This window comes from Flavobacterium fragile (assembly GCF_023634865.1).
Classification (GTDB): domain Bacteria; phylum Bacteroidota; class Bacteroidia; order Flavobacteriales; family Flavobacteriaceae; genus Flavobacterium; species Flavobacterium fragile.
On sequence record NZ_JAMLJN010000006.1, the window covers coordinates 115,344 to 222,438 of the forward strand.

A 107,095-nucleotide genomic window follows, 5' to 3' on the forward strand; every position below is an offset into this window, starting at 1 on the left:
ATCCAAATTGACAGTTGTCTTGTAAGTCTAAAATACCATCATTGTCGTCATCATCATCACAAGCATTTCCAATTCCGTCTTCATCAAAGTCTGCTTGATCCGGGTTAAATTGTAACGGACAATTATCGTTTTCATCTAAAATACCATCATTGTCATCGTCATCGTCACAATTATTTTTGATTCCATCGAAATCCGTGTCGATATCATTAGAAACAACATTTACAATAGCTGTTGCACTAGAAGTGTTTCCACTATAATCTGTAACTGTTAAAATAACTGAATTTGGACCTAAATCATCACAATTGAAGTTAACAATATTTACGGAAATCGATGCAATTGCACAGTTATCAGTAGAGTTATTGTTAATCATATCAGCTGTAATACTTGCCATTCCTTGATCGTCTAAAACAATGGTAATATTTTGAACATTTGCGATTGGAGCTACAGGGTCAACAACAGTTACTATTGCTGTTGCAGATGCTGAATTTCCATATATGTCTGTTGCTGTCAATGTAACAGTGTTTGGTCCTACATTTTGACAAGTGAATGTAGTAGGATTTGCTACTATTGTTGCTAGAGCACAATTATCAAAAGTACCATTGTTAATGTCACTAGCCACTATTGTAGCTACCCCATTACCATTAAGTTGAACAGTTATGTTTCGTGTTATTACTGTTGGAGGTGTTACATCTGTTACCGTTACTACTTGAGTAGCTGTAGCTATGTTACCTGAACCATCTATTACTGTCCAAGTTACAGTTGTAGATCCAATAGGAAAAGCAACAGGTGCATTATTAGTTACAGAGGCTACTGAACAGTTATCCATTGCAACAGGATTTCCTAAAACTAAACCAGTTCTTGTACAATTGGTATTTGTTGTAGTATTGATTGCAATCGGTGCCACAATTGTTGGAGCTTGTGTATCCAGAATTGTTACAATTTGAGTGGCAGTAGCTGTATTTCCTGCAGCATCCGTTACAGTCCAGGTTACTGTTGTATTTCCTAATGGGAAGGCAAACGGAGCATTGTTAGTTACAGATGCAACCGTACAGTTGTCTGCGGTCATAGGATTACCTAAAGCTACGTTAAGTGCATAACAATCATTATTAGTTGAAGTAATAACATTGTTAGGAGCAGTTATTGTAGGTAAAGTAGTATCGATTACAGTTACTAATTGAGTAGCAGTAGCTACGTTACCAGAACCATCCGTTACAGTCCAAGTCACAGTAGTAGTTCCAATAGGGAATGTAGCTGGAGCATCATTAGTTACACTTGCTACTGAACAGTTGTCAGCAGTTACTGGATTTCCTAGATTTACTCCCGTTGCTGTACATGTTGCATTAGCATTTACATTCACTGCAGCAGGTGCTGTGATTGTTGGTAAGGTAGCATCTGTTACCGTTATCACTTGAGTAGCAGTAGCTGTGTTACCAGAACCGTCTACTACAGTCCAAGTTACAGTTGTAGTACCTAATGGGAATGCTGCCGGCGCGTCGTTAGTTACGCTTGCTACCGAACAGTTATCAGAAGCTACTGGGTTACCTAATACCAATCCCGTTCTTGTACAACCTGTATTAGTGGTTGTATTTATAGCAATAGGAGCTACGATAGTAGGTAATTGCGTGTCAATTACAGTTACCACTTGAGTAGCAGTAGCTATATTACCAGAACCGTCTACAATAGTCCACGTTACAGTTGTAGCACCAAATGGGAATGTTGCTGGAGCATCATTAGTTATACTAGCTACCGAACAGTTGTCTGCCGTTACTGGAGTTCCAAGTGTTACATTCACTGCGAAGCATCCATTATTTGTTGAAACAGTTACTGCAGCAGGTGCTGTAATTGTTGGATTTGTTACATCTGTTACCGTTACAATTTGAGTAGCTGTAGCTGTGTTTCCAGATCCATCTACAACTGTCCAAGTTACGGTTGTAGCACCTAATGGGAATGTTGCAGGAGCATTGTTTGTTACGCTTGCTACTGAACAGTTGTCAGCAGTTACAGGAGTTCCAAGAGTTACTCCAGTTGCTGTACAAGCTGTATTTGTCGTTACATTCACTGCAGCAGGAGCTGTAATTGTTGGTAATGTTACATCTGTTACGGTTACTACTTGCGTAGCTGTAGCTGTGTTACCAGAACCATCTACTACTGTCCAAGTTACAGTTGTAGTGCCTAATGGGAAAGCAGAAGGAGCATCATTAGTTACTGAAGCTAACGAACAATTATCCGTTGCAACTGGATTTCCTAAAACTAAACCGGTTCTTGTACAGTTGGTATTAGTTGTAGTGTTTATTGCGATTGGTGCCACAATTGATGGAGCTTGTGTATCTACAATTGTTACAATTTGAGTTGTAGTAGCTGTATTTCCTGCACCATCCGTTACAGTCCAAGTTACTGTTGTATTTCCTAATGGGAACGTACTAGGTGCATTGTTAGTTACAGAAGTAATTGTACAATTATCCGCTGTTATTGGAGTACCTAAAGCAACATTAACAGCATAACAACCATTGTTCGTTGAAGCAGTTACATTAGTAGGAGCTGTAATAGTTGGTAAAGTAGTATCCACAACGGTTACTGTTTGAGTAGCAGAAGCTTTGTTTCCAGAACCATCCGTTACAGTCCATGTTATTGTAGTAATTCCTAATGGGAACGTTGCTGGAGCATTATTTGTTATTGTTGCTACCGAACAATTATCAGCAATTACAGGAGTTCCTAAAGAAACACTAGTTGCTGTACAGTTAGCAGAAGCATTAACAATAATATTTGCAGGTGCAACAATTGTTGGTAAAATAATATCAGTTACCGTTACTTGTTGTGTAGCAGTAGTAATATTTCCAGAACCGTCAGTTGCTGTCCAAGTCACCGTTGTTGTTCCCAATGGGAAGGCTGTGGGAGCATTATTAGTTACAGATAAAATCGAACAATTATCAGTAACAACTGGATTTCCTAAAACTAAACCAGTTCTAGTACAATTGGTATTAGTTGTAGTATTAATTGCTATTGGAGCTATTAAATAAGGTGGTATAATATCTACAATTGTAACAACTTGATTTGCAGAGGCGGTGTTACCAGCCGTATCTGTTACTGTCCAAGTTACAGTAGTATTTCCAAGTGGGAAAAGATACGGTGCGTTATTTGTGATGCTTGCGATAGAGCAATTGTCATTAACAACAGGCGAACCTAATAACACATTTACTCCATAACATCCCATGTTGGTTGGCCAAGTTGTTGAGATTGGAGCAGTTATAGTTGGTAAAATAGTATCCACAACGGTTACAGTTTGAGTAGCAGAAGCTTTGTTACCAGAAGCATCTGTTACTGTCCAAGTTACTGTAGTAGTTCCAATAGGGAACGTTGCTGGAGCATTATTTGTTACTGTTGCTACCGAACAATTATCGGAAGTTACTGGTGTACCTAGATTTAAGCCAGTTACACTACATCCACTAGTTAAATTGTGAACAATATCTGCAGGTGCTGAGATTGTTGGTAATGTTACATCTGTTACGGTTACTACTTGCGTAGCCGTAGCTGTGTTACCAGAACCGTCTACTACTGTCCAAGTTACGGTTGTAGTTCCTAATGGGAAGGCAATAGGAGCATCGTTAGTTACAGAGGTAACCGAACAGTTGTCACTAGTTACAGGATTTCCTAATACTAATCCCGTTCTTGTACAATTGGTATTAGTAGTGGTATTGATTGCCATCGGAGCTACGATAGTAGGAAGTTGCGTATCTATTACAGTTACTACCTGAGTTGCTGTTTCTGTATTACCAGAAGCATCTGTTACTGTCCAAGTTATAGTAGTATTTCCAAGAGGGAAAGTAGTAGGTGCATTATTAGTAACGCTCGTTACCGAACAGTTGTCCGCTGTTACTGGAGTTCCTAAAGCCACATTAAGTGCATAGCAACCGTTATTAGTAGATGTAATTACGTTAGCAGGAGCTGTAATTGTGGGGTTTTCAGTATCGTTGACAGTTACTGTAAAAGAACACGATGAGGTATTTCCTGAAGCATCAGTTACTTTAAAAGTGTTTGTAGTATTTCCTATTGGGAATAATGAACCAGAAGGAAGTCCAGCGATTTGAACAGGTGTAGGTAATGCATTGCCAACTAATACAAATGATACATTATCTACTCCTAGAGCACCAGGGCCGGTATAAGTTTCAGGAATGTAAGCCTCAAACCTTAGATTTAAAGTACTGCCTTCGTGATTAGATAATACACTTAGAGCATTAATATTTTTGGTAGTCCAATCATAGTATGTAAATCCATTTACAAATTCCTCTGTGTATAATGTGGCAAGTAACGTTGTGTTAGTGGCATCGTATAGGGTTACATTGAACCTACGATTTGCACCCCCATATATATCAACACTTGCTGCTTGAATCCACGAAAGGTCGGCACTAATCAGTCCTATTGGAACATTTAAAGGCTGACTCATTATGTAAGTGGTCGGTCCGTCTCCATCAATAGCTGTAGAGGCAAAGTTAGAACCAGATGAACTTTGTAAACAATTACAAGGACAAATGTTAGTTGTTGCCATCCATACTTGGCTACAACCCGAATTACTTCCATTACCTGAATCAATTGTCCATCCAGTCATTCCATTTTCAAAATCTCCATTTATAATGACATCAGAACTTGAAGGGACACTACAGTTATCGTTTACTATTGGGTTACTGTAATTAACAACAGCTCCACAAGAATTTAGATTATTAGAAACTGTAAGGTCAGACGGACAATTTATTGTCGGAGCAATACTGTCAACTACTGTTACAGTAGCTGTTCCTGTATTATTATTTCCTGAAGTATCTGTAACAGTAAGGGTTACCGTATTTGCACCTAAATCATCACAAGTGAACGAATTTGGAGCCACACTCATGCTTGCTATTTGTACATTATCTGTAGATCCATTATTAACTTGGTTTGCTGTAATACTTGCTAAACCATTGCTGTCTAAGTTGATGGTTATATTTTGAGTATTAACAGTAGGGTTTACATTATCAATTATTGTAACTTGTACAACAGTATAATGTGAGTTGCCTGATGAATCTGTTATTACTAAAATTACATTGTTTACCCCAATATTAGCTGGTCCAAATGTATTTGGAGATGCAGTTAGTGTATAATCACAATTGTCATAAGAACCATTGTCGATTAACGCTGGGTCTAAAATTAATTGACCATCTGCATTTAAAGATACAGTTATGTTTTGGCCAATAGCCACAGGGTTAATGTTATCTAGAACAGTAACTGTAACGTTTTGAGTAACTGTATTTCCGTTATTATCTACTACGGTATATACAACTGAATTGTTCCCTAAGTGTGAGCAATCAAAATTTACTTGACTTAAAGTCATTGAAGCAATTCCACAATTATCGAAACTACCATTATCAATATCACTTGTTGAAATACTAGCTGTTCCAGAAGCGTTTAATTGTATGGTAATATTTTGTGTAAATAATACAGTAGGATTAATATTGTCTTCAACCGTTACTATTGCTGTATTTGAGCTTGAGTTCCCTTTAACATCTGTAACAGTTAATGTTACCGTATTATCACCTACATTTGAACAATTGAAACTAATAGTATTTAAAGTAATAGTGTCAATATCACAATTATCAGAAGAACCGTTATCAATCATTCCAGTAGTAATATTTGCATTACCATTAGAATCAAGTTGTATAGTAACGTTTTGAGTTACAACAGTAGGAGCTACTGTGTCGTCAATTGTTACAGTGAAACTTTCAGAAACTGATAATCCTTCTTGATCTTCTACTACAATTGTTATAGTAGTTGTTCCAAATTGACCCGTAACAGGGGTTAAGGAAATCTCTTTTGTAGCGCCACTTCCCGTAATCGTAATTTGATTATTAGGGACTAATGTTGTATTTGAAGAAGTTGCTGTAACTGAAATGTTAGCAAAAGGTGTTGTATCGTCGCTGATTGTAAAAGATTGAGCAGGAGTTGTTTGATTGAAACAACTATTAAAATTATCAATGGTAGTTACAGTAGGTGGTAAGTTTAATATTCGAGTTAAACAACTCTCTAATAGTCTTACAGCTTGTGTATTTACAGCACCACCAGTGGCAGCTGTAAATCCAAAATAAGCATTTTCATTTCCACTAAAGATATTGTTAACAATATCAATTGTTTGGTTGTATCTTAAACTTCCATCGTAGTAAACTTTTAAATTATTGGTACTAGCAGTCCAACTAACTTCAAAATCATGCCATGCATTATCTTCAATATTTCCAAGATCAATAGGGCTAGTATGATTAGTGGTATTTCCGTTAGTCATAATTGCCATGTGGTCATTTGAGTAAGGGTCGCCAGGGCTATTGAAATATGTATCAAATTCAATAGCAAGAGAAGGGTTAATACCTGAATATCCAATACCTCCACCTGCAGAACCTTCGTTACTACTTAGAGGTTGAATTACAAATGCTAAACCATCAGCACCAGCGTCATTGTTACCGAAGTATAATTGTGATTTTACTCTAAAATCTTTAGTTAAATCCAAACGGTCAGTACTCCATAATGCACCAAATTGGTATCCAGAAGCAGTTGTTAAAGTTACATCTCCTCCAGATATTGTAGCATTTCCTCTTAAAATCATGTCATTAGCATTAAAGCCATAACAAGTTAAAGCGTTTAATTCAATAGTAGTAGTATCATTACAAGAACCATTTGTTCCTGTAATGGTATAAGTAGTATTACTAAAACCATCTGCAGGAGTTCCTGAAATTACTCCGGTACTAGGATTAATTGATAATCCTAATGGTAGTGTAGGTGCAATTGTCCAAGCTGTTACTGGTCCACCTGAATTTGAAGGAGTTAGAGGAGATATTGCATTTCCTGAGTATAAAGTGTAAGCACTTTGTGAATATGAAATATTCGGGTTCGGAATTGCTGTAATTGTAAATACGTGAGCAATTTGACAACCATTGGCATCTGTAGCAGTAACTGTGTAAGTACCTGCAGTTAATCCAGAAGCTGCTGCTGCAGTGCCTCCTGAAGGAGACCATGAATAAGTATATCCACCAGCACCACCCGAAATAGAAACAGAGGCAGTAGCATTATTAGCTCCAGGACATGATTCTTGAGTTTGTGAATTTGAAGCCACCACTAATGCAGTTGGTTGTGTTACAACAAAACTTTGAGAAGCAGTACATCCATTGGCATCTGTTACCGTACATGTCCAAGTTCCAGCTGTTAATCCTGATACTGAAGTTGTACCATCTCCAGTAGGGTTTCCAGGTGTCCAATTATAAGTATATCCACCCGAACCTCCTGTTGCTGCATTTACACTAGCTGCACCTGTTGCATTGCCATTACATGCGATGTTTGTTTGTGAGGCTGCAGTTAGTGCTAAAGCACTAGATGGTTGTGTTATTGTAAAAGTTCTAGACGCAGTACAACCATTAGCATCGGTAACCGTACAAGTCCATGTACCAGCTGTCAAACCAGTTACAGACGTTGTGCCATCTCCAGTAGGGTTTCCAGGTGTCCAATTGTAAGTATATCCGCCAGCTCCGCCAGTTGCAGCACTTACACTAGCAGCACCTGTGGCATTTCCAAAACACGCAATATTGGTTTGTGAAGCAGCATTGAGCACAAGTGTTGTTAAATGAGTAATTGTAAAAGTTCTTGTAGCTGTTCCACCCGATGGATCAACTACTGTGATCGTAATTGTAGTTGTTCCTGTTTGACCTGAAGCGAAAGTATAACTTAATGTCCTTGCTGCTGTAGTACCCCCTAAAACTAAATTTGCATTTGGTAATAAAGTCGTATTACTTGAAGTTGCAGTAACAGTCATTAAAGTTAAGTCTGTTGTTTCTGCATCTCCAATAGTAAAGTTTATTGTAGCAGGAGTAGCAGCTTGACAAACTGTTTGATTTGTAATTGAACTAATTGTTGGATTTGTATTTATTGTTAATACAGGTTCGGTTGTTGAAACACCTGATGATCCATCAAAAGTACATCGTCCAACAGGTTGACCTGTAGAGGGGTTTACAAATTCTAAAGTGTAGTTACCTGCGTTAGGTAAATTAACATTGTAAAAACAATAGGTTACTAAATAATCTCCACCACTCGTAGTTGTAACGGATGGAGGGCCAGCTTGAACTGTACTTAGTACTCCATCAATCCAAATTCTGTTGATAGCAGGAATAATTCCCGGTAAAGATGTAGGGGTATATTTGAATTGAATATTTCCTGTTTTTGAAGTCACTGGAACATTGGCATATATTGTGCTAGTAACACTTGGATTAGTTGGTGTGCCACTTACCCCGGGACATAAATTGGCTTGTCCATTTCCATTACTTCTTTGGTTAATAGTAGCGCAAGTGTACAATGTTGTGAAATTTGAAGACGTTACTGCAGAATTAACAACATTGTTGTTAGTGTCAGTATATTGAGTAACAAAATAAACCGTATAATTTGTTAAAGGTGATAAACCTGTTAAAGGAAATGGAGATGTGGCTCCTGCTGATAAAACTTGGTTTCCACTATTAACAACTGTTCCCCCAGTATAAGAAGTGCCTGTCATAATTTGCGTTGCTGTTGGAGCTGTAGATCCTTGAGGAACAACTATAAAATATCCTGTCGCATTAACGCTCGAGTTAGCATTTAAGGTTGCAGAATTTGAAGTAATGTTTTGTACACTACTACTTGCATCGGCAACTGCTGCTACTACATCAGCTAATTCATTCAATGAAGCTGCAGCATAATACCAGTTGAAAGTATCTGACGCACCCACTGCTAAATCGTTCATACGAACGTACATGCTGTATGAACCATCATTAGTTGCTTCGATTACTGCAGTCGCTGGGTTGACATTTGTTGCATTTGTGAAACTACAACAGCCAGCATGAACGTTGTTACCTCTGTTTGAATTTGTAAAGAACATTACCCCCTCGTCGCCTGTTTTAATCATTAAGGCTGCTGCACGTTGTGAAGCTGCAGTTAAAGGAGTGAATACTCCATTTACAATATTCCCTCTCGTTTTGGTTGGGACGTCAGTACCTCCCACATAATCATCTCTAGTACCAATCCAAAAACGAAGGTTAGTTACATTTGAAGATCCAATGTTTTTGATTGTAGTAACCACAGAAACAAAGTTGTCTGTTTGTCCAGTTGTATAAGTGTTAGTTAGTTCAAATGTTGCGGAACCTATTGTAATGGTTCCCTTAACTTTTATAGTTCCATAACCTGTAGAACCAGAGGTAATAATAAACCCACTATCGTCAAATACTTGCCCTGTCATTATAGGGTTTTGTGTCATAGTTCCGTTAAGATTCCATTCTGACGTGCCATCACCACCTTGTCCAAACATATAATCTAGGGGATAATTAGAAAAAGTTAATTGACGCCATCCACCGTAAGTGTTGTTGTAATAAAAGGGTTGTTGTACGTTACCCGTATTATTAATTGATAGTTCTATACCATTACCAAATCGTAAATCACCTGAGTTGATTGTTTTGTTGGTTCCTGTAAATTGTCCGTATGAAAAAAAGGAAATTAACAGTCCGATCCAAATAAGTAAATTTTTTTTCATGTTTAATTATGAGTTAATTTCCAATTTTCTTTTTCTAATACAAAAGTATAAGATAATTTTTGGGTTTCGTTTTCTGATTTCGTCACATAGAATTCATATAATGCTTTAGTTGATGTGACGTCCATTCTCCAAAAAAGTATTAGATTTGATTCAAATAAATTGAATGCATTTTTGTCCATAGCTTCAAAAGAATATCCATTAGTTTTCATTTTGAAGTCCACTAATTCTTGAAAATTGTTTAGAATGGCAACTTGTTTTTTTGAAAAATAATTGTTAGCAATAAGATCATTGAAGATCATTCTTAAATGTGTTTTTGTTACATAATCTATAGAATTATTATTTTGTAATTTATTTAAATGTGTAGAGTCATTTTTCATTTTGGTGTTTGAATCTTGTGATGACAGATTTAGAGAAAAAAATAATAGAAGAATAATTTTAAGTTTAGTCATAATTTACTTTTTTTAATTATTTAATTTGTATAAGTAGTTTAAATGTGATAGTATTATTTTTAATAGAAATTATCAGGTTTGGTATCTGAATAATTATACAAAAATATATTTACCACATCTAAAAGCTGGCAATATAAAACAATGTTTAAAAAAAAATAGTTATAATTTAAAAAATAGTAGTTTTGTCTAGTAAAAAAAACTAGAAAAAATTTCATAACGCGGGGGTTTATTGCAATAAATAATATGTTTTAAAATTTTAATCTTACACTTAAAATTTTAAAACATAAGTAGTCGTACAAATACAAGTAGCGTATTTATAACATTATTTTAATGAAGTGAGAAGAATTTTTCAAGCACTATTTTTACAAGATTTCCTCAATGTGTTTTTTTATGTTTGAAGCAATTTTTTCGGTTGGTAAATCATTTGCGTCAAAACCAAAAGGATCTTCAATTTCCTCAGCAATTAATTCTAAACTTGCTAATACATAAAAAATAAAAACCACAACTGGAATTACATAATAGCCTAGACTAAATACAAATCCAAAAGGTAAGGTCATGATAAAGAAGAAGATGAATTTCTTGATAAAAGAGCTATAAGAATAGGGAATAGGAGTGTTTTTGATGCGTTCACAAGCACCACATACCTCGGTAAAAGATTGTAATTCACTATTGATAATATAAAATTGTTCGCCTGAAATTTTACCTGATTGGTATAAATCATTGGCTTTCTGAAAAATCATTTTAGCCACCTGATTAGGGCGATGTTTGTGTTGGTCTATTTCTAAATCGAGACCATCATATAATACTTTACTAACATCTTCATTAGTTAAATGCTTGGATAAAATGGATGCATAAGCAGGAATCGCTTTTCTAAAGAAAAATCGATCATTTTCTTCTGTTAAATATGCCGAAAGTTTAATGGCTAAATTTCTACTATTATTAACTAGAATACCCCATTGTTTTCGACCTTCCCACCATCTATCATAGGCTGTATTGGTTCGATAAGCTAATAACAACGACAATACAAAACCTACCGTGGTATGCATTAAGTTCAGGTTTTTAACATTGCTGTTTTCCGAAAGTTTCCAATATTCGAGTTCTAAATAGGCTATACTACCAGCATACAAGCCGATTAACAACATCATCGGAATTAGTTGACGAAAGGTGTCTGATTTGTGAAAACGAAATAAATAACCTATCCAGTCTTTCGGATTGTACTGAACCATATCTTACTTTAAAAGTTTAAATGTTTAAAGTTGATGAGTTATAAAAAACACATCAATTCCTCACAAAAATAAGATATTAATTCAATTGTAAGGTTCCTGCTAATTCTTTTAAGTTAATTTCTGAAAGTTTGGTAACATATTGTGCATTTGAATAACGAACAGCGGCTTCTACAAAATTTTGTTGGGCCGTTCTAAATTCAACGGTTGTAATGGTTCCAATTTTGAATTTAGCCAATGTGATATCTAAGTTTTGTTTGGCGATTTCTAAGTTTTTTTCTTCCACTTTTACCAACTCTAAATTGGTTTGATAACTCGCATATAAAGACGATAATTGTGAGCTTAGAGATAGTTTTTGTTGTTCTAAAAGTAAACTAGCATTTTCCACTTGATATTTCGCTACTTTTTCATTTCTGTTTTGAAGAAAGCCATTAAAAATAGGCACAGAAGCCGTTACACCATAAACAAAACCTTGTCCAGAAGATTGCGTGATGAATCCCAAAGAAGCTTCCGAACGCGTAAAATTATATCCCGAAGTTATTCGAACCGTTGGATAGCGATTTCCTTTCACTTGTTTCAAATTCAAATCGGCAACTTTTTTGGATAAAATTTGCGCTTGTAATTGCGGATTTTGTTTTTCGGCTGTTGCTTGTAATGTATTAAAGTCTAAACTTTGTTCAAAACTAATATCTTTCGCAACTGCAAAATCAGTTTGAGTATCACGAACTAACAGTTCATTCAATCTGATTTTACTTATTTTGATAATTTCTTTTTGTCTAAGTTGTAAGCTCAAATCACTATTTAAATCTACCTGGGCATTTAAGACTTCTAACTTAGAGGCTTTGCCAATAGTGAATCGATTTTTTGCTGTAGCTAAACGTTGGTTCGAAATTACAATTGCCGTATCAATCGATGCCAATACCTGTTGTTGCTGAACCAAATCGAAATACGTAGTATAAACGTCACTAATTTTGGTTAAGATGGCAGCTTGTAATGCTGCTTTACCTTGTTGCTCTAAAACATTTAATTGTTCCTTTCTAGCAAACATACTCAATCCATCAAAAATAGTCCAATCCAGACCTACACCATAGGTTAAGTTCATATTTTTAGCATTATCCAATTCTCTTCTTGAACCATCCGCCTGTGTTTGCTTGGTATCTAATTGGCTGTTATTATTTGTGAAATTGGCGTTTATTGTAGGAAGCATTCGAGCATTGGTAAAACTATTATTAGTCTCGTTAATTTTCGAATTATTTTTTGCAATTTTAATATCGTAATTGTTCTCTAAAGCAATTTTAACAGCATCTTCTAACGTCAACAATTCTTGTGCTTGGGAAGAAAATCCAATAAAAATCAAAAAAAAGGTCGTATATAAATTTCGCATAGTTTTATTATGTTTTCACCGCAGATTCGCAGATTTTTTTGTTTGTAAGTTTTTTAAATAATTGTTGAAAAGATCAATTCAAATTATTTTTACTAAAAATTTAATTTGCGAATCTGCGGTTTATTTTATTTCTCTAAGGCATCTAAATTATCAAATTCTGGTCGGTGTTTTTTGGCTCTTGACCACATTAAATAAATGGCTGGAATTACAAATAAAGTTAAGATTAATGAAAACATCGTTCCGCCTACAATTACAACTCCCATTCCCATTCTACTGGCCGAAGCTGCTCCAAGCGATAAAGCAATAGGTAGCGCTCCTAAAGCGATAGCCAAACTCGTCATTAAAATAGGTCGTAAACGCGCTTCTGAAGCTTCTAAAATAGCATCATATTTCGATTTTCCTTGTTCTCGAAGTTGGTTGGCAAATTCGACAATCAGAATTCCGTTTTTGGTAACGAGTCCAATTAGCATGACGGTTCCAATTTGACTAAAGATATTCCATGTTTGTCCAAATAACCAAAGCGAGAATAACGCACCGGCTACCGCCATTGGTACCGTTAAAATGATGATAAATGGGTCAATGAAACTTTCAAACTGTGCGGCTAAGATCAAATAGATTAATAACAAAGCTAATCCGAAAGCAAAAGAAGTATTGGAACTACTTTCCACGAAGTCACGTGATTCACCACCTAAATCGGTTGTAAAAGAATCATCTAACACTTTTTCTTTGATTTCATCCATCGCATTGATACCGTCAATCATACTTTTTCCAGGTGCTAAACCAGCAGAAACTGTGGCCGACATGTAGCGATTGTTATGGAATAATTGTGGTGGGTTACTTTGTTCTTCTACCTCAACTACGTTGTCTAATTGGATTAATTCTCCGGCTTTATTTTTTACAAACATCGAAGTTAAATCCAAAGGAGCATCTCGGTCTTTCTCATCAAATTGTCCAATAACTTGATATTGTTTTCCATTTTGCATGAAATAACCAAACCGTTGTCCACTCAAAGATAATTGCAATGTTTGCGCCACATCTAAAACTGAAATTCCTAAACTTTCCGCTTTTTCACGATTAATCGTTACGTTAATTTCAGGTTTATTGAATTTCAAATTCACATCTACATTTGAGAAAGTTTCGTTTTTACTTGCTTCTTCCATGAATTGTGGAATTTTTTCTTGCAATTTTTCAAAATTTGGCGCTTGAATAATGTATTGAATAGGCAAACCTCCACGACGGTTCACAGATATCGTAGGTTGTTCTGAAACATTAACTTTTGCTTGCGGATATTTTTTAGTCATTTTATTCAAATGATCTACAATGTCTTTTTGAGAACGCTCTCTTTCACTTGGATCCACTAAAGCCAAACGAACTCTTCCCGCATTTACAGAGGAAGATAAGAATCCCGGAGAAGTAATCACTAAAGCTACTTTTTTCTCTGGAATCGAATCATTAATTAAATCAGATAATTCTTCCATGAATCGGTCTGTGTATTCATAGGTAGCACCTTCTGGAGTGGTTACACTAATTACTCCTAAACTTCTGTCATCGTAAGGTGCAGTTTCTTTAGGAAGGATAGCAAAAAACAATACAATCAATCCCAAACAAATGATGATAATAGGAAAACTTAACCATTTTCTTTTAATGAATTTGGTTAATGCATTGGCATATCCCGTATTTAAACTCACAAAGAAAGGTTCTGTAGCTTCATAGAATTTTGTTTTCTTTTGTTCGCCACCTTTCATTAAGTAAGCATTTAACATTGGGGTTAATGTTAACGATACAAAAGCGGAAATCAGTACGGCGGCACCGATGACCACTCCAAATTCACGGAACAATCGTCCTACGAAACCTTCCAAGAAAATAATAGGTAAAAACACCGCTGCTAAGGTTACCGAAATCGAAATTACAGCAAAGAAAATCTCATTTGAACCTTTAATCGCTGCTTCGATAGGTGACATGCCTTCTTCAACTTTTTTGAAGATGTTTTCGGTTACTACAATACCGTCATCTACTACTAATCCTGTAGCTAATACGATGGCTAATAAAGTCAATACATTGATGGAAAAACCACACAAATACATGATAAAGAAGGTAGCTATCAACGAAACTGGAATATCAATTAATGGTCGGAATGCGATTGACCAATCTCTAAAAAATAAGAAAATAATAAGGATTACCAGAATTACTGAAATAGCTAAGGTTTCCGCAACTTCTACAACCGATTTTTTGATAAAAACGGTATTGTCCAAGGCAATATCTAATTTGATGTCGCTAGGTAAGTCTTTCTTAAGTTTTTCTACTTCCGAATAAAATTGTTCGGCAATTTCTAAATAGTTTGTTCCGGGTTGAGGAATAACCGCCACTGCCACCATTGGATTTCCTGATTCGGTAAACTTGGTTTCTAAATTTTCTGCTGCTAAAACGGCATAGCCAATATCGCTTAAACGAACTGTTTTATTAGCATCAGCTACAATGATGATATCGTTGAATTCTTTTTCGGTGGATAAATTACCAAGCGTTTTCACCATTAATTCGGTGTTTTTACCCGTTAATTTTCCCGAAGGTAATTCTACATTTTGTTTGTCAAGCGCATTTCGAACGTCAGCAACGGTAATTCCGTAAGCGTTTAATTTCAATGGATCCATCCAAATACGCATCGAATAACGCTTTTGTCCCCAAATTTGTACGCTACTCACACCAGGAATCGTTTGAATTCTCTCGGAAATTACATTTTCAGCATAATCACTCAATTCTAAAGCATTTCTAGATTGACTTTGAACGGTCATCGAAATTATCGCATCTGAATCCGCATCGGCTTTAGCGACAACTGGTGGCGCATCAATATCCTGCGGTAAACTTCTAACGGCTTGGGCAACTTTGTCACGTACATCATTAGCGGCTTCTTCCAGATTTTTTTCTAACTTGAACTCAACAGTAATGTTACTAGATCCTTGATTACTTGAAGATGTAATATTTCGAATACCATCAATCGAGTTAATGGCTTTTTCAAGTGGCTCGGTGATTTGCGATTCGATAATATCAGCATTGGCACCGGTATAATTCGTTCGAACGTTAATCACCGCCGGATCAATAGATGGAAATTCGCGAACGCCCAAATAACTAAATCCTAAAATACCAAAAAGTACAATTAACAAATTGATAACAATGGTAAATACAGGCCTTTTTATACTTAAAGTGGATAAACTCATTTTAAATGTAGAAGTTTGAAATTAGAATTTAGAAAAGTTTATTTTACTTTTACTTTGATGTCAGCTTCATCTTTTAAAGCCATAACACCAGAAGTTAAAATTGTATCTCCAGATTTTACGCCTTGTGTAATGATAACATTTTTATCGGTTCTAGCGATAGTTTCAATTTTTACTTCTTTTGCTTTTCCATTATTGGCAAGGTAAACTACTTTTCCATCTTGAATAGGAACTACAGCCTCTGACGGAATTTCAATTGCTCCTTTGATATTTTTCAATGGAAGCTCAACAGTTGCAAACGTTCCCGCTAATAATTTTCCGTTCGGATTTTCAGCGATGGCTCTGATTTTTAAAGTACGAGTAGTGGTTTCAATTTCAGGCTCGATGGCATAAATTTTAGCTGAGAATTTTTCCGGATTATTTGGAATTGTGAATTGGATAGAGGTATTATTCTCCACTTCTGAAGCATATTTTTCAGGAATGGAAAAACTAATTTTTACTTGATTCGCACTTACTAATTTCGTGATTAGGGTGGTTGGGGTAACATACGTCCCTGGAGAAATGTTACGTAAACCAATTTTACCTGAAAATGGTGCTCTAATAGTTGTTTTAGCAATTTGAGCTTGAATCAACTGCGTCTGTGCTTTGAGACTTCTGTATTCAGCACTAGCAATATCGTATTCTTCTTGACTGATAGCTTCTTTTTGAAGTAATAATTTGGCTCTTCTTTCATTTTCAGCAGCTAAACTCTGGCGGGTTTGGGCTTGTGAAAGTTGGGCACGAAGTTCGATATCGTTCACTTTCACTAAAACCTGACCTTTGCTTACGTTCGTTCCTTCTGTGAAATAAATTTTCTCAACAATTCCAGAAACTTCGCTTCTAATTTCTACATTTTCATTGGCTTCTATTGATCCAGAGAGCGAAATGTTGTTAGCAAAACTAGTTTCTGAAACTACTATGGCATCCACCATCATTGGAGGTTTTTTGTCACTTTTTCCACCACCTTTTTGTGATTCTTCACTGTTTTTTGTGATGCGATATCCAATAAGTCCTACAAGAGTTAAGGTAATTAGCGTAATGCTTATCGTTTTTATTTTCATAGTAAGGGAACTAAACTTTAGAATTTACACAAAAGTAAGTTTTACAGGATGAGTATGCCAAAAACTTACCATTTATTTAACATAGTTGTAGCTACAAATATTACAAAAAATTGAAATTTTTCTAAAAAAGTTATAAAACAAGTTTCTAAAATTGTTTTTTGTGATATTTTTTTAAAGTTTCATTGCTTAAAATGAAATTTAGCTGATGTAGTTCCAAATGGTTTTTTTCTTGCTTAATTCGATAAAAGCTTCTCGTAGTTTGGCATGCTCTGGTTTTTCCATTGGAGCATCGTCTTTTAGTAATTTGATAGCATGATAACGCGCCAACTGTAAAATTTCTTTGTCTTTGACCAAATCCGCAATTTGAAGATTTAAAACACCACTTTGTTGTTTGCCCATTATATCACCAGGACCACGTAATTTCAAATCGACTTCCGAAATTTCGAAACCATCATTGGTACGAACCATTGTCTCCATTCGGATTTTACTCTCGTTGCTGAGTTTATGACTCGTCATTAAGATGCAATAACTTTGTTCAGCGCCACGACCCACACGACCGCGTAGTTGATGCAATTGCGATAAACCAAAACGTTCCGCACTTTCAATGACCATTACGGAAGCATTAGGTACATTCACACCAACTTCAATCACAGTAGTGGCAACCATAATATTGGTTTTTCCATCTGCAAAGCGACGCATTTCTTCATCTTTGTCGGCGGGTTTCATCTTTCCATGAACGATGGAAATGGAATATTGTGGTAAAGGAAAATCTCTTGAAATACTTTCATAACCGTCCATTAAATCCTTATAATCCATCTTTTCTGATTCTTGAATTAACGGATATACAATATAAACTTGACGGCCTTTAGCAATTTCATCTTTCAAGAATTTCCAAACTTTCAATCGGTTTGAATCGTAACGATGTACGGTTTGTATAGGTTTTCTGCCAGGTGGCAATTCATCAATCACCGAAATGTCCAAATCACCATATAAACTCATAGCTAACGTTCGCGGAATAGGAGTAGCGGTCATGACTAAAACATGAGGAGGAATAGCATTTTTCTTCCAAAGTTTACTTCTTTGCTCTACTCCAAATCTGTGTTGTTCATCTATAATTGCTAAACCTAAATTATGAAATTGTACTTTATCTTCTAGTAAGGCATGTGTTCCAATTAAAATATCCAACTTACCATTTTCAAGTTCTTCGTGGATGATTTTTCGATCAGCTGTTTTCGTAGAACCGGTTAATAGTTTTATGTTGATATTTAGTTCTTTTGCCAATTCAGTAATTCCGTTAAAATGTTGATTGGCTAATATTTCGGTTGGTGCCATTAAGCAACTTTGAAAGCCATTATCTTTAGCCATAAGCATGCACATTAAAGCTACAATCGTCTTTCCAGAACCTACATCGCCCTGAAGTAAACGGTTCATCTGAGCATTACTACCTAAATCGTTACGGATTTCTTTTAAAACGCGTTTTTGGGCATTGGTTAAATCAAAGGGCAAATGATTTTTATAAAAATTATTGAAGTTTTCTCCCACTTTTTCAAACGGCATTCCTTTGATTTTGTGTTTGCGAATGAGATTCTTCGTAATCAATTGCAATTGAATGAAAAATAATTCTTCAAATTTCAAGCGAAATTGCGCTTTTGCTAATAAATCTTGACTTTTTGGAAAATGGATATTGAATAAAGCCGCATTTTTTGGAATTAACTTTAATTCGTCTAAAAGATAATTGGGTAAGTTTTCCGAAAACAAAGCTTGGGTTTCCACAAACAATTGTTGCATCATCTTATTGATGACTTTGTTCGAAATGCCTTTATTGGCTAATTTTTCCGTACTTGGATAAACCGGTTGCATGGCCGAACGAAGGCTGGCTTTGTGCTCTTCCAATAATTCCATTTCGGGATGCGCCATATTGTAAGTGGCTCCAAATTGAGAAACTTTTCCAAAAATTACATACGGAACATTGATTTTTAGGCTTTCGCGAATCCATTTTTGACCTTGAAACCAAACCAATTCCATTTGTCCCGTTTCATCTATAAATGTCGCAACCAATCTCGATTTTCCTTTGCCTTGTTCAACCGTTTTGATATTGATAATTTTTCCAACGATTTGAACTTCGGAATTGCTGTTTTGTAGTTCGTTAATTTTATAATAACGCGTTCTATCGATATAGCGATTGGGAAATAAATTCAGTAAATCCGCATATTTATGAATGCCCAACTCCTTGCGCAATAAATCGCCACGCTGCGGACCAACGCCTTTGAGATATTCTATGGGAGTTTCTAGTAGATTCATTTATTATTATTTATCGAAGTGACAAGTCGCGACTTGTCTGGACTTATGTGTGGATTCAAAAGCGAAGATAGTTTATAATTTGTTAATTTAAAAAAGACAGAAATTGAAAATGTTTATATTCGTGTTTTATTAAAATCCATCAAGATGTTTCGAATTCTTTTTTCTTTATTATTGGTAAGTTTTTCCTTTGCCCAACAAACAGATAAAGTTGATTTTATCAAATGTGATGCATACATATCACCAAATGAATCTCAAAAAACAATTTCAGGAAAAGTTATTTATGAATTTAAAGTAAAAAGAGCTATTGATACTATTAAAATTGATGCTATCAATATGGAATTTTCTGAAGTCGCAATCAATGGAAAATCTGTAAATTTCAAAAATTCAGGAAAAACATTAGATTTATTTGAAGGTTTTAAAAATGGGAAAAACAAACTGACTTTCAGTTATTCCGCAAAACCAAAACAAACGCTTTATTTTACAGGAGAAGGAGAAAATCTTCAAATTTGGACACAAGGACAAGGGCGTTATACGAGTCACTGGTTGCCAAGTTTTGATGATGTAAATGAGAAAGTGATATTTAATCTAAATATTTCATTTCATCCTAATTTAACTGCTATTTCTAATGGAATTCACGAGTCAAATGGAATCTATCCACCACTTTCTAATTCAAATGTGATTTGGAATTTCAAAATGCAAAAACCTATGTCTTCTTACTTAGTAATGCTAGCCATCGGGAATTTTGAAAAACAAAATATAACAACAAAATCTGGAACGCCATTAGAATTTTACTTGGATAAAAACGATGTTTCGAAATTTGAACCTACCTATCGCTATTCTAAAGAAATGTTTGATTACTTGGAGCAAGAAATAGGAGTGAAGTACCCTTGGGGCATTTACCGCCAAGTTCCCGTTCGTGATTTTTTGTATGCGGGAATGGAGAATACGACTTCTACGATTTTTTCTCAAGATTTTGTGCTAGATGAAATAGGGTTTAACGATAGAAATTATGTGAATGTTAACGCCCATGAATTAGCGCATCAATGGTTTGGCGATTTGATTACGGCACAATCAGGAAAACACCATTGGTTGCAGGAAGGTTTTGCTACGTATTATGCGTTATTAGCAGAGCGTCATTTGTTTGGCGATGATTATTTTTACGAAGAATTAAACGATTATGCCGAACAATTAAAACGTGCTTCTAAAACCGATCTGATTCCCGTGATGGATGAAAAAGCGAGTTCGTTATCGTTTTACAAGAAAGGAGCTTGGGCATTGCATGTAATGCGTGAAGATATTGGAGCAAAGAATTTCCAAAAAGCGGTTAAAAAGTATTTAAAGAAACACCAATACAAAAATGTAAACACCGATGATTTCTTAAAAATCGTGAAAGAGATTTCCGGTTATGATGTGGAAAATTTCAAGAAAGTTTGGTTAGAAAAAGCTGGATTTGATATGGAAATCGCTCAAAACTATTTGTCTAAAAACAAATTCATTCAAGAGTATTTTGCTTTGAAGAAAAGTAAAAAATCATTGGTAGAATTGACAGAAATTCTAAAATCGAACGCCTATTATCCTATTAAGCAATACATCGTCTATCAAACCCGAAATCTTCCTTTTGAAGAGCGAAAAGTCATTTTAGAAACGGCATTAGCTACTAATGATATTATGGTTAGAAGAGCCGTGGCCGAATCAACTCCAGTTATTCCTAAGGCTTTTCAATCGCAATACGAAACTTTATTAGAAGATAATTCCTATTTCACTAAAGAAATAGCTTTGATGCATTTGTGTGAAAGTTTTCCAGAGAATCGTTTGCGTTATTTGGAACAAACTAAAAATATCGAAGGCAATAACGATAAAAGTTTCCGTTTAACTTGGTTGGCTTTAGCGATTAATACGGACTCTTTGTCTGAAGAAATTAAAGCAAATTCCTACCAACAATTACTTGATTTTGCCTCTGAAAAGTATGAAAGTTCGGTGCGTCAGAATGCTTTAGAATTGTTATTACAATTAAATCCGAATGATGAAAAAGTAATTGAATTATTGTTTAAAACAACGGTGCATCACAAATGGCAGTTTACTAAGTTTGGAAGAGATAACGTTAGAAGCTTGCTAAAAAATCAGGAGTATCGCACTCAAGTGGAACAAATGGCTACCACCTCAGATGCCAATATGAAAGAATTGTACCTGAAATATCTAAATGAGAAATAGAAAAAATCCCGAGCTTCAACTCGGGATTTGTATTAAAATACTCTTTTTAATTCTTCTTTTATAAAGCTGATGGCCACGCTGCTTGGGGCTTCGGTTTCGGTTAGCTCTAGCATGATGGCTTCTCTTAATTTATCTGCATCGGCTATGTCTTCTCTAATGGCGTTTTTTCGAATCATTTGAACCGTACTATTTTTGGCTTTTAATACGATATCCCAAGTTTCTGAGGTTAAGTAAATTTGTTGCGTTAAGTTGTGTTCAAATTCGGTTTGAATGTGATGCGACAATAAGGTAGCGTAATCGTCTTTACTTTTGCTAATAGGTGCCACTCGCATTAACAATTGGGTAGGATTAATTCGCTCTAAAAATAGCACGATACGCTCATACGCTTGCAAACGAATAGGTAAAGCTTGTTTTTGATTTTCTCTTAGCAATTCATACTTGCGTTTGCTCTCTTCACTGTTGTAGAATTTTTGCATCATTACAAATGCAACACCTCCCGTTATAAAAGCCGGTAATGTATACGCTGCGATTTCTAATAATTTATCTTCTATTGCCATTTTTAATTGATTTAATTAGATTACAAATTAAGATTAAAAAAATCAAAAACCCAAAACCTTTTACCTAAAACCTTTTACCTATTTCATTTAAAAACTTGTATAAACACCAATCAAAGTGTATTTTTGTAGATTAGATAAAAGGTAAGGACACTATGAATGAAATGCAGCGTTATATTAGCCAATTAAATGAAGCCCAACAACTTCCGGTTTTACAGAAAGATGGCCCCATGATTGTAATTGCAGGTGCCGGTTCTGGAAAAACCCGAGTGCTAACCGTTCGTATTGCCAACTTGATGAGTCAAGGAGTAGATGCGTTTAATATTTTGGCCTTAACATTTACTAACAAGGCAGCGCGCGAAATGAAAAAGCGTATCGCGGATATCGTGGGAAACAATGAAGCTAAAAACCTATGGATGGGAACCTTTCACTCGGTTTTTGCTAAAATTCTTCGTATTGAAGCGGATAAATTAGGTTATCCATCCAATTTCACAATTTATGATACGCAGGATTCTGTTCGATTGATTGGGGCTATTATCAAAGAAATGCAGTTGGACAAAGATATTTATAAACCCAAGCAAATTTTAGGGCGTATATCATCTTACAAAAACTCCTTAATCACCGTAAAAGCCTATTTCAATAATCCCGAGTTACAAGAAGCCGATGCCATGAGCAAAAAACCGCGTATGGGTGAAATTTATCAGCAATATGTAGAGCGTTGTTTTAAATCGGGTGCAATGGATTTTGATGATTTGCTATTGAAAACCAACGAATTATTGAATCGTTTTCCAGATGTTTTAGCGAAATATCAAGATCGATTTAGATATATTTTGGTAGATGAGTATCAAGATACGAACCATTCGCAGTATTTGATTGTTCGTGCCTTATCTGATCGATTTCAAAATATATGTGTGGTAGGTGATGATGCGCAGAGTATTTATGCTTTCCGTGGTGCGAATATCAACAACATTTTGAACTTCCAAAAAGACTACGACAATGTACAAATGTATCGTTTGGAGCAAAATTATCGTTCATCAAAAAATATTGTAGAAGCGGCGAATAACGTAATCGATAAGAATAAAACCAAATTAGACAAAGTCGTTTGGACTGCCAATGACCACGGACCAAAGATTAAAGTTCACCGCAGTTTAACCGATGGAGAAGAAGGACGTTTTGTGGCGTCTACTATTTTCGAACAAAAGATGCAACATCAAATGCATAATGGGCAGTTTGCTATTTTGTATCGAACAAATGCGCAATCTCGTGCTATGGAAGATGCGTTGCGCAAACGCGATATTCCATACCGAATTTACGGAGGTTTATCCTTTTACCAACGCAAGGAAATTAAGGATGTTTTGGCGTATTTGCGTTTGGTAATTAATCCTAAAGATGAAGAAGCCTTGGTACGTGTTATCAATTATCCGGCGCGAGGTATTGGAGATTCTACTGTAGAAAAGTTAACCGTTGCGGCGAATCATTACAAGCGTTCTATTTTTGAAGTGATGGAACACATCGATAAGATTGATTTAAAACTGAATTCGGGAACCAAAGCAAAATTGAATGATTTTGTAACCATGATTAAGAGTTTTCAGGTTATCAATGAAAATCAGGATGCATTTTATCTGACGGATCATGTGACCAAAAAAACCGGATTGGTTCAAGAATTAAAAAAAGACGGAACCCCTGAAGGCATTGCTCGCATTGAAAACATAGAAGAATTATTAAACGGTATTAAAGACTTCACCGAAGGACAAAAAGAGGTGGACGGAGCAAGAGGTTCGTTAGCCGAATTTCTTGAAGATGTTGCTCTAGCTACCGATTTAGACAAAGATACAGGCGATGACGATAGAGTAGCGCTGATGACCATTCACTTGGCAAAGGGATTAGAGTTTCCACATGTGTTTATTGTAGGATTAGAAGAAGATTTATTTCCAAGTGCGATGAGTTTGAACACTCGAAGCGAATTAGAAGAAGAACGCCGTTTGTTTTATGTGGCTTTAACTCGTGCCGAACATCAAGCATATTTGACGTATGCGCAATCGCGTTATCGTTGGGGGAAATTAGTTGACAGCGAACCTTCCCGTTTTATTGAAGAAATTGATGACCAATATTTAGAATATTTGAATCCGGTAGATACGGGTTATCGTTATAAGCCCTTAATGGATGTGGATGTTTTTGGAGATATTGACAAATCCAAATTGCGATTATCTAAACCCACTGCGGGTACGCCGCCCAAATATTTAACGCAAGACCAACCTAGTCCAACTGCTAACATCAGACGTTTGAAGCCTGTTTCCACTACATCAGGAGGAGCTAATGCGGTTGATACGAATTTGGCTGTAGGGAATATTGTGATGCACGAACGATTTGGTAAAGGTCAAATTGTAAACATAGAAGGAGTAGGAGCTGATAAAAAAGCCGAAATTCGATTTGATGTGGGAGGATTGAAGAAATTATTGTTGCGATTTGCCAAATTACAAGTCATAGGTTAGTTTGATAGAATAAAAAATGAAAAAAGTTTGATTTTTAATTTACTTGATGCTCAATTAATTAAAAAAGGCGTAATAAAAAAAACGAATTTTTTTATAATTTTTCTTTTGAAAACGCTTGCAGAAATAAAAATTCGTTCTATATTTGCACTCGCAATACGGAAGTAGTGCGTTTTATTGGAGAAATGGCAGAGTGGTCGATTGCGGCAGTCTTGAAAACTGTTGACTGTAACAGGTCCGGGGGTTCGAATCCCTCTTTCTCCGCGGAATAGCTTATCAAAAGTTATCAAAACCTCGAAAATCTTAGGAATTTCGAGGTTTTTTGTTTTTACTACCTTTCAAAATATTCATTCTTTTTCAAAAATCAAGAGACCCCATCGAGACCCTAATAAAAACCTAATTTTTGGGTCTCGCTAAATTGAAATTTTAGTTGCAGCTATTTTCAACCAATCCACTATTGGTAAGCTGTTCAATAACCTTTTCAATTTTCAAACATCTTGATTTGTGGCAAACTTTAAAGTAAATTAATTAATAACTTAAAGGTTACCAAAAATGAATTCAAAAGTCACATTGCATTTCTATGCAAAATCAACCAAAGCCAATGGTAATGGATTATTACCAATTTATGTGCGATTAACTATCGACGGAAAACGATTTGAGTACAGTACTAAAAAATTTATTGAGCCATCGAAATGGTCAACTGAATTAAGCAAAATGAAGGGTAATTCAGAAGAAGCTCGTTCAATAAATAACTTACTTGATTTTACACGAAATCGAATAAACGAAATCCAATTCGAATTATTAAAAGATGGTATATCATTAAACATCGATGAATTTAAAAATCGTTTACTTGGTATAAAAGAACGCGAACGCTTACTAATCCCAATCTTCACAGAACACAACCGAAAAATTAAAGAGTTGGTTGGAAGTGAGTACGCTCCAGGAACACTAGAACGTTACGAAACATCTTTAAAACATACAAAAGACTTTCTTCAATGGAAATTTAGAGTTTCTGATATTGATATTGAGAAAATAGATCATGCTTTTATTACCGAGTATGAATTTTATCTTCGTTCAGAAAGAAAGTGTGCGAACAACACAGCTGTAAAGTATATTAAAAACTTCCACAAGATTATAAATATTTGCTTGGCCAATGGATGGCTAAATAAGGACCCATTTGCAAATTACAAAGCAAAAGTCAAAGAAGTAATTCGTGAATTCCTTACAGAGCAAGAAATTCAAAGTTTGATGGAAAAAGAATTCGTTTCAGAACGTTTGGAACTAGTTCGTGACATATTTGTTTTCAGTTGCTTTTCAGGATTAGCATATATAGATGTGAAACAACTCTCAAAGGACAACATCGTATTAGGAATCGATGGCGATAAATGGATTAACAAAAACCGACAAAAAACCGATACGAATTCCAAAATTCCATTACTTCCAACAGCTCAATATATCTTGGATAAATATGCAAATCATCCAGTTTGTGTAAATGAAGATAAATTACTTCCGATATTTTCTAATCAAAAAATGAACGCTTATTTAAAAGAAATTGCAACGGTTTGCGGAATCAACAAAGAACTAACATTCCATATTGCCCGACACACCTTTGCAACGACAGTAACACTTAGTAACGGAGTTCCTATTGAAACAGTAAGTAAAATGTTGGGACATACCAATCTAAAAACAACTCAGCATTACGCTAAGATTTTAGACAAGAAAATAAGTGAAGATATGCAAGTGTTAAAAGCTAAATTCAATACAAAATTACAAACTCATAGTAAATCAATGAATTACTAAAATATTATAAATATTGTAATATTTATAAGATTTTATTTACATTTAATTTAATAGATTTTAGTTTAATTTGACAAACTAAAATCTATTTTTTTATGATAACAACTATAAAAAACAACTCTTTGGTAGATTTTGAACACGAACTTTCTCTAATCCTTAACTCAAATTCTAATGAAGTAGAAAAAGCAAAAAAGATTATTATTTTCATTGAAGACATTTTAAAACAATTAACCGACTGGCTTAAACATCACGTCTTCGAAACCATTCAAGAAGAAATCAAATTCTTCAAGGAAATCAAGCCTAATATTGTAGCTAAACTTATTTTCTATAAAGAAATCCTTTCTTTAGTAGCATCTCTTCCATTAGACAAGAGCAAAAGAATAAAACACTTTGAGAAAAAACTGGATGCAATCAACCATTTTTACAGGAAAAACAGAGAATTCATCAAATACATTAAAAGCCACTCCACTCATTTTGATGAATTGTATTTTTCCAGGAAACAGTATAAAGATTTATTCTTTAACGATTGTATGGTTATAAATCAAGATGCTAAACTTTGTACATCACATGACTATTTATTAGCGGAAGTAATTGCTTATGAACTATTAGCTTTACACATCGAAAACCGCATCGATAATTTAAACCAATCCTGTGCAATCACCAACAATCAATTCCATTCCAATCTACACTGGACAGCCAAAAAAATCGATTTAATCGAACTCATTTATGCGTTACACGAATCTAAAGTGTTTGATAACGGTCAAGCTGATATCAAAGAAATTACCCACGTTTTTGAAAAAGCATTTCAAATCGATTTAGGAGATAACATTACCAGAAGCTTTATCGATATCAAAAACCGCAAAACAGGTCAAACCCGATTTTTAAATCAGTTGCAAGCTGCGTTAGAAACCAAAATCGAAAATGATTTAAATTAAAAACAACGAATTCCACTCAAAAAGTATAAAAATCGTTCCCAAGTTGGTACCAACTTGGGAACTTTTCTTTTTCAAATGCAATTGTTTTGTACCAAATAACTTCAAAACATAGCATTATGAACTTCAATCACAAAGCCCTGTTCCCAGAAACAGACAACATCGAACTACTAAACTACCAGGTAGTAACAAAAAGAGATTTACTAAACTTTGGAAATCTACTACTAAACGAAATCAAAAACTCCACCACAAAAACAAACACATCGGACGATTTACCCAAGTCTTGGCTCAAATCAGCCGAAGTCCGTGAAATCCTAAGAATCTCTCCAGGAACATTGCAAAACCTCCGCATCAACGGAACACTAAAATACAAACGTATAGGTGGTATCATCTACTACAACTACGAAGACATCGTAAAAATGCTAGAAAAGTAATATGGAAGGAAACACAAACACCTGTAACGGCACCTGTGAAGTTTGCACCTGTAAATCGGACAAACAAAGTTGTCATACTGCGCTTGCCAAAGTATCTCCTACGAAGTAGGTTTTAACTTTTAAGCGCAGCTTAAAACCACAACCTGAAACTTGAAACTTTAAAACCATGAATTACATAAAACACCTAACCGGCTTCTTCGAAAAAGTAAGCGCCGATTACGACCTCAACCCAACCCACATAAGCCTCTACATGGCTATTTTCCAACTATGGAATCAAAACCGCTTTCAAAATCCAATTAGTATTTCACGTGATGAGTTGATGCGCATTAGCAAAATTGCATCAACAGCAACCTACCACAAATGCATGAAAGATTTAACCGAAAGAGAATACGTGATTTATAAGCCATCATTCAACCCATTTAAAGGTTCTATTTTGGAAGTCTGCAACTTGGATTTTTACACCAAACCAGTGCCAAAAAAAGAACTAAAAAAGCGTGCAACCAAGTCAAAAAATGACCAAGTCATTGAACAGGTTAATGAACAGGTTACTAAACAAGCTCTAAACAAGCATCAAACAAGCTCTAAACATGTACCTTATATAAACAATATAAACAATACAAACATTATAAACATAGCTAAGCAAGAAAATTTAAAAAATGAAAAAAAATTAATTTTTACAAATTCAATTTTTGATGAGGTTCAAGAATCGGATTTAAAAGTTGAAAAAGAAAAAGAAAAAAAGTTGCGCGAAAAAAAGAAAAAGATTGAGGAAGCTGCTTTGTCAAGTCGAGCGCAGTCGAGACCTCCAAAACCCACTTTGGAAGAAGCTCAAATCTACTTCCTCGAAAAAAACTTTTCCGAAATCGAAGCACAACGGTTCTTTAACTATTTCGAAAGCAACGGCTGGTTAGTCGGTGGTAGAACCAAAATGAAAGATTGGAAAGCAGCGGCAAGAAATTGGATGCTTAACGCAAAGAAGTTTACCAAAAATCAAATCACTGACTCAGCATTGTCATCTCGAGCGCAGTCGAGAGAATCTTTACTAGTTCCAAACCACCTTCACGTAACCAATCAAAAAAATTATGGAGAAGCACTTTAACACCATCAAAGACACTTTCATTATCCAAAACGGAATCAAAGTCTATAACTTCAATTGGTGCTTAAACTACATCGAGTACCAGGGCAAAATCATCTACGGTCGTTATTTCAAAATTGAAGCCATCGACCACCAAACCATTCTCAAATTGGTAATTTATGCTATTCGAGATGAAAAAATGGCTTTAGAGCTCAATTTAGACCTTCGGAAAGGTATTTTATTATCGGGACCAATTGGATGCGGGAAAACGTCAATTATGGCGTTAATTCGACCATTTTTTTACCACAAACACGACTACAAAATCAAGACGTGTAGAGAAATATCATTCGAATTTGCAAAAAATGGCTTCGAATCACTTCATCATTACACCCAAAAAGAACAAACACAATTGCGTTTAACCGGCTACTGTTTCGACGATTTAGGAGCCGAACAAAACATCAAACACTACGGCAACGACCTCAACGTAATGGCAGAAATAATAATTTCACGCTACGAAGATTTTGTACAAAATCAATCCATCACCCACATCACCACAAACCTCTCCGCCAGCGAAATCGAAGCCCTCTACGGCAACCGCCTCCGCTCCCGAATGAGGTCAATGTTCAACCTAATCACCTTCAACAATGAATCCAGGGATAAAAGATAATTTTCCACCAATCATGACAATGATTGTGTCATTCCGTGAGCCTGTCACACTGAGCCTGTCGAAGTGTCCTACGAAGTAGACTTACTTTTTTAAGCGCAGCTTAAAACCACAACCTGAAACCTTAAACTTGAAACAAAATGAATAAAGAATTAAACACTCGCCAAATAAAAACCATCCAAAACTTCTGGACCTGGTTCAAAGACAACGAACAAGCCATTTACAACGCTTGCAAACTAGAAATCAACAAAGACGAAGTACTTTTTCATCTCGAGAGAAACCTAAATTATGTTTCAAAAAGAATAGAACATTTCATCACAAATCACCCACAAAACGAGAACAAACTCAAAGTATTTTTTACAGCTCATGGCTACAGAAAACTATTCCCAAAAATGAAAGCTTTGGAAGAAAAAATCCCTATTTTAGAATACTTTTCAATACAGGTATATATAACTCCTTTGAATCATGGAAATCCACAAATTCCAAGTATAATGATTGAAACAATCAAAAATACTTTTATCAAATTAGAAGATTATAACATAGCTTCTAAAAAAATACTTCTCACACTCTATTTCAATGAAAATATCATGCAGCTAAAAGAGAAAAAAATTGAACGCCATGCCTATTTGTTATTACTGTTTACTCTTGGTGAAGTCAAATACAAAAAACATGTTTATGATTTTAAGTTCCAACAAGAGCCTGAAAACACATCAGGGTTACTTTCCCTTTCTGAACTTCCCGAATTCATTGACTATCTTGCTAAAATTAACTACAGCAGAAAACTAAAAATCTTCTTCGAATGAGGAAAACCGTACAGAATTTCATAAAACCGTACGGTTTTCCGTATGACCATTCTAAAGATTTATGTTACTTTTCGAAAAAAATAATATTCAGTTTTTAAAATTGGTAGCTTTTCAAGTTGTGGAGGTGTGAAAAATTTCCTATGTTTGAGTTCTTGAAATTTTGTAGTAACAAAGTAGCAATTAGATTTATTTGACCCCAAAAATAAATGCTAATACAAAGCTAGTTAAACAAAAAATCATAGCATTTCAATACAGTGAAAAATACCAAACAAGCAGTTAAATTACCTCAAATTAAAAACAAACAAATATCAAATTAGAATGACCAGAGAACAAGAACGCGATGAATTGCACAGAACCATATGGCAAATAGCGAATGATTTAAGAGGAAGTGTAGACGGATGGGATTTTAAATCATATGTACTAGGCATATTATTTTATCGCTTTATTTCTGAAAATTTAACAAGCCACATCAACAAAGCGGAATGGGAAACTGGAAACAAAACCTTCGATTACGCTAAAATTTCCGATGATGAAGCCGAGCTAGGAAGAGAAGATACCGTAAAAGAAAAAGGGTTTTACATACTACCTTCGGCTTTGTTTCAAAATGTGCAAAAAAACGCAGAAGGAAACCCGGATTTAAACGTAGAATTACGAAATATTTTCAAAGAAATCGAAGCTTCTGCTAAAGGAACAGATAGCGAACCTGATTTAGCAGGTCTTTTTGATGACGTTGATGTAAATAGCAACAAGCTAGGCGGAACCGTTGAACAACGCAACAAGCAATTAGTGAAAATTCTAAATGCAATTGCGGGGCTTAAACTAGGTAATTACCAAGACAACAATATAGATGCTTTTGGAGATGCTTATGAATATCTAATGACTATGTATGCCAGTAACGCAGGAAAATCAGGAGGTGAGTTTTTCACACCGCAAGAAGTTTCTGAATTATTAGCAGAAATTACGGTTGTAGGAAAAAAGCAAGTAAACAAAGTATATGACCCAGCTTGTGGTTCGGGTTCGTTGTTGTTAAAGTTTGCTAAAGTGTTAGGAAAGGAAAACGTGCGACAAGGATTTTACGGACAAGAAGTAAACATTACAACGTACAACTTGTGTCGCATCAATATGTTTTTGCACGACATTAATTTTGAAAAATTCAACATTACACACGGCGATACTTTAACCGACCCAATGCATTGGGACGATGAACCATTCGATGCCATTGTATCTAATCCACCCTATTCTATCAAATGGGAAGGTGATGCCAATCCGTTATTAATTAACGACCCACGTTTTGCACCTGCTGGAGTGCTAGCACCTAAGTCGAAAGCCGATTTAGCGTTTACCATGCACATGTTATCATGGTTAGCTACTTCGGGTACAGCTGCCATTGTAGAATTCCCAGGAGTTTTATATCGTGGTGGTGCGGAACAAAAAATTCGTAAGTATTTAATTGATAACAATTATGTGGATGCGGTTATCCAATTACCACCCGATTTATTCTTCGGAACCACCATTGCTACATGTATCATTGTGTTGAAGAAAAGTAAAGCCGATAATGCTACATTGTTTATTGATGCCTCTGCCGAGTTTGTGCGTGGTGGAAACAAAAACAAAATAACTGACGACCAACGCAAAAAAATCTTAAACGCTTTTATTGAACGCAAAGACATCGACCATTTTGCAATGCTAGTACCTAACCAATTAATTGCAGAAAACGATTATAACATTGCAGTAAGCAGTTACATAGAGCAAGAAAACACAGAAGAGGAAACAAACATCAAAGAACTCAATACGCGTATTGCTCAAATTGTAAAAAAGCAAAACGAACTCCGCACGGCTATCGATGCTATTGTGAATGATTTGGAAAATTAATAAAAACTGAACCTATGAACAAAGAATTACAGTTTTTAATATACAACACACCACAATTCAATACAAAAATAAATGTGGTAGTAAAAGATGAAACCATTTGGCTTACTCAAAAAGCTATGTCTGAGCTTTTTGATGTAAAAGTTCCAGCAATTAGTAAACACCTGAAAAATATTTTTGAGGAAGGAGAACTTAACGAGCAACTGGTTGTTTCCAAAATGGAAACAACCACTATACATGGCGCAATTGCTGATAAAACACAAACTAAAGATACTAATTTTTATAATCTTGATGCTATCATTTCTGTTGGCTATCGGGTAAATTCTGCAAAAGCAACTCAATTTCGTATTTGGGCAACAAATACATTAAAAGAATATATCACTAAAGGTTTTGTAATTGATGAGGAACGTTTAAAACAAGGAAAAACCACATTTGGTAAAGATTATTTTCGCGAGTTACTAGATAAAGTTCGTTCCATTCGTGCAAGTGAACGCCGAGTATACCAACAAATAACCGACATTTTTGCGGAATGCAGTATAGATTATGACCCACAATCAGAAATTACCAAAAATTTCTATGCCATGGTACAAAACAAATTTCATTATGCCATAACAGGGCACACAGCTGCAGAAATTATCTATAAAAAAGCCGATGCAAAAAAAGAAAACATGGGATTAACTACATGGAAGAACGCACCCGATGGACGCATACTAAAATTAGACACTTCGGTGGCTAAAAACTATTTGGAAGAAAAACAGATTAAGCAATTAGAGCGCACCGTAACTTCTTATTTTGACTATATCGAAAATTTAATTGAGCGTGAAAACACCTTTACAATGGATGGTTTGGCTAAAAGCGTAGATAAGTTTTTAAATTTTAATGAATTTAAAATTTTAGAAGGAAAAGGAACAAAATCGCACAAACAAGCCATTGCGAAAGCCGAAAAAGAGTACGATCAGTTCAATAAAACACAAAAAATTGTCTCTGACTTTGACAAAGAAGTAAAAAAGCTAACACAAAAAGGAGGAAACAATGAGTAAAATAGAACAATTAATAAAACAGCATTGTCCTCTTGGGGTAAAATTTGAGGAATTAGGCACAATTGCTTCAGTACAACGTGGTGCGTCACCTAGACCAATTCAACAATATATAACAGATGATGAGAATGGAATCCCTTGGATAAAAATTGGAGACACCAAAACAGGTTCTAAATATGTTATTGATACTGCTCAAAAAATCACACTTGATGGGGCTAAAAAGTCAAGGATTTTAAAGAAAGGGGATTTTATTATATCTAATTCTATGAGTTATGGTCGTCCGTATATTCTAGGAATTCAAGGTGCTATTCATGATGGTTGGGCTTCGATTAGTAATTATGAAAGTTATTTAAACTCTGATTTTCTATATCATTATTTGACATCAAAAATTGTACAAGATTATTGGGATAGTAAAATAAATAGTGGTTCAGTAAGTAATTTGAATGCGGATATAATAAAGTCTTTGAAAATCCCCATCCCACCTCTTGCTATTCAGAAAGAAATAGCAACAATATTAGATAAATTTACCGCGCTGGAGGCGGAGCTGGAGGCGGAGCTGGAGGCGGAGCTGGAGGCGCGTTCGCGCCAATATGATTATTATCGTAATCAATTACTTTCTTTTAATGAAGATGTAGTCAAACTAAAGTCTCTAGATGAAGTATGTCTAAAGACAAGTAACATTAAATGGAAAGATAATATTGGAAATGAATATAAGTATATTGACTTATCAGCTGTAAACAGAGAAAATAATAAAATAGAAGAATTACAAATTATTACTTCTAAAAATGCACCAAGCAGAGCACAGCAAATTGTGAAAACGGATGATATTATTTTTGGCACAACAAGACCAACATTAAAAAGATATGCGGTTGTTACTGATGATTTAGATGGTCAAATATGCAGTACAGGTTTTTGTGTTCTTAGACCAAACCAAGAACTAGTATCTCCAAGGTTTTTGTTTTACATTTTAAAGTCAATTTCGTTTTTTAATTATGTTGAAAATAATCAAGAGGGTGCTGGTTATCCTTCAATTTCAAATTCCAAAGTAAAAAATTTCAAGTATCCCATCCCATCACTTGAAGAACAAGAACGTATTTTAAAAATATTAGATCAGTTTGATGCCTTAGTCAACGATATTAAAATAGGTTTACCCGCAGAAATAAAAGCAAGAAGAGCACAATATGAGTATTATAGAAAAAAATTGCTTACTTTTAATAGAGTAACGGTTTAAGATAAAACAAACAATAGCAACAAACAATAAATCAAAAATGAACAAAGTTTCCATACGTTTTTTTGATGATCGCGAAGTACGTGCCATTTGGGACGAAGAAAACAGTAAGTGGCGGTTTTCGGTCTTAGATATTATTGCCGTGCTTACTAACCAAGACGATTACAACAAAACAAGAAACTATTGGAAATACCTAAAAGCCAAATTGAAGAAAGAAAACAATCAGGTGGTTAGTAATACTACCCAACTGAAACTTTTGGCAGCAGATGGTAAAAAATATAATACTGATGTTTTAGATTACGAAGGCATCATAGCATTAGGTAAAACATTTCCAGGAACTAAAGCCAACCGATTTATAGAATGGTTCACTTACAGCGATGAAACCATAGACGGCAAAAGTAAATCAAAAGCATATGCTTTATTTGAAAGCTCATTTATAGAGAGTATTGAAATAGGAACCGCTAAAGGATTGCAACAAATTCATGGGTATTTATTTGGTGGTCTTTATGATTTTGCTGGACAAATTCGAAACAAAAACATCTCAAAAGGTGGTTTTCAGTTTGCTATGGCTCAGTTTCTTCCAGCCACTTTAAAGCAAATTGAAGAAATGCCTAAAAATACTTTTGATGAAATTGCTAATGCCTATGTAGAAATGAATATTGCGCATCCTTTCATGGAAGGCAACGGACGAAGTACCAGAATTTGGCTAGATTTAATTCTCAAAAAGCAATTAAACAAATGTGTAGATTGGAGTAAAATTGCCAAAAACGATTATCATCAAGCTATGGTAAAAAGCGTAATCAATAGCGAGGATATTAAAAATCTAATAAAAAATGCCTTAACAGACGAAATCAACAGTCGTGAAATGTATATGAAAGGTATTGATTATTCGTATTATTATGAAGAAAATTAACGAAGCAAAAATGATGAACCAATATCAAATTGTATCCGAAAACCCTGAAAGCACCGTTGTAGCTGAATATACTTCAGAATACAAAAGGGAAGTAACCTACCAGTCAGAAGCGGAGTTGGAAAAAGCTTTCATTCAGTTATTGGAAAAACAAGCGTATCAGTTTTTAAATTTTACTTCTGAGAAAGACTTGGTCAACAATTTGCGTTTACAACTTGAAAAGTTGAATAATTTTCAATTCACAGATAACGAATGGAATGATTTTTTTGTTCAAAAAATAGCAAATCCAAATAGTGGAATCGAAGAAAAAACAACCATAATTCAAGAAGACTACATTCAATTATTAGAATGCGAAGACGGTACAATTAGAAACATTCGATTACTGGATAAACACAACATTCATAACAACAATTTACAAGTAATCAATCAATACGAAACCGATGAAGGAAAACGTGCTAATAGATACGATGTTACGGTTTTAGTCAACGGATTGCCATTAGTGCATATCGAGTTAAAAAAGCGTGGTGTAAATTTACAAGAAGCCTTTAATCAAATCAATCGCTACAATCGAGAATCGTTTTGGGCAGGTAGTGGTTTGTTTGAATACGTGCAACTATTTGTAATTTCAAACGGAACCTTAACCAAATATTACAGCAATACAACTCGTTTTTCACACCTTAAAGAAAAAGAGAAAGAAGGCAGCAAAAAGAAAAAAACCAGCCATAGTTACGAATTTACTTCGTGGTGGTCAGATGCAAATAACAAAGCAATTCTTGACCTAATGGATTTTGGAAAAACGTTTTTTGCCAAACATACGTTACTGAACATTTTAACCAAATACAGCGTTTTTACTTCAGACAAATCACTTTTGGTAATGCGACCTTACCAAATTGTAGCTACCGAAAGAGTATTAACAAAAATCAATGCGTCTTACAACTATAAAAAATACGGCAGTATAGATGCTGGAGGTTACATTTGGCACACCACAGGAAGTGGAAAAACCTTAACCTCATTTAAAACAGCACAATTAGCAAGTAAATTAGACTTTATAGAAAAAGTAATCTTCGTGGTAGACCGAAAGGATTTGGATTACCAAACCATGAAGGAATACGACAAATTTGAAAAAGGAGCAGCAAACAGCAATACAAATACTGCGGTATTAAAAAAACAGTTAGATGATCCTAATGCTAAAATTATTATTACAACCATTCAAAAGTTGTCAATTTTAATTAAAAAGCAAAAGAATCATGCTATTTATAGCAAACCAGTTGTCTTTATATTTGATGAGTGTCACCGTTCCCAATTTGGAGATATGCACGAATCGATTACAAAAGCCTTTAAAAAATACTTTTTATTCGGTTTTACTGGAACGCCAATTTTTGCAATTAATTCCAATAGTGGTGGTAAAGCACATTTAAAAACTACGGTGCAAGCTTTTGGTTGTTTCAAACACGGTGAGGTAGCCAATTGTCCAGACGAAAAGCATCAAACCGCAATTCATACCTACACCATTGTAGACGCTATTTCAGATAAAAACGTATTGCCTTTCCGTGTAGACTATATCCGCACCATGCGAGAAAAAGATAATATCAGCGATGAAAAAGTACGTGATATTGACCGCGAAAAAGCATTAATGGCACCTCAGCGTATTCATAATAACGTAGAGTATATAATAAAACATTTCAGTCAAAAAACATTTAGAAACAGTAAGCCATACATGATGACAGCTTTATCTAATGTATTTGAAGTAGCATCTGCAAAAGACCGTAATAAAATTGAAGAAGTAAAAGAAAAAATCAGGCTAAGTGGTTTTAACTCCATTTTTGCGGTAGCTTCAATTGATGCAGCCAAATTGTATTATTTAGAATTTAAAAAGCAACAAAAAGAAATTCCAGAATTAGCCCGATTAAAAGTAGCAACTATTTTTAGTTTTGGACAAAATGGAGACGAAGACGAAGATGGTGTAGAAGATGAAAACTCAGAATCAACAGAAGGTTTGAATGCAAGCGATAGAGATTTCCTAGATCAAGCGATTTTAGATTATAACGTAACATTTAAAACCAACTACGATACATCACCAGAAAAATTTCAGAACTACTACAAAGATGTTTCCTTGAGAATGAAAAACAGGGAAATCGATTTGTTAATTGTAGTCAATATGTTTTTAACTGGTTTTGATGCTACTACTTTAAATACACTTTGGGTAGATAAAAATTTAAGAATGCACGGATTATTACAAGCGTATTCAAGAACAAATCGTATTCTAAATTCCATAAAGACTTTCGGAAATATTGTTTGTTTCAGAAATTTAGAAAAAGCAACCAATGATTGTTTGGCTTTATTTGGCAACAAAGAAGCAGGCGGTATTGTATTATTAAAAACGTTCCAAGAATATTACAGAGGCTACCACGATGGCAAAAAAGAGGTGCCAGGTTATTACGATTTGGTACATGAGTTATTGGAAAAATTCCCAATAGGACAACTTATAATTGGAGAAGAAAATAAAAAAGCGTTCATTCGTTTATATGGTGCTATACTGAAATTGCTTAACATTCTTCGTTCATTTGATGAATTTGAAGGTAATGAAATTTTATCAGAAAGAGAGTTTCAAGATTACCACAGCATGTATATTGAATTGTATAATGAGTTCCGAAACAATAACAATGCCGACAGCGAAAATGTAAACGATGATATTGTTTTCGAAATGGAATTAATCAAATCAGTTGAAATCAACATCGATTATATTCTAATGCTAATTCGCAAATACAAAGACAGTAATTTGTCTGATAAAGAAGTAATCGTAAGTATTAATAAAGCCATAGATTCAAGTGTAGATTTACGTAATAAGAAAGAATTAATTGAAAAGTTCGTAGCATCATTAACACCATCTTCAGATATAGAAGACGAATGGAATGAATACGTAAAGCAACAAAAGAAAGCAGAATTAGAAAAAATCATTTCAGAAGAAAATCTAAAACCAGAAGAAACCATCACGTTCATCAATAACTCATTCAAGAACGGTGAAATTCAAGCAGCAGGAACAGCCTTTGCTTCAATTTTACCACCAGTTTCAAGGTTTTCACCTACAAGAGAAAGAACTATTAAAAAAGAAACCGTTTTGGAAAAATTGAAAAAGTATTTCGATAGATTCTTTGACATTAGTAGCGGTGAGATTAATTAAGTAGAATGTAAAGGGGTTACAAACAATAGTATTTAATAACTGTGAGTTTCAAAAATGCAATAATTAAAATAAAAAAACTTGAATAAAATCAATTATACCTCACAATTCAAAGAAGTACTAAATCTATGCAAGCAAAACAAGCTTTTCTTAGGTTTAGGAAATCCCAATGCTAAAATTCTGATAATTGGCAAAGAAGCTGCTATAGATAAAGAGAAGAATCCAAGGCATTATGAAATGGAGGTAGAAAATAACGTAAAAGACTGGGAACATAATTTTGATAACAGCAAACAATTAGATGAGGTATTAAGTTGGTTTGCCGAAACTTCGGAACAAAAATATAATCCACTATACCCATACAAAGGACAAAAACATACCCTTCTGAGAAAAAAGAAAGTCGATGGTAATGAAATAAATAATGGCGGTACAAGTAAAACATGGTACAATTATCAAAAAATTGCAGACAAGCTTTTCAACAACAATGTAAAAAGCAGTATTATAAATTTTCAAGAGCACATGTTTATTTCTGAATTAAACCAGGAAAGTGCAAAGTATAGCCATTTGATTGCTAAAGAAAAGAGAGAACAAAGTATAGCTAAAAGAAAACAACTTTTCGAAACTAATTATTTTAGGGAATTTCCAATAACAATCGTTGCCGTTGGTCACTATGTAAGAGATTTTAATGTAAACCTAGAAGAACTATTTGGTGTTGTATATAGCCATGAATTGTCGGCTGTAAATTCAAAAGGATTAAAGAATGAATTTATAAATATTCATTTCGATTCGATTGAAAAACCAGCAAGACTACTCATTCATACCAATCAATTAAGCATGGTTAGTAATGAATTGGTAAATAAAATAGGAGAAGTTTGTTCAATTTTTATAAAGGAAAAAATATAGCAACATTAAATAAATATAAGTAAGGCAGTTTATAAATTAAAATCAATTGTAAAAAAATATTTAATGGAATGCAGTCAGTAAAAAAACACAAATAAGTAAATTTTGTAGCAATACTTTTTTTATTTTTTCTCTCAGTTAAAACTGAACTTTTTTAAAATGAATTCTATTAAAAGAGATAAATAATTTTCACTAATATACACCACTTAAGTACTGTCAAGTTGTTTGATATTTTATGAAAAAAATAGACACAAAGAATAAAACATGCATATACCTTGATCAATTTGTAGTTAGTAATTTAATTTCAGGTGAAGATGTTTTATGGATAGAAATTAAAAATCTATTGGAAGTTAGTCATGTAAATAATAAAATCTTTTGTCCCTTATCAGTAGAACATATTCTCGAAACAGCAAAGAAAAGTTTAGAAAATGCTATAGAACATGATGAATATTTTAGAAAATTATCTGATAACTATATTTTTCAAAATGACCCTTTCCTAACGTCACAACTTATTTCTTCTTTAATTCGCAAGAATAAATTTACCTTAAACACTTTTTTAAAGGAAGCGAGTAATATGAAGATGAATGAATTTTATTCCGACATAAATAAGAATAACGAAATATTTGATCAAAGCATAAAGTATAAAACCTCGTCTCAAAACGAGTTGAGAAAGGTAATAAATTCAAAGGCAGATAAAAAAACTGAAGCTATCCTTTATAATACAATAAAAAAACTTCAAGTTGAAACTTTTTCAAATAGACTTAGCGAATATATTAAACTTGAAAAAATTCACATTCGACCTGATGATTATGGTGAACATCAATTTCCTAACTGGATTGACCAATTGCTATTTCAATTAACATACAAGCATAAATTTAAAGAGAAACAATTCAAACTACTTTTTAATGAGTTTCAAAAGTATGGGTTTGACAGAATTCCTTCATTAGATATTAAATCTTCCATGGAGGCATATCTAGCCGTAAAAAACAAACAAGAAAATACAGCTGACCATATAGACTTGATGAGAATCTCGAGTTGTTTATTTTCCACGGATATTTTTTTTACTGATAAAAAAAGAAAATTTGAAATATGTGCATTGCAATTAGATAAAAAATATAAAACAAAAGTTTTCTCTGGTACCCCAAGCGATTTGATAGAATTCAAAAATTACTTAACTAATTTATAATGATTAAATACTATTTAGTTTAGGCACATAGTATGTTTGAAATTATTGAAAGTTACTAAGTATAGTTTACATCTATTTATTTAAATATATAAATTGATTAGTAGCGAAAGGCTCGGGCATTCTTGGTTTCCAATACGTCATCCTGAGCTTTGTCGAAGGGCCCCCCGCTCGTGCGCGAATCCCTTCGCGTTCGTAAATATTTATTAAGTAAAACATTAATTTAAAAAAAACTATAGCACTAAAACCAGGACCAAAAAGAATCGCAACGTTAACAAGATAAGAAAACCACACCAAACATACACCATCCTTAAAACCTCCAAAAAAGAAGTCATAAATATAAATAGCATAGAGTGGAAACTACTAATTATATTTTGTACTTACTTTTCTGCAAGTCAAAAAGCTAATAAATAACGAATAACTTGCAAAAGTGATTGTTATTTCAAACAAAAATAGTAATTTTGTACAGAATAACAATCATTTTGTATGAATACTAAAAAGCAAACTATTTTTCCTAAGTACAATTTAGTATTGGAAAAAATGGGAGAAAATATCAAAATTGCCCGAAAACGACGCAAGTTAACCACAACTCAAGTGGCAGAACGTGCTGCGATTTCTCGTTCTACGTTGTATTTAATAGAGTCGGGAAATCCTAGTGTGGCAATGGGAGCTTACTTTAATGTATTACGAGTATTGGGGCTTCAAGATGATTTTTTAAAGTTAGCAGCTGATGACGAGCTAGGTAGAAGATTGCAAGATCTAGAACTTTTAAAGTAATAAGAAATGGCACTCAGTAAAACAGCTATTTATGTGTATGCGCATTGGTTGGGTATGCAAGAACCGAAACTAATTGGCATATTGTCAGCACAGCAAGCTAAAGGAAAAAAAGCATTTAGTTTTGAATACGATACCGCATGGCTTAAAACAGGACAAAAGTTTTTACTAGACCCAGATATCAGTTTGTTTTCAGGTGCACAATACCCAAATCAAAAAGATAATTTCGGTATTTTTTTAGATAGTATGCCTGATACTTGGGGAAGAACACTTATGAAAAGAAGAGCAGCACAATGGGCTCGAGAAAATAATATAAAAACGCCAACGCTTTATGATATCGATTTCCTTTTAGGAGTTTATGATGCCAGTAGGATGGGAGCATTGCGTTTTAAAACGGATCCAAATGGAGAATTTTTAGACAACAATAAAACAACTCCAACACCACCTTGGTCATCAATTAGAGAGCTTCAAGTGGCTGCTGAAAACATAGAAGACGATAAAGATAATGATGAGGTAAAAAAATGGCTTTCAATACTGATTGCTCCGGGTTCTTCATTAGGTGGAGCCAGACCCAAAGCCAATATCCTAGATACAGATAAAAGCTTGTGGATTGCAAAATTCCCATCTAAGTCAGATACGATAGATAAAGCAGCTTGGGAATATTTAGCTTATGAATTAGCCATTCAAGCAGGAATCAATATGGCACCATGCAGAATGGAAAAAATCATGGGACGTTACCATACTTTTTTTACCAAACGTTTTGATAGGGAAAATGGAGAACGAATCCATTTTGCTTCAGCCATGACCATGACAGGAAATAACGAAGAAATAATAAAAGACAATCATCCAAGTTACCTAGAAATAGCTGAATTTATAAGCAATTATGGCGTGAATGTTGAGGAAAATCTACATCAACTATGGAGGAGAATCGTTTTCAATATCAGCATTTCAAATACCGACGATCATCTTAGAAATCATGGTTTTATATTAACCGATGAGGGTTGGATATTATCTCCAGCGTATGATTTAAACCCTTCCATTGATAAAGACAGCTTATCATTAAATATCGATATGGATAATAATGAATTGGATTTCGAATTAGCCAAAAGTGTGGGAGCGTATTTCAGATTAAATGAAACACAAATGAACACCATAATCGATGAAGTTACAAGTGTGGTAAGGAATTGGAAAGAAGTAGCAAACAGAATTGGAATCCCAAGAAGTGAACAACAATTAATGGAAAAAGCGTTTCGTTTTTAATGGATTAATCTCAAATTTAATAAACCTGTAAAATAAAAACGGATAGGTTTTTTTATTGCAATCGATTATTAAAATTAGAATCTAAACTAGAAGTTACATTTTCCCCCGCTCGTTCGCGCAACGAAGTTCAGCAAAGCTAATCCTTTCGCGTTCATAAATGATTTTAGTCCTAAAAGAATATAGATAAGTTTACCTTCAAATAAGAAATAAATCTAGTTGCAACCAAAGGGTCTTCTGTTTTAGTACTCATATACAGATTTTTTGAAGGGAATCGGATATTCTTGGTTTCCATTACGTCATCCTGAGTGAGCCTGTGATAAGCTTATCATAGAATAGCTCTAGCACAAACTTCACATTTTTATTTCATAAAATAAAACTATAAAACAGAATTCATAAATCAGTTAGACTGCACAATAAAGTTAAATACTATTTGGGGATTTTTTTATGGAAAAAATAGAAAGTATAAATGCAAAAAAAGAGACCTTATCAGTAAGATAAAATCTCTTTTAACAAATTAACTAAAACTTTAAGATTATGGAAATTAGATTGGTACTAAAATAAAATTAGGATATACCAATTTGTTGTAATAGGAAGAAAATTATTATCGCGTTCCTCCATGTCCTCCAGCAACAATTTTCAAAATTCTAATATTTAAATAAAAGAACTTGAATAACTGAATTAAAAGATTTTGCATTTTTCTCTTCTGAGAATTAGATATTCTTTGTGTCATATTTTTTTACTGTTAGATTAAAAGCTTATCATTTATCTTGCTTGTAAAGTAAAACTTTTCACTTTTCACTTTATTCTGGAATTAACCACCAAAAAGGTTTCATCTTAGCCTTATAAATAAAAGCGTAATGTAAAGCTAGTTTCACCCAGTGACCAGCTAAACCAATATCGCCAAAGGTTTTTTTGATGTCTCTTCCTCCAGTATTCGGATATTTTTTATAATCAGGAACAATTGGATACGTGGTAATACTTACACCACTACCTTGTGTCATTCCATAACCTGCAGAAGCTATACAAGCCGCTCCCATGTTGCCTAAAGAACCTTTATGATGTAACGATTCTTTTCCTGCTTTTATGGAATCAATGATATTATCCGCAACTAATTTGGCTGTAATTCCAGAAGGCATACCAGTTCTTGGTGGCGATGGGAAAATTTCGGTTCCATTTTTACTTTTACGTGGTTTTGAAATAGAGTGAGGAGGAGCAAATGCAATTCCAGGAGCAAATATGTTTTTATAACTTGGGTTTTGATAGGTCTCAGGCCAGTCTTGCACTGTCCATTCTTCATAAGGTTTTGGAGTGTAATCGGCATCTACCACCATAAAACCTCTGAATAATTTTTCAGTTATATTTTGTCCGTCTTTATCATAAGCTTGAAAGCCATGTCCTGAGAATGCAGGAATCAACATACCAAAATCAAAGGATTCAGTTTTATATTCTCCCTCTAAATTTTCATAGTGTACCAATCCATCTTCCACTTTAGTAACTCCAGCTCCTAAAATCCATTTGATACCACGGTCTTCAAAAATCATTTCTACCATGTCTTTCGATTTCATGTTAAAACCGTTGTATTCCATCAACACGCCATCCATTCCAAAATCACCTAATTCATATTCATTGGATATCCAAATAATTTCAGCTTTTTCACGTACTCCAAATTTCTGCAATTCCTTTTCTACATTCAGAATGTATTCAAAAGCCGCACCTTGACAAGTCGCTTTTGCATGCCCGGTTCCAATTAAAATTTTCGATTTTTTATCTGATTTTTTTAGTTGGTCAATTAATTTATGTAATGCTTCTGAAGCATGTTCCGCATGATCATAAGTACATACAGAATATACTTTATTAGTTCCTGGCTGTAATCCTTCGGTCATATCAAAAGCAAGTTTCGGACCAGTAGCATTGATTAAATAATCGTAAGTAACTTTTTCTTGTATACCTAGTTTATCTCCAAAAACACCTTCAACTAAAATATAAGGTTTAGATTCTGTAATATCTCCTTCTGGATGAAAGGATATAGCTTTCGCTTGTTTGTAACCAATACCTTTTCTTTTATATAAGGGTTCTAAAGGAAATATCACTTCCTTTGATTTCATTCTTCCAATTCCTACCCAAATATTGGATGGCACCCATTGGTAATTTCTATTAGGTGAAACCACTAATACTTCGTGGTCTTTAGAAAGTTTTCTTCTTAAATGAGCTGCTGCTGTATGCCCTGCAATGCCCGCTCCTAAAACAACTATTTTTGACATATTTTTTTCAATTTGATAAATCAAAATTAATTGTTATGTATTTGTGCTACAGCAACATTTGTTACATAAAAACGCCCCGATTCAATCGAGGCGTTTTCAAAAAAAAATTAATAACTCGTATCGTCCAGCTTAACTTTTCCGTTAAATGTTTTATAGAGAAATAAAAAGTAAGCAGCTAATAGAGGAGCACCTATTAAAACAATGGTTAACATAATTCCTAACGATTTTTGTGAGGATGCTGCATTGTAAATGGTGATACTGTATTTTGGGTCAATACTTGAAATTAATAAAGTAGGATATAATTGAAAGGCAACTAACATTAATAAAAATGCCATGGTAAGAGAAGAAAATATTAAGGCTTGAAAATACTTCTTTTTAGAAACCAATCGAGGCACATTGGCAACAGCCAAAAATGAAAAAATAGGAATAACAAAAAACAGTGGATTATTTCTAAAATTATCTGTAACTTCTGGCATAAAAACCAAAGTATATAATGATGTTATTGAAAAACTAACAATAAAGAAAATCATTCCTTTTTTTAACAAAAATGTTAATCGAGCATGCAATCTTCCTTCTGTTTTTAATAATAGGAAAATAGCGCCTTGTGTCATAAAAATAGAAAGTGTTGTTAAGCCAACCATAATAGCATATGGACTAAGAAATGAAAAGAAAACACCACCTTTGTAGCTGTAATTTTCTCCTAATTCAAATCCTTGTAATACATTTCCTAAAACAACTCCTAACAAAAAAGCAATTAATGTGTTGGATGCAAAATAAATAATATCCCAAGTTTTTCGCCACCACAACATGGTTTCTGCACTTCTAAATTTTATAGCCGATGAACGTAAAACCAATAACATTAAGAACAACATAAACGGAATATACATAGCCGAAAGCATTGTTGCATACATTACAGGAAAACCCGCAAATAAAGCTCCTCCACCAATAATTAACCAAACTTGATTGGCATCCCAAAGTGGTCCAATAGCATTAATGGCAATTCGACGGCTTTCATCTTTTCTAAAAAACAAATGCCATGCTCCTGCTCCGTAATCAAATCCTTCTAAAATAGCATAACCTGAAAATAATAATCCTACTACTAAATACCAAAGTGTTGGATAATCGATGCCTAAAAATGTTTCCATATCTTGATGTTTAAATAGTTTCTAATTGATTGTGAGATTCGTTTTCGTAAGGACCGTGCTTGATTTTCTTATTCAAGGAGTACAAAAACAATAAGAATAAAATGGTATAAATAACCAAAAACAATATCAAAGAAAACAAAATTTGATTCGCTGATACTTCTTGCGAAAAGCCTTCACTGGTTCTCAAATGACCATAAACAATCCAAGGTTGACGTCCCATTTCTGCAGCAAACCATCCTGCTTGATTGGCAATTTGAGGTAATAAAACAGAGAATGAGAAAATCCACATTAGCCACTTGCTTTCAAATAGTTTTCCTTTCCACCATAAAAAGCAGGCGTAAAAAGTAAGAGCAATCAAGAACATTCCAATAGAAATCATGATGTGATAAAATTGAAATACTGCATTTACCTGACTAGGTTGGTCTTCTTTCGGAAATGCATTTAAACCAGTAACTGGCGCTTTAAAATCTTGATGAACCAAAAATGATAATCCACCAGGAACACCTAAACCAGTAACTTCTTGTTTTTCATTATCAACCCAACCTAAAAGATACAAATCTGCTGGTGCCGATTTTTCATAATGCCCTTCCATTGCAGCTAATTTTGCAGGTTGATTTACAGCAACACCATCTGCGGAACTATGACCCGAAATCAATTGTGTAAAGGAAACTACTGTAGCAACAACTAAAGCTATTTTAAACGCCACTTTAGATAATGCAACAAATTTTCCTTTTCTAATATAATAAGCATGTACACTTAACACCATAAAAGCACCTGCTAAAAATGCCCCTTGCCATACATGAATAATACGGTCTACACTTGATGGATTAAAAACCATTGCCCAAAAATCAGTTACTTCTGCTCGTGCCATTAGACCTTCACCCACTATGTGATACCCAGCGGGTGTTTGTTGCCAACTATTTGCTACCACAATCCAGACAGCTGAAAACATGGAGCCTAAGAATACTCCAATTGTTGAAATAAAGTGTACTCTTGGTGAAACTCTATTCCATCCAAAAATTAAGATACCTAAAAAAGTACTTTCTAATCCGAAAGCAAACAATCCTTCTGCTGCTAATGCACTTCCGAAAATGTCACCAACATAGCGCGAATAAACTGCCCAATTGGTTCCAAATTCAAACTCCATGATAATTCCTGTTGCCACACCAATTCCAAATGTAATAGCGAAGATTTTCAACCAAAAACGAGTTAAAACTTCGTATTCCTTTTTGCCAGTTTTTAAATATAATCCTTCAAAAATTACCATAATCAATCCAATACCAATACTCAATGGCGGATAGATATAATGAAATGCAATAGTGAAAGCAAACTGAATTCGAGCTAATATTTCGACATCCATAACAATATTTTTTTATGAAACACAAAACTATAAGATGTTAGAGACTTTAAAAGTAACGCTTGTTACACAAACAAAAAATTAACATCTGTTTATTTTCATCAAAAAAAAAGCCCCGAAAAATCGAGGCGTTTTGAATTTATTTTGAATAAAATTATTCAGCTTTTTTAGTAGCGGCTTTTTTAGATGAACAACATCCACCTGATTTAGACTCAGAACCGCAAGATTTTTTATCTTCTGTTGAGCAAGATTTTTCAGTTTTTGCTTTCTCTTTTTTAGCTTTTTGTTTAGGCTCTTGCGCATTAACATTCATTGAAAACATAAAAGCTGCAACAGCTAGGATAGAAACTAATTTTTTCATTGTTTTTATTTTTTAATTGTTATTTATTCTTTTTTGTGTGCATTGCACTATGACAAATATATATAATTTTGTAAATAGTACTCTTAATTTTTTATTATTTTAACAGTTAAATTTTTTTTATTACTTTTTCAGACACATAAAACTTATCATCGAATACAAAAGTAATAATTACAAATTCAGTATTTGCTGAAGAAATATCAAAATTCATGCCGCTTTTCCCAGCACGAATTCCTTCAATATCACCTTCTTCAACTACTTTTCCATCTAATGTAGAAATCATGTAATTCACCGAAGTTTCATAAGGCATCGTAAATTCTACTCGAATGGTGTCTGAAGTTGTAGGATTTGGCGAAACTACAACCGAAAAAGGGTTTTTACCATCAATTTGTTGTACGTTTAATGGTGTGTTTTTTACCAATTTTACTTCATAAATTGTTGGATCAGCAGAAGTCAATCCGGTTTGATTGTCAGTAAATGCAGATGGCGAAGCACTTTGAATTCCGCCAAATAAATGTCCAATTACAAATTCATTAGCTGTAATATTCGACAATTGTATCACTTCATTTGAATAATGTGGTAAATTTTCATTTGGGATAAATTCGGCTCCAGCGCCTTTTAAATTTGGCATTTCCACTGGTAATTGGTATTCATATAAATCTCCTGTAGCTGTTCGAGTAGTTCTACTAATTGTTTTCACAAAAGGAACCGTATTATCTTGAATTAAATTTCCTGCTTGATAGAAATACTGACTCATTCCTCCAAAAAACAAATTGTGCATTTGGTTTAAAGTAGCATCATACAAACATGCTTTTCCGCTGTGGTAATTGCTCAAATATTGATTGAATTGTGTCTGCGGATAATAACCTGATGCTTTGATGTCAACTGGATATAAAAACGGCAAATCAACCGCAATTTGAAATACACCAGATGAAATGGTATAACCTAACTCACCATCAGGAAACACTTGAGGCAATAAATTATAATCGCGACGGTGCAAATGAACCGCATCTGAAATTACTTCATAATTGGCAAAACTTAAAGTTGTTCCGGAATTATCAATCGTGAATTTTCGGATAGCATTCGAATACGTTTGGGTAAACGTTGGGTTATTCATTGGGTTATATCTCCCATCAAAACGATGTCCGCCAACCAAATAAAATGTAGAACCAATTTTTGCTAATTGACCACCAGTAATAGCGAAATTTGCATTCGAAATTTGTTTGAAATAAGTAGTTATTGGCGTTCCTGCAATGATAGCGTTTATCAAATTAGGCACATCAACCGAAGTTAAATTATCAAACGTTTTATGATCGGCAGCGGTTGTCGAATAAGCATAACCTCCAATAATAAACAAAGCATCTCCGTCTTGATAAAAGTTCATGTTTGTAGATTGCAATTGTTCTTTAATTCCTGTTGGAAGCGAATTTACGGAAACCGACCACGATTGTTGGGTAGCAATATCTACCACATACATATCTGTGTTATTCTGTGCTCCTGGAAAAGCATTATTAGGCTGACGTGCATGAACACCATCTTTTCTTCCACCAATTATAAGCCATTTTCCGTTGTGTTGAGCAAAAGCATACGAATGTAGCCCTGGTAAGCCAGAAACAGCAACCGGAGTTAAAACTACATCATAATCAAATGTAGTTTGTGCTATTGATGACTGCAAAAAAGTCAATAATAACACGATGAAATATTTTTTCATTGTATAAAATTATAAATTAAGCTCCTATAAAATAAGAACTATAAATAAACTTTTTAAATTTCTTAAATGAAAAATTTCGGTGGATGCCAAATAGAATGTTGGTATTTTGGAATGAAAATCATTTCATAGTTTGATTTTTCCTTTTCGGTATAAAAATCAGGAATTAAAATGATTTCTTTGAGTGAAATTTCAGCAACAAATTGCGTTGGACTAAAGTTCAAATTCATAATTACTTTACCTTTTTCGCAACCCGAATTTGATTCATCAGCATTATGACAAGTATTTTGACATTCTTGACTCACAAACATTTTCATAGCTCTAGCCGATGGCAAAGTAGTAAGTGCCATTAGGTAAACAAAAAGTATGTAAGTAATAATTTTCATGATACGAAATTACGAAAAAAAAATCAATGCGAATGTTCTAGAACATTTTTTATTATTTCTTCTTTTGATAAAACGGCTTTTGTTTGCCAAACTATTTGCCCTTCAAAAAACAAAACCAACATTGGTAATGTTGTAATTTGATATTGTTCAGCAAGATTTGGCGCTTCATTAACATCTAAATTGTAAACTAAAACTCTATTCCCTATTGCGTTTTTAACTTGTTGTAATGTTGGCGTCATCATTTGACATGGATTACACTCGTTTGTTTTAAAATTTATTAAAACAGCTTCATTTGTATTGATGCTTTTTTGAATAGTTGTTTCCATATTTATTTTGTTTTAGGAATTTGACAACCTTGTGCACCACAACCGGTATCAAAAAGTGCTTGTATTAAAAAAAATGAGGCAAAAAGCAAGAAAAAATATTGATTTGTGGTAATAGCATGATAAGCAATTCCAACTGAGAAAAATAATCTAATCCATCTCATTAAGTGCCAATTTGTAAAAAATATTTTTTTCATATGTATTTTAATTTAATGTAAATTTATTAGTATTTTTGCAGTTCGTTGTAACAAATATTACAAACTATGTAAAATGCATAATTTAATTTTGTTGTTATAATGGAGTTTATATTCAAATACATTTGAAAACATCTACCAAATATCTTATTACTACAATACTACTTGTATCAATGTTTTCTCAATCATTGAAATTTTCTTATTTGGTTTATGAATACACTACAAACAACAAAGCATTTACAGAAAAATATTGTAAAAATATAGATAAACCAGCGCTAAAATGTAATGGTAAATGTCATTTAAAAAACGAATTAGCAAAAACTTCAGAAACCAACAAACCTGTTAATTCCGAACAAAAACAAAATACTAATTATCAAACCGAAATTTTATTTTTTGAAACAATTACTTGGTATCAATTTCCTTCGGATTTTTGTTTTCTAAATAAAATTATTAATTCTAAATACACGAATTTGTATTGCGACTTATTTACAAATTCGTCTTTTCATCCTCCACAAAACACACTGTTTATAGCTTAATTACAAATTAATTTAAACAGTAAAATAAAATGAAAAAAATAGTCATTATAGGATTGCTATGGTCTTCTGCTATGGTATATTCTCAAGAAAATAATGATACAGAAGTTATAAAAGATTCTTTAAAAACAACCTATTTAGACGAAATAATTTTAATTGAAAATCCATTAAAAAAGATTTCTCATTCAGTTATAGCAATTGATGAAGCTAAAAAAAATAGTCAACCCAGAACTGCAACTGATTTATTTAAAGATATTCCAGGTTTTAGCATCCAAAAAAGAAGTGCAATTGCTTCTGAACCATCGTTACGAGCTTTCAAATATGAACAAATGAACATCAAATATGATGCTGGTGGAAAATACGTGCACGCTTGCCCGAATAGAATGGATCCAATCACAGCACATATAATTCCAGAAGAAGTTCATAAAATTGAAGTCATTAAAGGCCCTTTTACAACACGTTATGGACAAACTTTTGGAGGAATTGTAAACATTGTGACAACACCTGAAATTCATACAAATAATGGATTATTTGGCGAAATACAAAGCGGATTTGAAACAAATGGAAACAACAGTGCTTCGAGAGCTGAATTACAATATGTAAAAAATAAATTCAACCTTACAGTAAATGGCGAATATAGAGAATATGGTGATTACAAAGACGGAAATGGAGTTGAAACACCATCTGGGTTTATAACCAAAAGTTATTCGGCAAAAGCTGGCTACAACTTTACAGACAATCAAACGATTAGGTTGGATTGGAGACAAAAGTTTGGCGACCAAATTATTCATACAGGTTTGCCTATGGATTCTCCTTTTGATGATAGTTACAGCTTAGGATTGGATTATAAATGGAAATCTGTTTCTGAAAACATCAAGAATATTTCGTTCAAATCCTATTACACATTTGTAGATCATTTAATGACCAATGGTTTTGATTTAGATGATCCAAGACCAAATTATCCAGCTATTGATGCACGAACACCGGTAACTTCAAATTCCTTTGGCGGAAGATTTGAAATCGAACACCAACCAAACGAAAAATTGAATTTGTTTTATGGTCTCGACTTAGATAATATTTACAGAGAAGGGAAAAAATCGGTTACAGCAAATATTAATCCTAATACAGGCGAACCTTTTGCTATTCCAACAACCACTATTGCAGAAGTTTGGCAAGACGCTACTACTACAGATTTTGGAGCTTTTACCGAAATTAATTACTTAATCAATTCAAATTTAGCAATAACAGCTGGCGCAAGAATAGATTATGTAACCGCAAAAATTGAAAGTCCTGACCCTGGTTTTTTAGCCATTTATGGAACTGTTTCTGACAAAACAGATGTTACTTTTGCAGGTCATGCAGGCTTAAAATTCAATAAAAAAGGTTGGAATTCTCAACTTTCATTTGGTAGAGGTGTTAGAACGGCATCAATGTTGGAACGTTACATTTATCGTTTTGAAATTGGTTCAGATTCACGTCAATACATAGGAAATCCTGATTTAAAACCAGAAGTTAATTACCAAACTGAATGGTCTATTTCAAAAAAAATGAAGCAATTTACTATTGGAACAAGTGCTTTCTTTTCCTACATGGATAATTATATCACGGGCGTTTTAAGACCCTCGCTAACAGGCGGAACCTCTTGTGGTGGAGCGGCACCAATGGCTCCAAAACAATTTTTAAATGTAAACGCGTATCAATATGGTTTTGAAGCTTTTGTAGATTGGAAAATAATAGAAAATTTAAGTTTTAATACCAATATTTCTTATACCAAAGCTCGAAATTTATCATTAAAAGAACCATTAGCTCAGGTATTTCCAATGGCAATTCGAAACGAATTAAAGTTTGAAAAACCAAAATATTGGTTGAGTTTACGTACTGAAATTGTAGCAGATCAAAATGATTTTGCTCCAAGTTTTGCAGAAACAGCAACACCAGGTTATGAAGTTTTTGATTTTAGAATAGGTTACAAACCTCTGAAAAACGTAACATTAGGAGGAGCAATTTTAAATATTTTTGATGAAGGATATTATTCACATTTGAATTTTTCATTCAAAAACGCAGACCTAAATAATGGATATAGAATCCATGAACCTGGCAGAAACTTTAGCTTTTTTGCTAAGTATAATTTTTAACACTTAATACAAATAAAATGAAAAATAGAATAAAATTTTTAACAATAGCTTTATTAGCAACAACATTTTTAACATTCACTTCATGTGATGATGATAATTCAGTATTACCTGTAGAAACCCATGAAGACGCTTATGGCGATGTAATTCTGAAAAAAATGGATATGATGGGAACTATCAAATATATTCCAATTTTTATGGCAGGAGGAAATACAGTTAATGCTACAGGTTGTATTGTTACTGATCCAAATGGAACCGAATTTGCAATTAACGAGTTTTGGGCTGGACCAGGAAGTTTAACAGGAAAGGGAGTTGCAACAACTACTAAACCTACAATGGGAACTTACACGTTTAAATTAAAATTTGCTGATGGTTATGAAAAAACCGTTACTGATGAATTAACAGATGTAGAAACCAGTTTAGCAATGCCAATAGTAGTAACTAGAATTCCGGCAACTGCAACAGAACCAGAAAAAATAAAATTAGATTGGACTGCCGTTCCAAACACTGATTTAATTTGTATTAAACTTACAGAATTGGATATTGAAGGTACAAAACCTCTTTTCAAAATGGCAAAATTAGATGCTAGTTTAACAACATATACAATTAGTTTAGATGGTGGAACAGGATGGTTAAGACCTACAACCGATTTAACAACTGGAACAGAATATTACATAACTGTAGCTGCAAAAAAAGTAGAAACTGGAAAAGTAGTAGATGGAGCAAGTAAAGACTTTGCTCATAGTGCTTGTTCTAAAATTAAAATTGTTTTTTAATATAATTAAAACTAATTTATTATTTAAAATCCTCAAGTTTAACTACTTGAGGATTTTAGTTTATTACAATTATTGCAAATTCCAGTGATCCAAAAATTTATATTTTCTAATTTATAATTCTTTGGTAATTTAATTTCTATTTCATCATTGATGCACTCAACCTTTTCGCATACAGAACATTTAAAATGATAATGATTATGAAAATGAACTTCTTTACACGTTTTACATATAAAATAATAAGAAATTCCGTCGTCTGAAATAGCTTTATGGATTATTCCATCATTAAGAAAACTTTGTAAAATTCTATAAATAGTTACTTTATCAAAGTGAGCTAATTCTTTAATTAAATCATCTGGCTTTAAACCATAATCATGTTTTTTTAAGAAATCAATAACAGCTTGTTTTGATTTTGTATTTCTTTTTATCATTTCTAAATGCAATTTAGTTGCAATAACGGTTATTTATTTTATCTTTGTCAAAATTATTTAAAATAAATCATAATGAAACAAATTTATTTGCTTTGTCTTATTTTCTTTTCAAGTTTCATAATAGCTCAAAATAACTTTGTAGGTAAAATAATTGACGAAAAAACAAAAAATCCGATAGAAAACGTAACCATATATTTTCCAAATCTAAATAAAACGGTTACTACAAATAGCGAAGGTAATTTTAGTTTAAATACATCTCAAAAAAACAAACAACTTATAGAAATTTACAGTTTAAATTATGAATCAAAAGTTTTAACTATTGAGGTAGAAGCATTTTTAAATATCGAATTGACAGAAAAAATTTTAGAATTGGAAGAAATCATTTTAACAGGAAATTTGAACGCAAATAAAGAAAAAATTCCTTTTGCAATTGAAACAGTAAAAAACGAAGATTTATTCAAATCTGGTAAAATTTCACTAGCAGAAAATTTATCAACAATTACTGGTGTTAGTTTTTCAAGTAGCGGAATTGCAGCAACCAAACCTGTTATAAGAGGTTTAACCAACACAAATATTGTTTTTTTAAACAATGGGATAAAAGCAGAGAACTTTCAGTTTTCTTCAAATCACCCGTTTATCTCTGACGAATTTTCGGCAAGAAAAATTGAAGTAATTAAAGGCCCTTTTTCTTTAATTTATGGTTCTGATGCAGTTGGAGGCGTAATAAATGTAATTCCAGAAAACCCTGCAACAGAAAAAACTATTGCAGCTAATTTGAATTCGCAATATCATTCCAATACTGAAGGTTATGTAAATAATTTAAACCTTAAAGCAAGTGGCAAAAAATGGTTTGGTGGTATTCATATAACAAATAAAACACATAAAGACTACAAAGATGGAAATGAAAATCAAATTATAAATTCACGCTTTAGCGAAATAAATGTAGGTACAAATTTGGGCTACAGAAACTCTTTTGGAAATTTTATTTTCACATATGATTATGCCTTGCCAAAATATGGTTTAACCAATCAAAAATCTATTTCGTTTGTAAACAATAATCACAGAATTCCTAGAGATTGGTTTCAAAAACTTGAAAATCAATCGTTCACATTAAAAAATAAACTATACATAAAAGGCAATATTTTAGATGTGGATTTTGGATTCCAAAAAAATATCCGCCAAGGAATAAGTGATCTTACCAATTTGAATCCTGAAATGCTGTTTTCTGAAATGGATTTAAAAACCTTTTCTTACAACACAAAGTACACAATTACTAAAGATAAGTATAAATTAATTTTAGGTTTTAATGGCGCAAATATTGATAATAATGCCAATGACTTTTATAAAAATAGCAACCCAATGCCTGATGCAAAAATAAATGATTTTGGAATTTTTGCAGTTAACGATTTTTTAATTTCAAAAAACCTGAATCTTTACACAGGAATTCGCTACGATAATCGAACGATGGAATCTTCACCTTTTCAGAGCTCAGGATTAAACAAATATAAGGTAAACAACAATTACAACAGTTTTAGTGGCTCAATTGGAACAACTTATAAAATTAAAAATCATTTATTTAAGATAAATATTGCTTCAGGATTTAGAACTCCTAATATTTCGGAATTATCGCAAAATGGTATTCACCAAAATCGTTTTGAAAGAGGTGATTTGAATTTAGATGCGCAACGTAATTATCAATTTGATTTTAATTATCACTATCATTTAAAGAATATAGTTTTTGATTTTACTCCATTTTACAATAATGTCAATAATTATATTTACATTGTGCAAACTACGGAAAACGCACCTATTGGTGGTGGAAAAATTTGGCAATATGTACAAAATGATGCAAATTTATATGGAATGGAATTTAGTTTAGATTATCATCCGTTAAATTGGCTTGGAATACACTCTAACTACACATGGACAAAGGGCGAATTAAAAAATGGTGGTTTTTTGACTCAAATTCCGCAAAATAGATGGGTTGCCGAACTTAAGTTTGAAAAAGAAAAGTTAGGAATTTTATACCGCCCAAATTTTAGTATTAATTATACTAATTTTCAGCATCAGAATAATTTAGGACAATTAGAAACCTACGCTCAAACATATAATTTAGTTGGATTAAACATGGGTTCAGAAATTGTAATAAACAATCAAAAAATTAACTGGTATTTAGCTGTAAATAATTTGTTTAATGAAACTTACATTGATCATTTGTCAGCACTAAAACCATTAAATATAAACAACTTAGGAAGAAATATAGTTGTCGGATTAAATATTCCTTTTGAAAATAAATTATAGATTTTGTTTGCTATGTGATAAGTTTATAACCTCAAGTTTCTATGCTTGAGGTTATTTTATTTTGTAAACAATTTAATTATTGATTATTCCCACAACCACCATTTGAATCACTTAAAATTGCAGTGTAATATTCAATTGAAATAAATTGTGGTTCATAAGTAACATTATTAGAAGAAAGTTGACTTGTGTAGGAACGAATATGATTTTTTGAACCACAAGTTAAATTATCATAAACATTCAATAAATCAGATTTTGTTGTGTTTCCAATAAATTCATCGATATCATTAATATCTAAATCTTCAATTGTTGCGCCAACTTTTAATGCTTCAACTAAAGAAATATTTGATTGAGCTGTAAGACTATTATACAATAATTGCAAATCGGGATTGTTAAAAACACCTATTTCTGATGATGCAGAATCTGGAATTCCATATTTATTCATTAAATTAAGAATACTATTCATATGTTTTTGTTCGCTTTGCGAAATATTATCAAAAATACTTACTTGATATTTATTAAAAGAAAACAAATACACATCACGAGCTAATTTTTCTTCTTCTCTTAAAAATTTCAAATCATCAATTTCTGCTTGTGTCAATGGTGTTGAATTTTGGTTGTCGTTGTCATTTGAACAGCTACTGAACATTACAAATGTTAAAACAGTAGCAAATAATACTTTTTTCATACTATTGATATTTACTAATTAATACTTGATAAAGTTAATTACTTAACATCCTAAAAAAAGTGATAAATATCACTTAACTGTTTAAATTCAAATACCTTAAGGGAATATTAAGTTTACTTTATTTTAGAAAAAAAACGACCAACTTTTTGTTTATATTCTAAATAATCATGAAATTTTGTTTGGAGTTGGCTTTCTTCGTATTGTGTTTTGAAATAAAATAAAATAAGCAATACCAAACTGATAATAAATTTGTAAATAGAAGATTGATAAACAGAGTAGCCAAAGGTAAATAAAATTAATCCTGAATAAATTGGATGACGACTAAAACTGTAAAGACCACTCGTAATTAGAAAAGAAGCAGATTTTGGAGTTGGAAAAACTGTTAAATTAGTATTGAGTTGCACAACAGAAACTATTGAAATAAGACAGCCAATAAATGCAACTACCAATCCAAAATATTGCACTAATAATGGTAATTCTAATTTCGCTAAAAATTCAAAAGCATACAATCCAAAAAGTAAGAATTGTATGCTCACAAAAATATAATCTTTTAAAGATTTCTTCATTTTTTTGTACCAATAAACCGAACAACAATTCCTTTGCCTTGATGATGTGGTCCTTCGTTTAAATCAATAATTTCGGTTTTTAAAAAATCAAAATCAATACCTATAAATTCATTTTTTACTTCAGCTTCAGAAAACAACATCGAAAGATCTTTAGGTCCACCAGAAAAATAGTTAAGTTGCTCTTTCGCAAAAGCTTCAAACACTACTTTTCCACCCGTTTTAACATAAGTGAGTAATTTTTGATGTGCCATTTTACGAATAGCAGCAGGAAAATGTGCAAAAATCAAAACTAGTGTATCAAAACTGTTGGTTTCATAAGACAATTGTAAAACATCTGAAACAGTGTAATAAATTGTAGTATTTTTTTCTTGTGCTAATGTCATTGCTTTTTCTTGACCTGATTTACTAAAATCAAAAGCATATACTTCAAAGCCTTGAGAAGCTGCAAAAACAGAATTTCGTCCTTCGCCTTCGGCTGCAAATAAAATTTTTCCTTTAGGAAAATTAGTTATATTCTCAACCAAAAATTCATTAGGATTTTTACCATAGGCAAAATCGGTTTCGGCATAACGTTCATCCCAAAATTTTTCCATAATTAGATGGCTAATTTAAAAATTAAAGAATATAATCTGTATTTATAAAATTACATTTTTTACTATCTAACAATTGTTGTAAAATTTCATTATTATATTCATTGTCTTTAGACGCAACAAAAGTTCGAATAGAAAAAGAACGCAAAGCATCATGAATACTTAAAGTTCCCACAGCAGAATCTTTTCTTCCAGTAAACGGAAAAACATCTGGTCCACGTTGACAAGAACTGTTTAAATTTACTCTACAAACCAAATTTATTAATGCGTCAATTGAGGGTGCTATTGTAGTGATATCTTTACCAAAAAGACTCACTTGTTGTCCGTAATTAGAAGCTGCCATATCGTTTATAGGTTCAGAAATATCCTTAAAAGTAACTATTGGTACAACAGGCCCAAATTGCTCCTCGTGATATACACGCATATCCTTAGTTACTGGGAATAAAACAGCTGGAAAAATAAAGTTCTCAGTAGTTTCTCCACCCTTTTTATTAATAACTTGAGCTCCGTATTTTAGCGCATCATCTATTAGCGATTGAATGTAAGCTGGTTTTTCTTTTTCGGGAAGCGGTGTAAGAAAAACATCTTTTTCCCATGGATTACCAAATTTTAAGGCATCTACTTTTTCAGCAAATTTTTGATTAAATTCGGCCTCAATATCTTCATGTACATACAAAACTTTTAGAGCTGTACATCGCTGACCGTTGAATGATAAACTTCCAGAAATACATTCAGAAACAGCTAAATCAATATTGGCGTCTGGCAGAATAATTGCTGGATTTTTTGCCTCTAAACCTAATATTAGTCGTAATCTATTTTTATTTGGGTGCAAATCCTGTAAGGCTACAGCTGATTTACTATTGCCAATTAACGACAAAACAGCGACTAAACCAGTTTCCATGATAGGTGAAGCTAATTCGCGCCCTCTACCAAAAAGAATATTGATTACGCCTTTTGGAAAACACTGCTGAAAAGCTTTTAGTAAAGGTGCGTGTAATAAAACGCCGTGTTTTGCTGGCTTAAAAATTACAGTATTACCCATAATTAATGCTGGAATTAACAAAGTAAATGTTTCGTTAAGCGGATAATTGTAAGGTCCTAAACATAAAACAACTCCCAGCGGACTTCTACGAATCATTGCATTTATGCCTTGCACGTTTGAAAAATGAGCATTTCTTGCGTTTAATTCTTTGTAGCTTTTTATAGTTTCGTAGATATATTCTACGGTTCTATCGAATTCTTTTTCACTGTCTGGTAAAGATTTACCTATTTCCCACATTAAAGTTTTAACCACTTCTTCACGGGTGGTTTTCATCGCAGTCACAAAATTTTCTACACATTTAATACGATCTGAAACTTTCATAGTAGGCCATTCACCATGACCATTATTATAGGCTTTATCTGCCGCTTCAACAGCTTCAATAGCTTGAGTTTTTGATAAATCTGGTACTTTACCTAAATAGGTTGGCGCATATTTTTCAGTTGTTGATATAGATGAAAAAACATCAGAAAAAGAACCTTCCCAGTGTTTTAATTCGCCATCTATTAAATAATATTCTAAACTAAATGGATGTGCCTCGTTTATTTTCTCTGACATAAATATAATATTTTTTACTAATTTACAATTTAAAATTAGTATATTGGATTAACAAGTAAAAAAAATCAATTGAAAATAATAAAACTAAAATATGTGCTGTAGCTAAAATTAAAAGTTATTTTTTTGGTTTAGACACAAATAAATTAAATAATAATCCGCCCATTAAACCACCATATAAAGTACTGTTCAATGGTTTTGAAGTAATAGCACATGTACCAGAAGCACAACCAATTTGCTGGTAATATAAATATCCTGCAATTAGTCCAACTACTACACCAATTCCTGTAACAATATACGTTTTTTTATTCATTTTAATGACAGTGAGAATCACCACAACAAGCATGTGATGGAATATGAGAAATATCTCCTTTAGTAGGAAATCCTTTTTGCACCCATTTTTCTAAACCTTTTTTCATATTTATGTAATTCGTATAACCGTGATATTGTAAAAAACTAACTACTCTTCTACTTCGCTCACCAGTTGTGCAAACTACAATTACTTTTTCATCTTTTGGAAGTTCATGAATTCTTTCTTCTAAACAACTCATTGGAATATGTATAATTCTTGGCACATCAAAAGCCAATTGTTCCACTTCAGAAACTTCTCTAATATCCAAAAGCAAATAACCTCTTTGAATTAATTCTTGCGTACTTGTTGGACAAACTTCTTTTATTTTTATTGTATTTTCCATACTATTTTTTATCAAAAGTAATACTCCAAATACCACGTACTTCGCTTTCATTATAACCAATAGCTAAATCCTTTGGATATAATTTCATAATTTGTTTTGAAACTTCTGGTTTAATTTGTTTTCCATGACACTGCAAACACATGGTATTGGTTTCTATTGGATAATAAAACTGAACTTTGTTTTCTTTTTCTATTACAACAGGTTTAATTTCTTTTTTGGCAGCTAACTCTTTCTTAAATTGAGCAATGTATTGTAATTCTTCAGCATTCGCTTTATTATTTGGATTTCTATTTTTATCAGAAACGCGTTTTATAGAAGCGTTAAATTTGGTTGACATACTGTCTGTTAGTGGAATTGCTTGATGATTACAAAATGCTAAAGCTTCTAAAGTTCCTTTCTTCTGAATCGATTCCATCAAATTTTTACCCAACACTTTTTTTGTTCCAAGCGCATATTCTAACCCTATATCGGCATAGGTTTTTTCCTTCTCAGCCACTTTATAAGGTTTTCCAGATTGAGTCCAATTTTCATTGCCATGACCTTCCCAATGTTCCTTAAACCAAGAAGGTGCTTCGATTTGATAATCAAACATAAAATCAGCTATTTTTTCAACACTTCCTTCAGGAAATACTTGTCTTGGCATTAAACCATGTTTTTTAACAGCACCATACATCAAGGCTTTATCTTCAGTTGGATTTTTAACAAAAGAAGTCATGGCAGCAATAAACTCTTCTTTATTATAACCTTCTTTGTCGATGTATCGAGCTTTAATAGCTATCATTGGAGGTGCAATTCTTCCTTCATTTTCTCCAGCTATCGGACTATGACACAAATAACAATGGGTTTCCATTAGTTTTTTTCCCTCGTGTTCTTTCATTTCAACACTAGTAGTTTCCTTGTCAGGTACAGGTTGAAATTCTTTTTTATCATTTTGACAACCTATAAGTGCAATGAATGAAAATAAAGCTAAGAAATTTTTCATGATTTATGATTTTATACAAAAATAACCTATTTAAAAATAGTAGGTTGTAACGATTGTTACACATCAATAAAACAAATAAAAGAATAGGTAAAAACTATCATAACATTAATATACAATAATATTTTATTATTCAAAGAAACCTATGTTACTTTTTACACTTTTTTTTCAACTGAAATTTGTACCATCAAAAATTAGTAATCACATTTTAAAATAGAAAAAAATGGAAAATCAAGTATTTATGCCAAGAATTGGCGAGCAAGCACCAGAGTTTACAGCAATTACAACTCAAGGAACTATCAACTTCCCAAAAGATTATGAAGGAAAATGGGTAATATTTTTTAGTCATCCAGCCGATTTTACACCGGTGTGTACATCAGAGTTTATGACATTCGCTAGTATGGAGAAACAATTTCAAGAAGCAAATTGTGAATTGTTAGGATTATCAGTAGATGGTTTATACAGCCACATTGCATGGTTAAGAACCATCAAAGAAAAAATCGAATACAAAGGAATGAAAGATGTAGAGGTGAAATTCCCATTGATTGAAGATATCACCATGGAAGTTTCAAAAAAATATGGAATGATCATGGAAGGCGAAAGCAATACAAAAGCAGTAAGAGCAGTATTCTTTGTTGACCCTAAAGGAACTATCAGAACAATTTTATATTATCCACTAAGTATTGGTAGAAACTTCGACGAAATTTACAGAGCTTTAATTGCTTTACAAACTGCTGATGCTTTTGAGGTAGCTTGTCCAGCAGATTGGAGACCAGGTGATGACGTGATTGTACCTACAGCAGGTTCTTGTGGTATTGCTAAAGAAAGAATGGATGATGTCGAAAACTTAGATTGTAAAGACTGGTTCTTCTGTACTAAAAAATTAGATAAAGATTTAGTATTGAATACAGTATTGAAAAAGTAAAATAAGAGGCACATTGTGCCTCTCATTTTTTGTAAAATGATAAAAATCATTGTGATAATTTTAATTTACAATGAAATTTGTAAATAAATAGAAGTACCATGAAAAAAATTATAATAGCAGTTACACTAAGTATTTTATATGGCTGTAATCAATCTGAAAATACAGAAGCTAAATCAATAACTCCTTTAATGGAAGAAGCAAGTAATTTATTCAAATCAATTACGTCACTTCCTTATGAAGATTTACCTGAAAATTATCAAGAATTAAATAATCCTGTAAATATTACTTCCATTGATTTATCAAATTCAATGAGTGACAAAGTAATTTTAGGTAAAATGTTGTATTTCGATAAGAGATTATCTAAAGAAGGTAACATCAGTTGTAATTCTTGCCACAATTTAAATACGTATGGTGTAGACAATTTACCAACTTCTCCGGGTGACGAACATAAATTTGGTAATAGAAATTCACCAACAGTAATATACGCCTCATTACATGCCAATCAATTTTGGGATGGAAGAGCCAAAGATGTGGAAGAACAAGCAGGAATGCCTATTTTAAATCCTGTAGAACATAACATCCCATCAGAAAAATTTTTAGAAGATCGTTTAAGAGGCATACCTGAATATCAAATGTGGTTTAAAAAAGTTTTTCCAAATGAACAAGAACCCATTAGCTACAAAAACCTAACAAATGCCATAGGAGCTTTTGAAAGAAGATTAATTCCTGAAAGTAGATTTGATAAATGGTTAAATGGTGATGATAAAGTACTTACTGAAAAAGAAAAAGCAGGTTTAGCTTCTTTTATAAATAATGGCTGTGTAGCATGTCATAGTGGAGTAGCGGTTGGTGGTCAAATGATGCAGAAATTTGGATTGTATGGAAATTACTGGGAACACACTAAAAGTAAAAATATTGACAACGGTTTGTACGAAATTACTAAAAATGAAGCGGATAAATATGTTTTCAAAGCGCCTAGTTTAAGAAATATCGAAAAAACAGGACCTTATTTTCACGATGGTTCAGTAAAAAGTTTAGCAGAAGCTATTAAAATTATGAGCAAGCTTCAAAATAATAAAGAATTATCAAATCAAGAAGTTGACGAAATGATAGCTTTTCTAAAAACATTAACAGCGGATGTTGACATGAAATATAAACAATAAACACTTTTAAAACAGAAGGGTTGATTCATAAAATCTGAATTCAAAGACCAAGCTAATACAAAAGTTTTTATATCTGATCTTTAAAATAAGATAACGTTTTATTATATTTGAAAGAGTAACGATTGGCATACTTATTTTTTTAATAAGAATCCTGTAAACCCTTATTAAAAATAATGTATTAAAACACATACGGTAACTTAAGAATAATAAATACTATAAAAGAATAATACAATGGAAAATTTAAACAACATAGGTCTTGACAAATCAAAATCAGAGGAATTAGCAAAAAAATTAAATATTTTATTGGCTAACTATTCCATTTTCTACCAAAACACTAGAGGGTATCATTGGAATGTAAAAGGGCATAAATTCTTTGAATTGCACTTGAAATTTGAAGAATTATATAATGACTTACTTTTAAAAATGGATGAAGTGGCGGAGCGCATTTTAACACTTGGTCACACGCCAAGTCATAAGTATTCAGACTATAAATTAACCTCTACATTACAAGAAAGTAATCAGGTATCAGATGGTATTAAAGCGGTAGAAGAAATTGTTAATTCTTTCAAAATTACAATTACTTTACAAAGAGAATTATTAGAATTATCATCCGAAACAGGTGACGAAGGTACTAGCGCACTAATGAGTGATTACATAAGAGCCCAAGAAAAATTAGTATGGATGTATTCTTCATTTTTAAATAATTAATCAATAACTCAACAGGTTTAATAGGCACTTATTCTATTATAGTAATTTTAGAATAGAAGCGAAAGGCTCGGGCATTCTTGGTTTCCATTACGTCATCCTGAGCATGCCTGGGCTGAGCTTGTCGAAGTGTCGAAGGGCCCACTGTCCGTTAAACATGGTATCACTCCCATTGGGGCTAGTTAGTAAGCAATTGGCTTTCTTGTTGTCTTTTTTTAATAGGAACGTTTCGCTAAGTTATTTGCGCCCACCCAGTCCATAGTTTATCCTGAGCTATGCCGAAGGGCTCCCCACCGCACAAGTGGTATTTTGTGTGTTTTTAGCACTTGTTTTCCCCACAGTAAGTCAATAAAAAAAGGCTCCCTGTTTTCAACTAAAAAGCACAAATCCGTTAACCGTCATCCTGAGCATGCCTGTGCTGAGCTTGTCGAAGTATCGAAGGGCCCTCGCGCACAGTCCGCCTTTTTTTATCCACTTACACCCAATCCAAAAAACAAACGCTAAAAACACACAAAAACCACTCCCAAGCTATTATTACATAATAAACCTTATAATTCATTCCCAACACCCCACGCAGTCCCCCTGAAAGTTATAAGGGTTATTATGTAAAATAGCCGCACTCCCCAACATCCCAACGCGCAAAAGACGCCATTCATTCCAGTTGCCACACCTTCCCAACGCTCAGCGGCTATTCATGAGCTCCCTAGGCAAAATAATAAATAAGCGAATAAATATCCGCTCCCAGCCGCACCCACCCGAAAAAAAATAGGAACGCTACCGCTAACGTAATTTGCATTGTTTTTTGAAGATGCTTCCCATTTTCAGTTCAGGCACTCCACTGAACACTAAAAACTGAATACTGAACACTTTCAAAGCATCCTCAAAAATCAAACTATCACAAGAGTGTATTTTTATTTGCATCCACAACCGATACACCACGAAAGCAAATAAAAAAACACCCTTGTTTACCAGTCCCGATTGAACACCCCTAAAACCCCATTTCATAAGAACATTTGGGGTAAACATTTTTACAAAAAAAAGGATAAAAAAGAAGCCAAAGGTTTGTTCCGGGTATTCAAAAAAGCAAGTTCAAGCCGTTCCGGTTATTTGAATTTTTTTTTCGAGTAATTCCTTCAAAACGAAACGATCAAACAAGAAAAAAAAATTCAAAAAAAACTTGCTTTTTTGAAACCCTCCACAAGGCAAGACGGCTTTCTTTTTTTTCCTTTTTTCTTTTGCAAAAATGTGTGTGGGGCATCTCGGTTTCCATTCACATTTCGGGCAATCACGAAGGAAATACGAAGGAAGTTAACCTGTTAAATCCTTGAACTATGGACACAATTTTTATCAAAACCCACCAACCTGGGTCGCACTATGCCAAACCGCACTTTTTCGTATTATCAAAAGGACTGAATAGCGGAAAACCAAGCAATGAACCTTTTACAAACAGCTTTGTACTTGTATTTCAAACCGAAGCTCAAAAAGAGGACATCTTTTGGATAGCCATGAGCCTATGGAAATCCAAATTCTGGATGCCTTTTCTTCGCGGTTCGGTTATTCCGTTCTTATCCCTCTATGAATTCAAAAAAGAATTCAATCCAAAAGCAACCCGATTAATGCGAGAACACGAGCAGCACAAAAAAAACATCCAAGCACTAAAGCTGTTGCAAGAGCAGGAAAACCATTTCAATAAAAACATCCACCTCATCAACGAACTCAAAAACGCCATTATGATGAGGTATAGAAGCAAATAAAAGTAAGCCTGGACTAATTTGTCTAGGCTTTTTTATTGTAATTGGTTAGATAATTTAGTTTTTTTTTTATTTTTGAACAAAAACATGACAATGAATGATTTAGATTTACGTTTGATAAAACCAATTAAAAGAATTGAAAACTTTAAAAGTGAAACAAAAACTGTTTATATAATTCCTTGTCGTTTAATTGAAATAAATGAGAGGATTAACTCAAAAGCTTTTAGAATAAAAATTGAAAGATTAGATTTTTATTCAGGAAAATTGATAATTCATAAAGCTATTACTTGGGAAAAAACACTTCAAATTTTTGATGAATTGAACTGTAAACTTCCTTTTATTACTGAATGCAAGTTTTATTACAATGAAAATGGTTTACAAAATTTTGTTGTTTATGGAAAATTTAACACAAGTGGTATTGTAAATCTTTTTGATGAAGATATTGAAGATAATAAAATAGATTTATCTAAAATTTACAATGATAATTATTCAGAACTCAGAAATTGGATTAAAACTAATGAAAATGGCATTTATTTATAAATTTTAATATTTTTATAAACATCACACTCAACAATTTTGTTGTAAATATTTTTTTTCAGTATTTAAGATTTTTTTAATTTAATGATTACACTATTTATTGCATGTGTGACATATTAATGTAGTTTATATTATTCCACAAAAAATAGAAAAAAAGCCTGAATTTTGTTCAGGCTTTCTCATACTCAGTAAAGGTTACCAATCAAAACTGAGCTTATTTCTTTTTTGAGGTTAGGTGTTTTAAAAACAACGTAACACCAAAACTCACTACTGCTCCAATAAAGGCTAAAACTATTGTTTTAAAGACATCTGCTGAGGTTAAATTGGGTATAACACTCAAAGCAAATCCTCCAAAAGTTCCTGCCTTCAAAGTTAATGAATTATCCATTCCGTCCAACGTCAGTTTCGGGCTTAACCTCATCTTTTTTGTTGCCTCGGGTGTCATCCTGAGCTTGTCGAAGGGTGTCATCAACAGTAATTTGGCTTACTGCCGATAAAACACCGCCTGCAACGGCAGCATAACCCGCAACGGTTACAACAACAGCAGGTAAAGCAACTGGAGCAGCTACAATACTTCCACTTACTGCTAATAAGGCTAATCCAATGGTGCGCAACACCTTAAAAAATTTCGGAGTGGGTGCCTTAGCACGTTCTACTACATTCATAATCTTTCTTTTTATGTCATTCCCCGACTAATCGGGAATCACTATTGTACAATCAATTCCACACTTTCTTTGTTATCCAAAGCTTTATAAACTAAGTCTTTCAACTTTGTAAAAGCTTTTCTAGATAGTAAACCTAATCCAGGTCCAGAAAGTTTCGTAACAGGAGCAATACAACCACGCAATTCCTTTTGCGCATTATTGGCTGGATGTATCAAAATATAAGTTCTGTTCGGCACATCCACCAATTCCAAATGCCATTTGTATTTCGCACTATATCGCTTTCTAATAAAATATTTCCCTTCCGGAATACAGGAAATCCCACGTTCATTTCGTTTCCACGGCAATTCAATTGTATAACTAATCAATTTGCCTTCACATTCCAATTTTCCATTTGTTCCTTCAGGGAAATAAGTTCTAGTTAAAAACAGTATCATACTGACCACTTAAAACTGATCACTGACCACTATTAAACGCCTCCGTCAACAGCAACAATCGATAACGGGTTAAAAGCTCCATTTTTCAATGGATACATTTGCCCATTAATTTGTTGGTAAAACTCCACACCAAGAGCCAAAACAAGTGGGTGAGTAGAGTTCGCAGTCACCGCATTACTCAAGTTAATCACTGCCGTAGCCGTAGCATCCCAAGGTAAAATCGCAGTTTCAGAAGTAGCCACTTCATACGATTCTCCAGTAAAGTCAATTGCAGCACCTCCAGAAATCACTTTAAAGTGAGTAGTTCCACTCGGAGCAGCAATCATATTCGCAGGAATAAAAGCAGGAATACTAACATCCAAAGTTCCAGCTACTCGGTCAATATCCGTAGTAAAAGGAGCAAACAAAGAAGTTCCTAATTTTCCACGAATATTAAATTCAAAACCAAGAACCAATTCAATTTCGCCATCAATTACATTACGTAATCCTCTCTCACTCACAGCATCCATCTGGATAACCTTTACCATTTGTTGCGTCAAACGACTCACCATTCTACCATCAGCAGAATTTAACAACAATGGACGTAAAGCAGTTCTTAAAAGCTTACCAGCCTTCCCTGCTCTACCAAATTCAGAACCGTTCTCACGCGTTCTTTGAAACGCAGGGTCACTAGCAATTCTACTTGCCTCAATGCCACCTTTTTCACGAGCCAAATGCCCATCCTGCGTCTTATAAAAAGTAATATCCCCGATAGTACCTTTTAACTTAATTATGCCTTTCTGTCTAGCCATAACTTCAAAATTTTAGTTCAACATTCTTTCACTTTCATAAATCATTCAAAACTCGGTTGCAACACTTTCTGAAATAATTACAGGGCAAATTTCCCACACAAAAACCATCAAAAAACCTCACCCCATACCAAATGTCCTAAACCAACACATTTGTCCTAAAAAGTCCTAAAAACACTTAAAGCTAGCCCATCAATCGACGTTAAATGAAAACATTAATTAAGTATCTTTAAGATATCTCAAAACCAAATCAAAAGCAATGTTAAAGTATGAATCAAATACCAAAAAGAGTTTGTATTTATCCAAAGGACATACAACGCATTACAGGTAAAAGTTATCGTCAAAGTACAAGAATATTAAATCAGATAAGAAAGTCGCTTAGAAAGCCTAAAAACAGTCTTGTAAGTATAGATGAGTTTTGTGAATACACGGGATTAAAATATGAACATGTTATAATTGTTATACTATAACTAAGTTTATTTTTTAAACAGCTAGTACAAAAGATTTTACTATATTTGTGTATTAAGATTTGTCAAAAAAGAATGTTTTTTTTGAGGTTTAAAATCGAGACCCTAGATAATTATTCTACAAAATACCTTTTAAATAAAGGCTAGTAAAGAGTGATACAAATCCCTCTTTCTCCGCAGAATTAAAACCCTAACGATTGATTATCAATTAGTTAGGGTTTTTTATTTCTAATCCTAGCCCACATTTAGTCAACAATCAATTTAAAATTTATCAAAATATAAAAGTTTTTATCCTTTCTGTGTTATTCTTGAACTAGTATACATTTAAAAAACCTTGCTAAATTGTTTCTAATTGTTTTTTTGTCATTATTTTTTTTATATCCTCAATCTTATTTATAGCCTGAACAAAATTCAGTCTCTACTAAACTCTCTGTGTTTACAAATCAAAATTGAATTTATTTCTTTTTACAGAGATCAAAACTTACAAAAAAAAGTATTCCTATTAATCCATTTAATAACGAATTAATAGGAATACTCAAAATCAATTCGTCTTGTTACTTTTTTACAATTTTAGCGACTTTAGTTTTCCCATAAGTATTCTTTACTTTCAACAAATAAATGCCTGGAGCATACTCTGAAAGGTTAATAGATGTAGTTCCGGTATGTGCTTTTTTTTGTAAAACCATTTTCCCCATTACGTCAAATATTTCTAACTGAATATCTTCCTGAATTTGTATTTGAAAAATATCTGAAGAGGGGTTGGGATACACTTTTAGTTCTAATACTTCGTATTCAAAATTATTTGAACTTAAAGCCGAACAAGTAGTTCCTGTTATTATACTAGAGCTAGCCAACCAGTTCGAGGTTATTCCGTTTAGGGTAAAATTATTTAATGTTCCCGTAAATCCCGAAACAGAACTATCCGTTAAAGTTGTTATAGTTGTATTATCAGTGGAATCAAATCCTTGGTTAAATTGGTAATAAGCGACCAAACCTACTTGGGAAGTCGGATTGCTTAATTCGCAATTCATTGCGTTTTGTATTTCTGCTGTTGTACGTGCTACATTCCAAATGCGAACTTCATCTATGTCGCCATCCCATAATTCTGTCCAAGCATCATCTCCTATTTTAAATGTAGTAGATGAATAAGCCGGAGAAATAGTGGCAGTGCCTTGTATTACTCCATCTTGATAATATGTCATGGAACCCGATGTAGCATCATACACTAAAGCAACATGATACCATTGATTTAAATTCCAAGCGGATAACGACTGCACATCTGACCAGCTGTTACCTGAACCAATTGTGGCAATCATTTTATCATTGTTAAGATTATAAGATAGGGTAAAGCCATAATAGCCATTGGCAATTTTTGAAAAAATAGTCCTGTAACCTTTTGTCTCCAGTTTAGCCATAGCTTCAATAGTAAAACTACCAGTGGGATTAGGAATGCTTGCTATACTTATATAGTCATTACCTCCATCAAAGTTTAAATGTGTTGCAGGAACAGAATTGAGCGCTCTATTTTCTGAAATAGTTTGTCCAATCGATGCTAAGCCTGCCAAAGTAAATGGCAATACAAAAAGGTACTTTTTTAACATAGTAAATTTTAATTTAATTTTTATGATTTATAATAATTGATTTGAGTCACTTTTTTTCAAGATTGACAAAATATTTTAAAGGACTAGAACACTATTTTCGGTTGGTCATTTTTGATTTTATTCTCAACTAACTTTTCAGTGAACTTGCATAGCCTAAAAATATTTCGGCAAAAATATTAGAAAACATAAGAAATTTTCTCTGTAAAGGGGGGACAAATAAAGATAAATAGGGGACAAATTTTTTTGTTATGTTTTTGATTTTTAATATTTTAATTAAAATGATAATTAAAATCTAATTTAATTCAAGAAATAATTCTTCTTTTAAATGCAATTAGGTTGATTTTATATCATAGCGCTTCGGGGCTCTTTTTAGTATAAAGCAATATTACCTTAAGTTTTTCCATTATTTTATTCGTTATTGACTCAATATGATTTCCCGATTGCATTACTAATAATTTTTTCTATACGCTTTTATTTTGGTTTCTTTTCTTTTACTAGGGTACTACAACCATTACGTATGTATACCGTTAGTATGGAGTATCTATACAGTAACTATGCTCTATGTGTTTATTTTTTCTTTTTGTTTTGTTTATAATTTGTTTGTAAAATGGTGTTTTTTTGCAAATAAATAGCTTAATTTTGAAAAGCAGGGGTACTACAACTACGAACCAACTACGAACTAAATACGAAGTAAATACCAACCTATTACAACACGATTATGGCTAAAATTACATCATTTGAAGGTAAAATTCCCAAACGCATAGGCAATTATGTTGTTTATCGATTAGACGATCAATTGATTGTTAGGGCGAATTCTGGGTTTACTAGTAAGGGATTGAAGCAAAAGGCTAAGTATGCTCTTTGTTTACAAAATGCTAGTGAATTTGGATTGTTGAGCAAAACATGTAAGGCAATACGGCAGGTTGTGGCAGATGGTTTAACGCTGCACAATAATTTGCAAGTGGTGAATAACTTGACCAAGAAAATGCGAAGTGTATTGGTCTATGATACGCTTCATGATCGTGGTAATAGGAACTTGAAAACTGCTTTGGCCACTAGCGAGGCTCAAAATGTTATGAAAGGCTATGCTTTTACACCCGATTTTAAATTACAATTGCAAGTTACACCCGAGGGTTTGCTAGTGACCGTTCCAGAGGAGTTGTTAGAGGTTTCTAATGGGTATTTGGGTTTTTGTGTGCAGTATCTTTTTTTTGATTTTGATAGCTTGACAGGGTATTTGGAGCGAACCACTTGGCAAATGGAGCCATTAAATTCAAAAGTTTCTTTTGTTCTGCCTGTTGTTGCTCCTGGAGGAGTTTTGTTGTCTATGTATCGTTTTTCGTTTTTTTCACTGCAGGAGGGGGAGTGGTTGCCTGTATTGCCGGAACAAAAAGGGTTGGTTGTTTTTTAGTTACCCATTTCTCTTTTGTTTGTTGTCTTGGGTTAATATTTTTATTTTGAAAAGTTTACCACTGCAAGGGTTTTCTTTTGTGACCAAAATACTGTTTCTTTTCTGCGTTACAAAACAGTTTTTTTCTGGGTTGTAGGGGACTTTTTTATTCAAAAGACTTGATTTTAAAAAAGGATTTACTAAAAATCTGCGTATTCAGATTAAGGTTACATTTAAGGTACAACTAGTAATTGAGATGTTTTGCAAACAAGCCCTTTACAACGTTTGCCAACTTGCCCTCAACAATGACGAAGTGCTCTTTTACTTTCAAAGAAACTACAAATGCGTTTGCAAATGAATTTAACGAGAATGTGGATTTCCTTGTTATTTAATAAAATCCTTAGATTACTTTAGCTCCCAATTGTAACCCACTATTTTTAGTTGATATCAAATTCAGTTAGTTCCAAGGGTTGTACAGGTGCTTTTTTTTCGTTATGTTTGGGAATTATACTACAATTAAAACTAAATACAAATGGCGTTAAGCTGGAATGAGATAAAAGATAGAGCAGTTAAGTTTTCAAAAGAATGGAAAGATACCACTAATGAAGAAGCCGATGCAAAACCATTTTTAGACGCTTTTTTCGATGTCTTTGGAATCACTCGTAAGAAGATAGGAACATTTGAACACCGAGTAAAAAAACTATCAGATGCCGATGGTTACATAGATTTACTTTGGAAAGGGACTATTCTAGTCGAAATGAAAAGTCGTGGTAAAAACCTCGACAAAGCATTTCAACAAGCAATTGATTATACACACGGTTTAAAACAAAACGAACTCCCAAAATACGTTTTGGTGTGCGATTTCCACATTTTTAGATTATACGATACCGAAGAACAAACCACTTTAGAATTCACAATTGACGAACTAGTTCTCAATGTGCAAAGCTTTGGCTATCTTTTAGGCTATCAAAAGAAAACATACAAAGAACAAGACCCTGCCAATATCAAAGCAGCTGAATTAATGGGGAAACTGCACGACCGATTAGAAGAAATTGGGTACGAAGGGCATCCGTTAGAAGTGTATTTAGTTCGGATTTTATTCTGTTTGTTTGCTGAGGATACTACGATTTTTAACAAACAACAATTTCAAGATTATGTGGAAAATAGAACTGCCGAAGATGGAAGCGATTTAGCATCCAAAATTCAAGAACTTTTCCAGGTTTTAAACACACCAATTGAAAAACGATTTAAAAACTTAGACGAGCAGTTAAACGAGTTTCCGTATGTAAATGGTAAACTCTTTGAAGAAATTTTGCCAATGGCAAGTTTTGATAGCAAAATGCGCCAAGCTTTATTAGATTGTTGCTACATCGATTGGAGTAAAATTTCGCCGGCTATTTTTGGTTCTATGTTTCAAAGCGTAATGAATCCAAAAGAACGAAGAAACTTAGGAGCACATTACACCAGTGAAAGCAATATCTTAAAACTAATAAAGCCATTATTTTTAGATGAATTGTGGGCAGAGTTTGAAAGTATCAAAGGAAATAAAAACAAATTACCTGAATTCCATAAGAAAATTAGCCAACTCAAATTCTTAGACCCTGCGTGTGGTTGCGGTAATTTCTTAGTAATTACTTATCGTGAATTACGTTTGTTAGAATTAGAAGTATTACGAGCTACTTACAAATCAGGACAAGGAGTTTTAGACATCAGCGATATCATTTGGCTCGATGTAGACATGATGTGCGGTATTGAATATGAAGAATTTCCAGCACGTATTGCCGAAGTAGCCATGTGGTTAATTGACCACCAAATGAACATGCTAATTAGTAATGAATTTGGTCAATACTTTGCACGTTTACCATTGAAAAAATCAGCTAAAATTGTGCATGGTGACGCTCTGGAAGTAAACTGGGAAGATGTTGTAGCTAAAAATCAACTTTCATACATTATTGGAAATCCACCTTTCATTGGTTCAAAAATCATGAGCCAATTCCAAAGAAATCAAATTATTAAAGAGTTTGATAACAGTAAAGGTTGTGGAGTTTTAGATTATGTTTCGGGATGGTATTTAAAAGCTGCTAAATACATTCATAATACAAAAATAAAAACAGCGTTTGTTTCTACTAATTCGATTGTTCAAGGAGAGCAAACGAGTATTCTTTGGGGACAAATGTTAAATAAATATGGTGTTAAAATTCACTTTGCGCATCGCACTTTTAAATGGAGCAATGAAGCCAAAGGAAATGCGGCAGTATATTGTATAATTGTGGGGTTTGCTAATTTTGATATTAAAAACAAAGTCCTTTTTGAATACGAGGACATTAAAGGTGAACCACAAGCTATTCAAGTTAAAAATATAAACCCTTATTTGGTAGATGCTAAAGACATTTTTATTGAAAAGAGAAGAAAGCCTATTTGTAATATACCAGAAATTTCGTTTGGAAATATGCCTAATGATGGAGGGAATTTTTTCATTAACGAAAATGATATAGAAGAAATTAAATCAATTGAACCTAAATCAATTGAATACATAAAACCATTTATTGGGGCACAAGAATTTCTAAATGGTCAAGAAAAATACTGCTATTGGTTTGAAAATGTAAACCCAAAAGATTGGAGTTTAATGCCTTTAGCTCTACAAAAAGTAAAAGCTGTTGAAAAACTACGTGCAAGTAGTTCAAGAGAAGCTACCAGAAAATTAGCTTTATATCCTTCTTTATTTGGAGAAATTAGACAACCTAAAACTAATTATATCTTAATACCAAGACATTCATCTGAAAACAGGAAATACATACCTTTTGGTTATCTTTCTCCAGATAATATAGTTGGAGATACTTGTTTATCAATTGAGAATGTTACTTTATTCCATTTTGGTGTTCTTCAGTCAAGTCTTCATATGTCATGGGTAAATGTAGTTTGTGGTAGATTAGAGAGTCGTTACAGATATTCAAACGAAATTGTTTACAATAACTACCCTTGGCCTGAGAATCCTTCCGAAAAACAAATAAAAACTATTGAAGAAAAAGCACAAAATGTTTTAGATGTTAGAGCTTCTTTTCCTACTAGTTCATTAGCAGATTTATACAATCCATTAACCATGCCACCCGCTTTAGTAAAAGCCCACAACGAATTAGACAAAGCCGTAGATGCCGCCTACAGCAAACAAGCCTTCACCAGCGAAGCCAAACGTATGGAGTTTTTATTTGAATTGTATGAGAAATATACAGCAGGTTTGTTTGTAAAGGAGAAGAAAAGTAAAAAATAGATAGTATGAGAACAATAACATTTAATTTAGCTGATAAACACGAAAATAAAAAAGGGCTTATAAATAAAAAAAATTATGAATTGAATGGTGTACCCACTACTCATCAAACAAAAGATGGTATTGCATATGTAGTTGATTTTGAAAATGAAAAAAAAGGAGAAGAATTTAATGTTTTTATAAATAAGTTGATTCCAAATTTATTTGAATATTAAATTATTATCCGCTTAATCTCGATTCCATAATCGTATGTGAATAATTAATTTTTAAGTAAATCATTAAAATAACATTAGTATGCCACTAAAACCAGGACCAAAAAGAATAGCTACCTCAACAGGTAAACCAGACCAACGCCAACGTGATAACAAATCCACACCGGGTAATACACCTTCCTTAGAACCTCCAAAGAAGAAGTCGTAAAGATCCATAATAAGTGTTTAAAAAAAATAATGGACGAATCTGTTTTAAGCACTTAAATAATTTACGGCTTAATTATTGATAAAATAAAAAAAACAATCCGTGAAACTCATAATCGACGTAGGATATCAAAACAACAAAGCCAAAGTAGTAGGAGGCTTCTTTGAAGATTGGAACGCAAACCAACTCTTAAAATTGGCATACAAAGAAGTCGATGAGGTTCAGGAATACATTCCAGGAGAGTTTTACAAAATAGAATTACCCAAGATAGTTAAATAGTATAGGAAATAGAATAAATTTTGCCTTAATTTGATTATGTTTACCGTTTAGTTTAAATGTAATAAAAATATAAATAAAATAGTATGAAAATAAAATTACTTTTTATAACTGTAGTATACTCTTTATTCTCTAATGCCCAATGTTTTAGATATGTAGATGCTGGAAATTATTTTGTATTAGCGCTAAAATCAGACAATACTCTTTGGGGTTGGGGTGCCAATTATAATGGTGAATTAGGTGATGGTACTTATCAAATTAGACCAACAATTAGTCAAATAGGTACAGAGTCGAACTGGCTAGCAATTGCAACGGGGAGTGAGCATACAATCGCAATTAAAACAGATGGAACGCTTTGGGCTTGGGGTAGTAATAATTCTGGACAATTAGGAGATGGTACTACGATTAAGAAAAATATACCTATACAAATTGGTACAGACAATGATTGGCAGTCTGTTTCTACAAAAGCGTTTACTAGTTTCGCAATAAAGAATAATGGTACACTTTGGGGTTGGGGACAAAATAATATTAGTAATGTTGGTCTTGGTTTTTATAGTTTGAATGTAACGGTTCCAACTCAAGTTGGTACTGAATCAAATTGGAAAAATATTTATGCAGGTTTTGACATGACGGCAGCCATTAAAACAGATAATACATTATGGGTATGGGGTTCTAATTTATATGGCAAATTAGGAGTTGGAGGATTTTCGGGTAATTACTTGATTCCTATTCAGGTGGGTACAGATTCAAATTGGAAAGAAGTCTCAACAGGTTATCATACATTAGCGCTTAAACATGATGGCACTATTTGGGCTTGGGGTAATAATTCATCTAGTGAATTAGGTGACAATACTACAATCAATAAAGATATTCCAACGCAAATTGGAACAGATACCGATTGGTTACATATTTTTGCAACTACATATTCAAGTTATGCTATTAAAAATAATGGTACTTTATGGACTTGGGGGAATAATTCGAATTATGAAATGGGAAATGGTACTACATTAAATATAAATATTCCTACTCAAATTAATAACGATAACAATTGGGAAAGGGTAGTATCTAGAGGTAGTCATGTAGAAGCTTTAAAGACAGATAATAGTATTTATTATTGGGGAGCAAATTATGGTTTTTTACCAGCCACTATTGTCTCTTTACCAACAATGATGGCAAATAATTGTTCATTGTCTTCAGAAAGTTTTTATACAGATGTAAAAGTGCAATTATTTCCTAATCCATCAAATCATATAATTACTATTGAAAATAGAAGCAATCAAATAATAACAAGTATTATTTTTATAGATATGTTAGGTAAAAATGTAATTGCTATGGATAAAAATTTTGATTCAATAAGTGTTGAAAATTTAGAGAAAGGGATATATCATGTCATAATTAATTTTGAAAATAACATTATTGAAACTTTAAAATTTATTAAAAAATAGTGTTCTTTACTATCTATAAAACTTCCTTATAAAAATATCAAAAGGTAGAACTAGTTTAATAAGATTTTATTCTTAACTTTAACTGGAAGCTAAATTAGTATATCCAGGAGTACCATGACCATTAAAATGAGAGCTACAACTAGAGTAGCTTTATATAATAAATCAGGTGAAAAAGTTTTTGCATTCTATGAAAACGAACGCTCTAAGAAAACCGGTGTAATGGTTGGAGGAGTTCCAGTAGTAAAACCAGAAAAAATTCTTCCTATGTGTGAAAGTGCTTTACAAGAATTAATGGGCGATTTAAGAAAACGAATTTCTAAGATTGTAAAAAAAACTGATGTTAAATTATAAATATAAAGTCACTGAGAGGTGGCTTTTTTTGTTATATATGGATTATTTTTTCAGAACCATAATAATTAATATGATTCTGTGAATGATGAGAAAAATAATATTAATAATCCAATACTCATTAATACTCATATTTGAATTTATAATTGCTAAGCTAAATATAGATAGAAAAATAATCCCTGAATAATATATAATTAATCCTGAAAGAAAATAAAAGAAAGGTATATTTAAAAGAAATGATTCATTTGATTTTATGATATTTTTAGACCAAACAATGGAGAATGAAATGATTAATAAGAAAGTTACAAAATTTAGAAGAGCATCATGAAACAAGAAATGTTTTTCAGGAATCCGAAATGTAACGTACGTAAGTATTGAAATGAACAAGAAAGTAAAAAAAGTATATAGAAAATTATATAGGCCCTTCTTTTGGGTTTTAAAAATTTGTAGAATTAAGATAAACTCTAAAAGTGAATATACTTTGAACCAAATTTCAACATTTATTTTTAAGTAATAAGAAAAAACAAGTTCATAGAGTGAAGCTAAGGCTATGAAGTATAAATACATACTTATGTATTTATTGAATTGGTTTTTGTCTTTTCTTTTTCTTATACTATTTATAATCAAAGGTATATACCCGAGAATATTAGAAAAAAGGAATAAAGATTTAAATGTCTCAAGATTATTCATTAAAAAATTTAAATATGGTTTGAAAGTAATTATTTTAAAAAACAAAGGTCGGAATAATTTTATTCCAACCTTTTGTAGTTTTTAAATAGTAAGATAAATTATATTTTTGTAAATACTATTATTCTAGCGACACCTCCACTTGCATATTTTACTTTTAATGTAGTTTGATTTAAGACTAATATTTCATTAATAATAGTGTTACTATCAAAAGTAATACTTAATTGATTGTTACCTGAAATTGACCAATTACCTGAGTTTAAAAAATTCATACAATTAGAATTAACATCGGTATCATAAATATATTCTTTAATTTCTGAACTGCTTCTAAATTCTACATAATCAAAGCCACATTGTGTTGCAGCATTATCATAACTATTTAAAATTTCTTGTCCATTTACAAGTGTTCCTTCCTGAGAATATCTCCAACTACCTAAAATTAACTCATTTTGTGAAGCTGAAGAGGAGTTGTCGTCATCTTTCGAACATCCGGTAAAACTAATACTTACTATGGCAATGACTAAAAATAATAATTTTTTCATATAAAATAATTTAGAAAATTTTTGTAAAAATATACTTTACATAATTTTTAGTCAATACGTATAAATACGTAATTTTTAATTTTTACGATGTTTAATAATTTTCCAAACACCAACGATTAATAAAGTTCTGTTAACAATATTTAGCAAAAAGTTTAGCATCCAGGAGGTGAAAAACAATTCTTTATTGGTTAAATACAGATTATTAGCGTATAAGTATAAAATTATGGTACCACCATACATGAAAAGTAAGCCTACTATGAAGTAGACGTTAGGATTTTGTATTCTTTCTATTTGTATTGGTTTTTTCTCTAATTGTTTGAACCATAGAATAGAAAAGGTAATGACTAAACATGTCGTAATGGCATTTAAATAAGCGCTAATGTCTAAAAAGGTCTTATCATTAAGATGTTGAAGATTGTAGACAAAAGTAGCTATAAAAAGGGCACTAAAAACTATAAAAAGGGCTTTGTGTTTTTTATTAAGGATGTGATAAAAGTAATATTGTAAGGTGGTTATAGCTAAGATTTTGTACACCATAAACCAGTTGGTTGCATTAATTTTCAGTAAGTAAGTTCCAAAATATTCATAAAAACTGGCAATAAATACTACCACAACATAAGGGAATATTGGATTTTTTTTATCAAATTTAGTGTTGTTTTTCCAAATGAGTAGGAGTGGAATTGTTCCTAAAATTAAGGCCGTATAAAACAGAAAGGCATATAGCGGAGACATGTACATCTTGAAGTATTTTTTTACAAATCAACAGCGCTTTATTGAAAATTCCAAACAATTATAAATATATTTGAAAACAGTAAATTAAAATTTATGCGATTACTTTTAGCAATAACAGTTTTATATTCATTAATTCCTCTTTTTGTGTATTGGTTTACAAAAAGTAGATTGAATAAAGAAATTAAACCAATTTTACCGTTCATTGTTTTGTGTTTTATAGCAGGTCTTTACGAATTTATTTTTACAACTATTTTACGTTTTAATACGATTCCGTGGTTTTATACCTATGATTTATTAGCTTTTTTCTCCATTCAATATTTTTTTTATAATGTTCTCGATAAAAAAGTAAAGAAGTTGGTTTGGATTAGTTCTTGTTTGTATTTGATAATATTTACGAATGCAGTGATACATCATACCATAGAAAACTATTTGAATTACTTATCGTATTTAACTTCATTTGTAACTTTATTGATACTTATTTATTCCATCAAGTGGTTCAAAAAAGTTTTTATGGAAACAACTTTAGTGTCTTTAGCTGATAGTCCTACATTTTATTTTGTTACAGGATTCTTGTTTTATTATTCAGGTGTAGTTGTTTTATTCTTATTGGCGCAGTCAATTTACCATAATAACAATTCTCATTTACAATATTATTGGTTAATTAACTTATTCTTCAACATTTTTCATAAAACGGTTTTAATTATTGGAATATGGAAGGCAAGAAAAAATTAATTTTTTTCTTGTGTAATTTCAATTCTTAAAGATTATAGGTTAAACCTTAAATTAATTTAATTTTAAATGCAAATAGTAATTTACATAGCCCTTTTTCAATCCTTATTACCTTTGTTATATTATTGGTTGATTAGGAAAAAAATAATTCAAGATAGTAAACCTATAGTGCCCTTTATTTACTTGTGTTTTATTGCTGGCTTGTATGAAATAATTTTTACTTTTCAGTTAAAGATTAATGTTGCTGTTTGGTTTTATGTGTATGATTTTCTTGCTTTTTTTTCTATCCAATATTTCTATTACTTTATTTTAAAAATGAAATATAAGCGAATGATGCTATTAAGTTCAATTTTATACCTCTTTTTATTTTTGTATTTTGTAAGTCATCATACCCATTTAAAGCAATTGGATTATATTGCGTACTTGGGGGTTTTAAATACATTACTCATAATCTTCTATTCAATTAAGTGGTTCAAAAAATCTTTTTTGGATTCGGAGTTTGAAACCTTAATTCTAAATCCAAATTTTTATTTTGTTTCTGGGTTTATTCTCTATTATGCTGGTACTATAGTATTGTTTTTATTAGTAAATACCATTTATCTAAATCAAAAAGAATTGATTTCTCATTTCTGGATTTTAAATGTTTTTTTTAACCTTGTTCACAAAACATTTTTATTGGTTGGAATTTGGAAGCTTCAAAAACAACTGACAAAATAATTACGTGTAATTACTTACCTTTACTCTTTAGTTTACAACTATTTTAGCCAATTAATTTCAATTTCGAATGGATGTAGTAAAAGACATTAAAATTGCCTTTATTTTAGGAACTGCCATAATGCTTTTTTTAGTTTTTGGTTTATTGTTTTTAGTGCTTTTTTACCAAAATCATTTTATGAAAATGAAGCGAAATGAAGCAAATCTATTGCTAAAAACAGCTCTTGAAAGTGAAAAAAATGAACGAGAACGCATTGCTATTGATTTACATGATGGCGTTCAAGGCGATTTAAATGCTTTGAAATTTACATTAGCAGGATTAGAAACTGGGGTATTAGATGAAAAGTTTAAAGCGCATATACAATTACTACAAAATACGTTACAACAAACAACAGAAAATGTTAGAGTAATTAGTCAAAAGTTAATGCCACCTTTGTTAGACCAAAAAGGATTGAGACCAGCACTGGAAGTCTATTTCGAATTTTTACAAACGCATTCAGATGCAAAGCTCGATTTAAAAGGAGATTTAGATGATTTTGAGTTAAGCTCTCACGAAAAATATGCCTTATTTCGTTTAATTCAAGAATTAATCCAAAACATGTTCAAACACGGACAAGTAACAATGGTGCAATTAATGATAGAAAGTCAAACAAAAGAGCTACAAATCAAAATAACAGATAACGGTATACCGTTTGATTTCTTCTCTACTTTTGAAGCCAATCATAGTGGTGGTCTACAAAATATAATGTCGAGAATTAAAAGTATTGGTGCAACTATGAAACAATTATCTGATGATAAATCCAATACTTACATCATTCAATTAAAAAGAAAATAAAATGTTTAAAATTGCCCTTGTTGATGATCACGAATTATTTCGTAAAAGTCTAATTTTTGTTTTAGAACAAATAGAAACAATCGAAGTAGTTTTTGATACTAATGATGGTACTTTACTTTTACAATACTTACAAAACAATACGGTTGATTTGGTTTTATTAGACATTCAAATGCCATTAATGGATGGTTTTACCTTATGTAAAAAAATCAAACAACTAAATACTGATATTAAGATTTTAACTGTATCGCAGCTTACAACAAAAGAATCCATTCATCAAATCTTCGAATCTGGAGCAAACGGTTTTTTCTCCAAAAATTCTTCAACTGATTCATTTAAAGAAGCTGTTTTGAGTATGATAGAGAAAGATTATTATTTTGATATTTCCTTGTCTGATGTAGTTAAAGAAGCAATGCTTTGGAAAGCGACACAAAATAATGATGACCAACAAATAAACAAAGACTTACTTTCACCTAGAGAAAAAGAAATCATTTTTTGGTCAGCTAAAGGACTAACCTGTCAGCAAATTGCAGACCAACTTTTCATCAGTAAAAGAACGGTGGAAACCCATAGAAAAACCATTATGGATAAAACCAGTTGTTTGAATTTTATTGAAGTAGTAGTCTATGGCTTAAAAGAGCGTATTATTACGCTTGATGACTTGTAAATAATTTTATATTAGGTGTTTATACGTATTGTTATATGAATTGAATTAGGTTACTTTGTTTTTATTTAGTAACTTTTGCTAATCTATCTAATAATTTGGCATAAAAGTTGTAAAATTTCGCAAATAAACACATTGTGTGCTATTTTATCCAAAATCGTACAAATACCAAATTTCATGAAAATCTTAATTTACATAATTACATTTTTATTTGCAACATCTTGCCATTCGCAAGAAAAAAACACGCTACAAGCAACACAAGATGATGCTTTAACCATTGGCACAACAGGTGGAATGAATGGTGGATGCAAATTTTTAGAGCAACCTGTTTATTATGTAAACGAAAATTATATAATATATCAGGATTGTAATACCCGAAAAATACTTTATGCAGATATTTCCTCTTTTGAAATAGTAAAGTATTATGGTCAATATGGAATAGCTTTGGATAAAAATGGAGTATATGTACAAGGAAATTTTGTTGCTACAGATACTACAGGATTTACTTTTTTAGGCATAAATGAAAAAGATTTGTTGTGGAAAACCAATACTTCGGTTTACAAAAACACAACTGTTTTACCTAAACTTAATGCGAGTGAATTTACAAGATTATCTGACCAACAGAAAAAAAGTTACAGCGGAATTTATTTTAAAGACAACTCCAATATTTATTATTTCGACAAAAAAATTGAAGGTGCTGATCTTGCAACAGCCGATTTAATATACAACGACAATCGAATGTTCTATGATAAAAATTATATGTACAAAGATGGAGAAATTGTGTTCTTGGAAGCCGAACCTTTACTTTATGTGAATAACTCCTTGAAAAAAACAGCTACAAAGGTTCTTTATCACAATAAAGTAATTTCCAATATAGATACCAAAACATTAGTAGGGCTTTCTCGACATTATGCTAAAGATAAAAACAACGTATATAGTTCTTCATTTGGTGACGATATTAAAATATTACCCATAAACAAAGCTGACTTTAACAAATTAAAAGTTTGGGACCATACCAATTCTGCCTACATCACAGACGGAAAAACCTTATTTCGATACAATGAAATTTTATCAAAAAATGAGTTTGACGTGGCGACCTTTGGTACTTTTGGATTTACGGATTTTGTTTATGATAAAAATGGCGTTTACACAAGACGTTATGACAAAGAATTAGATAAAGTAGTGTATGATAAATTTCCGTTTAAATATACTGATGATGTAAGTAGGAAAAATTTACAAATTACAGAAGGCAGTAGCTTGTATGTTTATTATAACAATCAGGCGTATGAAGAAAGTACCAAAACACTTTATGAGAACTTAACACCTGAACAGATAGAAATTAGCAAAATCAGACCACATACGCCAAATAATATGGTGCGTTTAGGTCAACTTAATAGCAAAACTATTTTAAGGACACTTTATGACTACAAACTATCCAAAGATAATGATGCTGTTTATCATGATGGTAAAAAAACAAGTGCGGATCCTGTTACTTTTAGAAAGCTCGACAATAATTATTACATAGACAAAGACAATGTTTACCAATACAACCGAGAAAAAGGATTACTTGTAATAAATTACATTGACGTTGAAACCGTAAAATACTTTAACGGTTTTATTATGGACAAAAATTATTTATATAGTAATGGAACACGAATCATCAAGAGCTATAAGTTAGAAATTTTAGCTTCATTTCCTGGTTATCGTTTGGGTTGTGGATTAGACGAAACACCAGGTTCTGATTTTTACTTATTTAGAAATGCTGAGGGATTTTGGTGGGTAAAAGTATCAAATGAAATCACAACAAGGTTTTTAGGAAAAACACTGAACAAGAAGTTAAGTCCTTTATTTGAAAATTTAGAGATACCTCAATAATGATAAAACTCCTTTACATAGTATTATCTCTTTTCCCTATTTTATCTTTTGGGCAACAAACTTATAAAGTTACCGAAGGAGAATTGCAGTTTATTGTGCCAGGAAAAGGAATAATTATTAAAAAAGACAATCAATTTTTTGAAATGAAATTGAATGTCCTTTTTAATAAGTCAAAGAAATCTATTGAAACAAAACTCCAACCTATTTCAGAAGAATCATTGAAATTGTTTTGTAAAGGAAAATCTTTAGTTTCTTATTCGGATATTAGAGAAAATCATGATTTCAATGATTTACAGAAAATAAGTTTCAACTATATAGATCGTTTTAGTATTGATGATAAAAAATACGATGAATATAAATTGTACTTGATTAATAAGAATTTCTTTGCCTATTTTACAAATAAGTATGAGGACAAAAATAAGTATACTGATATTGAAGAATACATGCCATTTATTATCATTGAATTTGAGAATAAAAAAATTATTTACACTTATGATAATGAAGAACTATTTATTATTCCAACCCATAAATTATATAAAATAATTCATCAATACGATTCGGAAAGCAAGGAATTTAAAACTGAAAAATTAAAAATCTCTAATGAAGAAATCTATAAATTTTCGCAACATGCATTTCATGATTTAGAAGATGAATTTTTTGTTGTTGATACATTGCCGTCAAAAAAAGTTAGGTTGAAAAACATTCATAATGAAATTTTAATTTCAGAAGCATATGATTCAATTGTATTAAGTTCGATAATTAAGTGTTTCAACAAAAATAAAATGGATTTATATAATTTATCATTTAATAAAATAAACAAGTTTCCTGTGCAAGCTTCTAAAGGACATTTAGGAAGTATCCAAATTCTTGAAAAGAATAAATTAAAATGGATAGATTGGACAGGTAAAGAAATAAAAAAAGGTTTTTCTTACCCAATAGTTTTACTTCCTGAAGCTCCGCAACATGAGTATAAGTATGAATTGGCTATTTCCAAGTCAAATGAAAAATTCATTTTGAAAGCAAGAAATATGGATGTTTTCGGATTGGAAACTAACACAACCGAAATAGATACTTTATCTTTAACAAATGCATTTGGGATTAAGAATTTCTATTTTGAAAATAACAATTCAAAAGATACAATTTCTTCTAATCAAGAATTTTATCATTTTGATAACTTTAAAACTAGAATTACAGAAATGGTTGATTTCAGTTATAATGTAATTTATTTTCAAAGAGATAATGGAACATTTGGAATGAGTTACTTAGGAAACTTTTATGCAAACAATGCAGATTTCAAAAAAAATATCGCATCTTCAGAATTCAATAATTTTAATGAATATCAAGAATTACAGTTTGTTGAGTTCAAGTATCCATTTTATAAGATGAAGAAAAATAATTTATTCAAGCTTTTTCCATTACATAAAGAATTTAGATACAAAAAACTCGAAGATTTTCAAGGAAACTTTGCTCGTTTTGAATTGCCTAATGGTAAAAAAGGTTGGTTGAGTAAAGAAGGAAAGGAATATTTGGATGAGTAAATCAAATACAAAATTTAAAATGAAAAAAGTAACAATAATTGTACTTGCTATCTTTAGTATGTCTTTTGTTAAAAGCGAATCACCTGTGGCTGTTTCTCAGAGTAGAGCAATACTAACTGCTGATATAATTTTTGAAGGACAAGTTATAAAATACGACAATGCAGAAGTAACCATCGAAATAATAAAGCCAATTTGGAATGACTTAAAGAATAAGGCAATTTTAAAACAATCAGTATTAGTATTGCCTCGAAGTAGTAAAACTCATTATTCATTGAGAGGACAAATTCCAGATATCAATCAAAAAGCAATTTTTGCTTTAAAATTTGATCCCAAAACCAAAAAACTGAAGCATTTTTTTTATGATTGGTATATTACAAAAATACAATACAGAGCAACACAATATTATATTGCAGGAAAATATAGTAAAGTTTTACAACAATACATTTCATCAGAAGAAGTAATCTTAGGAATAAAACTTTTAAGAAACAGTTTTCATAAGAATGCAGAACTTTTTCCCGAAGTCGCACCAGTAAAATCTAAAGTAGCATTAACTGCAATTCAAAAAGCAAAAGAGGAAAATAGCGCAGCAAATTTGGATAGACGATATCGAAGCTTACAATGCAGCTTTAACCGAGTAAACAGATAGTTAACATGAGACAATTACTTTACATATCATTTTTCTTTTTTACCATTTTATCTTTTGGTCAACAAATTACAGTAAGTGGAAAAGTAACCGACGGTAAAACAGGAGAACCACTTCCTGGAGCAGAAGTTCGAATTTATAAAACCAACAAAGGTTGTAATACTGATATAGATGGAAATTATGTTTTAAAAGTTTCTTTAAATGATACTTTGGTATTTAGTTTCACGGGTATGAAAACTCAAAAAATAAAAGTAGATAAGCAAGAAGTTCAGGTGAAATTATTTGAAATTGATCCTATACATGAATCATTTGATCCAGCATATTATACTCCAAGAATTAAAAAGTTGGAAGCAACAACAATTGTAACAAAAAAAGATATTGAAAACATAGATAACCCAAAATACAATTTTAAAAAAAATGCTAAAAACAATGTTTTTGTTATTTATGTTTCAGAATTGACGTTTTATGATTTCAACAAAGAAGATTTAGAATTTGAACAAAAATATAATGTGAAATATTCTTTAATTGGTAATTACAAAAACGATTATTTAAAAAAATACAACAAGCTAACTTTTAAACACCTTAAAAAGAGATACAAGAAATCTTGGCTTTTAGAAATCAGAAAAGATGCGGTTGGTTTAAAAAAAGAATAAAAAAATAACACACAACAATACCCCTGCTAACATGCGATTTCCACTGCGTGGCTCTTAATTGCCTTGCACTAAAATAAGGTCATCTTTTGATATTTTATTCTACAATAGTATTACAAAATATTTTGTTTTACTTTTAAAATTTACGTGTTTATACGTATTGTGAGTAAATTTTGATATTGGTTATTTTGTATATATAAATATAAAAATAACGTACAATGATTAAAATTTTACTAGCTGCTTCTTTATTATCAACTTTAAGTATGTTTTCTCAAGGAGGAAGTTTGGATACTTCTTTTGGTACAGGAGGAAAAGTAACAACATCAATAAATTCGGGTGCTGATATTGCTTATGCTACTGTTTTGCAATCTGATGGAAAAATTCTTGTTTCAGGAACTACCAACAGTAGTATTTCAGGAAAAGATTTCTTTTGTATTAGATATAATACGGATGGAACATTAGATACTTCATTTGGTACAAACGGTATTGCTACATTTGATTTACAAGGGGGTAGTGATGATGTTGCTTATGCTATGTCACTTTTATCAGATGGTAATATTCTTTTAGCTGGTTTTTCTGATGATGGTAGTAATAAAAATGCCGCAATTATCCGTATTACATCAAATGGAACTTTAGATACAACTTTTGGAACTGCAGGAAAAGTTTATACTGAATTTATTTCAGGGAGAGCAGATGAAATTAAAGTGATTAAAATTCATGCTTTAACGGGTAATTTAATTGTGGGTGGAACATCTTCTGCAACTTCTACAAATTCTCAAGGTGTTATTGCAAGATATACAAGCAATGGTGTTCTTGATACTAATTTTAATACCACTGGAATTGTAACCTTGCCTAATGGTTCTGGAAATGGGACTTACTTTCATACAATTGAAGATTTAGCAGTTAAATCTAATGGTAAAATTTCAGCAGTAGGTTGGATTAATCAACAAAGTTTATCTTGGAGTGCTAATCACTACGGTTGTAGATTAAATAGTAATGGTTCTTTAGATACAACATTTTCAACGGATGGATTAATTGTAACTAATGGAGGATTTAACGGTGATGACAAATCATTTTCGTTGATTTTAAATTCAGATGATAGTTTTTTATTTGCTGGAGGTGGCTATTTAACAGATTTACAATATGATTTCATTTTAGGATTATATAATTCTTCTGGTTCTACTGCTCAAGGAAAAGCATCATTTAATTTTGCTACACTAAATAAAGATATTATTTATGGTTCTGGCGTTGATAGTACAGGTAAAATTGTATTAGTGGGTTCAAGTGTGGCATCTGTTAGTAGTTCAACTTTTGGCTTGGCTAGAGTGAATTCTGATTATACTGTAGATACTTCATTTGGAACTTCTGGTAAAGTAACAACTACTTTTGGTACCAATACAACAAATGAGGCTTTTGATATGGCAATTCAATCGGATGATAAAATTATTGCTGTAGGTTACACAGGTAATGATATTGCAGTAGCTCGATATAATAATACAACTTTATCAGCTAATGATTTTGAAACTAATGCAATTAGGTTATATCCAAATCCAGTTAAAAATATTTTACATCTAGATTTATCAAATCATTCTGAATATTTAGGAAAACAATTTCAAATTTTTGATGTTAACGGTAGAGTTGTTATCCACGGCAATATTAATGATATTGTTAATCCTATTGATGTTTCATCCATACAAAAAGGAATTTATTTTATGAAGACTGACCATATAGTAAAGAAATTTATAAAAGAATAAGCGGTTTATTTAAAAACAAAAAAGTAACTTATTAGGTTACTTTTTTGTTTTTAAATAAATTGCAATAGAAATGATTTGATGGCTTATGCACCATTTCTACCTCATCTGAATTTAGTTTAAAATGATTTAAAAGTAGAAAATTTCAATGAATAGTAAAGCCTAATAAGCGAATCCTTTTGCTCTAAATTAATCGTGCATAGAATTTTAAGAAAAACAAAAAACAATAATGGAAAAATTTTACACTTTTTTACTCCTTTCACTATTTTTAAGTCTAAATGCGCTATGCAATTAAAAATGCCTTTGATAATTCTTTTATGCCAATTTCAACCTTTGACATGCAATCAATCATAAATCGTAAAATAGAGTTTTAATTAATAATTATTTTAATAGAATATACAAATCAAACTAAATATCATAAACATGACAACATTTTTAATAGGAATAATAATTTTTTTACTATTTATAGTAATTAGTTTGATAGTAACTATAAGAAATAGAAACAATAATAAGTCAAGTGCCTTATTTGTTAATTATGATAAATTCAAAGTTGATCCAAAACAAATTAAAGAAGTTGAAAAAGCAATTGAAGAAAATGGTGTTTGGAGACACAGATGCGAATGGAAAATGATGCAGGAAACTGAGTTGAAAATCGAGCCGAAAATAATCAACAATAGAACATATTATCTTGTAAATGTGGAGTGTTCTAGTAAAACACAATTCACAGCATATTCTGTTGAAAGAGCCTTATTGTTTATGAAAATTTATGAAACTTTAGAAATGGATTTTTATTACACTATTGGATGGCCAAGTTCAGATGGATTAGAAAATAAATATAAGTAATATGAAAAAGATGTATTTAGATTCCAATTTGTTTTGGTTAGCTTCAAAATTCATTTTCACCTTTTTTTGATATTCTTTCCCGGATATGTTTTATTAATCGGGGGTTTAAAAATAGAAGAGTTGTTTTACACTCTGTTCTTGTTTTTTGAAGGTATAATTTTAGCAATCACACTAAAAGAAGTTTTTGTTAAAAATGCTGATTTATCTGGATTAAGAAAACTTTCAGGGGGTATTTTAATGCTTTTTGGACTGGGATTAATGATTTTTCTTCTTACTTTGTCAAAAGGAAGTAGAAATGATTTATACGGGTTAGGATTGTTTTTTATCGTTATGGATGTTCCTAACAGGTATTTATGATATATTGGGTGTAAAAAAAAATGAATAATTTAAGTTCAAAAAATGAAAAAAATAATATTATTTAGTGGATTTGCTATTTTGTTTTTTACAAGTGTCCAAAAGAAAGAAATTGAAATTTTTGATAAAAATGATTTAGAATTTTTCAATTTAAAAGGACCTGTAAAAGATTTTGCATTTATAGTTGTTATTGTTATTGGTGACTACGATGCAAAAGAATTTTCATTTGAGAAATATTCAAAATATGTAGATTATCAAAATATTTTATTCGACAAGAAAGGTTTTGTTCAGTCAATAAATACACATTATGCAGAAGGTGAATTTGAAAGACCTAGGCTTAAAACTACACCCATAAGAGTTAGAAACGAAGATACACTTACAATTGATATGACTACTTCAAAAGAAGAAAAATGGATAAAATATATTTTTAATAACACTTCGCTTTCAATTAAAAATTATACCAAATCATATGGAATGTCTAACATAATAATAGATGAAAGATTTACAAAGTTTTCTTATGATTTAAATGGGAGTTGGTCTGGATATGAATCAGGGAAAAATGAAGATTTTATTTACGACAAACAAAATTTTAAAACGATTCTAAATACAAAAAAAAATGATAGTCTAGTTTTTGTTGTGGATAATGGTAATGATAAACTTATGTATTCAATAGTTTATTTAGAATATGATTCATATGGTAATTGGACAAAAAGAGTTTTAGAAAAGCATATTCCATATTTAGGTTATGGAACAAACTCTAAGTACATAACGGAAATTAGAAAAATAAATTACTATTAATATGGGACATAATATTTCGGGTATTGCAATAAATAAAAATTTTGAGAACAATGTAGAAGAGTTGTCAAAGCTTTTAGGTGTAGAACTTCAAATTGAAAATGAAATTATTTTTGAAGATGCCAGTGAAAATTGGAAAGAGGAAGGATATTTCGACGTGTATTTTTCAAAAAACGGAACTTTAGTTTTTGCAAACATTGATTATTGTTTAGAACCTTATTCTCATAAGGAAACTAACATACTAACATTTGCACTATCCGAAACATCAATGACTTTTAACATCGGCTATACTGAAAATGATGTATTAGTTCGAAGCATTATGAAAGTTAACGATGAAATAGTAGATGAAGAAGGAGAACCACTACAATGCGAAATAGATAATGAGGATGATATGACAGAGACTATTTTTGATCAAATAGGAGAGGTCATCGGAACACACTTTTATGAAATTGAGTTAGATGAAAAAGCATATCGATTTACATTAAAAAATGCAGCATCAGTTGAGCAGCCAAAGCAAGTTCAAGTGGAAGTAGAACCTGTAAATTCGAAAATAGAACCAGAAGTAACAAAAGAAGTTTCACAGCAATTGTTCAATGCCAAAACAAATAGTCCAGAAACAGCAAATAAAGGTGTTGGTATAGAACTAATAGGTGTAGCTATTGTTATCATAGTCATGCTTATAGCATTAATCTATGTTATAGTTTCAGTTATTAATCTTCCTTAAATTGAGATTCAAATTTGATTTAAAATAATTCAATGATATCAAACCTAATAACATCTTTTCTTCAAAAACTTGGATTTAGTAAAACGAATCCTAAGAATAATCCTGCGGACGAATTAAAAGCCATTTGGGAGCATACCTATACCAGTTATGAAAGTGCTATTAAGAAAAATTGCATTACCGATTTCTATTTTGGTAAAAACGATTATTTTCATCCGGATAGAGAATATCCTGGTCATCAATTTTATAAAAGTTTCGCAAGTATAAAAGAGTATATCAATAAATACGGAAATAAAGGAGAAGAATCATTTAAAAAAGATATTCTATTTTTATTAAATCAAAAGTTATCTTTCGAAGAGTTTTTTTATGTAATGGGTTACATCCATTTGTATTGTTATGCTTATTGTAATGAAAACGCTCAAAATGCAAGTTGGTTGAATGAAAAGGAGATAAAGCAATTAGTCAATAAGAATTTTAGTTCTTTCTCAAAATTAGATATTGAAAAAGATAAGAACGGTAATTTTTACAACTTCCATTTAATTTCATACATCGATAGAATAAAAAAAATAACTGGAATTAATTTAACAGATTTAGAAAATGAAAAAATATAACGGATACATAAAGTTAGCAGCTTTAGCACTTCTAATTTTAGCTATAAAGGAAATAGAACAATTGTATTTTACAGGTCAACAAATGAGTGAGTTTGACTTGCAACAGTATAATATGAATTCTGAAGTAATAACAAATAGAATGTATGCCCAATTAGCAGTTTTTTTAATTGCGTTACTAGTATTAATCTTTTCATTCCGTAAAAATTATGCAAAATAAAACTGCAATTAAAATAGCGATGTTAATGATTATGTTTTCCATTTTAAACAGTATCATTCTTTCATTTACTCTCATAATAGTTTTATTATGTTTAGCTTATTTAATAATTAATACCAAAATATTAGAAAAACTGGGTTTAATTAGTAATACTGAGGAATCTGAAGATATTGATATTTTGTATTCCAAAGGATTAAAAAGATTCTTAATAATAAAACTTACTATAACCATTTATCAAGTAATAAATACGCTACTAATACATTTTACAAAACTAAATTTCAGTAATTCTAACGATGCATTACAAAAGTATATTTCTTATCATGTTATGGATATAGTGATTACAATTATTGCTTATTTCATAGTAATGAAACAATATGAAAAAGGTAAAGTGAAATTCACTAATAAGCTAGTAAGCGCAATTCTATTCATAATCGCCTTTTATGTACTAAGCTTTAAAATTTCATATTTAGTAATGTTAAAGATAGAAGAAGTAACCTATGCCACACAATTGTTAGTATATTACAGTGCTTTAGCAATAATACTATTATTTTTATCCAATAAGATTTCCGTTTGGTTCGATAATTCAAATGATAATGAAAACCAATTAAGTACAGGAATTAAATTAACAGCTGCTGCTTTATTTGTATGCTTAGTATTTGATTTTGAAATGTTCAGTTACATGTTACATGATGGTTTTAACATGCTTGATTTCTTCTATTATACAATTACATTAATAGCTTTAGTTTCGTTTGTTTTTAATAAAAAGCTGGCTTTGTTTCTTTTAAAATAATCCTAATAATTAATTCAACAAATAATTATATAAAAATGGAAAATAAAATTTTACCTAAAATTTATAAATCTACAGTAATAATTGCATTTTCTTATGCAGTATTATTATTGGTTTATGCCATTTATAAAGAATTTTTCTATGTAGATGGTACTTGGTTTCACGGCTTTACTGCTAATGGTTTTGCAGTTTTAAGCGGTTTAATTTGGATCGGAATACTATTAATTTTTAAGCACTTCATTAACAATGTCTTTAATTATTCAATAGCAAACGGTTTAATAAATGCGTACATAATTTTTTTAGGAATCACTACTTTAACTCAGCTAACTGTGATTTATAAATCATTTTTGGTTTACACTTCATTAGAGGAAGGAGAATCATTTAATGCTTTGAGCGCTTTTGCTAGTTCTTCAATTTTGGGAGCAATACTACTATTTATATCTAATTTTGCTATTATAGTAATATCTGTATTACTAGGAATCAAGTTAAGTAAAATGAATTCCATTTATAAAAAATTATTCCAAATATTGGGTTTTACTTTTATTGGCTATGGGATTATTTCAATATTAGGAACATTTGATTTATTAGGAACTGATATTTTTCAATTTCTGACAAAAGCAACAATAGTTATAGGGATAGGTGTAATATTCATCAAAGTTGTAAATATGAATAATGCCGATTTGAATGCTTTATTAATCTCAGCAAAAAAAACTGAAATAGTCAAAGTAAAACCAGAAAATCAATTGCAAGAAGAAAAATTAATTGAAGAAAACAACTTTTCTGAAATTATTAAACATAAAGAAAAAGCTGAAGTTTCAAAACCTATAGAAGATGAATTACCACTAATAAATTGGGATGAATTTAAAGATAAAGAGTTAGTAATTTCATATTTCAATAGTTTACCGGAAGATGAAGTAAAAAGAATTGAAAATATAATTCAGAGTAAATCCAATCAAAGATTGTCAGCTGAACAAAATTATCAATTCGTATTAAATTACATAGCGGAAAAGAAATTGTATGACCATCAACGATTTTTACCGAAATAATTTTAAAAATTAAAGTTCTTCATCTTAAGCTATAATCCCAGCTGCCGCGTGATTTCCATCGCGTGTTTTTTAGTACAAATCAATCCAAAGGCAGGCAATGAAAAATGATCTAACTCTTAAACAATTGGATTTAACGAAATAATATCAGTCAAAATTTATAAGATTCATTATATTTGAATATAAAACCAGACAAAACTTTCGTCAATCTTGCCAATATGGGATAAAAGTGGTTTTAAAGTTTCGTAAATATACGATTTACTTGCAACTATAATCAAACACTATGCAAATACAACCATTAACATCGAATCAGTCAAGTATGGAGATTCTGTTTGACAGTTTTGTAATCGAAAACCTAAAATCTTTTGATGAGTTAATTGAAATTTATCTAACTTATAAACAAAAGAATCCCGGTAAAACTATAATTTTTACACTTGATGATTTAGGTCAAGCTGAATATACTAGTGGACATTCAATTGATTCAAATGACCTTGACGAAACGGCAGGATATGATTTATCCAAACTTGATAAACTGTGTTTTGAAGACGGTAAGCATTTGGGCTATCTCTCAACACCATCTGAATTTTTCATAAGAAGAGAAAACTTCTTGAAACAAACAAAAGACATTGATTTTTCATCTGTTTGTAATAGTTTATTAATAGAAGAAGAGGAAATTTTAATCTTAGAAAAGATTAATGTGTCACCATTTGAATATTTAGACGAAAAAATAATTCTTAAAGTTGTTCCTGTAGAAAAATCATACGAAGGAATTTGTGGATTTCCAAATGGGTATTTTCAAAGTGATCTAGATCCTTTTGAAAATTATGCTTTATCAAAACACTTATTTGAAAAATACAATTTTGAACTTTTTGGTATTGGCGCTTCATTTTTAGGGTTCATTAGAAATGAAAAGTTGGAAGAAAATAAGATAAGAGAGTTAATTTCAGATTTATCAAAATTATACAACACGAACGAGACAGCATTTGACAATTTATCTGAAATAATTAAAAGTAATAATTATATATTTTTAAAATACATTGAATACTTGAAAGAATAAAAAAAATAATCAACCTTTCCTCAAGCGGAAACGCCTTCGGAAGTTTCGGCTTTTTGGTACAAGTGTAATGAGCAAGAAAAAACAAGCTTATAATTAAAAAAATCGAGTATTACTTATTTAAAATGTTCCCTCGCACGTGTGCGAAACGTAGTTCAGCGGAGTGAATCCTTTTGCGTTTGTTTAAATAACAATGAGATGTTTAAGAGATGCTGAAACGAGATGAGCCTGACATAAAAGAAATTGAATGATGCTTAACGAAAGTAGAAAGGTGAAGGTGGGTATTACTTTGTAAAACAACAGTCTACTTCGTAGGAGATTCCTATTTAGTTGAAATGACAGTTTTTACTTCGTAAATCAGAAGCCAACGTAATAGGAGCCAACTTTTTTTTCAATAGCTACTCCACAACAATTAAAAATGACCGTTACCCTAAGCAGTAACGGTCATTTTATTTTGAGTTAGTAACAATTTTGTTGTATTAGTTGTTGAGGGGTTTCACTCCCACTAGAACCACCATTAAAAATAGATTCTATTATTGGATGGTTACATATGAGTTGCCAAATCCGCTGTTCCGCATATCCATAGCCTGCACCTCCATAATAAATAGATTGAATTGTAGGAGCAATACAAATCGTTTGAATGTTTGTTTTGTTGTCGTAGCCCAAGCCATTACCGCCATAGTATATACTTTCAATTGAGGGATAGGTACAGCTACTTTGCATCAATTGTTGGACATCATAACCTATTCCATTACCCCCATAATAAATGGTTTCTATATCTGGTGCTAAACAGTTGTTTTGGGTTACGAATTCTTCAGCATTGCCATCTCCAACACCTCCTGAATACATGGTTGTAGCCACTTTAGAATTCAATACACCCCTCATACTAGGTAATGCAATTTGTGCCGTTGCTACAGTTCCAATGAATAATAGAATAAAGGTGATTTTTGATTTATTCATTGTTTTACTTTATTAGTAGGTACGAACGCCTCTTCCACCTTGGAAGAACGAATAATTGTTAAATTGAACCCAGTTTCTTCCTGATACAGAGAACCATTCACCACCAACCCAGTTAGAACCTCCACCTTTAACCATGATTCGATTTGTTTGCCAAGTAGTCATATCGGTAGAACCGTTTTCAATGGATTGTCCATTTTCATAAACGTTACCATCACCATTTTGTGTGGTGAAGTCAGAATAATCAACACCCCAACCTCCAATACATGATTCCCAAACATTTCCAGTCATGTCTAATACACCATAGTAAGTAGCACCTGCTTTTAATCGGTTAGAGGTAGCTGTAGCTGAAATTCCTGCGCGATATAAACGGTTAGTACCAACAGTAGTATTTCCTAATAAAACATAGTTATTAGTAGCTGAAGCAGAACCATAATTAGGTACGTCGTAGGCATTGTTAAAGTCAGTTGATCCCCATGCAAATTCGCCAAGAACAGGGTTTTGATTTCCTCGACACACTTTTTCGTATTCAAATTCTGTCATAGGGCGTATTGCTGCCCAATCTAAAAAAGCTAAGAAGTTTTTAGTATTTAATACTACGGGGATTCCTAAACCATCTTCATTTTCATTGTAAACACCATTTGCATTTAAATCATTAGCATATACTGCGGGTATTAATTGTGTAGTATTGTTTCCAGGGGTTGCAATAACTATCCTAGGTGAGTTATTACCACAAGGCCAGCAGTGAAACTCAGTTCCAGCAGGTGAATCGGGTGGAGTGGTATTCGGTTGGTAGTCTCTTTGCATTCTAATTTGTTGATTGAAGCTAAGCGTATTCAAGAAAGCTACATATTGTCCCGCTGTAATTTCATATTTCATGCAGTAGAAGCGCTTGAATCCTAATGGGAAGGTAGCTGGTAAATTACCAATAGAACCTAGGTTGTCTCTCTGATAATTTGAAGCGGCACCTAATCCAGCATTCTGAATCGTAGCATTGATTAGTAAAGGATTTCCCGATGCATCAGAAAAGCCATGTGTGTAAAGTGGAGCACCATCACCAATATAAAAATCGCCTTCAGGAATGTTAACCATTTCTATTCCGTATACGCCAATATTATCGCTACCAATAGCGGTACTTAAGGTAAGTGTAACAGTTGCAGTAGTAATGTTTCCTACACCCGCAGCACTTCTTCTTATGAAAACCCCTTTATTATCTGTTACTTGTTCTACTTGTAAAACCCCGCCAGTTACAGTGTTACCTGAGGCTGCTAAATCGGCGTGAATCCATGGGCTAGACGCATTAGCAATGCACGATTGTCTTTTAACAAATACCCATACGGCATCCCAATTTGATGGACCTGTGGTTACGTACCAACTGTTGTCCCATTTGATAGTAAAAGTTACTGTATTTCCACTTACTGTAGGAGTTCCAATGATTAAATTATTAGCAAAACTTTGAAAGTTAATGGCTAAGAATAAAAGGCTTATTAATACTATTTTTTTCATATTTAGGTTTTTATTTTTTGTATTGATTATTGCATATCTCCGGCAGTAACAATAATACCACCTCCAATGTTTACTATAGTAGCTATTGCATAATTTCCGGCAGTAGCCGTAAAATTGTTTCTGTTTTTCATGACAACACCAGCGCCACCTGCAAAGTTAATTTTGTTAGCATCATCACTTTTTTGAAGCACCATACAGTTAAAACCTAAAGGCAGGTTGTTTTCAAAAGTTATGGTTATTTGACTGTTTGGATTACAAATAAGGACTTTTCCTTTGTACATTTCTGCATTAGCTGCGTTTATGGTGAAATTAGTTGTAATTTCTGGACTAATTTCTGCGTTAGCCGTTATAGAACCATAGGTGTTTACATTGGTAATGTTAGCATCTCCTAACTGAACAGTGTTATTGTTCTGAGCTGTAGCATTGGCACCAATTGCAATAGCATTTATTCCATTGGCTTGTGCGTTAAATCCAACTGCAACTGCATTTTCAGGTTGGTTATTATTTCCTGCAAACGATCCGATTGCTACCGCATTCAAGCCTTGATTGTATTGTGCAGCTGCATATCCTACAGCAACTCCGCCTTCTGCCTGAGGCCCTTGTGCAGTATTACTTCCTATTGCTATAGAGTGGTCTCCTTGACCACCACTTCCTGAAACATATCCTATGGCTACATTAGTACCATCTGCTATGAAGTAGTTATTTGTGTCAAGAGATCCATCCGCTTTTAAAAACTGCGAAGAAAGTCCATTTGGAATAGAAAATGAGTTAGCTGTTAAACTGCTTGTAAATCGTCCATCTCCTTCAATATCTAATTTGAATTGTGGTACATAATTACCTCCAATTCCAAAATTGCCATTATTATCAATAATAACTCTACTACAACATCCTCCTTGGTAAATGGAGAAGTTTTGTCCCGAGTTTCCTATTTGCCAAGTACTTCCGTCATTGAATACAACCGATGGAGTAGTTAATTGCCCTGTTAATGTGCCTCCTGTCAAGGGGAGAAAGTTGTTTCCAGCTGATAAAATTTGGCTATCTACATACGTTTTAACGGCTAGTTCTGTTGGGAATTTAGTGTTCGTACCGTCTGCTAAAGTAGCATCAGTAGATTTGTTGCTGCTGTTTTCTTTTAAAGCTAATGCATTATCAGTAGCCGTTTGATTGGCAGTAATAGTATTTTGCAAGTTAGTAATAGCCGTATTCGTATTGGTATTCACAGTAGTAATTTGGTTGTTCACAAAAGTTTTAACTGCCAGCTCCGTTGGGAATTTAGTGTTTGTAGCGTCTGCTAAGGTAGCATCAGTAGATTTGTTACTGCTGTTTTCTTTTAAAGCTAATGCATTATCAGTAGCCGTTTGATTGGCAGTAACGGTATTTTGCAAGTTAGTAATAGCCGTATTCGTATTGGTATTCACAGTAGTAATTTGGTTGTTTACATACGTTTTAACGGCTAGTTCTGTTGGGAATTTAGTGTTCGTACCGTCTGCTAAAGTAGCATCAGTAGATTTGTTACTGCTGTTTTCTTTTAAAGCTAATGCATTATCAGTAGCCGTTTGATTGGCAGTAACGGTATTTTGCAAGTTAGTAATAGCCGTATTCGTATTGGTATTCACAGTAGTAATTTGGTTGTTTACATACGTTTTAACAGCTAGTTCTGTTGGGAATTTAGTGTTCGTACCGTCTGCTAAAGTAGCATCAGTAGATTTGTTGCTGCTGTTTTCTTTTAAAGCTAATGCATTATCAGTAGCCGTTTGATTAGCAGTAATAGTATTTTGCAAGTTAGTAATAGCCGTATTCGTATTGGTATTCACAGTAGTAATTTGGTTGTTTACATACGTTTTAACGGCTAGTTCTGTTGGGAATTTAGTGTTCGTACCGTCTGCTAAAGTAGCATCAGTAGATTTGTTACTGCTGTTTTCTTTAAGTGCTAAAGCATTTTGTGTAGCGGTACTTATAGGTTTGTTGATATCTGAAGTATTATTTACTTGGTCAAGGCCCAAATTCGTTTTAGCATCTTGAACAGTTGTAGCATTAGTACCTCCGTTTGTTATTGGAACAATTCCCGTAATGTTTGAAGCATTCGTAGCATTGAAACTATTGTAAGCAAAAGGCACTACAGAAAAGGGAGCGTTACTAATTTCTACAAAGTCATTACACATTCCAGAAACATCTAAACCAACAATTAGGCTTTTACTCGTAGTATTCCAATCTATATTTGTAAAGGAACTAGCGTAACCACCCACTTGGTTTCCTGTTCCTATAATTAAATTGACCATTCCGTATTTGTCGGTAGTTGTGGTGATGTTTTCTTTGTATTCTGTCGTGTTTGTGAAGTCTACGATGGTAAATTGAATACAAATGTTTTTTAATGCTAACGGAACATTGTTGTTGTTTACTCCTGGTAGAGCATCTCCATTCGGTTTGTATATCACCGCTTGGTAAGTTATTCCACTTGTTTGCGAAAAAACAAATGAAGTAACTAGAAATGTAAAAAATAATAGTATTTTTTTCATAAGATGTAATTAATAGTTTGTTGTGAAATGAATCCCAAAGAGAATTTGGTTGGTATCGAAAGCTAATTTTTCATTTGTACTGTTAGAAGTACTTGCAGAATGCGAATATCCATATCCAAGACTTAATGCACTGAACTTATTGAGTTTATAAAGCGTTTGGATTTTTCCAAAAACTCTCAAAAATAACCCTGAAAACTCTTCTTGATTTTTTAAATCAAATATTTCACCATCAATACTTTGTTTTCCATAAATTATAGAAGATAAATTAATACCCGCTCTTGCTGAAACACTAAAAAATGGCGATACTTTGTAATCGTAATGCAAAGCAGCTTGTGCACCTAAATATTTTGTATCCCATTTATAAGAGTTGGTAGTTGATCCTGCGAGTGCATTATATTCATCTAAGGTAACCCCAAAGGAATACGAGAAATCTTTGTTTCTAATAGGAATTGCATATCCTATTTCATGTGTGGTCCCATTACCGCTTTGTAGCTTAGTAGTCATAGACGAGTTTTTAGCTTCAAAGTTGTATTTTGTAAAATTAGTACCTGTTACAAAATATAATTCTTGTGCTTTACTGTAGCCTATTGTAAGTAATGCTAAAAATAAAAGTACTTTTTTGTTCATATTGATTTTAGTAAGTTAATTGTGAAATGATAATTTTGTCCCGAAACTTTTACTAGGTATTCACCATCAGCAAGATTTATATTGCCAATTATTATATTGCTTTCATTGTTTAAAATGTTTTCTTTTACATAAACAACTCTTCCTAATACATCATAAAATGTGATGGTAATTTTTTCAGATATTGGTTTAGAAAATTCAAAACTAACTTTGTCTTTAAAAGGATTAGGATAGGCAATGAGTTTGATGTTTGTTTGATTGTTCAAATTAGTACCCACTTTAAATGAACTTTGTTGAAAACCTTGTTCTACTCTAAATTGTTCATTTGTGAAGTTACCAATAGCGCTTTGTTGCCCTATGGATTGTCTAACTGTATATCCATTTTGAATTGTCACATGATTACCTTGAGATGAAATCATTTCGTGATGGATTTCTTGTGCATGTGTTGTAAATCCGAAAAATAAAAAAATAATTTTTTTGACCATTTCAATTTTTTCTGCAAATTACAACAGTAATATTTATAAAAAACTTCTAACAACTTCAAAGCTTGATTTTGTAGATTTTCAATAACAACTTTTAAGCTTTTAGTAACTTAAAAAGTTACTAAAAATTTAAAAAACAATAACATTCATAAATAAAGATTTTATTTAGAAGTTTGTACTTTTGGTTAATTGTTTAAAAATAGATTCCATTGTTTTATAAAAAAAGTAAATGGGGTTTATAAGAATGTATTCAACAACTTATGATTGAAAGTTTATTGCTTTTCTCCACGGGATTAATTGGATTATTAAGTATAATTCAAATCTTTATGCGTTCTAAAGCTAATTTTAATAGTAATATTTATCTCATTATAATTTTTGGAATTATAATTATGAGGTTTTTAGTTATTGGTTTTTTTAGTCTTTTTGATGTAAATAAGTTGAATGAGATTTTAGATAGGTATAACAATTTTTTAATAGCTGTAATTCCTTTAACTTTTCTTTACTTTAAAAATTTAGTTTTAAGTAAAGGAAAATTTGTAGTTGATGGTTTAATTCATTTTGTTGTACCATTTCTTTTTATAGTTACAGATTTTTTAGATGATAAAGGATTTGTTGAAATACGCTATAAGAACATTATATTCTTGTGCTTTTTTTTAATCTACATTATTTTTTATTTGATTTTAGACTTTATGATTTTACAAAAGCGTATTTGGAGTAAGAAAAGTGCTATAAGGTTTATAAATGATCAGAATCAGTTAATATCAAAATGGACACATTATCTCTTTATTTTATTGCTTTTAATGGCAATTCGATTGATGATATCTATATTTTTAGAGGTTACAAGTAATCATTATGACTATGGAAAATCAAATCTATGGATAGCTGCTTTAATTTGGTTATCGGTTTTTTTACGATTATTAATTTTTCCTGAAATATTAAGTGGTTACTTGTATTTTTCTGTTAAAAAAAATGAGGTAACATCTGCTTATGCATCAAAGGTTATTTGGAAAAAAGATATTGAAGATGAAATAATTAATATTCAAGATTTAAAACTTCAAAATAAGATTCAAGATCTTATTCCGGGTTATATGATATTATTAGATAATTTGAAACATAACAGTACCTTATTTAAAGATCCCAAAATTTCACTTGGAGATTTGGCCTACAAAATAAACATACCAAAGAGTCATTTAACTTTTTTATTTAAATATTATGCTCATATTTCTTTTTCAGAATTTAAGAAGTTAATACGCGTGGAGCAAGCCTTGCAACTTATTGAAAGCGGATATTTAAAACAAACGACTTTTAACTCTTTAGCAAAGGATGTTGGTTTTATTTCCTATAATACTTTTTTTACCAGTTTTAAAGAAATTGTAGGTATTACTCCTCAAGAATTCTATACTAGTTATCAAATACATCAACGAAGTACGTCTAAATAGCTTTTAGTTTTTTTCAATAAAATGGTTGTTTCGTGGGCTGTTTTACCATCTAATATCTTTTATTTTCATTCGGTAGTTATCACAATCTCTACAGGTATATTTAGATTGCCAAGTTAGTGTGAATTCATGAATTCCTTGATTGTGTCCAAAACTTGAGGTGTTGAAATCGTAAGAGTATCCAAATTTAAATTCGCCTACACGTAAAGTAACAAATGGGTTTAAAGAGGTTACTAAGTGACTATTCGTATTTCTACCCTCAGGATTGGTGGCTGCAATAAGACCAACTGAGATCATATTCATTTCTAGAGATGTTCCAATATCTAATCGATTGAACTGAGATTGTCTCATGTAGTTGAATGATAATAAGAAATCAGAATCGGGAGGTAGAAAGGAGTAGGGCGTATCGTTTAGCGTAAAATAATATCCTCCGTGTACCGATAGAAATAAATCAAGAGGTACATTTCCATTTTCTACAAAAGAAATGTCGGGACGTGATAAATGTTTTAAAGTAGCTCCAAACCAAGCATTTTCTTGATCTACCAAGACTCCAAATGAAAAATCAGCAAAGTTTATTTTGCTGTTATAGGACAAGTAGCCTGGGTCGATACTTGGACCCGAAATACTTCCATCGTTGATGTTAATTTGGTCTTCTAAAAGTAAGTTGCTAAAATTAAAATCTTTTCTTCCAAAACCTCCTTCTAAGCCTAATCTCAAACGCCAGTTATAATTCAGTTCGATCAGATAGGAAACCGCTCCATTCAACTGAAAATAATTATAATTAGTAAAGGTTTCTTTTTGATTTAAAACTGTGAATCCAAGGCCTATGTTGTCTGTTATTAGGTTGTTCGCAAAGCCATATTGGGTATCAATACGTTTATTAGCATCGGGCCATTGTCTTCGGTGTATAATACCCGCATTCCAAGAACTAGAAGCTCCTGTAAATGCTGGATTTAGTGTTTCGGGTACAATTAAAAATTGAGTAAAAACAGGGTCTTGTGCTTTGACATCACTACCCAAAATAAGAAAGGCGAACAGGATATGTAGATTAAATTTCATTTTTCAATTGTTATTTTATTAGCACAAAGGTTTCACTAGCATAGATAGTTCTACCATAGAATGTTTCAGCTGTTACTTTAGCGTTATAATTGCCATTTTCTGCAGGTATTCCGTTAATTTTACCATCCCAACCTCTTAAAGTATCTCCAATTTCACTAAAAATTAAGGAACCCCAAGTGTCAAAGATTTCTAGTTTTACAGATGATAATGCTTTTGTAACGGGTCTATAGGTATCGTTTAGTGAATCGGAATTTGGTGTAAAGCCTGTAGGAAGCACTAAAACATATCCTTTTTCAACGATTAATGAAATGGTATGTACGTACACACATCCGTATGGGTAAGTCACGGTTTGGGTAACTACATAATTTCCTTCGTTAACATAGGTATGGATTGGATTTTCTTCGGTTGAAAAAGTGCCATCACCAAAGTTCCAAGATATGCTTACATATTCGCCAGTAGCAGTGTTTGTAAATTGAATCGGATCAAAAATAGAATACAATCCATAAGTTGTATAACCATACGATGATTGGTTGAAGTTTGCATCCCCCAAAATAGGTAGGTCTACATTAAAGCTATAAGTAGTGGTACATCCAATTGCATCTGTTGCTGTTAAGAGCACCAAACCATCTTGATTTGTAGTCATAAACTCATTGTTCGCTCCACTTACCGTTCCACTCGACCAGCTCAATTGAATAGGAGGAACACCTCCTGAGACTTGAGCTTCAAAAACTTGACGGATCTCTCTATTTTCACAATTTACATCTATATCGCTGGTTACATTTAAAGTTAAAGGTTGAGGTCTGTTGACACTATATTGTGCTGATTTAGTACATCCTCTAGAATCTGTTACTACTACAGCGTAATTTCCAGCAGGAATATTTGTAAGGTCCTCCGAGGTTGTTCCATTAGTCCAACTATATGTAAAAGGAGGAGTACCACCCGAAACTAATAAATTAATTGCTCCGCTGTTCGCATCGTTACAATCCAACGCATTTTGAATATTCGCACTTAACACCAAGGGTTGCGGTTCTACTATGATGAATGTTCTTGTTATGGTACACGGTTTTGAGTCTACAATTGTTACGGTATATGTTCCTGAAGGTAAATTATTTCTAACTAAACCAGCAGTACTTCCATCGCTCCAAGTTAAAGATATTGGCTGAATACCTCCAACTAAATTAAGATTGATGCTTCCATCATTAGCACCATAACAAGAGATGTTAACTACAACTGGATTGATGGTGAAAATAGGAGCTTCTGGAATTGAAACTACGATAGTTTTAGTACAGCCATTGCTGTCTGTTATCAGTATGTTATAATCTGCAGCTGCTAAATTGTTTTGATATAGTCCGGTAGCTAAGTTATCCCATTGTGCTTGATAAGGTCCTGTTCCTCCTGTAACTGTTAAGGTTATGGAAGCATCATTAGCGCCATAGCATGTGATAGGAGTTGTAGCTGCTGTTATAACTATATCGTCAGGTTGTGTAACTGTTAATCCGGTTACTGTTTTTTGTCCGCCATTAGCATCTGTGACAATCAAATTGTAAACACCAGCAGTTAATCCATTAAATTGAGGATTTAAGTTGGTAGTATCTATTATAGATGCTACTAAAGTTCCGTTACTATTAAATAACTGGTAATCATAAGGAGGTACTGATTCTTGTGTGATTAGTACTCCAACAGCACCATTACTATCTCCAAAACAAATTAGATTTACAGTTAGGCTTGGGTCGGCTTGAATAAGTAATTCTGGTGGTTGTGTAAGGGTAAAGGTTAGTACTATTGGAGCACAATAACCATCATTTATAGTTACAGTATAGGTTCCAGCAAATAATCCAGATATAGCTTCAGCGGTTGAGGTAAATCCGTTTGGTCCAGTCCAATTATAAGTATAAGTTCCAGAACCTCCAATTGTTGTTAAATTGATAGCTCCATCATTACCACCAAAAACACTTACATTATACCCATTGTAATTTGAAACTACACCAGAAGATGTGAATGTAGGATTAACTGTTATAGAATAGTTGTAAACGTTCCCCTCACATGAAGATCCATTATTATTAAAAGTTGCTGTTGCAGCATAAGTAATTGTCAATGGAGCATTTGTTGTATTTATAAGTGTTTGAACAGGTATAGTGTTTGTCCCAGAACTTAACGCACCAGTAATTCCAGTTGGAATTGTAGCATTCCACTCGTAAGTAATATTTCCTGGAAGGGTTGAATTTAGAGTAACTAAAGATGTATTGGTTTCATTACAAATGGTTTGAGTTGGAATGTCAAAAGTAACATCAGGTCTAGGATAAACTTCAATTGTTATAGTAAATGGATTTCCTGTACAAATACCTGCTATTGGGGTAACAGTATATACAATTGTTTGTATTAATGTACTATTGTTTGTCAATACTTGACTAATTTGACTACCTGTGCCAGAACTTGCTCCTGAAATATTTGGATTATTACTAATAACCCAATTATATGTTGTACCTAAAGGGACAATTGTATTAGTATTTGGAATACCATCAATAGGATCTACTGTAAACCCTTCTTCGCTACAAATAATAAATGATTGATTTTCAATACTTGGTTTCGGATTTACTGTAATGGTATAAGTAAAACTACTACCGGCACAAGCAGAAGTATCGTTTGTAGCTGCTACTGCAGTATAGTTAACATCAATAGGTGCATTTGTAGTGTTGACTAATGTTTGTGCTGGTATGGTATTGGTACCAGAAGTAGCGACCCCTGTAATTCCTGTAGGTTGAGTAGCAGTCCAAGAGAAAGTAACCCCTGGAGTGGTACTGCTTAAATTTACCAAAGCAGAAGTTTCTCCCGAACAGATCGTTTGATTAGTAGGTGAGAAGGTAACCACAGGGCTAGGGTTTACAGTTATTGTAAATGTTTCAGCTACTCTTGCACAACCATTAGCTGTTGCTATCACAGATATGTTAGCTATGATAGGGGCTGTTCCTCCATTAGTAGGAGTAAACACAGAGATGTTTCCAGTTCCTGAAGCCGCAAGCCCGATACT

90 protein-coding genes and 1 tRNA gene (1 of these 91 running past the window's edge) are annotated in these 107,095 nt (G+C 32.3%); 51 read left to right on the forward strand and 40 right to left on the reverse strand.

Annotation, left to right across the window (positions count from 1 at the left end):
* From NAT47_RS08685 to recG, 7 genes are all read right to left on the reverse strand, one after another.
* A protein-coding gene (locus NAT47_RS08685; protein ID WP_250582005.1) for an HYR domain-containing protein crosses the window boundary here: on the reverse strand, positions 1–9,559 show its 5' portion. It extends 338 nt beyond the left edge of the window; the window shows 9,559 of its 9,897 coding nt (coding positions 1–9,559); it begins with the start codon at positions 9,557–9,559; the stop codon falls past the left edge of the window.
* A 2-nt stretch (positions 9,560–9,561) separates the two neighbouring features.
* A complete protein-coding gene (locus NAT47_RS08690; RefSeq protein WP_250582006.1) occupies positions 9,562–10,008 on the reverse strand; it encodes a hypothetical protein in 447 nt (148 codons plus the stop codon).
* 362 nt (positions 10,009–10,370) lie between these two features.
* The gene (locus tag NAT47_RS08695; protein ID WP_250582007.1) at positions 10,371–11,234 is read right to left on the reverse strand and encodes a bestrophin family protein; all 864 of its coding nucleotides are present in this window, start codon (positions 11,232–11,234) and stop codon (positions 10,371–10,373) included.
* 76 nt (positions 11,235–11,310) lie between these two features.
* Complete coding sequence (locus tag NAT47_RS08700) at positions 11,311–12,615, reverse strand: TolC family protein (protein WP_250582008.1); 1,305 nt, start codon at positions 12,613–12,615, stop codon at positions 11,311–11,313.
* Positions 12,616–12,740: 125 nt separating this feature from the next.
* Positions 12,741–15,827, reverse strand: coding sequence for an efflux RND transporter permease subunit (locus NAT47_RS08705; protein WP_250582009.1), 3,087 nt, complete (start codon positions 15,825–15,827; stop codon positions 12,741–12,743).
* 38 nt (positions 15,828–15,865) lie between these two features.
* Positions 15,866–16,924 (reverse strand): efflux RND transporter periplasmic adaptor subunit, encoded by a 1,059-nt coding sequence (locus tag NAT47_RS08710; protein WP_250582010.1) that lies wholly within the window; start codon positions 16,922–16,924, stop codon positions 15,866–15,868.
* A 198-nt stretch (positions 16,925–17,122) separates the two neighbouring features.
* Positions 17,123–19,225, reverse strand: a complete 2,103-nt coding sequence (gene recG / locus NAT47_RS08715) for an ATP-dependent DNA helicase RecG (RefSeq protein WP_250582011.1) — start codon at positions 19,223–19,225, stop codon at positions 17,123–17,125.
* A gap of 144 nt (positions 19,226–19,369) precedes the next feature.
* Here recG and NAT47_RS08720 point away from each other — a divergent pair, with 144 nt between their 5' ends.
* The gene (locus NAT47_RS08720) at positions 19,370–21,436 is read left to right on the forward strand and encodes a M1 family metallopeptidase (RefSeq protein WP_250582012.1); all 2,067 of its coding nucleotides are present in this window, start codon (positions 19,370–19,372) and stop codon (positions 21,434–21,436) included.
* 32 nt (positions 21,437–21,468) lie between these two features.
* Here the strand turns inward: NAT47_RS08720 and NAT47_RS08725 are convergent, their stop codons facing one another.
* Positions 21,469–21,993 (reverse strand): DUF7935 family protein, encoded by a 525-nt coding sequence (locus tag NAT47_RS08725; protein ID WP_250582013.1) that lies wholly within the window; start codon positions 21,991–21,993, stop codon positions 21,469–21,471.
* A 161-nt stretch (positions 21,994–22,154) separates the two neighbouring features.
* Between NAT47_RS08725 and NAT47_RS08730 the strand changes: the two genes are divergently transcribed.
* The 17 genes from NAT47_RS08730 (at position 22,155) to NAT47_RS08810 (ending at position 42,520) form a co-directional block, all read left to right on the forward strand.
* Positions 22,155–24,482: an ATP-dependent helicase gene (locus NAT47_RS08730; protein ID WP_250582095.1), complete on the forward strand. Its 2,328-nt coding sequence runs from the start codon at positions 22,155–22,157 to the stop codon at positions 24,480–24,482.
* Positions 24,483–24,658: 176 nt separating this feature from the next.
* A tRNA-Ser gene (locus NAT47_RS08735) sits at positions 24,659–24,743 on the forward strand.
* Between the two features lie 288 nt (positions 24,744–25,031).
* Positions 25,032–26,279 carry a site-specific integrase gene (locus NAT47_RS08740; protein ID WP_250582014.1) on the forward strand — a complete coding sequence of 416 codons (1,248 nt, stop codon included), beginning with the start codon at positions 25,032–25,034 and terminating at the stop codon, positions 26,277–26,279.
* Between the two features lie 92 nt (positions 26,280–26,371).
* Positions 26,372–27,211 carry an RteC domain-containing protein gene (locus NAT47_RS08745; protein ID WP_250582015.1) on the forward strand — a complete coding sequence of 280 codons (840 nt, stop codon included), beginning with the start codon at positions 26,372–26,374 and terminating at the stop codon, positions 27,209–27,211.
* A gap of 116 nt (positions 27,212–27,327) precedes the next feature.
* Positions 27,328–27,642, forward strand: coding sequence for a helix-turn-helix domain-containing protein (locus NAT47_RS08750; RefSeq protein WP_250582016.1), 315 nt, complete (start codon positions 27,328–27,330; stop codon positions 27,640–27,642).
* Positions 27,643–27,808: 166 nt separating this feature from the next.
* The gene (locus tag NAT47_RS08755; RefSeq protein ID WP_250582017.1) at positions 27,809–28,741 is read left to right on the forward strand and encodes a transcriptional regulator; all 933 of its coding nucleotides are present in this window, start codon (positions 27,809–27,811) and stop codon (positions 28,739–28,741) included.
* Positions 28,725–29,384, forward strand: coding sequence for an ATPase (locus NAT47_RS08760; RefSeq protein ID WP_250582018.1), 660 nt, complete (start codon positions 28,725–28,727; stop codon positions 29,382–29,384). The genes NAT47_RS08755 and NAT47_RS08760 overlap by 17 nt, the downstream gene beginning before the upstream one ends.
* A gap of 137 nt (positions 29,385–29,521) precedes the next feature.
* On the forward strand, positions 29,522–30,184 hold the full coding sequence (locus tag NAT47_RS08765; RefSeq protein WP_250582019.1) for a hypothetical protein: 663 nt from the start codon (positions 29,522–29,524) through the stop codon (positions 30,182–30,184).
* Positions 30,185–30,502: 318 nt separating this feature from the next.
* Positions 30,503–32,056 carry a type I restriction-modification system subunit M gene (locus NAT47_RS08770; RefSeq protein ID WP_250582020.1) on the forward strand — a complete coding sequence of 518 codons (1,554 nt, stop codon included), beginning with the start codon at positions 30,503–30,505 and terminating at the stop codon, positions 32,054–32,056.
* A gap of 14 nt (positions 32,057–32,070) precedes the next feature.
* Positions 32,071–33,093: a virulence RhuM family protein gene (locus NAT47_RS08775; protein WP_250582021.1), complete on the forward strand. Its 1,023-nt coding sequence runs from the start codon at positions 32,071–32,073 to the stop codon at positions 33,091–33,093.
* Positions 33,086–34,321, forward strand: a complete 1,236-nt coding sequence (locus NAT47_RS08780; RefSeq protein ID WP_250582022.1) for a restriction endonuclease subunit S — start codon at positions 33,086–33,088, stop codon at positions 34,319–34,321. Before NAT47_RS08775 ends, NAT47_RS08780 begins: the two co-directional genes overlap by 8 nt.
* A gap of 37 nt (positions 34,322–34,358) precedes the next feature.
* A complete protein-coding gene (gene fic, locus NAT47_RS08785) occupies positions 34,359–35,231 on the forward strand; it encodes a protein adenylyltransferase Fic (protein ID WP_250582023.1) in 873 nt (290 codons plus the stop codon).
* Positions 35,218–38,409, forward strand: coding sequence for a type I restriction endonuclease subunit R (locus NAT47_RS08790; RefSeq protein WP_250582024.1), 3,192 nt, complete (start codon positions 35,218–35,220; stop codon positions 38,407–38,409). Before fic ends, NAT47_RS08790 begins: the two co-directional genes overlap by 14 nt.
* 78 nt (positions 38,410–38,487) lie before the next feature.
* Entirely contained in the window at positions 38,488–39,306 is an 819-nt protein-coding gene (locus NAT47_RS08795; protein ID WP_250582025.1) for a hypothetical protein, read from the forward strand.
* Between the two features lie 232 nt (positions 39,307–39,538).
* Positions 39,539–40,489 carry a hypothetical protein gene (locus NAT47_RS08800; RefSeq protein WP_250582026.1) on the forward strand — a complete coding sequence of 317 codons (951 nt, stop codon included), beginning with the start codon at positions 39,539–39,541 and terminating at the stop codon, positions 40,487–40,489.
* Positions 40,490–41,026: 537 nt separating this feature from the next.
* A complete protein-coding gene (locus NAT47_RS08805; protein WP_250582027.1) occupies positions 41,027–41,263 on the forward strand; it encodes a helix-turn-helix transcriptional regulator in 237 nt (78 codons plus the stop codon).
* A gap of 6 nt (positions 41,264–41,269) precedes the next feature.
* The gene (locus tag NAT47_RS08810) at positions 41,270–42,520 is read left to right on the forward strand and encodes a type II toxin-antitoxin system HipA family toxin (RefSeq protein ID WP_250582028.1); all 1,251 of its coding nucleotides are present in this window, start codon (positions 41,270–41,272) and stop codon (positions 42,518–42,520) included.
* A gap of 601 nt (positions 42,521–43,121) precedes the next feature.
* Here the strand turns inward: NAT47_RS08810 and NAT47_RS12530 are convergent.
* The 9 genes from NAT47_RS12530 to NAT47_RS08850 all read right to left on the reverse strand — a co-directional run bounded on the left by NAT47_RS12530 (position 43,122) and on the right by NAT47_RS08850 (position 50,255).
* A complete protein-coding gene (locus tag NAT47_RS12530; protein ID WP_262918743.1) occupies positions 43,122–43,250 on the reverse strand; it encodes a hypothetical protein in 129 nt (42 codons plus the stop codon).
* Positions 43,251–43,320: 70 nt separating this feature from the next.
* The gene (locus NAT47_RS08815; RefSeq protein WP_250582029.1) at positions 43,321–44,781 is read right to left on the reverse strand and encodes an NAD(P)/FAD-dependent oxidoreductase; all 1,461 of its coding nucleotides are present in this window, start codon (positions 44,779–44,781) and stop codon (positions 43,321–43,323) included.
* Positions 44,782–44,888: 107 nt separating this feature from the next.
* Positions 44,889–45,926 (reverse strand): cytochrome d ubiquinol oxidase subunit II, encoded by a 1,038-nt coding sequence (cydB, locus tag NAT47_RS08820; protein WP_250582030.1) that lies wholly within the window; start codon positions 45,924–45,926, stop codon positions 44,889–44,891.
* A 10-nt stretch (positions 45,927–45,936) separates the two neighbouring features.
* Entirely contained in the window at positions 45,937–47,286 is a 1,350-nt protein-coding gene (locus tag NAT47_RS08825; RefSeq protein WP_250582031.1) for a cytochrome ubiquinol oxidase subunit I, read from the reverse strand.
* 151 nt (positions 47,287–47,437) lie between these two features.
* Positions 47,438–47,644: a hypothetical protein gene (locus NAT47_RS08830; protein WP_250582032.1), complete on the reverse strand. Its 207-nt coding sequence runs from the start codon at positions 47,642–47,644 to the stop codon at positions 47,438–47,440.
* Positions 47,645–47,750: 106 nt separating this feature from the next.
* Positions 47,751–49,352, reverse strand: coding sequence for a hypothetical protein (locus tag NAT47_RS08835; protein WP_250582033.1), 1,602 nt, complete (start codon positions 49,350–49,352; stop codon positions 47,751–47,753).
* A gap of 62 nt (positions 49,353–49,414) precedes the next feature.
* Complete coding sequence (locus NAT47_RS08840) at positions 49,415–49,735, reverse strand: hypothetical protein (RefSeq protein WP_250582034.1); 321 nt, start codon at positions 49,733–49,735, stop codon at positions 49,415–49,417.
* 23 nt (positions 49,736–49,758) lie between these two features.
* Entirely contained in the window at positions 49,759–50,061 is a 303-nt protein-coding gene (locus NAT47_RS08845) for a thioredoxin family protein (protein ID WP_250582035.1), read from the reverse strand.
* Positions 50,062–50,063: 2 nt separating this feature from the next.
* Positions 50,064–50,255, reverse strand: a complete 192-nt coding sequence (locus tag NAT47_RS08850; RefSeq protein WP_250582036.1) for a hypothetical protein — start codon at positions 50,253–50,255, stop codon at positions 50,064–50,066.
* 170 nt (positions 50,256–50,425) lie between these two features.
* On the opposite strand from NAT47_RS08850, the gene NAT47_RS08855 reads away from it, so the two are divergent.
* The 3 genes from NAT47_RS08855 to NAT47_RS08865 are packed head-to-tail and all read left to right on the forward strand — an operon-like array spanning position 50,426 to position 53,693.
* Complete coding sequence (locus tag NAT47_RS08855) at positions 50,426–50,788, forward strand: hypothetical protein (protein ID WP_250582037.1); 363 nt, start codon at positions 50,426–50,428, stop codon at positions 50,786–50,788.
* A 29-nt stretch (positions 50,789–50,817) separates the two neighbouring features.
* The gene (locus NAT47_RS08860) at positions 50,818–52,920 is read left to right on the forward strand and encodes a TonB-dependent receptor (protein WP_250582038.1); all 2,103 of its coding nucleotides are present in this window, start codon (positions 50,818–50,820) and stop codon (positions 52,918–52,920) included.
* Positions 52,921–52,937: 17 nt separating this feature from the next.
* Positions 52,938–53,693 carry a hypothetical protein gene (locus tag NAT47_RS08865; RefSeq protein WP_250582039.1) on the forward strand — a complete coding sequence of 252 codons (756 nt, stop codon included), beginning with the start codon at positions 52,938–52,940 and terminating at the stop codon, positions 53,691–53,693.
* Between the two features lie 38 nt (positions 53,694–53,731).
* On the opposite strand, the gene NAT47_RS08870 is transcribed toward NAT47_RS08865, so the two are convergent.
* Positions 53,732–54,121 carry a Fur family transcriptional regulator gene (locus NAT47_RS08870; protein ID WP_250582040.1) on the reverse strand — a complete coding sequence of 130 codons (390 nt, stop codon included), beginning with the start codon at positions 54,119–54,121 and terminating at the stop codon, positions 53,732–53,734.
* 72 nt (positions 54,122–54,193) lie between these two features.
* Here NAT47_RS08870 and NAT47_RS08875 point away from each other — a divergent pair, with 72 nt between their 5' ends.
* Entirely contained in the window at positions 54,194–56,422 is a 2,229-nt protein-coding gene (locus NAT47_RS08875) for a TonB-dependent receptor (RefSeq protein WP_250582041.1), read from the forward strand.
* Between the two features lie 76 nt (positions 56,423–56,498).
* Here the strand turns inward: NAT47_RS08875 and NAT47_RS08880 are convergent, their stop codons facing one another.
* From NAT47_RS08880 to NAT47_RS08910, 7 genes are all read right to left on the reverse strand, one after another.
* The gene (locus NAT47_RS08880; protein WP_250582042.1) at positions 56,499–57,107 is read right to left on the reverse strand and encodes a DUF2202 domain-containing protein; all 609 of its coding nucleotides are present in this window, start codon (positions 57,105–57,107) and stop codon (positions 56,499–56,501) included.
* Between the two features lie 113 nt (positions 57,108–57,220).
* On the reverse strand, positions 57,221–57,673 hold the full coding sequence (locus NAT47_RS08885; RefSeq protein ID WP_250582043.1) for a methyltransferase family protein: 453 nt from the start codon (positions 57,671–57,673) through the stop codon (positions 57,221–57,223).
* A complete protein-coding gene (locus tag NAT47_RS08890; protein WP_250582044.1) occupies positions 57,670–58,266 on the reverse strand; it encodes a class I SAM-dependent methyltransferase in 597 nt (198 codons plus the stop codon). The genes NAT47_RS08885 and NAT47_RS08890 overlap by 4 nt, the downstream gene beginning before the upstream one ends.
* 22 nt (positions 58,267–58,288) lie before the next feature.
* Positions 58,289–59,860 carry an NADP-dependent glyceraldehyde-3-phosphate dehydrogenase gene (locus NAT47_RS08895; RefSeq protein ID WP_250582045.1) on the reverse strand — a complete coding sequence of 524 codons (1,572 nt, stop codon included), beginning with the start codon at positions 59,858–59,860 and terminating at the stop codon, positions 58,289–58,291.
* A 115-nt stretch (positions 59,861–59,975) separates the two neighbouring features.
* Positions 59,976–60,170: a DUF6132 family protein gene (locus NAT47_RS08900; RefSeq protein WP_250582046.1), complete on the reverse strand. Its 195-nt coding sequence runs from the start codon at positions 60,168–60,170 to the stop codon at positions 59,976–59,978.
* Between the two features lies 1 nt (position 60,171).
* The gene (locus NAT47_RS08905; RefSeq protein ID WP_250582047.1) at positions 60,172–60,552 is read right to left on the reverse strand and encodes a rhodanese-like domain-containing protein; all 381 of its coding nucleotides are present in this window, start codon (positions 60,550–60,552) and stop codon (positions 60,172–60,174) included.
* A 1-nt stretch (position 60,553) separates the two neighbouring features.
* Positions 60,554–61,534 carry a c-type heme family protein gene (locus NAT47_RS08910; RefSeq protein ID WP_250582048.1) on the reverse strand — a complete coding sequence of 327 codons (981 nt, stop codon included), beginning with the start codon at positions 61,532–61,534 and terminating at the stop codon, positions 60,554–60,556.
* 220 nt (positions 61,535–61,754) lie between these two features.
* Here NAT47_RS08910 and NAT47_RS08915 point away from each other — a divergent pair, with 220 nt between their 5' ends.
* The 5 genes from NAT47_RS08915 (at position 61,755) to NAT47_RS08935 (ending at position 66,615) form a co-directional block, all read left to right on the forward strand.
* Positions 61,755–62,456, forward strand: a complete 702-nt coding sequence (locus tag NAT47_RS08915) for a peroxiredoxin (protein WP_250582049.1) — start codon at positions 61,755–61,757, stop codon at positions 62,454–62,456.
* A gap of 98 nt (positions 62,457–62,554) precedes the next feature.
* Positions 62,555–63,619 carry a cytochrome-c peroxidase gene (locus NAT47_RS08920; RefSeq protein ID WP_250582050.1) on the forward strand — a complete coding sequence of 355 codons (1,065 nt, stop codon included), beginning with the start codon at positions 62,555–62,557 and terminating at the stop codon, positions 63,617–63,619.
* 231 nt (positions 63,620–63,850) lie between these two features.
* The gene (locus NAT47_RS08925) at positions 63,851–64,327 is read left to right on the forward strand and encodes a Dps family protein (protein ID WP_250582051.1); all 477 of its coding nucleotides are present in this window, start codon (positions 63,851–63,853) and stop codon (positions 64,325–64,327) included.
* 1,328 nt (positions 64,328–65,655) lie between these two features.
* Positions 65,656–66,078, forward strand: coding sequence for a DUF6943 family protein (locus tag NAT47_RS08930; RefSeq protein ID WP_250582052.1), 423 nt, complete (start codon positions 65,656–65,658; stop codon positions 66,076–66,078).
* 90 nt (positions 66,079–66,168) lie between these two features.
* Positions 66,169–66,615, forward strand: a complete 447-nt coding sequence (locus NAT47_RS08935; protein WP_250582053.1) for a hypothetical protein — start codon at positions 66,169–66,171, stop codon at positions 66,613–66,615.
* A gap of 211 nt (positions 66,616–66,826) precedes the next feature.
* Here the strand turns inward: NAT47_RS08935 and NAT47_RS08940 are convergent, their stop codons facing one another.
* The 5 genes from NAT47_RS08940 to NAT47_RS08965 all read right to left on the reverse strand — a co-directional run bounded on the left by NAT47_RS08940 (position 66,827) and on the right by NAT47_RS08965 (position 70,567).
* Positions 66,827–67,000 carry a hypothetical protein gene (locus NAT47_RS08940; RefSeq protein ID WP_250582054.1) on the reverse strand — a complete coding sequence of 58 codons (174 nt, stop codon included), beginning with the start codon at positions 66,998–67,000 and terminating at the stop codon, positions 66,827–66,829.
* Positions 66,993–67,277, reverse strand: a complete 285-nt coding sequence (locus tag NAT47_RS08945) for a hypothetical protein (RefSeq protein WP_250582055.1) — start codon at positions 67,275–67,277, stop codon at positions 66,993–66,995. The genes NAT47_RS08940 and NAT47_RS08945 overlap by 8 nt, the downstream gene beginning before the upstream one ends.
* Positions 67,278–67,318: 41 nt before the next feature.
* Entirely contained in the window at positions 67,319–67,711 is a 393-nt protein-coding gene (locus NAT47_RS08950; RefSeq protein WP_250582056.1) for a DUF5675 family protein, read from the reverse strand.
* A gap of 32 nt (positions 67,712–67,743) precedes the next feature.
* Complete coding sequence (locus tag NAT47_RS08955; protein WP_250582057.1) at positions 67,744–68,502, reverse strand: hypothetical protein; 759 nt, start codon at positions 68,500–68,502, stop codon at positions 67,744–67,746.
* A 1,018-nt stretch (positions 68,503–69,520) separates the two neighbouring features.
* The gene (locus tag NAT47_RS08965) at positions 69,521–70,567 is read right to left on the reverse strand and encodes a LamG-like jellyroll fold domain-containing protein (protein ID WP_250582059.1); all 1,047 of its coding nucleotides are present in this window, start codon (positions 70,565–70,567) and stop codon (positions 69,521–69,523) included.
* Positions 70,568–71,285: 718 nt separating this feature from the next.
* Between NAT47_RS08965 and NAT47_RS08970 the strand changes: the two genes are divergently transcribed.
* The 3 genes from NAT47_RS08970 to NAT47_RS08980 all read left to right on the forward strand — a co-directional run bounded on the left by NAT47_RS08970 (position 71,286) and on the right by NAT47_RS08980 (position 75,437).
* On the forward strand, positions 71,286–71,978 hold the full coding sequence (locus NAT47_RS08970) for a hypothetical protein (protein WP_250582060.1): 693 nt from the start codon (positions 71,286–71,288) through the stop codon (positions 71,976–71,978).
* Positions 71,979–72,489: 511 nt separating this feature from the next.
* Complete coding sequence (locus NAT47_RS08975; RefSeq protein ID WP_250582061.1) at positions 72,490–75,225, forward strand: class I SAM-dependent DNA methyltransferase; 2,736 nt, start codon at positions 72,490–72,492, stop codon at positions 75,223–75,225.
* 5 nt (positions 75,226–75,230) lie between these two features.
* On the forward strand, positions 75,231–75,437 hold the full coding sequence (locus NAT47_RS08980) for a hypothetical protein (protein ID WP_250582062.1): 207 nt from the start codon (positions 75,231–75,233) through the stop codon (positions 75,435–75,437).
* A 63-nt stretch (positions 75,438–75,500) separates the two neighbouring features.
* On the opposite strand, the gene NAT47_RS08985 is transcribed toward NAT47_RS08980, so the two are convergent.
* A complete protein-coding gene (locus tag NAT47_RS08985) occupies positions 75,501–75,650 on the reverse strand; it encodes a hypothetical protein (RefSeq protein WP_250582096.1) in 150 nt (49 codons plus the stop codon).
* Between the two features lie 91 nt (positions 75,651–75,741).
* Here NAT47_RS08985 and NAT47_RS08990 point away from each other — a divergent pair, with 91 nt between their 5' ends.
* The 3 genes from NAT47_RS08990 (at position 75,742) to NAT47_RS09000 (ending at position 77,711) form a co-directional block, all read left to right on the forward strand.
* On the forward strand, positions 75,742–75,918 hold the full coding sequence (locus NAT47_RS08990) for a hypothetical protein (protein WP_250582063.1): 177 nt from the start codon (positions 75,742–75,744) through the stop codon (positions 75,916–75,918).
* Between the two features lie 83 nt (positions 75,919–76,001).
* Positions 76,002–77,360 (forward strand): RCC1 domain-containing protein, encoded by a 1,359-nt coding sequence (locus tag NAT47_RS08995; RefSeq protein WP_250582064.1) that lies wholly within the window; start codon positions 76,002–76,004, stop codon positions 77,358–77,360.
* A 126-nt stretch (positions 77,361–77,486) separates the two neighbouring features.
* Positions 77,487–77,711: a hypothetical protein gene (locus NAT47_RS09000; protein ID WP_250582065.1), complete on the forward strand. Its 225-nt coding sequence runs from the start codon at positions 77,487–77,489 to the stop codon at positions 77,709–77,711.
* Positions 77,712–78,496: 785 nt separating this feature from the next.
* On the opposite strand, the gene NAT47_RS09005 is transcribed toward NAT47_RS09000, so the two are convergent.
* A complete protein-coding gene (locus tag NAT47_RS09005; RefSeq protein ID WP_250582066.1) occupies positions 78,497–78,937 on the reverse strand; it encodes a lipocalin family protein in 441 nt (146 codons plus the stop codon).
* Between the two features lie 75 nt (positions 78,938–79,012).
* Positions 79,013–79,669 carry a hypothetical protein gene (locus NAT47_RS09010; RefSeq protein WP_250582067.1) on the reverse strand — a complete coding sequence of 219 codons (657 nt, stop codon included), beginning with the start codon at positions 79,667–79,669 and terminating at the stop codon, positions 79,013–79,015.
* A 93-nt stretch (positions 79,670–79,762) separates the two neighbouring features.
* Between NAT47_RS09010 and NAT47_RS09015 the strand changes: the two genes are divergently transcribed.
* From NAT47_RS09015 to NAT47_RS09095, 17 genes are all read left to right on the forward strand, one after another.
* Positions 79,763–80,401: a hypothetical protein gene (locus NAT47_RS09015; RefSeq protein ID WP_250582068.1), complete on the forward strand. Its 639-nt coding sequence runs from the start codon at positions 79,763–79,765 to the stop codon at positions 80,399–80,401.
* 781 nt (positions 80,402–81,182) lie between these two features.
* Positions 81,183–81,947: a sensor histidine kinase gene (locus NAT47_RS09020; RefSeq protein ID WP_250582069.1), complete on the forward strand. Its 765-nt coding sequence runs from the start codon at positions 81,183–81,185 to the stop codon at positions 81,945–81,947.
* Position 81,948: 1 nt separating this feature from the next.
* Positions 81,949–82,611 (forward strand): response regulator transcription factor, encoded by a 663-nt coding sequence (locus NAT47_RS09025; protein WP_250582070.1) that lies wholly within the window; start codon positions 81,949–81,951, stop codon positions 82,609–82,611.
* A gap of 174 nt (positions 82,612–82,785) precedes the next feature.
* A complete protein-coding gene (locus NAT47_RS09030) occupies positions 82,786–84,483 on the forward strand; it encodes a DKNYY domain-containing protein (RefSeq protein ID WP_250582071.1) in 1,698 nt (565 codons plus the stop codon).
* Positions 84,483–86,021 (forward strand): hypothetical protein, encoded by a 1,539-nt coding sequence (locus NAT47_RS09035; protein ID WP_250582072.1) that lies wholly within the window; start codon positions 84,483–84,485, stop codon positions 86,019–86,021. The genes NAT47_RS09030 and NAT47_RS09035 overlap by 1 nt, the downstream gene beginning before the upstream one ends.
* Before the next feature lie 19 nt (positions 86,022–86,040).
* A complete protein-coding gene (locus NAT47_RS09040) occupies positions 86,041–86,667 on the forward strand; it encodes a hypothetical protein (RefSeq protein WP_250582073.1) in 627 nt (208 codons plus the stop codon).
* Between the two features lie 5 nt (positions 86,668–86,672).
* Positions 86,673–87,317 carry a carboxypeptidase-like regulatory domain-containing protein gene (locus tag NAT47_RS09045; protein WP_250582074.1) on the forward strand — a complete coding sequence of 215 codons (645 nt, stop codon included), beginning with the start codon at positions 86,673–86,675 and terminating at the stop codon, positions 87,315–87,317.
* 215 nt (positions 87,318–87,532) lie between these two features.
* Positions 87,533–89,068, forward strand: a complete 1,536-nt coding sequence (locus tag NAT47_RS09050) for a T9SS type A sorting domain-containing protein (protein WP_250582075.1) — start codon at positions 87,533–87,535, stop codon at positions 89,066–89,068.
* A 420-nt stretch (positions 89,069–89,488) separates the two neighbouring features.
* Entirely contained in the window at positions 89,489–89,908 is a 420-nt protein-coding gene (locus NAT47_RS09055; RefSeq protein WP_250582076.1) for a hypothetical protein, read from the forward strand.
* A 120-nt stretch (positions 89,909–90,028) separates the two neighbouring features.
* A complete protein-coding gene (locus NAT47_RS09060; RefSeq protein WP_250582077.1) occupies positions 90,029–90,265 on the forward strand; it encodes a hypothetical protein in 237 nt (78 codons plus the stop codon).
* Positions 90,266–90,307: 42 nt separating this feature from the next.
* Complete coding sequence (locus tag NAT47_RS09065) at positions 90,308–91,060, forward strand: hypothetical protein (protein ID WP_250582078.1); 753 nt, start codon at positions 90,308–90,310, stop codon at positions 91,058–91,060.
* Position 91,061: 1 nt separating this feature from the next.
* Positions 91,062–91,781: a hypothetical protein gene (locus tag NAT47_RS09070; RefSeq protein WP_250582079.1), complete on the forward strand. Its 720-nt coding sequence runs from the start codon at positions 91,062–91,064 to the stop codon at positions 91,779–91,781.
* Positions 91,782–91,813: 32 nt separating this feature from the next.
* Complete coding sequence (locus NAT47_RS09075; protein WP_250582080.1) at positions 91,814–92,389, forward strand: hypothetical protein; 576 nt, start codon at positions 91,814–91,816, stop codon at positions 92,387–92,389.
* Positions 92,376–92,606, forward strand: a complete 231-nt coding sequence (locus tag NAT47_RS09080) for a hypothetical protein (RefSeq protein ID WP_250582081.1) — start codon at positions 92,376–92,378, stop codon at positions 92,604–92,606. Before NAT47_RS09075 ends, NAT47_RS09080 begins: the two co-directional genes overlap by 14 nt.
* A 469-nt stretch (positions 92,607–93,075) precedes the next feature.
* The gene (locus NAT47_RS09085) at positions 93,076–93,393 is read left to right on the forward strand and encodes a hypothetical protein (RefSeq protein WP_250582082.1); all 318 of its coding nucleotides are present in this window, start codon (positions 93,076–93,078) and stop codon (positions 93,391–93,393) included.
* Positions 93,394–93,428: 35 nt separating this feature from the next.
* Positions 93,429–94,436: a hypothetical protein gene (locus NAT47_RS09090; RefSeq protein WP_250582083.1), complete on the forward strand. Its 1,008-nt coding sequence runs from the start codon at positions 93,429–93,431 to the stop codon at positions 94,434–94,436.
* 280 nt (positions 94,437–94,716) lie between these two features.
* Entirely contained in the window at positions 94,717–95,490 is a 774-nt protein-coding gene (locus NAT47_RS09095) for a hypothetical protein (RefSeq protein ID WP_250582084.1), read from the forward strand.
* Between the two features lie 456 nt (positions 95,491–95,946).
* Here NAT47_RS09095 and NAT47_RS09100 read toward each other — a convergent pair whose 3' ends face one another.
* Genes NAT47_RS09100 through NAT47_RS09120 form a run of 5 tightly spaced genes read right to left on the reverse strand, consistent with a single transcriptional unit; the run spans position 95,947 to position 101,575 of the window.
* The gene (locus NAT47_RS09100; protein ID WP_250582085.1) at positions 95,947–96,447 is read right to left on the reverse strand and encodes a hypothetical protein; all 501 of its coding nucleotides are present in this window, start codon (positions 96,445–96,447) and stop codon (positions 95,947–95,949) included.
* A 12-nt stretch (positions 96,448–96,459) separates the two neighbouring features.
* Positions 96,460–97,950, reverse strand: a complete 1,491-nt coding sequence (locus NAT47_RS09105; protein ID WP_250582086.1) for an SUMF1/EgtB/PvdO family nonheme iron enzyme — start codon at positions 97,948–97,950, stop codon at positions 96,460–96,462.
* Positions 97,951–97,976: 26 nt separating this feature from the next.
* Positions 97,977–100,466 carry a hypothetical protein gene (locus tag NAT47_RS09110; RefSeq protein WP_250582087.1) on the reverse strand — a complete coding sequence of 830 codons (2,490 nt, stop codon included), beginning with the start codon at positions 100,464–100,466 and terminating at the stop codon, positions 97,977–97,979.
* Positions 100,467–100,475: 9 nt separating this feature from the next.
* Complete coding sequence (locus NAT47_RS09115) at positions 100,476–101,093, reverse strand: hypothetical protein (protein WP_250582088.1); 618 nt, start codon at positions 101,091–101,093, stop codon at positions 100,476–100,478.
* A complete protein-coding gene (locus tag NAT47_RS09120) occupies positions 101,090–101,575 on the reverse strand; it encodes a T9SS type A sorting domain-containing protein (RefSeq protein WP_250582089.1) in 486 nt (161 codons plus the stop codon). The genes NAT47_RS09115 and NAT47_RS09120 overlap by 4 nt, the downstream gene beginning before the upstream one ends.
* A gap of 257 nt (positions 101,576–101,832) precedes the next feature.
* Here NAT47_RS09120 and NAT47_RS09125 point away from each other — a divergent pair, with 257 nt between their 5' ends.
* Positions 101,833–103,011 carry a helix-turn-helix domain-containing protein gene (locus NAT47_RS09125; protein ID WP_250582090.1) on the forward strand — a complete coding sequence of 393 codons (1,179 nt, stop codon included), beginning with the start codon at positions 101,833–101,835 and terminating at the stop codon, positions 103,009–103,011.
* A gap of 42 nt (positions 103,012–103,053) precedes the next feature.
* Here the strand turns inward: NAT47_RS09125 and NAT47_RS09130 are convergent, their stop codons facing one another.
* Together NAT47_RS09130 and NAT47_RS09135 are read right to left on the reverse strand one after the other, a co-directional pair.
* The gene (locus NAT47_RS09130) at positions 103,054–104,067 is read right to left on the reverse strand and encodes a PorP/SprF family type IX secretion system membrane protein (RefSeq protein ID WP_250582091.1); all 1,014 of its coding nucleotides are present in this window, start codon (positions 104,065–104,067) and stop codon (positions 103,054–103,056) included.
* Between the two features lie 10 nt (positions 104,068–104,077).
* Positions 104,078–107,095: PKD-like domain-containing protein (locus NAT47_RS09135; RefSeq protein WP_250582092.1), on the reverse strand; the 3,018-nt coding region annotated here is incomplete at its 5' end.

What these genes read in the sequence shown, in the direction of transcription:
- NAT47_RS08890 (WP_250582044.1), bottom strand. Translation starts at nt 58,266, where the DNA reads ATGGAAAAATTTTGGGATGAACGTTATGCCGAAACCGATTTTGCCTAT.
- NAT47_RS08815 (WP_250582029.1), bottom strand. Translation starts at nt 44,781, where the DNA reads ATGTCAAAAATAGTTGTTTTAGGAGCGGGCATTGCAGGGCATACAGCA.
- NAT47_RS08965 (WP_250582059.1), bottom strand. Translation starts at nt 70,567, where the DNA reads ATGTTAAAAAAGTACCTTTTTGTATTGCCATTTACTTTGGCAGGCTTA.
- NAT47_RS09110 (WP_250582087.1), bottom strand. Translation starts at nt 100,466, where the DNA reads ATGAAAAAAATACTATTATTTTTTACATTTCTAGTTACTTCATTTGTT.
- NAT47_RS12530 (WP_262918743.1), bottom strand. Translation starts at nt 43,250, where the DNA reads ATGACACAAAGAATATCTAATTCTCAGAAGAGAAAAATGCAAAATCTT.
- NAT47_RS08870 (WP_250582040.1), bottom strand. Translation starts at nt 54,121, where the DNA reads ATGATAAAAAGAAATACAAAATCAAAACAAGCTGTTATTGATTTCTTA.
- NAT47_RS08935 (WP_250582053.1), top strand. Translation starts at nt 66,169, where the DNA reads ATGAATGATTTAGATTTACGTTTGATAAAACCAATTAAAAGAATTGAA.
- NAT47_RS08710 (WP_250582010.1), bottom strand. Translation starts at nt 16,924, where the DNA reads ATGAAAATAAAAACGATAAGCATTACGCTAATTACCTTAACTCTTGTA.
- NAT47_RS08700 (WP_250582008.1), bottom strand. Translation starts at nt 12,615, where the DNA reads ATGCGAAATTTATATACGACCTTTTTTTTGATTTTTATTGGATTTTCT.
- NAT47_RS09010 (WP_250582067.1), bottom strand. Translation starts at nt 79,669, where the DNA reads ATGTCTCCGCTATATGCCTTTCTGTTTTATACGGCCTTAATTTTAGGA.
- NAT47_RS08895 (WP_250582045.1), bottom strand. Translation starts at nt 59,860, where the DNA reads ATGTCAGAGAAAATAAACGAGGCACATCCATTTAGTTTAGAATATTAT.
- recG (WP_250582011.1), bottom strand. Translation starts at nt 19,225, where the DNA reads ATGAATCTACTAGAAACTCCCATAGAATATCTCAAAGGCGTTGGTCCG.
- NAT47_RS08835 (WP_250582033.1), bottom strand. Translation starts at nt 49,352, where the DNA reads ATGAAAAAATATTTCATCGTGTTATTATTGACTTTTTTGCAGTCATCA.
- NAT47_RS08920 (WP_250582050.1), top strand. Translation starts at nt 62,555, where the DNA reads ATGAAAAAAATTATAATAGCAGTTACACTAAGTATTTTATATGGCTGT.
- NAT47_RS09120 (WP_250582089.1), bottom strand. Translation starts at nt 101,575, where the DNA reads ATGGTCAAAAAAATTATTTTTTTATTTTTCGGATTTACAACACATGCA.
- NAT47_RS08900 (WP_250582046.1), bottom strand. Translation starts at nt 60,170, where the DNA reads ATGAATAAAAAAACGTATATTGTTACAGGAATTGGTGTAGTAGTTGGA.
- NAT47_RS08865 (WP_250582039.1), top strand. Translation starts at nt 52,938, where the DNA reads ATGAAAAATAGAATAAAATTTTTAACAATAGCTTTATTAGCAACAACA.
- NAT47_RS08915 (WP_250582049.1), top strand. Translation starts at nt 61,755, where the DNA reads ATGGAAAATCAAGTATTTATGCCAAGAATTGGCGAGCAAGCACCAGAG.
- NAT47_RS09080 (WP_250582081.1), top strand. Translation starts at nt 92,376, where the DNA reads ATGAAAAAATATAACGGATACATAAAGTTAGCAGCTTTAGCACTTCTA.
- NAT47_RS09055 (WP_250582076.1), top strand. Translation starts at nt 89,489, where the DNA reads ATGACAACATTTTTAATAGGAATAATAATTTTTTTACTATTTATAGTA.
- NAT47_RS08855 (WP_250582037.1), top strand. Translation starts at nt 50,426, where the DNA reads ATGTTTTCTCAATCATTGAAATTTTCTTATTTGGTTTATGAATACACT.
- NAT47_RS08840 (WP_250582034.1), bottom strand. Translation starts at nt 49,735, where the DNA reads ATGAAAATTATTACTTACATACTTTTTGTTTACCTAATGGCACTTACT.
- NAT47_RS08985 (WP_250582096.1), bottom strand. Translation starts at nt 75,650, where the DNA reads ATGGATCTTTACGACTTCTTCTTTGGAGGTTCTAAGGAAGGTGTATTA.
- NAT47_RS09095 (WP_250582084.1), top strand. Translation starts at nt 94,717, where the DNA reads ATGCAAATACAACCATTAACATCGAATCAGTCAAGTATGGAGATTCTG.
- NAT47_RS08905 (WP_250582047.1), bottom strand. Translation starts at nt 60,552, where the DNA reads ATGGAAAATACAATAAAAATAAAAGAAGTTTGTCCAACAAGTACGCAA.
- NAT47_RS08940 (WP_250582054.1), bottom strand. Translation starts at nt 67,000, where the DNA reads ATGGATAATTCATTAACTTTGAAGGCAGGAACTTTTGGAGGATTTGCT.
- NAT47_RS09020 (WP_250582069.1), top strand. Translation starts at nt 81,183, where the DNA reads ATGGATGTAGTAAAAGACATTAAAATTGCCTTTATTTTAGGAACTGCC.
- NAT47_RS08740 (WP_250582014.1), top strand. Translation starts at nt 25,032, where the DNA reads ATGAATTCAAAAGTCACATTGCATTTCTATGCAAAATCAACCAAAGCC.
- NAT47_RS09000 (WP_250582065.1), top strand. Translation starts at nt 77,487, where the DNA reads ATGAGAGCTACAACTAGAGTAGCTTTATATAATAAATCAGGTGAAAAA.
- NAT47_RS08995 (WP_250582064.1), top strand. Translation starts at nt 76,002, where the DNA reads ATGAAAATAAAATTACTTTTTATAACTGTAGTATACTCTTTATTCTCT.
- NAT47_RS09105 (WP_250582086.1), bottom strand. Translation starts at nt 97,950, where the DNA reads ATGAAAAAAATAGTATTAATAAGCCTTTTATTCTTAGCCATTAACTTT.
- NAT47_RS08925 (WP_250582051.1), top strand. Translation starts at nt 63,851, where the DNA reads ATGGAAAATTTAAACAACATAGGTCTTGACAAATCAAAATCAGAGGAA.
- NAT47_RS08705 (WP_250582009.1), bottom strand. Translation starts at nt 15,827, where the DNA reads ATGAGTTTATCCACTTTAAGTATAAAAAGGCCTGTATTTACCATTGTT.
- NAT47_RS08875 (WP_250582041.1), top strand. Translation starts at nt 54,194, where the DNA reads ATGAAACAAATTTATTTGCTTTGTCTTATTTTCTTTTCAAGTTTCATA.
- NAT47_RS08780 (WP_250582022.1), top strand. Translation starts at nt 33,086, where the DNA reads ATGAGTAAAATAGAACAATTAATAAAACAGCATTGTCCTCTTGGGGTA.
- NAT47_RS08860 (WP_250582038.1), top strand. Translation starts at nt 50,818, where the DNA reads ATGAAAAAAATAGTCATTATAGGATTGCTATGGTCTTCTGCTATGGTA.
- NAT47_RS09125 (WP_250582090.1), top strand. Translation starts at nt 101,833, where the DNA reads ATGATTGAAAGTTTATTGCTTTTCTCCACGGGATTAATTGGATTATTA.
- NAT47_RS08720 (WP_250582012.1), top strand. Translation starts at nt 19,370, where the DNA reads ATGTTTCGAATTCTTTTTTCTTTATTATTGGTAAGTTTTTCCTTTGCC.
- NAT47_RS08760 (WP_250582018.1), top strand. Translation starts at nt 28,725, where the DNA reads ATGGAGAAGCACTTTAACACCATCAAAGACACTTTCATTATCCAAAAC.
- NAT47_RS08690 (WP_250582006.1), bottom strand. Translation starts at nt 10,008, where the DNA reads ATGACTAAACTTAAAATTATTCTTCTATTATTTTTTTCTCTAAATCTG.
- NAT47_RS08950 (WP_250582056.1), bottom strand. Translation starts at nt 67,711, where the DNA reads ATGATACTGTTTTTAACTAGAACTTATTTCCCTGAAGGAACAAATGGA.
- NAT47_RS08945 (WP_250582055.1), bottom strand. Translation starts at nt 67,277, where the DNA reads ATGAATGTAGTAGAACGTGCTAAGGCACCCACTCCGAAATTTTTTAAG.
- NAT47_RS08750 (WP_250582016.1), top strand. Translation starts at nt 27,328, where the DNA reads ATGAACTTCAATCACAAAGCCCTGTTCCCAGAAACAGACAACATCGAA.
- NAT47_RS09065 (WP_250582078.1), top strand. Translation starts at nt 90,308, where the DNA reads ATGAAAAAAATAATATTATTTAGTGGATTTGCTATTTTGTTTTTTACA.
- NAT47_RS08755 (WP_250582017.1), top strand. Translation starts at nt 27,809, where the DNA reads ATGAATTACATAAAACACCTAACCGGCTTCTTCGAAAAAGTAAGCGCC.
- NAT47_RS09035 (WP_250582072.1), top strand. Translation starts at nt 84,483, where the DNA reads ATGATAAAACTCCTTTACATAGTATTATCTCTTTTCCCTATTTTATCT.
- NAT47_RS09045 (WP_250582074.1), top strand. Translation starts at nt 86,673, where the DNA reads ATGAGACAATTACTTTACATATCATTTTTCTTTTTTACCATTTTATCT.
- NAT47_RS08770 (WP_250582020.1), top strand. Translation starts at nt 30,503, where the DNA reads ATGACCAGAGAACAAGAACGCGATGAATTGCACAGAACCATATGGCAA.
- NAT47_RS09025 (WP_250582070.1), top strand. Translation starts at nt 81,949, where the DNA reads ATGTTTAAAATTGCCCTTGTTGATGATCACGAATTATTTCGTAAAAGT.
- NAT47_RS08980 (WP_250582062.1), top strand. Translation starts at nt 75,231, where the DNA reads ATGAGAACAATAACATTTAATTTAGCTGATAAACACGAAAATAAAAAA.
- NAT47_RS09030 (WP_250582071.1), top strand. Translation starts at nt 82,786, where the DNA reads ATGAAAATCTTAATTTACATAATTACATTTTTATTTGCAACATCTTGC.
- NAT47_RS09115 (WP_250582088.1), bottom strand. Translation starts at nt 101,093, where the DNA reads ATGAACAAAAAAGTACTTTTATTTTTAGCATTACTTACAATAGGCTAC.
- fic (WP_250582023.1), top strand. Translation starts at nt 34,359, where the DNA reads ATGAACAAAGTTTCCATACGTTTTTTTGATGATCGCGAAGTACGTGCC.
- NAT47_RS08695 (WP_250582007.1), bottom strand. Translation starts at nt 11,234, where the DNA reads ATGGTTCAGTACAATCCGAAAGACTGGATAGGTTATTTATTTCGTTTT.
- NAT47_RS08850 (WP_250582036.1), bottom strand. Translation starts at nt 50,255, where the DNA reads ATGAAAAAAATATTTTTTACAAATTGGCACTTAATGAGATGGATTAGA.
- NAT47_RS08830 (WP_250582032.1), bottom strand. Translation starts at nt 47,644, where the DNA reads ATGAAAAAATTAGTTTCTATCCTAGCTGTTGCAGCTTTTATGTTTTCA.
- NAT47_RS09070 (WP_250582079.1), top strand. Translation starts at nt 91,062, where the DNA reads ATGGGACATAATATTTCGGGTATTGCAATAAATAAAAATTTTGAGAAC.
- NAT47_RS08930 (WP_250582052.1), top strand. Translation starts at nt 65,656, where the DNA reads ATGGACACAATTTTTATCAAAACCCACCAACCTGGGTCGCACTATGCC.
- NAT47_RS08790 (WP_250582024.1), top strand. Translation starts at nt 35,218, where the DNA reads ATGAAGAAAATTAACGAAGCAAAAATGATGAACCAATATCAAATTGTA.
- NAT47_RS08810 (WP_250582028.1), top strand. Translation starts at nt 41,270, where the DNA reads ATGGCACTCAGTAAAACAGCTATTTATGTGTATGCGCATTGGTTGGGT.
- NAT47_RS08885 (WP_250582043.1), bottom strand. Translation starts at nt 57,673, where the DNA reads ATGAAGAAATCTTTAAAAGATTATATTTTTGTGAGCATACAATTCTTA.
- NAT47_RS08975 (WP_250582061.1), top strand. Translation starts at nt 72,490, where the DNA reads ATGGCGTTAAGCTGGAATGAGATAAAAGATAGAGCAGTTAAGTTTTCA.
- NAT47_RS08765 (WP_250582019.1), top strand. Translation starts at nt 29,522, where the DNA reads ATGAATAAAGAATTAAACACTCGCCAAATAAAAACCATCCAAAACTTC.
- NAT47_RS09005 (WP_250582066.1), bottom strand. Translation starts at nt 78,937, where the DNA reads ATGAAAAAATTATTATTTTTAGTCATTGCCATAGTAAGTATTAGTTTT.
- NAT47_RS08805 (WP_250582027.1), top strand. Translation starts at nt 41,027, where the DNA reads ATGGGAGAAAATATCAAAATTGCCCGAAAACGACGCAAGTTAACCACA.
- NAT47_RS09040 (WP_250582073.1), top strand. Translation starts at nt 86,041, where the DNA reads ATGAAAAAAGTAACAATAATTGTACTTGCTATCTTTAGTATGTCTTTT.
- NAT47_RS09075 (WP_250582080.1), top strand. Translation starts at nt 91,814, where the DNA reads ATGATATCAAACCTAATAACATCTTTTCTTCAAAAACTTGGATTTAGT.
- NAT47_RS09100 (WP_250582085.1), bottom strand. Translation starts at nt 96,447, where the DNA reads ATGAATAAATCAAAAATCACCTTTATTCTATTATTCATTGGAACTGTA.
- NAT47_RS08730 (WP_250582095.1), top strand. Translation starts at nt 22,155, where the DNA reads ATGCAGCGTTATATTAGCCAATTAAATGAAGCCCAACAACTTCCGGTT.
- NAT47_RS08970 (WP_250582060.1), top strand. Translation starts at nt 71,286, where the DNA reads ATGGCTAAAATTACATCATTTGAAGGTAAAATTCCCAAACGCATAGGC.
- NAT47_RS09130 (WP_250582091.1), bottom strand. Translation starts at nt 104,067, where the DNA reads ATGAAATTTAATCTACATATCCTGTTCGCCTTTCTTATTTTGGGTAGT.
- NAT47_RS08775 (WP_250582021.1), top strand. Translation starts at nt 32,071, where the DNA reads ATGAACAAAGAATTACAGTTTTTAATATACAACACACCACAATTCAAT.
- NAT47_RS08745 (WP_250582015.1), top strand. Translation starts at nt 26,372, where the DNA reads ATGATAACAACTATAAAAAACAACTCTTTGGTAGATTTTGAACACGAA.
- NAT47_RS08880 (WP_250582042.1), bottom strand. Translation starts at nt 57,107, where the DNA reads ATGAAAAAAGTATTATTTGCTACTGTTTTAACATTTGTAATGTTCAGT.
- NAT47_RS08910 (WP_250582048.1), bottom strand. Translation starts at nt 61,534, where the DNA reads ATGAAAAATTTCTTAGCTTTATTTTCATTCATTGCACTTATAGGTTGT.
- cydB (WP_250582030.1), bottom strand. Translation starts at nt 45,926, where the DNA reads ATGGAAACATTTTTAGGCATCGATTATCCAACACTTTGGTATTTAGTA.
- NAT47_RS08725 (WP_250582013.1), bottom strand. Translation starts at nt 21,993, where the DNA reads ATGGCAATAGAAGATAAATTATTAGAAATCGCAGCGTATACATTACCG.
- NAT47_RS08955 (WP_250582057.1), bottom strand. Translation starts at nt 68,502, where the DNA reads ATGGCTAGACAGAAAGGCATAATTAAGTTAAAAGGTACTATCGGGGAT.
- NAT47_RS09015 (WP_250582068.1), top strand. Translation starts at nt 79,763, where the DNA reads ATGCGATTACTTTTAGCAATAACAGTTTTATATTCATTAATTCCTCTT.
- NAT47_RS09085 (WP_250582082.1), top strand. Translation starts at nt 93,076, where the DNA reads ATGTTAAAGATAGAAGAAGTAACCTATGCCACACAATTGTTAGTATAT.
- NAT47_RS08845 (WP_250582035.1), bottom strand. Translation starts at nt 50,061, where the DNA reads ATGGAAACAACTATTCAAAAAAGCATCAATACAAATGAAGCTGTTTTA.
- NAT47_RS09090 (WP_250582083.1), top strand. Translation starts at nt 93,429, where the DNA reads ATGGAAAATAAAATTTTACCTAAAATTTATAAATCTACAGTAATAATT.
- NAT47_RS09050 (WP_250582075.1), top strand. Translation starts at nt 87,533, where the DNA reads ATGATTAAAATTTTACTAGCTGCTTCTTTATTATCAACTTTAAGTATG.
- NAT47_RS08800 (WP_250582026.1), top strand. Translation starts at nt 39,539, where the DNA reads ATGAAAAAAATAGACACAAAGAATAAAACATGCATATACCTTGATCAA.
- NAT47_RS08825 (WP_250582031.1), bottom strand. Translation starts at nt 47,286, where the DNA reads ATGGATGTCGAAATATTAGCTCGAATTCAGTTTGCTTTCACTATTGCA.